Raw genomic sequence first — 115343 nt, 5'->3', positions numbered from 1 at the left:
AATATCTGCAAGTGAGTCGGAAGCGTGACGAATATTATGGGATTCTGCTATGGCTCTGGCTTTATTTATATCACGGTGATAAACAGCAACTATCTCAGTCCGAGAATGTGCTTGGAATCCTGGTATATGGACTTTTTGACCAAATCCAGTGCCGGCGATCGCAACTCCAATCATCTAATTTTTATCCTCATATTTATGCAACTTATTATTTACTTATAATTCATCTCTAATATGTAGTTATATCAAAGTTTATCGGCAATATTTTCCTCATACTTGGCGGTTGCTATTGAGTTGATAACATCTAGCGATCGCTCTTTTGAATCTAGTATACTATCAGATAGGCTCATCGTAGAACTCTAATTGTAAAGGGGTAACGATAATGCTCGCCATTGTAAGCTTTAACAGCAGCAAAAGTCACTACAAAGGATTGTAGTAATAGTTTGAATAAAATTAATGACATAAGTATAATTAATAAATTATCTAAAGTATTTTTTATTTGATTAATTGAACCATTAGTAGTCACTGCTAGACTCAAGCTAGTTACTACTAAAATTAAAGATATTGCGATTGTAATAAAAGTATAAAAAGTTAAAGAAATTTGAAAGTTTAATGATTCTTTACCTTGTAAATCAATCCAAGGATATTGAGATTTTTTAAAGTGCCAAATTATGAATGGAGGCAAAATATTTAAAGGTAAATATAAAGGAATGCCAATAAATACCAAAAAACCCAATAATATCCACCCTAGCAAAGCCGAGAGATGACACAACATCGCCCATATACGGATTTGTTGTTTAGGTTTTTCTTTCATGGCTTTTTATTTGTAAGCGGATTTAGCTGATAATTCCCCACTATAATTATCTATAAAAAAGCCACCAAAGTTAAAATCTGAGTATTTATCGGTCATAATTGACTAAAAGAGGTTTTATTTGCCAGGTTATGTTTTCTCCTGGTAATAGTGCAACTTCTATCATAGTTAGGTTAAGCAACTCGAAGTAGCAAACACAACTGTTTGGTTCATATTGTGGTATAATTTACAACTTTTAAAGTATACCTGCGTAGGCGTAGCTAGTTGATACCGTGTCCGCTTAAAAACTGATCGTTCAGATCGCAGAGATGCAAATGAGAGAGGTTTTGGACTTTTTGCTTCTCCCTTTTGGCATAAAGTTTCGCAGATAGCGGTGCTAAAGATGGCCTTGGCGTAGCTTTTTAAGATAAAACCTTTAAGAATTTCATCGACTTGGACGATCGCAATCTGAAAGTTTACATTCAGTACTGGCAAAATAGCAACTGTCTTTTGGGATACCTAATAGCAGGGTTTTCTAAATAGGGGAGGAATCCAATAAATCTGTTTGCGATCGCCTTCAGGAGCATGTATGACTTAACGTATAAGTTATATCAAATAAATTTGCTTTAATTTGTATATCTATCCTACCTTTCCTACTTTTCCTACCTTTCCCACTTTTAATTAAATTGTTTTAATTCGTATTTAAAATCACAAATCATCAAAACATTTTTTTCAAAATCAAGGTAAAATATAAGCCATAAGAGGGAAGAAGCCTCGAAAGAAATTAGTTAGTTTTAAAACTCAGTAATTAAACCGATCGTATTAATAAATATCAGTGAAATTACATTGATTACCTTAGTTACAAATTTCTTGTTTAGATATATCAAAAAAAATTGATAAAACTAAACATGAAAGTGACATAATTTATGAATCAATAGTTAATTAAATATTTCTTTAAGTAAATAACTGGAGATTAAAAAACTGCTTTATGGCACGACGTTCGTTGAAAGCATCTAGTGTAGGTATTGAGAAAGCAAAAAAGGCTTTTAAAATTAGAGAATGGACGCAAGAGTATTTAGCTAGCGAGATAGGACTTGAGACTCGGCAACCAATCTGGAAATTTTTTACAGGCAAGCCGATTGAGCGTCAGAACTTTATGGAAATATGCTTTCGACTCGGTTTAGATTGGCAAGATATTGCTGAACTACCCAATCAGAGGCTACTGACAGAAAACAACCAGGAATGGGAAGGGGAAAACTGCCAAGATACCGAAAGCTTAGTGCAAATGTTGCGATCGCGTCTAAGTGATAAGATTAAATCCCAATGCGGCACTACGAGATTGTTAGATATCGATCGACCAATTCAACTAGAAGAAATTTATGTCAGCACCAATATTCTGAATCATATTACAAGTCGAAGATGGGTAGATATCCTCGACCTACAAAGCTTCATTCCCGAAGAGTTCGACTGTTTTGCTTTTAATCAACTTTATCAAGAACGAGTTTCTGCAATCCAAGCAGTTATCACCTATCCCAAACTCATGGTACTAGGTAAACCAGGGTCTGGTAAAACCACGTTTTTACAGTATATTGCTATGCAATGCAATCAAGGCAAATTACTATCAGACCGGATACCAATTTTTATTCGCTTGAAAAACTTTGCGGAGAATGCTAGAGAAACCGGGAATTATAGTTTATTGAACTATATTAGTCAAGAGCTTGCCAAATGCGGTGCTTCAGACCAAGAAATTCAAACATTATTAGTTAATGGCAAAATATTAATTCTACTGGATGGCTTAGATGAAATTCCAGAAGATGATAACGCCAAAATCATCACTAAAATTCGCAGTTTTGCTGCAAATTATTACCAAAATAAGTTGATTCTAACGTGTCGTATCGGTTATCAACAGTATCAGTTTGAAGAATTTAGTGATGTTGAAATTGCTGATTTTGATTGTTCTCAAATTGAAGCTTTTGTGCAAAATTGGTTTGTCAATGTTAGCAAGAATTCCATCGATAAAGGAAAAGCTTTAGCTTGTCGATTCGTGCAAAAATTACAGTTATTAGAGAATCAAAAAGTTCGAGAACTAGCTGTCAGACCACTTTTGCTTAATTTGGCTTGTTGTGTGTTTCAAGCTTGCTCGGACTTTCCAATCAGAAAGGTCGAATTTTACAAGCAAGGATTGGACACTTTGCTCAATCGCTGGGATAAAGTGAGGAACATTAAACGAGATGAAATTTCTCTTAATTTGTCTTTAGCTCAGAAGCTTGAACTGCTGAGTCAAATTGCTGCTATTACCTTTAAACAAGGTCATTACTTTTTCACACAAAGTATTATCGAGCAATACATTACGGACTACCTCTGTAACTTACCCATAACCCAAACTGAGCCTGAGATACTGCAACTCAACAGTGAAGCAGTGCTGAAACTGCTTGAGACACATGGATTACTAATACAGCAGGCGCAGGGAGTTTACTCGTTTTCGCATATAGCTTTTCAGGAGTATTTAACAGCTAAAAATCTTGTTACTAGCCCAAACCATCAAATATTAGAAAAAAAATTAATCGATCTGGTTAGCCATTTAACTGAACCACGTTGGCGCAAAATCTTTTTACTAACTGCTGGTATGTTGGATAATCCGACTTGTCTGTTGCAATTAATGAAGCAACATATCGATCGGCTTGTCGTCTTCGATTGGCAATTACAAAATTTCTTCAACTGGCTTAACCATAAGTCTCTTTCAGTTCAGTCTACTCATAAAAGAGTAGCTGTTCGTGCCTTTTATCTAACTTTAGAACTTCTCGACGATCTGAGCTTGACTAATGACTTGGCTTTTTCCCTTGGCATCGATCTCAGACTTACTAGTAATCTTCCCCCTGATTTAGCTCTAGATATAACTCTTCAGTGTGCCCTTCACTTAAGCGTTGCTCTCTCTAACGAGCCGACTTTAGATCGAGTTTTGGCTTTAAGCCTTGCTCTTTCTGATGACCGAATTCTTGTCTTTCTCCCTGAGTTACAGCATTCTTTGCAAAAACTCAAAGAACAATTACCAACCCCAGTTCAAGGTAGAGAAAAGTTAAAAGAATGGTGGAATGCTAACGGTCAAACTTGGGCTAATAATTTGAGGTTGGCGATAGTTCAGTGTCGCAACATTGGTCATCAATGGCAGTTCAGCGAGGAGCAAAAAGAAATACTCAAGCAGTACTACACAGCCACTCAGTTATTGGTAGATTGCCTTAATAGTGCTTGTAAAGTCACTCCCACCGTACCAGAGAGTCTTTTAGCAACGTTATTGTTACCCACCCCTAAAATATTGATGAGATACGGCAGCTAGCAGGTTTATGAAGCATAGTAGTAACAAGTTTTAAAAGTACTCTTTTCAGAGTGAGTATATGTAGTATAAGATTTTTGGCAAAATTTCGTCCATTGGCCGAAATTGAACGCTGAATCTATATATTCAACTGTAGATTTTAAACTGACTCAGTAATTGGTGTTGCTGAGTTTGATCGACCAACTGTATAGAAAACTAGACTAAAAATATACGTTAATTCATACATTTTCGTAAACGCGATCGCAAACCCACTTCTGACACACTCTTAATTATTACAAGGTTGTTAATTAATGGCGATTGTGGTGGTATTAACGCCAAATATGCTGCCAATGCATTGAACTAAGTATATGTGTGTTTCTTTTTTTGAGCCAACTGACGTAGTGTTTCAGCAACAAGGAAATAAATTTGCAGCGAATTGTCGGGGGTAATTTGCGAAAATTGACTTCAACACCTTCTGGCTTCTGTGCTGAACCACTTGCAAAAGGCGAGGCAGTCACAGTAAAAGGTAAGTTTTTCTTTATTCAGGATAAAAAGTTTTTTCTTAAAGGAGTTAGTTACGGCCCTTTCTCCATTGGTAGCCACGGTGAATCCTTTCCAGAAAAATCAGTTGTGGAAAAAGATTTCGCCATGATGGCAGAAATGGGAGCTAACTGTGTGCGTACCTATACTGTTCCACCTGATTGGCTGTTGGATCTAGCTGCAATCTCTGGTCTGAGGCTGTTAATTGGTATACCTTGGTCTCAGCATATTGCCTTCCTTAACTCTTCTGCTGTAAAAGCAGAAATCCGTAACTGCATTGTTCAAGGAGTTAAAGTTTGCCGAAATCATCCCGCTACCTTTGCCTATTTGGTGGGTAATGAAATTCCTCCAGATATTGTCCGATGGCATGGAGCAAAACCAGTTCGGGCTTTTATTAAAGAGTTAATGGCGGTAGCAAAAGACAGCGATCCCGAAGGTTTGGTGAGCTATGCCAATTACCCTTCTACAGAGTATTTAAATATTGACTTTACTGATTTTTCATGCTTTAACGTTTACTTACATCGGGAAACAGATTTTCGTCGCTACCTCTCACGACTCCATAACCTAGTCGAAGATAAACCTCTAGTACTGAGTGAGTTTGGCGTTGACTCGATGCGTGAAGGAACCCAAGCCCAAGCCGAAATTCTCTCTCAAAAGCTGTCATCTAGTTTTGAGATGGGAGCAGCCGGGACAATCATATTTTCTTGGACGGATGAATGGTTTACCGGCGGATATGCCATACAGGATTGGGCTTTTGGTCTAGTTGACGCCGAACGGCTCAAAAAACCAGCTTTCCAGACAGTTCAGCAGTATTACACAGCGCCTCTGCCGCCAGCGCTACCTGAATATCCTAAAGTCTCAGTGATTGTCTGCGCTTACAATGCTGAACGCACGATGGATAGTTGTCTAGCTTCTCTCAAAGAACTTAACTATCCCAACTATGAAGTCATTGTAGTTAATGATGGATCGAGCGATCGCACTTTAGAAATTACTCAGCGTTACGACTATGTACGGCTAATTAGCCAAGAAAATAAAGGATTAAGCGTCGCTCGCAACGTTGGGATGACCGCCGCAACTGGCGAGATTGTCGCCTATACCGATTCTGATTGTATGGCAGATCCAGACTGGCTCACCTATCTGGTCGCCAAGTTTCTCTCCTCTGGTCTAGCTGCTGTAGGCGGGCCAAACTTATCTCCCCCAGAAGAATCTCTTGTTCCCGCCTGCGTTGCTGTCTCTCCGGGCGTACCTACCCACATACTTTTGAGTGATGAAGTAGCCGAACATATTGCTGGCTGTAACATGGCTTTTCGTCGGGAGGTTTTAGAAGAAATTAACGGCTTCAACCCGATATTTCGTACTGCTGGGGATGATGTTGATATCTGCTGGCGAGTGCAAGATCGAGGTTACACCATTGGTTTTAGCCCAACGGCAATCGTATGGCATTTTCGCCGTAATACAGTAGCAGCCTATCTCAAACAGCAGCAAGGTTATGGCAAGGCAGAAGCGCTCGTTTATTTTCAGCATCCCTACCGCTTTAACCTTCTGGGACAGCCTTCTTGGTTGGGGAGAATCTACGGAGATTTATCGGCATTTCTTCGTATCGGTCAACCAATTATCTACTCTGGCGTGTTTGGTCGCGGTCTGTTTCAAACCTTGTACGAGCCTTCCTCGTCTCTGATTTCTTACCTCCCGCTGACACTGGAGTGGAATGTCACAGCTTTGATCCTACTTGTGTTTGCGCTTTTATCCGGCGATCGCCCGTGGTTGGGTGCGGTAATGTTCCTCATCTCTTTTAGCTGGTGTGTAGCTGGTGCTATACAAGCGCGGATTGACTCTCGTTTTCTCAAAAGAAGGGCACGGTTACTGGTGGCGCTACTGATTTACTTGGGGCCGATTGTACGTAGTATAGAGCGCTATAAATGGCGAATCAAAGAACTTAAGAAAGCCGAGCCGATAAAGTTTGATCAACTGTAAATAAAAATAGAAGCATTAAAAAAATGACCGAAAACGACTCACGATCCAGAGCAACTTTATTTATAGGGATCAAAAATTTTTGAATTTTGAATTTTGAATTTTGAATTCGGAGCGAAGCGACGTGACTCAAACATTAACTCAAGCAGATTTAATTCAATTTGATTTGCCAGCGCACAAAGTAAATATTTCCTGGCGCGATCGCGCCTATGAGTTGTCCTATTGGACAGAAGCAGGAATCGAAAAGGAGAACCTGCTGCAAAAGGTAATGGATTTACTCGTGCCTTGCAAGTATTTCATTGCGATGGATCGAGGCTGGAGCGACTGGGATTTAGAGATTTATCAGGGGATTTGGTCAAAAGTTCAGCTGAAAGTATGTGCTGAAAATCATGGAGGTAACAAAAGAGTTTTGCGGGTGCGGTGTGCCTTGAGAATGTCACAGTTAGCCATGATGGCGATGGTTGGCTATTGTCTCTTGGCAATTGTGGCGATCGTTCTGGGAATGCCAGAAGTAGCAAAACTCACAGTCGCACTATGTACGCTGAACGCCACTGTCATCTTATATCAAAACTTCCAGTTGGGACGTATTCTTTACCAAGTACTGGAGATTGTTGCCAAAAGAGTTTACTTGCTGCCAATACAAACCACCAACAACCAGTCTGTCGCAGAAAGTGTAATATTACAGCCATGACAAACGTCTTGGTACTCCAGTAAGCAAATGGCCAGACGAGAGGTAAATCTGCAAGTGAGGCAAGAGATGGAAAAAGGGAAAAGGTTAAAGGGGAAAGGGAAAATACCAAACCTTTACCCCTTTCCCCTTCCCCTTTTCCCTACTTCTGCAAGAAGTCTAATGCATCGATACGGGCAGATGCTCCGATATCCGCTGCGCCAGTGGCGTACCTTAATCGCAATCCTCGGTCTCACGGCTGGCACTTGTGCCACCGCCACACTTCAACCTTGGCCAATGAAAATCTTGGTGGATTATGCTCTCGGTCAGGCAGTCATCCCCCCGCTGGTTCGCTCATTTCTGGGAAATTTTAACTTGGCGCTCACACCAGCGTTGCTGGTTGTTGTCGCCGCTGTTTGTAGCCTTGGACTTTATGCCCTAAACGCTACCCTAGAAACTAGTCTAAACTGGGCCTGGAGCGCTGCTGGGCAAGATATGGTCTACGAACTTGCCCAAAAACTGTTCTATCGTTTGCAACGCCTTTCACTGCTGTTCCATAGCCAACGGACTGTGGGTGATTCCCTCAGCCGTCTAGCCGGAGATACCTATTGCGTTTACACCTTGAGCGGTGCTTTGCTGATTTCACCTGTGCAATACCTGCTGACACTAGCAACTATTAGCATCGTCGCCTGGAATCTGAGTCCTTTACTAACGCTACTTTCGCTTTTCGTAGCCCCAATAATGGGCGGTTCAGCCCTTGTTTTTGGTTCCCGACTCAAGCGCCGGACAAAACTTAACCGTGAAGCCCAGTCTCGCCTCACCAGTTTTGTCCACCAAACGGTAACAGCAATCCCAATGATTCAAGCATTTGGTAGAGAGAGTTACAATACCCGGCAGTTTGAGCATTTAGCGGCAGACGCAGTTGTTCTCTCACAACGCGAAACTCTGCTCAAGAGTGTTTACGGTGTGGCCAATGGTACTGTGACAACCATTGGTACTGCGATCGTTCTGTATGTGGGCGGGCAGCAGGTGTTATTGGGGGCTATGAGTATCGGCAGCTTGCTTGTCTTTTTAGCATATCTACAATCTATACAAGGAGCATTTAAGGGTCTATTTGGCATCTACGGCAGCCTGAAGTCTGTAGATGCCAATATAGATAGAGTTTTAGAAGTTTTAGATGCTCAAGATGGGGTACAAGATGCTCCTGCTGCCAGACCATTGCCAGTTCGTCCGTTGGAAGAACGCGGACACGTATGTTTAGAGAAAGTCACCTTCGGTTACGAACCTAACTACCCCGTCCTCAAAGAAGTTACCCTAGAAGCGCGACCGGGAGAAACGATCGCCCTCGTCGGCGCGACAGGTGCTGGTAAAAGTACACTGGTTTCTCTGATTCCCCGCTTTTTTGACCCTTGGCAGGGACGAGTCCTTTTTGATGGGGTGGATGTCCGAGATGTACAACTGAAAAGCTTGCGCGAGCAAATTGCTCTGATGCTGCAAGAGCCGTTTTTACTGCCGCTTTCGGTGGCAGAGAACATTGCCTACGGGTGTCCAGAAGCAAGTTTAGCGAAGATTGTGGCAGCAGCCAAAGCGGCAAAGGCGGACGACTTCATCCAACAGTTGCCCCAAGGGTATGATACCCCGATCGGTGAAAGAGGGGCACTCCTCTCTGGAGGACAGAGACAGCGAATAGCGATCGCCCGCGCCCTGCTCAAGGATGCGCCAGTACTGATTCTCGATGAACCTACTTCTGCCCTGGATGCCCAGACTGAGAATTTACTCCTAGAAGCTTTAGATCGCCTGATCGAAGGCCGGACTACATTTATCATTGCCCATCGACTTTCCACGATTCAACGAGCAGATCGAATTGTGGTTCTAGAACAGGGAAAGGTTGTGGAGATGGGAACGCATCAAGAGTTGCTGGCTATCAATGGTTTATACCAGCGTTTGCACTCCTTGCAGTTTTCCAAACCGCCGCAGGAGGTTGTTCTATGAAACTGTGGTGGTTGCGACTGGCACGTTACGCCCTGGTTCGTTGGCGCGGACTTATTTTTGTCATGCTGCTAATGCTGATTAATGTCGGGCTGAATGTACTCAAGCCTTGGCCTTTGAAGTTGATTGTTGATTGCGTCCTGAACAACCAATCGCTACCAAATAACATTGTTTGGCTCAAAACCTTGCCTGGTAGTGAATCCAATATGCAGTTGCTCGCTTGGTTAGCAGCTGCCACAATCGTTTTATTTTTATCCAGTGAGGGAGTTCGGCTGATACAGGAATATGTTGGTGCTGGTGTTGGCAGCCAGATGGTTTATGACTTGGGAGCAGCACTGTTCGATCGCTTACAGCATCTTTCTTTGAGATTCCACAACCAACAGCGCGCTGGCGATCTGGTCAGGCGGGTAATGACTGACAGCATCTGTATTCAGAATCTGGCAATGGGGGTTTTTCTACCCGTGCTTACTTCTCTGGTGAATTTGGTCGCAATGTTCGGCGTGATGTGGCAGATTAATCAACTGCTTTCATTGCTCTCGCTGACGATCGCTCCTTTAATAATCTTACTAATTTGGGTCTTTAACCAGCCCATGACTGAACGAACCTATCAGTATCAACAATTTGAAGGTGAGATCGTCGCACTCAGCGAGCAGACCTTGACAGCAATACCGATTATTCAAGCATTCGGACGTGAAGCACACGAAGATCGGCGCTTTCGCTACCTGTCTCAAAAAGCCCTGCAAGCTTATGTACACTCTATCCTTGCCCAAATGCAATTCAAAGTTGGGGTGGGAGGTGTAACCGCAGTTGGAACAGCAGCAATCATGGCTTACGGTGGCTTCCAGGTTTTGGATGGGTCACTCTCAATTGGTTCTTTACTTGTCTTCCTCTCTTATCTCGCCTCCTTGTACGTGCCGATGGCGACTCTGGCTTATATGTCTTCGAGTTTTGCTGGCGCAGCTGCTAGTGCTAGGAGAGTGTTAGAGGTTTTGGATGCTCAAGATGGGGTGCAGGATGCTCCTAATGCCAGACCATTGCCAGTTCGTCCAGTAGGAGGACGCGGGCACGTATGTTTAGAGAAAGTCACCTTTGGTTATGAACCGAACTATCCCGTCCTTCAAGAAATTACCCTAGAAGCGCAACCGGGAGAAACGATCGCACTCGTAGGCGCAACGGGTGCTGGCAAAACTACCCTAGTCTCCCTGATTCTCCGGTTTTTTGATCCTTGGCAGGGACGAGTCCTCTTTGATGGGGTGGATGTCCAAAGTGTGCCAGTCAAAAACTTGCGCGAGCAGATTGCCTTAGTACTGCAAGAGCCGTTTTTACTACCGATAACTATTGCTGAAAACATTGCCTATGGCTGCTTTAATGCTAGCCGCGAAGCGATCGTCAAAGCCGCTCAAGTTGCGAATGCTGACAGCTTTATTCAACGATTACCTCAAGGTTATGACACGGTAATTGGTGAGCGTGGAGCCACACTTTCAGGGGGCGAGAAACAACGGTTAGCGATCGCCCGCGCCCTGCTCAAGGATGCTCCAGTGCTAATTCTGGATGAACCCACCTCCGCCCTAGATGCTCAAACCGAGTTTCTGCTGCTAGAAGCTTTAGAGCGACTGATGGCAGGACGGACTACGTTTATCATTGCCCATCGCCTTTCGACAATTCAACGAGCCGACCGAATCGTAGTTTTAGATCGGGGGAAAGTAGTAGAGATGGGAACTCATGAGGAGTTGCTAGCGGTAAGTGGCTATTACAAGAAGCTGTATAAATTACACTTCGGCTCAACTCAACCATGCGATCTGCGATCGTGAATTCGTCGCAAACAGGTGGTTAGAAAACTAGCAAAATTTCTGTTTAAAGAGTTTGATCCATGAAGTATTGCATTGTTAATGGAGATGATTTTGGTGCTAGTCAAGGAATTAACAGTGGCATTGTTGAAGCCCACTGTAACGGAGTCCTAACTAGCACGAGCTTAATGGTGAATATGCCAGCGAGTGAGGAAGCAGCTATCTTAAGCCGTAAACTACCCGAACTGAGCGTTGGTTTGCATGTAAATATCACAACCGAGGATGGAGAATTAGCACTCGATCTCACGACTTTGGAGCGATGCCGTGCCGAACTAAATCGCCAATTGGAACGCTTTCAAGAGCTAATAGGGCGTCTACCGACTCATCTTGACTCGCATCATAACATCCATCGCTCTCCTCAATTACTGCCTTACTTCCTTAATTTGGCGCAGCAATATCGATTGCCATTAAGAGAACACTCTCCGGTTCGTTATTTCCCCAGCTTTTATGGGCAATGGGATGGAGAGACACACCTAGAGCAGATTAGCGTAGAAAATTTAGTTCAAATGCTAGAAACCGAAGTTCAGGAAGGGTTTACTGAATTGAGCTGCCATCCAGGTTACGTCGATCCAGAGTTTTCATCAACCTATGCGATCGAGCGAGAAACGGAATTACAAACGCTTTGCAGCCCAATCATCAGAAGCAAGCTCACGGAACTCCAGATCCAACTTATAGGCTTTCGAGAACTCGCCAATTTGCTAGCAAACTTATCAGCTTAGTTGGGAGGGAAGTATTATGTCTGTCGTTGTCATCTCCCCATCAAACGTCGTGACCTTTCCAGAAGGAGGGGGTCATTTCTGGGTTTATATGCAATATGTGCAAGGGCTGCGCCAGTTGGGATGTGAGGTGTATTGGCTAGAGCGCTTCTACAGTAGCGGCGATCGAGAGCAGGATAAACTTATGCTTTCAACGTTTTATCAACGTATGGAACGCTATGGACTTAGTGGAAAGGTCATTCTTTATTCAGACCAGAACGCGATATCCGATCGTGGCAGCGAGTATGAATACATCGGAGTTTGGTCATCAAAGGCACAGGCAATCTTTCGGCAAGCAGACCTTTTACTAAATTTTTACTACGGTATTCATCCAGCTTTGCTTTCATGTTTTCGACGGACTGCTTTAATAGATATCGATCCAGGTTTATTACAATTTTGGATAACAGTTGGACAGCTCGCCGTACCCCCACACGATTATTACTTTAGTACTGGTGAAACTGTCGGCACACCTAGCGCTAAGTTTTCGGATTGTGGTTTGACTTGGATGCGAATTCGACCACCAGTATGTCTTGAATTGTGGCCATACGTTTACAATCCCAACAGCAAAGCATTTACGACTGTCTCCGGTTGGTGGGGCAATGGTGGCAAAGGGGAATGGATTACGGACGGGCAGGATATCTGCTACGAGAACAACAAGCGAGTTTCCTTCATGCAATTTGTGGAACTGCCGCGCTTAACCGACCAAGTGCTTGAGCTGGCGCTGTGCCTGGGTGAGGGAGACGTGGAAGACGATCAAAGCAAAAAAGAGCAAAGCTGGCAAGCCAACAATATCGTACCGCGTGATGTTACTGATTATAAAGGAGACGCAGAGGATCGAGAAGTGCTGGAGAGCTATGGTTGGCGGGTGCGTCATGCCTACAAAATGGCTAGCAGTCCAGATAGGTATCAATCTTACATCCAAATGTCGCGAGGAGAGTTTAGTTGCGCTAAACCTTCATGCATGAAGTTTCAAAATGCCTGGATTAGCGATCGCACGCTCTGCTATTTAGCAAGCGGGAAACCTGTTGTTGTTCAACATACTGGGTCGAGTTCCTTCCTACCCGATGGCGAGGGGATGTTCCGGTTCTCGACGCTTAGTGAAGCAGCCGATGCTTTAGCAACAATAAATACTAATTATCAAAAGCACTGTCGAGCAGCAAGGGAAATTGCTGAAACATATTTTGAAGCTAAACAAACTTTGAATGGCATCCTCAACTATGCTCTTAAATTTCAATGATGGATAGAGTGAACCCAATGATCCTTTCTTTTGACTATCCGCCTGCTAATCGGGGAATAGTCGTCGTCTGGGGAATGCTAGCATCCTTCCCATTTGGAGGCATGACTTGGCAAGTGCTCCACTATCTAGCAGGCTTGCGGCGATTAGGTTTCGATGTATGGTACGTCGAGGATACTGACAGCGAACTATTAAATCCCATTACCTTCTGCTGGCATACATCAGAATATTCAGCAAATGTGCGCTATCTTGCCCAATACATGGATAGTATCGGTTTGGGCGATCGTTGGATTTTCCGTCCTCCAGGAGTGCGAGATGCAACCCTGGGAGCACGTGACTTAATGGGATTGGCAAAATTATACAAGGAAGCGGATGCAGTCATCAATCTATGTGGATACCATCCCCTACGTAGTGAGCACGACAATATAGCCTGTCTTATATATTTACAAACCGATCCGATGGTCGATCAGATTAAAGTAGCCGAGAATGACGCTCAAAAGATTGAGCAACTTGATGCTTACAATTACTTATTCACCTATGGCGAGAATCTTGGAGCGCCCGACTGTCTTGTACCCGTCGATCGATACCAGTGGCATCCGACGCGACCGCCAGTTTGTCTCGATTGGTGGTTTACCGATAGTCCACCAATTTTGGACTCAGCTCTGACAACTATCTCAAACTGGGAGCATTGGGACAATGATATCCTTTGGCAGGGGGAAAAGTATTACTGGCGCAAAGACCGAGAATTCCGGCGTTTCATAGACCTTCCAGCAAAATCTTTGCTACCGCTTGAGCTTGCTCTTGAAGGTATTAATGCTCAAGAGGAAGCTGAAATGATTAATCACGGTTGGCGGATTGTTTGTGCTAGGGCATTATCCGATCCGATCGCCTATCGTAACTATATTTGTGCCTCTCTAGGCGAGTTCACTGTGACAAAGGATCAGTATGTTCGTCCTCGCACTGGCTGGTTCAGCGATCGCTCTGTCTGCTATCTGGCAGCAGGCCGTCCTGTAATAACACAAGAAACAGGGTTTAGCAAGTTCTTACCCACAGGAAAGGGATTATTTGCATTCAACACTATGGAAGATATTCTCGCGGCAGTGGACGCGATCGAAAGCGACTACGAAGGCAATTGTCGGGCAGCTCGTGAAATTGCCTCAGAGTACTTTGCCGCAGAGAAAGTGATTGGCAGTCTCATGGAACGAGCGGGGTTATAAGCATGGCACGCATTGTTGTTTGCGGATATATGATTCGACATCCAGTCGCTGGCAATCTCTTAGCCTACTTTCATTATGTTTTAGGGTTACATCATTTGGGACATGAAGTCTTATACCTGGAGGAAAGCGGCTGGGCTGGGTCTTGCTATAACCCCATCGCCCACAATTACACTGATGACCCAGGCTTTGGACTTCACGCAGTCCAAATGCTAATACACAGTTATGGCGTGAATGCAACAGTCTGCTATGTAAATCGGGATACAGGAGATGTCTACGGTGCAGATTGGCAAGAAATAAAGCAAATGCTCAGGATGGCGGATCTGCTATTAAATATCGGTGGAGTTTGCTGGTTATCTGAATTTCTTTTATGCAAACACCGAGTATTAATCGACATGGACCCATTTTTTACCCAGATTGGGACGTTCGCCGCTGAGGGTCGTAACGATTATCACGCCTACTTTAGTTATGGCGTTAATATTGGACAACCAAATTGCGGCATACCGAGTGATGGAATTGAATGGCTCCCTACCGTACCGCCCGTTGTGCCAGAGATATGGAAAAGCCCAATACTGATTCCCGAAGATAGTGGCGAAGAACGTGCAGATTTCCCATTCACAACAATTGCTAATTGGAATGCTTATGGAGGTGTGACTTACAAAGGTGAGGATTATGGGCAGAAAGATCGAGAATTCATGCGCCTGCTGGAACTCCCTAGCCACTGTTGGCAGAAACTCGAACTTGCTCTTGCTGGCAAGGACGCAGAAATAGCAGAGGTTACGAAATCTTTAAAGGCAGCAGGTTGGTTAGTTCGAGATGGCAAAAAAATTAGCGCTAGTCTGTCAACCTACATAACTTACCTGACTGGCTCCCGTGGAGAATTTAGCGTTGCCAAACAAGCTTATGTCAAAACCCGTAGCGGTTGGTTTAGCGATCGCAGTGTTTGTTATCTCGCCGCTGGTCGTCCCGCTATCTTACAAGATACCGGATTTAGCGATTGGCTGCCGACGGGGCAAGGTGTGTTGGCGTTTTCATCTTTGCAGGAAGCGGTAGATTGCATTGAGCGCGTCAATACAAATTATTTGGCTCACTGTCAGACAGCAAGGGAATTAGCCGAACAATTTTTTAGTTACAAAGTGGTGCTACCTCGACTACTGGAAACAGTTTTAAGCACGCATCTATCTCAATTTCGAGTCTGACTGCCTATGAAGGAATAAATCATCAGCTAATACATCTAATGAAAACATATAACAAATTTCAAATAAGATGATTATTATTTTTGCTAGTGCTATTGGTCGGTTTCCCATAGGAGGCAACGCTTGGTCTGACCTGCAATACCTCCTGGGTCTGCGTGCCCTTGGACATGATATCTTCTACTTGGAAGAATGCGGGTCAGAGTCGTGGGTTTATAACTGGCAGACTGAAGAATTCACAACCGAGTTAGACTATCCCAGCAATTATGTGACAAACTGCCTGGAACCGCTTGGCTTTGCAAACCAATGGATTTACCGAACTCACAAGCATTCAGTTGGGATGGAGATTGACGAGTTTAAAGACATCTGCTCTCAGGCTGATTTAATGATTGTCCGTGGCTCTCCACTTTCTGTTTGGAGAGATGAGTATGGATGGCCGCAGCGCCGCATCTATATTGATGCAGATCCTGGTTTTACGCAGATTAATCTTGCTAGCGGTAATTCGGAATTAGTAGAGACAATTGAACGTTGCGATCGCCTCTTCACGATTGGGCAACGCATTGGTGCTGAGGACTGTCTGATCCCCACAAACGGTAGGCATTGGCAAAAGACATTACCTCCAGTCGCACTGCCTTACTGGCCAGTGACTCAAGACGATAACACCCACTTCAGTTCGATTATGCAGTGGCATAGTTATCGAGAGGTGGTCTACGAAGGAGTTACCTACGGCAATAAGGATAAAGAGTTTTTAAAGTTTATTGATATACCGCAACTTACCAAACAGCAATTTCGGATTGCCTTAAGCGGCGGCTTTCCCGATCAACTATCACAGTATGGCTGGGAGGTGATTCCCGGATGGCTGGCGTCCTTTACACCAGAATCTTACCAGAAATTTGTCCAAACATCCCGTGCTGAGTTTGGAGTCGCAAAACACGGTTATGTTGCTACCAAAGGTGGCTGGTTTAGCGATCGCAGCGTTTGTTATCTAGCTTCCGGTAAGCCAATTCTAGTTCAAGACACAGGCTTAAGCGATTGGTTGCCGATCGAAGAAGGGATTTTAACTTTTTGCGACCAACAGGAGGTAGTCAAAGGTGTAGAAGCCATCAATGCTGACTATGAGCGACACAAGTATGCAGCGCGGAGGTTAGCAGAGGAATATTTTGACTCAGATAAAGTTCTTTCGTCTCTGCTAGAGGCGGCAATGAATTAACTGTCATTGAGTATAGGAGATATATTATGTCAACAGTAACTATCGGATTCTTTCCTCGCGAACAATTCACCTTAGCAGCTGAATCTTTACAGCGAATTTTCAACTACACCCACATCCCATTTAACCTGATTGTAGTAGACTGCAATACTCCGAAAGTGTATTGGCAGCAGATGGAACAGGTATTAGAAGGTCGCAGTAATGTCAAAGTCATTCACAAAGATTGTTATTTGCAGCCCAATCAGTTAAGAAACTTGGTAATTCAGGAAGCTAACGATGATTTTTTGTGCTTCGTTGAGAATGATGTTCTTGTTGAGGAAGGTTGGTTATCCCATCTGATCGCCGCCTGCGAAGAACAACCAGCTGATGTAGCTGTGCCCCGGATTATTGAGGGGCCTTTAGGAGCGACAAACGTTCATTGGGACCCAAACCAGGGTCAGGTTCGGTCAGTACAAACAGCTAACGACGTTAAATGGGAAGTCCTTCCAGCCACGAACGAGCAGCAACTCGACCGCGGAACTCATCGCCGGACGCTACAGTTAGCTGGAGAGGCTCACTGTCGGCTCTATCGTCGAAGTGTTTTTGATCGAGTCTCTCCTTTCGATGAAGATGTTATTTTTCTAGATCATTTCGATTCTAGTTTGGCTTTATATAATGCCAAAATTCCAGTTGTCTTTGAGCCGAAATCTGTTGTTCATTTCTGGCACCCTTATCCTCCTCATCCAGAAGACCTCGATTATTTTTTCATGAGATGGGATCTTGAACAATCCGCCAAAAGCCTCGAGCGGATTCAAAAAAAATGGAACTTGGTTTCACTGTACGGAGACTTAAGTTTTGCCATAGAGCGGAATCACATTGGTCATCTGTACGAGGTCAGAGAAAAACTCAAAACTCTAATATCGCCACAGGAATCTTTTATCTTGGTCGATGAAGACCGCCTGAACGGTAACGAAATCATCAAAGATTTTCAAACAATCCCCTTTACTGAACGCGATGGTTGGTATTGGGGACGTCCAGTAGATGACGACACAGCTATTCGAGAATTCGATCGCCTATACCAAACTGGTGCTAGTGCGATCGTTTTCTTGTGGCACACTTTTTGGTGGCTGGAATACTACACCGAATTTCATGAATATTTAAGGCAAAAGTTTCCCTGTGTATTACAAAATGACCATCTGATTGTATTTGACCTACGCTCATGAACAAGCCTCTAGCCAGTATTATCATCACCAACTACAACTATGAACGTTTTCTGAAAGAGGCAATTGATAGCGCTCTGAATCAAAACTATCAGCCTTTAGAAGTGATTGTGGTTGATGATGGTTCAACAGACGACTCACAGCAAATCATTGCCAATTATGGGGAAGAGATTATCCCTCTGCTGAAACAAAATGGCGGACAGGGTTCTGCATTCAACGTTGGTTTTGCCGCAAGCCGTGGTGAGGTTGTCTGTTTTTTAGATGCAGATGATGTTTTGCTACCTGATGCGATCGCCAGAGCCGTTGAACTGCTGGGCGATCCGCATATAGTACAGGTACACTGGCCTTTATCTGCTATAGATGCTGATGGTAAGCCATTGGGAAAATTAATTCCCGATCGACCTCTACCAGAAGGAGATTTACGCGAGGCGCATCTTCAAGGTAGCATTGAAAGCTATGTCTTCTCACCCACGAGCGGCAATGCCTGGTCGCGTAGCTATTTAGAGAAAATTTTTCCCCTACCCGATACTTACTACTCTCTTAACGCTGATGCGTACTTAACTTTTTTGTCTCCTTTTTTCGGTAACATCAAGCGCATTGCTGAGTACCAAGCCTTGTATCGGATTCATGGTGATAATGGCACTAGCAAGCTTACTTATAGTTGGCAACTTAGCCAATATCACAATCATATAAAAGCTTTGTGCGAGTCTTTGCACAAGCACGACATTCAAATCGAAGATGCTTTTGAGCGCTGGAAGGGTTCTGAGTATGAGTTTATCCAACGTCTGGGCGCGTTGGAGTCGGAACTAACTCCTTTAATTCCAATGGGGCAAGAGTACATTTTAGTTGACATGAACGAATGGGGATCTGGTCAGCTTTTGGACAAATGCCAATCAATTCCCTTTCTAGAAAAAGATGGGATGTATTGGGGAGCGCCAAAAGATGATGCCATTGCCATTAAGGAGTTTGAACGACTGTACCGTGCAGGAGCGAGCTTTATCGTGTTTGGATGGCCAGCTTTCTGGTGGTTTGATTATTATGCTGAGTTCGCTTGCTATTTACGTACTAAGTTTCGCTGTGTTTTAGATAATGAGCGCTTGGTTGTCTTTGATTTACGTATGTCTGTTTAATTTTATTTAAAAATTTTTATTTAAAAAGGCGGTAATTTTAAACACATGGCACTTCAAACCAAAGTTAGCATTGTAATTCCAACTTACAATCGCTCAAAGTTATTAAAAACTAGCTTGCAGAGCGCATTGGCACAAGACTATCCAGATTTTCAAGTTCTTGTCTTAGATAATGCTTCTAGCGATGATACAGAGGCAGTTGTATGTTCATTTGCGGATTCGCGCATCACTTATATACGCAACGAAACAAATATTGGCATATTTGGCAATTGGCAGCGAGTTACTGAAGTAAATTCTAGTCCCTATGTAGTTATCTTGTCGGACGATGACATTCTGCTGCCCAACTTCATCCATGAATCTGTTTTAGCTTTAGACAACCATCCAGATGTTGGTTTTTCAGTTGCGCAAGCTGAAATTATCGACGCTAATGGTGTTCCAGTGCATATGACAGGCAGAGAGCTTTCAGATAACTTTCCAGAAGGGTCAATTGATGGTCTAGAGTTCATCCACCAAATTGCTGATGGGCGGAAATGGATTTTGCTATGTTCAGCGATCGTGTTTCGCGCTAATGCTTTGGCAATGGTTGGGGGCATCGACGCACCGCACTCGAAGTATATGTTGGATTTGAACTTATACTTACGTATGGCGGCGCAATTCGATATTTTCTTTATTGCTAAACAACTAGCCCAAGTCCGATATCATCTTGAACAAGATTCTCAAATTAATTTTAGTCTTGGAGGAACAGGCCCACTTGGTGTGATGGCAGAACGTACTGATGCGATCGCTTATTTGTTAAAGTCGCCGCGTGCAGAGGATGCATCTTATCGTCAGTGGCTAGCAGAGCGCCTGTTGCATATAAGTATGCGCCGCAGTCAGTTCACGTCTGAGCTGATACCTGAACTTAATTTGAGTTGGTCAGAACGCCTGCGAATTGCGATGCAGGAAATTACATCTGTGATTCCCGCCGGGAAGCGTTTGATTTTGGTCGATGAAAATCAATGGAGTTGCGAGATTCTGCCGCAATACGATGCTCTGCCCTTTTTAGAAAAAGACGGTCAATACTGGGGAGCGCCACTGAATGACGAGATTGCTATCCGGGAACTGGAACGAATGCGTCAAACGGGAGCAAGTTTCATGGTCATCGCCTGGCCCGCCTTCTGGTGGCTTGATTATTACTCTGGTTTGCGAAATTATCTCAGTTCAAATTTCCGCCGCGTTTTGGACAACAGTCGCCTCGTCGTGTTCGATCTTTGGTCGTAGACATTGCTTGTAATTAACTGCAAACTCACTGGATCGAGTTTTCATGAACTGGAAATATGAAAAAGCTAAATTTAATATCCCAAGTCGATGGCTAGCCTGGTCAGGAGTTTTGGCTTTAGCCAGCGTTGGCGGTTGGCTAACCTACTTCTTAGCTCTGAATCAACCTCCCGAACCATTAGCAGTACGCTTGTTAACCGTGGAGCGAGGTAATGTTGAAACCACAATTAATGAGAGCGGTACTGTTGAGTTACGCGAACAGCGAATCTTGAAGTCCCCAAAAGAGGGTGCGGTAGAACAAGTCATGGTAAAACCTGGTGAGAGGGTAAAACTTGGTCAAGTGCTGCTGACCCTGCGCTACCCTGAGCGAAAAGTTGCTCTTACCAATCAGCAATTACAAATTCAACAAGAGCAACTCAACCTAGCACGTAGTCGCGAGAAAATTATTGAAGCCCAAGAACGACTAACAGCCGAAGAAAAACAACTCCAGAGGCTTGCTCCTTTGGTGCGAGAGGGAGCTATTGCCCAAGAACAAGCCAAAACGCAGGAAGATACTGTACGCGTTGCTCGTGCTAGCCTGCGAGATAATCAAGCAGAGGCACGTACAACCGCCCTGAAAATTCAGACTTTGCAATTGGAGCGCCAACTTATTCAGCAGCAACTCCAGGATAATATTGTAACTGCACCATTGAATGGCGTAGTCTTGGGTGTAAATGTAGAAAACGGTGATGGGGTCGAGTTGCGTACCAATCTGCTCACTTTGGGCGATCCCAGAAAAGTCTTAGTAAAACTCCAGCTTTCTACCCTCAACGCTGCTCAAGTTCGCGTCAACCAACTTGCCCGCATTAATGCGATCGGGCCGAATGCAAGGAGATTCTCTGGACGCGTAAAAAGCTTGTATCCTCAAGCACTCAGCCCTGAAGCTCAAAAACAAGATGGTAGCAGTTCAAAACAATCAGAGCAACCAACAGTACCCGCAACGGTTGAGCTTGATAACCCGACTCGCACACTGCTCCCTGGTAGCAGGGTAAATGTCGAGGTTGTGTTGCAGCAACGCCAGAACGTAGTAGTTTTGAAGACAGAGGCAATTGTGCGATCGCAACCACGCCCCTTTGTATGGGTTCTAGATAGCCAAAATCATGCTCAAAAACGCACCATTAATCTAGGATTGGAAGGGTTAATGAATGTAGAAGTAACCTCTGGTTTGCATCCCGGCGAACAAGTTATACTGCCGCCCGTTGAGTCAGAACTTAAGCCAGGGCTGCCAGTTAAAGCAGAGGAGCAGGGGAGCAAGGGAGCAGGGGAGAAGTTGCAGTAAATTTTTCCTCTTTGTCCCCCTTGTCCCCCTTGTCCCCCTTGTCCCCTACTCCCCTGCTCCCGAAGCTTCCCCTGCTCAAGAACAGCCTGCCTTAACAGATAAATTTGCTTAACCCAAGCGTATTGACTATTATGGCTCTTTCAGCTTTTGACTTATTAAATATTACCTTTCACTCTTTAGGTAGAAATCCCTTGCGTTCTGCTCTGACTACTCTAGGGGTATTTATGGGTGTGGCTGCTGTCAGCGCTACACTTCAGGTTGGTAATATTAGCCGAGATGCGATCGCTCAACAATTAGCAAAACGAGGCGCGCCTCAAGTTTCAGTTTATCCAAATTGGGATTCTGGTGGTGAAGCTACCCAACTCAAGTTGGAAGATATGGAATTCTTACGACAGCGAATGGTAGGCTTGCAAGCGATCAGTTCTTTTAATTGGGCTGGTTCTACACCAACTATATTTCGGGACAAGGAATTTACTCCAACCTTGTCACCTGTTTCTCAAGATTTTTTGTTGACTTCAGGGATATCTTTAGTATCAGGACGGTTTTTCACGTCTGAAGATTTTGTCAACTACCGCCCGGTAATCGTAATCGATCAATTGCTGGCAGAACAACTTTTTCAAAAGCAAGAACCTGTAGGGCAGTTGATTTATGCTGGGGACAGACCCTATATCGTGATCGGGGTGGTAGCAACTATTCTAAATGAAAATGCACCTCCGGCGGGTCAACTGTATGTGCCGATGTCTATTTACAACGCTTCGACTGGTAGCCGCGACATTGGGAGCATCCAAATGCGCCCTTATGCACTTGCAGATGTGGAAGAGTTAAGCCACCAAGCAGAGGAGTTACTGTTACAAAGATTTCCAGGTTACAAATTTAAATTTTGGAATAATGTATCAGATATTATACAGCAGCAGAAAACTCTAGAGATGGCTTCTCAAGGTCTAACAGCAGTAGGAGCGATCGCGCTCTTGGTTGGCGGTGTTGGAATTGCGAATATTATGATTGCCTCTGTAAATGAACGAACTGCTGAAATAGGTTTGAGACGGGCCATAGGTGCAACCCAACGCGAAATCATGCTGCAATTTATTTTAGAGGCGATGCTTTTAAGTCTAATAGGAGGAACAGCAGCTCTAGGAGTAGTACATGGATTGACTGTTGTAATTACCGATACCTTTAGCTTGCCCTATAAGTTTGATAGCAGAATTGCAGTGCTAGCAGTGGGTTCAGCGCTACTGGTGGGGGTGGGAGCTAGTTTGCTTCCCGCCGTGCGTGCTAGCCAGATCGATCCAGTAAAAGCCTTGCGCTCATAAGTTTTTTTCTACATTTTGAGGCAGGAAGTATATTGAGTAGAGTGTAGCCAGATACAATTCTTCTTAGGGACTTCCAAAAAATAAAACATCCCATTTAAAATAATGATAATCATTATTATAGGGGAGAAAGCGGCAGCCATCGGCTGCCACTTTCTCCCCTCCTTTTTGTAGTAAATTCAGTAATAATGATTGAATTTTCTGCCAAAAGATTAGTTTTTTGGAACAATTTATTCTTTGGAAGTCCCTTATTCATCAACTCGCGTAGACGGCGAATATTATCCGCTTTTACAGTTAGTAGAGTCGGGTTGAAGTAAGTCAGCGTAAATAAATATTGTTGGCATAAAACAAAAGCAGAGAGCTTTTAGCAGGGGGAGAAAGAGTTTGAGCGTTATTTACTTTTATTTACACAGTTTGGTTTTATTGTACCGACTTACTTATTTGCACTGTTTTCTAATAGTTATTTCAAATAATCCTCGGCCTTATTTTTGGCGATAATCACTGTTTTAAATACGTTTTTTTCAACACTAAAAACAAAACCTGGTGCTACATTCCGTAGCACATCATGTCTATTAAAATTTGTTTAAATATGGAGTTGTAGCATGATTCATGCAAGTATAAATCTTATGAGTTTATACCTTAAAAAAGACTCAAACCATCTATTTAATATTTGGAAAAACTTATGCTGTTGAGTAAAGCTTTATTACTAGGCTGTATAGCGTGTTCAATAGGTTTTACTACTCCGGTCTTCGCTGTGAGTATTAACAAATCTTTAGATGTACAACAAGGTTACAATTTCCAGTCAAATACCTATAAACCTTTTGGGTTTATTAAGACATTAAGCATTGGTGATTTAACTTTAGTCGCAGATCAATACGTAATCGATCCCACCAGTCGCCCAAGTCCTGACGGAACCGGGAAATATAATTCCTCTGTTGTAGCAGTGCTTAGTAATGTTCAATGGGATGGTTCGCCAGTGGGAGATATATTTCTTACAGGGCGTATTTCGACCCCAAATAAGGCGCAGTTAGCTTTGTTGATGGGAGTAATCGGTAAAAAGGTGGTAGCAATTTCCTTTGCTACTTATGAATACAGTACTACCACTAAAACTTACTATCCTAGTTTTGCTTCTTATCAAGGCAGTCGTCCAAGCTATATTAATCCTCCTACTACAACTAATGTAATATATGGCTTGGCAAAAACGTTTACTGTAAATACCCTCCCTAGCACTGATGTTCTCGGCGCCCCAAACTATGTATTTAATATAACTTTATCTCCGATAGTAAGTTCAAGCCCGCAAGTATTCAAAATCCAAACTTCTCCCACTTTGACACAGTTTCAACCGTGGGGACTACCCCAAGCTTCTATCCAACCAACTGAGCTTTATGCGGGAGAATTAGACCTAAGTAAAATTTTGAGTATGACATTCTAAATGACGTTTTTAACGATCGCTATGGGGATTTTTTCACAAAGAGATATGTAACTTTTGTGGGCTGATGCGAGAAAATTGGGTTGTCTTTACACTCAGAATTATTCATTAATTTGCGATCGCTAATCTCGGTTAAATAATTCTGATTAATCTGTGTTAAATCGTTGTAAGCTGTGGATCGCAGGGTCTACAGTCTAGCGATGAAAATAAACCGTCATGGTCGCGCCAAGGTTCTAACACAGCAAGAGATACAGCTAATTTTTAGCGATGGCTTAGACAACGGGCGCGATGCCTACGGCGGGCTACGCCTACGCGCTTTGTTCGGTGTTTGCCTGTTTAGTGCCTGTAGAATCCGTGAATGCTGTAGCTACAAACTCAAGATATCTACACACCCAAGGGTAACGTTAGACCGCAGTTTGTCATCAGAAAGTCAAACACTAACCCTCGGAATGATTATCATTCTTATAGCCTGTATATTTTATTTTCTGGAAGTCCCTTACTTTAATCTCATGCTTTTAAAGGTGGGTTACTCCTGCCTTCTGACTCCTGCCCCAGCAAGAACTGCCTTCTACCCTCTGTTATAAAGACTCTAACTGATGGTAATCTAAGATTGTAGAACCAAATCCAATAAAAACTTTTGTTTTTGACAGTTTTCTTTTTTGGACAAAAGTAATATAAGTCGTGGATAAAGTCTTTAACAATTAAGACTTGGTGATGATTTAAGTAAGTTCTAGAGAACTTAGTTAGTTTTTTAACAGGAGAAGTAGGGTGCTTAACAACCTTCATCAGTTATTATCTCCCCGAAAGTGGGGAATTCCCCTCGCGGGCTTAGGCTTACTTCTCGGTTTGGGCTTTCTAGCCAAGCAAACTCAAGTAACATCATTTACAGATTCTCGATTATCATCGGCTCGGATTCACAAAACCTCCGAAAATTCTCTTTTGTCGCAATTGAGAAAAGTTCGAGATCAAAGAAGTCAACTGAATGCGGCTTCTGGAGGCGGAAACACAGTACCTACAATCACAGCGCTGGTTCCAGGCGATGGGGGAACTACAAAAAGCGCCAGAGTTTTACCAAAAGGAAGTTTTCCTGTAAAAGATGGGATTTACCTTTATGGTCAATCTCCAAAGCCAAACCAGCTTGGTCAAGGTTATATCATATTTCAAAAGCAGCAAGACAAGGTAAAGGGTGCATTGTATATGCCCCAATCAGAGTTAAATTGCTTTCAGGGTACAATCAACCCATCAGGAGAGTTGGCGATGACGGTTAATACTTCGTCAAATGAAGCCAGTTCTGAACAATCGAATCAGGTAGCTACAAGCAATAGACTGCCCCGGGTTGGTGAGGATGAGTCAAATTCTTATGCTTACTCCCTGGCTCTGCAAGACTTTTATCGGTTAAATTCGATCGCAGCTAGCGATCGCCGCACGTTACAAATGTGCAATTAATCTTCAATATGTTGATTATGTCCTTTAGGACTAGACACACTCAAGTAGCCGTGAGTGTGTTATTAAGCAATCTCCAGTAGTTTTCTAGAACTTTTTTGCCATTCGTTAAAATCGCTGACCTGTTGTAAGTTCAAATCTAAGTTCTCCTCGATCGCTAATTCCGAAGTCACCTCGAATCAGTCCAAAGGATGACTTGACGCGCAATCCTAAGCCGTAACCAAAGCCACTTCCGGGTTTATCTCGTAGTACTCCTGGTTCTCCTAGCACGGTTTCACTAGACCCGAAATCTGAGGCGAAGTCAGTAAAAACAACTCCTCCGACTGAGTAAGAAATTGGGAAACGATATTCCACAGAAGCTAAACCATAACTCCGACCACTGGCAACTTTTCCATAACCATAACCCCTGACAGAATTTAGTCCACCAATATTAAAAGCATCCGCTGGCGGAAAGTCTCCCAGAATCGTACCAATTTGGAAATTAATCGCCAACATTTCTGGATTGTCAGTTGGTCTACCATTACCAATCCAACTGACTGGTAAATACTGAATATAATCTCCCCGTAGGCGGTTGCTAGAAATATTACCCAGTCCAATCGGAATTGCTTGTTCTGTGCTGAGAGTGAGAATCGATCCTTGAGTCGGATTTTCTCGGCGATCGCGTCGATCTCTGGATACAGAAAATAATACTGTATATAAGTCATCAATACCAGTGCCGCTAAGAGATAAAGGACTCCCTAATCTATCGACCTGTGTAACGTTATAGTCGCGATCGCGTAAGCTAATTCTGGTATAATTCAAGCTTATACCTGCATCCCACTCATCAAAAGATTTTAAAACTCCTACAGAACCGCCAAACCTTCCCTCGCGTACTTTGTCACCGTTAGACAATCTGATATCGTCGTTGAAAGTTCCCGATGTATTACGAGTACGAAAAGCTCTGATGCTGTAGCCTAAGCGGTTTGGTTCTTGAGGACGATAACGACTAATGAACTGACCATTAAATTGGACATCTTTACCGCTGATTTGTACAATTGTATCTAATTTATCGTTAACACCGCTGATATTTTCATCTCTATAACCCACCCGACCGTATAATCCAACATCGTCGTTATTACCGCCTCCGAAAATTAGAGAAGGGAAGTTACGCTCTTTGATTTCATAAATGAGATTAACGCTATTGGCATCTTCTTGGCGATAAACATTGACTTCATTAAATGACTCTAATCTCCGCAATCGTTGCAAGTCTGCTTCTAGTAAATCTTCACGAAATACCTCACCAGGTTTGAGTTTCAGCAGACCAATGATAAAATCTTTTCGGGTACGTCCTTCGATCGGCTGACCTTTTTCATCGAATAATCGATCTTTGTTGTTAACAAAACGAATCTGGATATCTTTGACAATTCTTTGAGAAATTTGGGAAAACTCCACAGACTGGTTATCTACTGGAGTTAATCCGATATAGTCACCATATTTTGCATATCCTCCCTCTATTTCTAAAGTTGGTTTTGTTGCCACAATACTACTAGGACTATCTTCAGTAGAAGATTGCGAGTCTGCAACGGCCTCTAGATTTTCTCCAGCTATTAAGATGAATGCGATCGCAACTACAGCTATTTGAATATACATAAATAAAGCTTTGTCATTACCCACATTTTGGCAACAGTTAAATATTTGATAAGTAATCAAGCGGACATGATATCAAAGCTTCCTTTCTTCAGTGACTAATGTCAAGCTCACCCATTCGCCTTTATCGTTGTAGCTGCGAATCATCCGTTGGCGCAGGTTTGACTGAATTAACCACCCCACTTCCAAAAAAAATGGTTGACGTAACCGCACCTTGACAGGTGAAGTTGCAGAAGCGCCATCTGGTAAAAATAATACTTGCACCTGCTTCTGTGGGTCTTGGTCAAAGAGAACAATCGGGCCTTTGATGGTAGCAGTTGAGGTAATTGTGCGATCGCTAAAAGAGGTACTTTGAATTAATCGCCCAGCATCATCAAGTTGTAATTTGAAGATTGTAGAGTAAGTATCAGGCGATCGCAAATCTGGATATATTGTCACTGCTTGGCCTTGCCATTCTCCCAACAAATCATTTATCTGTAAAGTTGGACGTTCATTTGCTGGGGTTCCAGCTAGATGTTCTCGAATTAAGATTAATTCCTTTAGCTGACCAGTATTATCAAACAGTTGCACCAGACGCAAGCGGCGATTTTCATGAACAAAAGCGAGTTCTCCACCAAATTCTGAAAATGGCCCTAGCTGAATTAAACCTTCAGAGAAGGAACCATTTTCAAAAAATAGTAGACCCCCTCCCACAGAATTAAATTCTCTGATTATATCTTGTCCCGAACGGCTCAGAGTTAGGCGCACTTTTTGGCTATTGTTCAAATGTTCTAGGGAAAGACAACTAGGAGTATCATTCAAAAATTTTCCTTGGGGAGAAAAATTGGTAAATGAACCTTCCCAAACACCGAGATTCTGCAAAAAACATTCCCATTGCGATTTCATAGTGATTTTGTCATTTGTCATTATCCTTTAGCAAAACGTTGGACAGCAAATAAGCTCCCCATTAATCCTACACTGGCACCGAAACTCAAAAGAATCAGAGGCAATAATAAAATTTCTGCTGGAGTAAGTTGCACTCTGTTGGTGATGACTTGGATAAACTCAGGTTGATTGACTAGCAACTTACCGAGAAACTGTTGAATCACAGAAATGAAACTCCAAGCGATCGCACCACCAACCAAACCAAAGGCGATTCCTTGTAAAATAAACGGGAGGTAAATCCAAATAGAAGTTGCTCCCACTAGTTGCATAATTTCAAGTTCCTGGCGACGCGCCATGACAATCAGCCTAATTGTGGTGGTAGTCACTGCGATCGCTGTTAAAGTCAGAATCATCGTAATTGTTAAAGTAATCCAGTTCAGACCCCGGTGCAACTGGGCAATGCGTTTAACTGCTTCATCCACATACTGCACCGTCTCAACTCCTCGTAATTTAGCCAACTGTGTTGCTAAGGTTGGTACAACTTGAGAATTACGCGCTTTCACCTTCATCTCATCAACCAGAGGATTCTCACCTAGCTGCTGGGTAGCACCCTCAATATCAGAAATTCTCATTTCCTTAACTAACTTAGTCCAAGCTTGTTCTTTGGTAATGGTTTTTATCGTCGCTACCTCTGGCATTTTAGCGATTAGTGGCTCAATACTTTCGATTTGCGTATCCGGTTCGAGATAAACTGAGACTTCTAGCTGGCTACCAAACTGATAAAGAAGTTTTTCGACTTGCCAAGAGGTTTGCAGACTCAAGCCGAATAAAAACAGTAACACCGTCACAGTACTGACAGCAGCCCAATTCATCCAACCTCCCCGCAATAAACCGAGGAAAGTTTCTTTCAGCAGATAATCAAGTTTTGTGAAAGATTTAAACACACATCACCTCAAAATTTGAACTTAACGCCAAAGCACTAAGTTCAGCTTTTGCGTTTTTGCGTTAATAACACCACTATTTATAGTCAATGGTGCAAAGTTTGCCAATATATCAGCTTTTATCTCTTGCTACTTCCTTCTTCTGTCGTCCTGCTATCTTGACCATTCACCCGATATTCACACTATTTGCCACAGATATATTCACGATTGTCTCTAACAGTTATTGATAATAATTGGCTAGCTGTTCTGGTTTCTCAGCAATTTTACTGTTATTTAAACTTGACCTCTAGGGAGAGGGAAAATAGTTTGGTATTTATACTATGTTTTTCTCGGAATATCGGAGTAATTTATAGGAGAAACAGATTAGTTGAAGGAAAGTTAAACGATGAAATTCTTAAACAAAGCCAATTTGGACAATAGCTTATTAAACCAGATCCGCTCTCAGCTTGAGTCCGTAGAAATACATAATTCTAATCTGGCCAAACTATTGTGCAAAATAATTCCTTCCAATTGCCCTTTTGAAAGAACTGTTAAAGTTTTCGGTCGGACTCTACTTCGCATTCCACCTATGTGTAAATTAAACCCCCTTTATGAACAGATAGTTGGTCTTCGTTTTAAGTGTTTATTATATTTAGTTAATGAATGTGGTGAAGATGCCAGAAAATATTGCTAAATATAGGTTTCCATCAATAAAAAATTGATTGAATAAATCTTTTTACTAAGAAAAATTGTCTAGAAATCCTAGTTGCAATCAGATCGTCAGAAAGAGGCTGGTAAACGACCGATCTCGTTTTTTTGTAACGCTGCGCCAAATCATAGCTTTTTTTCAACGCAAAGGTACACAGAGGTTATCTGAAGATAATTCGCTATGTCCCAAAATAATTAGGCGCATCTTCATAGAGAATTGCTATGACAATCGATTTTACATTTAAAAGTACTGTTTAATGATGTCAGCCTCGATAATAAGAATCGCTCCAAGTATGGTGCAACGTGACTTCACAATAATTCTTTTGGAAATTGGTACTACGTCTTAGGGGATATTTAAAAAGTATTATTGCTAACAATACAACCTCGGAGACCTAACCCCCTAGCAAACCTTACTGACGATAAAATAAGGGTTTCACAGCCTCTCACTCGTGGTATCAGCCTGTTGTTAGGCAAGCAAAAACAGGAATGACAGCCGGGTTTTTGGTATACTCCAAGACTTTTTAAACATCCTCTAACTGAGATTGATAGAATGAAAATAGTAGGAATTTTCACCATCTAGCCATCGAGACTCATGCCCTCTGAAATTGCTGTCGAGAAAAAAAAGTTAAAAAATCCACCTTTGGAGCTTCATTATTTAGGCGATCGCGTACTGCGTCAAGCTGCAAAGCGGATTTCTAAAGTTGATGACGAACTTCGCCAAATAGTGCGCGAAATGCTGCAAACTATGTACAGCAAAGATGGCATTGGTTTGGCTGCGCCCCAAGTGGGAATTCACAAACAACTAGTTGTCATCGACCTAGAACCAGAGAACGCAGCTAATCAGCCTTTGGTGTTGATTAACCCCACTATCAAACAAGTCAGCCGCGACATCTCTGTTGCCCAAGAAGGCTGCTTGAGCATTCCCAACGTATATTTAGACGTAAAGCGCCCCGAAGTCGTAGAAATCGCCTATAAAGACGAATACGGTCGTCCCCGGACATTAAAGGCTAATGACCTCTTGGGACGCTGCATTCAGCACGAGATGGATCACCTTAACGGCGTGGTATTTGTAGATCGTGTAGAAAACTCCTTGACTTTAGCCCAGGAGCTATCTAAGAATGGCTTCTCGTATCAAGCGGTGAAACCAATAGCATAGGGGGGCAATAGTGTATTTAACTCCAAAAAGCAGTTTATTTCTGGGTGGTTCTTGTGTAAGTGCGATCGCCGCCGTCGGTTCGATTTTTGAACTCGGTTACGGACAGCCAGATTTTGGTTTTACAGCCACGGCAATTATCCTGGTATTAAGCATTCCACTTACAGGATTATTTTTCTTTGCCGCAGTGAAGGACGCACGGGCTAACATGAAATAAGCATCAGGTACATAAAAAAGGTAAAAGGATGAAGGAAAAAGGCAAAATTCATTCTTTTACCTTTTATTTTTGCTCTGCATTTTCCACTGCCCCTAAAGCTTTTAGCGTTACTAACTGCGCTGCGGTTAATCCTGTAACCCCGGTGATATTCATTTTTTCATAAGGTCGTGGCGATCGCAGTGTTCTTAGGCACTCACCCGTCGATACATCCCAAAGCTTAATTGTCTCATCTTGGCTACCACTAATCAGGGTTTGACCATCGCGACTAAAAGCAACTGACTTTACCCAATTAGCCCCCTGCAAAGTTTTAAAGCACTTGCCGTTATAGACATCCCATAATTTTATCGTTTGGTCTTCACTGGCACTAGCTAAAGTCTGACCATCGGGGCTGAAGGCAACTGACCAGATTCGATTAGTATGTTCTTGCAAAGTTGTCAAGCACTTGCCCATGAAAACATCCCATAACTTCACTGTTTGGTCATCACTGCCACTAGCTAAAGTCTGACCATCTGGGCTAAAAGTAACCGATCTGATCCGATTGCTATGTCCTTCCAAAATATGGAGACATTCGCCTGTATAAATATTCCATAACCTGACTCTTTGGTTTTCACTGCCACTAGCTAAAGTTTGACCATCGGGACTAAAGGCAACCGATCTTACCCAACTGGTATGCCCTTTCAAGGTTTGGAGACATTTGCCGGTGTAAATATCCCATAATTTCACTGTTTGGTCGTCACTGCCGCTAGCTAAAATTTGACCATTTGGACTAAAAGCAACCGATCTAATTCTATTGGTATGTTCCTGCAATTTTTTCAGGCATTGCCCCGTCTGAACATCCCATAATTTAATTGTTTGCTTTTCACTGCCGCTAGCTAAAATTTCACCATCAGGACTGAAGGCAATTGACCGTACCCAACTGTTATGCCCTTCCAAAATTTTGAGAAACTGATCGTTACGGACATCCCATAATTTCACTGTTTGCTTTTCACTGCCACTAGCTAAAATTTGACCATCGGGACTGAAGGCAACTGACCTGACTCGATTGCTATGTCCCTGCAAGGTTGTCAAGGATTTACCATCCTGGACATTCCATAATTTAACTGTTTGGTTTTCGCTACCACTAGCTAAAGTTTGACCATCGGGACTGAAAGCAACTGACCTGACCCGATTGGTATGCCCCTGGAAGGTTTTCAGGCATTTACCATCACGAATATCCCATAATTTCACCGTTGGGTCGTCGCCACCGCTAGCTAAAGTTTGACCATCGGGACTAAAGGCAACCGACCAGACGCGATTGGTATGTCCCTGCAAGGTTTTCAGAGATTTACCATCACGAATATCCCATAATTTCACCGTTTGGTCGTCACTGCCAGTAGCTAAAGTTTGACCATCGGGACTAAAAGCAACCGATCTTACCCAACTGCTATGTCCCTGCAAAATTTTCAGGCATTTACCATCACGAACATCCCATAACTTCACTGTTTGCTTTTCACTGCAACTAGCCAAAGTTTGACCATCGGGACTGAAGGCAACTGACATAATTCGATTGGTATTCCCCTGCAAAGTTATCAGACATTTGCCGATGTGGACATTCCATAATTTCACTGTTTGGTCTTCACTGCCACTAGCCAAAGTTTGACCATCGGAACTAAAGGCAACCGATCTTACCCAATTGCTATGTCCGTGCAACGTTTTCAGGCATTTACCATCACGAACATCCCATAATTTCACTGTTTGGTCATCACTGCCACTAGCCAAAGTTTGACCATCGGGACTGAAAGCAACTGATTTTACCCAACTGCTATGTCCAATACAGGTAAACAGTAGCTTTCCATCGTCAACTTGCCACAAGTAAGTCTTGCCATCAGCATCACCCGTAGCTAAAAGTTTTCCATTCGGGCTAAATGCGACTGACGAAATACTAACTAATGTTTCGGCAAAAACACATTTAGCTAAATCGCTATTGGCAAAATTTACCCGATGCAAATTCACACTTTGTAAATATGCTTGCCAAATGGTCAGGTTTGAAAAATCATAGCCGCTAAAATCAGTTTGGAATTGACAAAGAATATTTAACAGATTTCCACCTGCATATCCTACTGTTTGGGGAATCTGTCGTAAAGACAATGAAATTTGATATAGATGATGTTCAAGATTTTTAGTATATCTAAAAATAGTTGATAACCTATCTATAATTGGTTTAACAATCAGGGTAATCTGAGTGTTTCTAATATAATCTTTGGCCGTCGCTTCCATTAAAGCATGGCTGATAAATAGTTTAATATTACTAGTGGTAATTTCCTTACAAACCTGTTCAATCAGTTGGTCGGTGATATATTCCATAACCACAGATTGAAGGGTGAAAAGTGCTGTTCTTTGTTCAATTAGCGATCGCCGCCGTAGAGATTCTAGCGCTTCCATCACTTCCCTTTTGGGCAAAGGACGCGCAATATCATTTAGCAATTCGTCTAGAGAAACTAACTTGCGCTTGATTGCTAGCCAATAAATTATTTCTTTTTCAATCTCTGACAACCGCTCAAATTGCTGGTCTAGTAAATTTCGAGTATCGCCAAAAATGATTTCTCCTTCAGCTAGAAAAGCAGCGATATCACCACCAAATAACTCCCGAATTGGCTCAGAAACTAGCTTTAACGCTAAAGGATTACCTGAATACTTCTCAACTAGCTTGGCCCATTCCTGTTGTGAGCCAAATAACCCTTTATCTTGGAGAATTTCTTGCCCTTCTGTTTCTCCTAAGCCAACTAATGATAATGTTCTGACTGGTGATGCTTCTCCCTCTAAAGAAGCAAATTCTTTTGGTTTTTCACGAGATGTCAGTACCAAGCAGCTTTGATGTGGTTCTTCTCCTACCCGCCTAAGTAGTTGACCATAATCTTCGTATTCTTGTCTATATTGTCCGGCGCGATCGCCTGATTGTAAAATTGTCTCTGTGTTATCAAATACCACAAGACAACGATGCTCTCGTAAATAATTAATTAGCAGCGTTACTTTCCCATCTACGCTTTCTGGCAAATTTGTTTCCTTCTCATCAGATAAAAACCCGATCAAGTTCGCCAATATCTCTGCAACAGGTGGTGCATTGCGAAGACTCCGCCAAATCAAATACTCAAAATTTTCCTGAACTTCCTTTGCCAGTTTCACAGATAAAGCAGTTTTGCCGATTCCCCCCATTCCCAATATTGCCACTAGCTGGCATTTATCCTGAATAAGCCACTGCGTTAGCCCAGACAATTCTGCAATGCGTCCTCGAAAAAAGCAGACACCAGGCGCTTCACCCCAATCTTGACGGTTTTGGGTAATGGATTTCTCAGTCTGTGAAGATGCTTGATACTCAGATTCTATAACTTGCTGTAACTTAGTGAGCTTACCTGGACCGCTACCAGTAACATTAAATTTCTTATAAACTTCACTTAATCTTTTGCGTACTGCTTCGGCACTGATTGCCAATTTTTTCGCGATCGCATTTGGCGATTGTCCCTCAACAGCATATAAAAACACTTCGATCTCGCTGTTAGACAAGCACCGTTTTTCGGCTAAAGCCAAAAGAACGTTTTCGGGAATGACACTCATACTCACACAAAGACAAATTACAAACCAATGTTATCTCACATAGTGAGATAACATTACTGCGAATACAGCATCTTCTCAACATTTCGGGGTAAACATTTGCTGCTCTGGGAATGCTTTCTTGGGCTTTGTTGTTTTTCTCTGACAAAGTGCGCGATCGCGCTAATGAGTTTAGTGTATGGCAAGGGACTGGGGACTGGGGACTGGGGATTGGGGACTGGGGACTGGGGACTGGGTGAAAAGCCTTTTTGTGTCTAAGTTTTATCGTCTGTTGATGTCCTAACCACCTTTACTGTTGCTATACCTCACCTAAACAGTGCTGAGTGCTGAGTAACGAGTGCTGAGTTTAGGAGTTAGGAGTTAAAAATTTATTATTCTCCCCCTGCTCCCCTGCTCCCCTGCTCCCCTGCTCCCTGCCCCCTGCCCCCTGCTCCCTGCCTTATCCTTACGCCAACCTACTTTGTTTGTACAACTGGCTGCACGCGCAAACCCTCTGTCTCATCAACCGTAGGAGTGGCAATGAGCGATTCATTTCCTGTCAGACCTGATGTAATTTCTATTTCAGTACCATAATCTCGCCCAACGGCAACTTTTTGATAATGTACTGTGTGGTCTTTAGTTACAGTTGCTACCTGCGTACCTCCGGCATTAACAACTAAGGCACTATCTGGCACAACAAAGGGAGGATTGGCGCGGTTAATGGAAAATCTGACATTGGCATACATCCCAGGTCGCAGCGTCGCGTCTGAATTGTGTACTTCTAATTGTGTCAGCAAAGTACGAGTAGTTGGATCTATAGCGTTGCTAGTACGCACTACTCTACCCGTAAACACTCGTTGGGGTAACTCTTTGACTGTAATTTGTGCTGTTTGTCCAGTTTGAAGTGACTGTGATAAACTTTGTGGAACACTCACATTTACCTTTAGATTGTCATAAGCAGCAATAGTATAAAGGCTGCTATTGCTAGTGTTAGTGTTGCTGGTACTGGTGTTGCCATTACCTGCTGAAATTAAAACACCTGTATTGACATTACGTGCAGTAATCACTCCGGCAAAAGGAGCAGTGACTTTCTTATAAGATTGCAAAACAGTATTACGCTGGAAGTTTGCTTGACTTGCGTAGGCATTAGCTTGTGCTGCTTTGATGTTGGCAGAGTCAGAATTAACAGTGTTTTGTGCTGCCTCAACGCTGGCGAGATTAGCTTGATATGTAGCATATTTTGTATCTGCATCTTGTTGAGGTACTGCACCTTCTTTGACAAGAAGTTGCCAGCGCTGCCAGCTTTGACGTGCTATCAATAAATTAGCGCGGGCTTGCTTCAAATCAGAAACGCTTTTAGCTAAATTAGCACGAGTTTGAGATACATTGGCTTGTGCTTGCGCTACCTCTGCCTTCGCTTGCAGAACTTGCTGATCGGTGTCTGGCGAATCAATTTCTGCCAACAACTGACCGGCTCGGACGCGATCGCCAATATCTGCATACCACTGCCGTAAATACCCAGTACTGCGAGCGTAGATGGTCGTTTGATTCAAGGCTACAACACTGCCAGGTAATTCTAATTTGGTAGCACCAGTAGCGCGACGGGGAGTGATTACGTTGACTGAGGGTACAGTGCTTGCTTCTTTGACTGCTGCTTGTAATTCTGACTTTTGGCTTAATCGGGGTAGAATACCTATCGCCAGTAAGCTACCAAAAAAAACAGCACCAATTACAGCCCAACCAATACCACCGATACCGCGCCTGTGTTTTCTAGAAGTTGTTTGTTGTTCAGAATCAGGAGATGGACGATGCTGAGAATCCATAGGTAAACTGTCCTGTATTATTTTAATTTGCAGAAATTTAGCAGCTAGAGTCATTACCATTATTAGACTTCTTGCAGAAGTACCATTCGGGTAAGGGGTAAAAAGGAAAGCAGCTTAGAAAAAACCTTTTTCCTTAAACCTTTTCCCTTTCCCCTACGGTGTATACACAAGTTTTTGACCTGCACCTTTATTGCATCGACCTGCACCTTTGTTGCATCGACTCGCACCTTTGTTGCATCGACTCGCACCTTTATTGCATCGACTCGCACCTTTGTTGCATTGACTTGCACCTTTGTTGCATTGACCTGCACCTTTATTGCATCGACCTGCAAAAATTAATCTTCCCTACGTTACGTAGTAACTTTAAAAGATTTGTGTGTACACCGTAGCTCCTAAAATATGTCTATGACTTGCCTTGAGATGATGACAACGAATATGCTGTCCGTGAATCGGAGAAATTTAAATCGTCATCATCCTCATCGATAGGACGAGGTGGTTGACGCCGCATAATGCTGTATACAACAGGTACAAAGATTAGAGTCGCGACTGTTGCAGCTGACAAACCGCCAATTACAGCGCGACCCAAGGGTGCATTCTGTTCGCCACCTTCACCAAGACCAAGAGACATTGGCACCATCCCGATCAGCATGGCTAAAGCAGTCATCAACACCGGACGCAACCTTGTATAACCTGCTGCTAGGGCTGCTTTATAAGCATTTTCTCCTTCTACACGTTGCTCATTCGCAAAAGTAATCATCAGAATACTGTTTGATGTCGCTACACCTATACTCATAATTGCACCCATTAACGAAGGGACGCTAAGAGTGGTACGGGTGACAAACAGCATCCAAACGATCCCTGCTAAAGCACTTGGCAGCGCCATCATAATAATCAGGGGATCGAGCCAAGATTGAAAGTTCACTACCATTAAGCAGTAAACCAACACAATTGCAAACACAAGTCCTAAACCAAGTCCCAAAAACGAAGAGTTCATCGTTTGCACTTGTCCGCGGACATTAATCTGACTTCCCTTAGGCAATTTTTTCTGATAATCAGCGATGATTCGATTTACATCGCCGGCAACTCCCCCCAGGTCGCGACCAGAGGCGTTAGCGTAGATATCGAAAACTGGCTGAATGTTGTAGTGATTCACAACTTGCATCACTGTGTCGCGTTTGACACTAGCTAAATTACCTAAAAGTTGGGGTGTAGTTTGACTGTTGCCAACTGGCGTATTTTTTAGGCTGTCAATAGAGTCAAGTTTATATTGAGGAACTTGTACAGCCAGGGTGTAACTCACGCCTTTTTTGGGATCGAGCCATTGGTTGATTGCAGCTTGACCGCTTGAACTTAAGGAAGTGAGAACGCTATTGGCAACATCACGCTGGGTCATACCCAATTGTTGAGCTTCGGTGCGATCGACATCAAGACGTAATTTGGGAGCATCAACAACTTGCTGGAGATGTACATCTACAGCCCCAGGAATGCGCGTCATTCGCGCGGCGATTTGTTGGGCAATTTCAAAGTTGGCTTTTGAGTTTTTCAGAGGCCCAGATATTTGCACATCAACAGCAGCAGGCAAACCGAAATTGAGAATTTGAGTCACAATATCAGCCGGCTCAAAAAAGAAGGTGTAGCTGGGAAATGTCGCTTTCAATTTCTGGCGGAGTTCTTTGACGTAAGAAAAAGTTTCACCAGATTCTTTTAGGGAGACAAGAATATCTGCATCAGCCTGTCCAATTGTCGCGCCGTTGTAGCCATAAGTAAGGTTAATGCCACTGGTGGGTAAGCCGATGTTATCCAGAATCAGAGCGAGATTATCCTTCGGTACAGTTTGGCGGATAACGCCTTCAACTTGGCTAACAATTTTTTCTGTCTCTTCCAAACGAGTACCAGGTAAGGCTCGAACATGGAGGCTAAATTGACCGCCATCGACTTCCGGGAAAAAGTCTTGACCGACGAACGGCAACAAAACTCCGGCACTGACGATAAAAGCACCAAATAGCACAAAGACTATGCGACGGTGATTTAATGCTGAGGTCAGCACACTATAATACCAACTGCGAAATTTATCAAATTGTCGGTTAAATTTTTCGTGTAGCCGCCATATCCAATCTTTCTTCACAGATTTGGCAGTTGTAGTTGCTGCCTCTTCTGTTTGGTGGTGGTTATCGCTATGACCATTATTGTTTTGGACTGGCGAATCTATATGATGGTTGTCGCGATTATCATGGATTTCGACTAGTGAATGGCTGTGGTGGTTATCGCGACCATTATTGTTTTGAACTGGCGAATCTAGATGATGGTTGTCGCTATGACCATTATGCTCCTCGTTTTCTCTATGCCAGTCCGCTTCGGATGGTAAAAGATAGCTTGCCATTGTCGGGACTACAGTCCGAGATAGCACATAAGAAGCAAGCATCCCAAATACTACCGCCATTGCTAGGGGGACAAATAGGTACTTTGCCACTCCACTGAGAAACACGACCGGCACAAAGACAATACAAATACATAATGTTGCTACAAGTGCTGGAGTAGCGATTTGCTGCGCCCCATCTAAGATTGCTCGCTTGATGGGTTTGCCTTGTCCGAGATTTCGGTGGATATTTTCAATTTCTACGGTGGCATCATCTACCAAAATACCAACAGCTAAGGACAAACCACCTAAAGTCATGATGTTGAAAGTTTGTCCCAAACGACTCATCACAATAATCGAAACCAGCATCGAGAGGGGAATCGATACGGCTACAATTAAAGTGCTGCGCCAACTTCCCAGGAAAATTAAAATCATCAACGCAGTGAGACACCCAGCAATCAATCCTTCTTTGAGAACGCCTTCGATAGAAGCTTTCACAAATATAGATTGATCGAACAAAAATGATAAATTCAGTTCTGGGGGCAAGGTGGATTGGATGCGAGGCAAAGTTTTTTTAACTCGCTCGATCACATCAATAGTTGAGGCATTGCCACTCTTCAGGATACTAAGTAAGCTCGATCGCCTGCCATTCTGACGGACAATGTTTGATTGCACACCAAAGCCATCTCTTACCTGCGCGACATCACGAATGGAAATGACAGTACCATTAACTTGCTTAATCGGCAAGTCATTGAGGGCTGCCACCACATCTGGGCTATTGTTGATTTGTACAGCGAAGTCGCGATCGCCTATTTTCATATCCCCTGCCGGCAAAACCAGGTTTTGGGCACTGACAGCATTAGTCACATCTTGGGCAGAAATGCCATTAGCCAACATCGCTTGGGGATCGATATCAACCATAATTTGCCGAGGTTTACCACCATAAGGTAGAGGTACACTCGCGCCTTGCACTGTAGCTAATTGAGTGCGGACGAAGTTGGTAGCATAGTCGAAAAGTGCTTCTTCCGGCAAGGTTTTGCTACTGACACTCATCTGAATAATCGGCACTGAAGAAGCGTTGTATTGAATGATGAATGGCGGTGTAATCCCAGGTGGCAAAGGACGGAGAATTGTTTGGCTGACAGAGGTAATTTGAGCAACTGCTGAGGCGATATTAGCGTTGGGTTGGAAAAAAACCTTGACGACGCTAACACCACTTAAAGATTGAGATTCAATGTGTTCGATGTCACCAACGGTTGTTGTCATAGCGCGTTCGCTAATGGTGACAATTCGCTGTGCCATTTCCTCAGATGTGGTTCCCGTATAAGTCCAAACTACGCTGACAACCGGAATGTTAATTGCGGGAAAAATGTCAACTGGTGTACTAAATATCGTGACTGCACCCAGGATCGCAATCATCAAAGCGGCGATCGCGAATGTATACGGAAGACGTAAAGCAATTTTGACGATCCACATAATTAGTTAGGATACTTCAAAAGTTTTTAGTGTTATGGCTGTTTTACTTATCACTCATCACTCAGCACTCTTGATTGAGGTTGGCGTTTGAGCTAATTGCAGTTGTTCTATTTGGAGTTGTTCAACTAGCCACTCAATCTCCGATTTGATGACTTCAACTGCCCGTTTTTGCACTTTCCCTTGATATAAATCATCAGTAACTTCCAGTGCTTTTTTCTCTGCAAGGCGTAACTGACATAACATCAATCGATGTTCGATTAACTGGATTCTTTCTTCAGGTAATAAATGGCTAAAGAAAAAAAATTTGATAAAGAATCGCGATCGCGCATTTACCCAGCTTTCATGAGGATATGCCAACATCTCTTGATACCAAGTGTTTTTGCCGAGGGGTGTAATCTCATATACCTTTCCACACTGCCCTCCTTCTTCTCCTTGTTCTGCACATAAAATCACTTCACCTTGTTCTTCCATGCGCTTCAGCAGAGGATAAATCGCACCATAGTTGACACAAATACTGCAACTCATAAACATGTCGAGTTGCTGTTTGAGCCGATAACCATTTAATGGCTCTCGCTGTAATAAACCTAATACTGCCAACTTCAGCATTTTGATATATCAATCTGATATGTCGATCAACAATATCAAATTGAGCTTTTTTAGCCAAGTACCCAAGGTTCAATTGTCAGGATTCTCTGTGATCCCGTAAAGCCCAAGCCGCATAAGTTACCTGTGGGCTAGTTACCAACAAGTGAGACGCCCACCTCACAATAGGTAGTTGAGTATTTTTTTATTTGAAAGTCCCTTGGTGCTAAAAGTGAGGATTCATTTGGAGACTTCAGCCGGATTTGTAGTATCTTATGCTATTTAAATAATTTTCTCTACAGTTTATCTTGACCCAGGTAACTAAGTTACTTAATTTTAATAACTTAGTCACTTTGTTACTTGACCTAACAACTAAACTAAGTTACTTTATAGTTAGCAGTAGAAACCACGGTAACTTAATAAGGTTAAGGGTGAATTAAAAGAAACTTAGTGAGTCGAAGAGAAAGGCAAAGGCTGGAACTGCAAATTCTGAAAAAGGCAATTTGTATACAAATTACCTGGAGGAATTTCAAGGGTTCAATGTGCGTAGTACACCTTCTATGCAACTACGCACATTGAACGCCTAATTTTTGATATCCAGATTGCCCTGAAAATTCATCAAAGAGCTTAATTTTTCATAATCTGCAAATATCAAGACCACCTTTATTGGTATTCCCACTCCACTCAGGAGTAGGACTTTTGTGTACCTCGACTTGGTGGGAGCAAAGCTGTGGAGAATTCGCTGTTTCTTTAGTGTGGTCGGGGGAGCGCAAACTGCTACCTAGATTCAACTTTCAAAACAGGAAAAAAACTATGAAACCCAGTCTCAAAGATAACGACAATCTGTTGTTCAGGTGGTTTTGTATAGGACTCAAATATTTTCTGCTGGGGCTGCTGGGGCTAGGAATAGCCTTTGTTGTGTCTCACACTTTTGGGGCAAATGCGATAGTTGGGATGCTTTTATCTGCAAGTTTACGATCGTGGGTTGCCAAGATAGCGATTTTCTTGGTCTGTCTATTTGCGATCGCTATGATATTCGAGTCTTGGGGTTAAAGCTCATACTGACCATAAATAGCCTTTCGCTGAGTGAAGGTCAGCCAAAGGCTTCGTAACGTAACTTTTCACTTGGAGATCGTATCATGTCTAACAACAACAACGGCTCTGGAGTAGAAACATTTTCGCCACTTTTAGTTATCTTAGTGGCAGGGTCAATTTCTTTGGCGATCGTTAACAAAGCTAATCACCCAGCATATTTTGATATCGTTAAAATAGCTATAGCCTACAGTTTTGGCTCAATCAAGTCCCAAGGAAAAAGTAAACATTCCGACGAGCGCCACGATGAGGTAGATCGAGACGAGTTGAAATAGCAGATGTAAAAGCAGTAAAAAATACCTGTTTTTTACAGATAGTCTGCCAAAGGTGAGTTGCAGATTATAATTTACTTCTAAAATAGAAGAATGCTGTCAACTCCTACTCAACTATTGCGACTGTCTCAAGGACAACTTAACTTACTAGAAGCTTGTCCGCGTAAATTTCAACATACTTATCTCGAAAAACTCAATTCTCCCTCAAATCCAGAACAAGAAGAACGGCTAACTTTGGGTAGTCGTTTTCACTTGCTAATGCAGCAGCGAGAAATGGGTTTGCCAATTGACAGTTTCCTGAAAGCAGATGCTCAACTGCAAAGCTGGATGCTAGGTTTTGCTGATGCAGCCCCAGAAATTTTAACGGCTGCATCTGATAATCAAACTTTCCGTGAAAGTGAACATTACCGGACTCTGCAAGTTCAGGATTATTTGCTCACAGTTATCTATGATTTATTGATTGCAGATAACCAACAAGCGCAAATTCTCGACTGGAAAACTTATCCTAAACCACCCAATAAACGCAAGTTAGAATCAAACTGGCAAACACGGCTTTATATGTATGTCTTGGCAGAAACTAGCGACTATTTGCCAGAAAAGATTTCTATGACTTATTGGTTTGTCCAATCTGAGGGCAAACCGCAAAATATTAAATTTAATTACAGTACTGCTCAACACGCACAAACAAAAAAGAAACTTAATCAACTATTAAGTCAGTTAACTCATTGGCTGGAAAATTATCAAAATAACCAGCAGTTTCCCCAAGTGATGGAGGGTAGCAAAAACTGTGATTATTGTCAGTTTGCTAAACGGTGCGATCGCATCCAATCTACTGAAGAAGCAGTGAAAGACTCTTTGCCAAATTTTGACAGTATTCAAGAAGTCTTACTTTGATTTGATCCGCAGGATTGTTTAGCTAAAACAAATTCCTTATATCTTTAGACTCTTGCGTAAACTCAAAAAGTAATGTAAAGTCCTTTATCTAAATCTAAAGATTTGCAAGCATTTTTATTAAAAGAGCTAGATTCGGTAAACACTCTTTTTTTTCATTCAATAACAAATTAAGCAATAATTTCTAATTTCTGCGCCCACGACAAAGCCTGTGGTGTAATAATTACGAATTACGAACTTGTACTGAGCGTAGCCGAAGTATTATCAATTACGAATTATTTTGACATTTTTTAAAATTCCTTGTCACCAAAATTTAACATAGTGCTGTTAGCTGACAAAATAAATCTTCTTAACATAGTTGAGAACCCTAAAATTCCGCAATCATCTATAAAAATAAATCACAACTTCTAAATTTATGTCAACTTTTGATGAAACTGAAGCAATTTATGTACGCGAATTAGGAATTGATGACATTGCTCCCGTTTACCACTTGGGAGAAGGGTTATTTACCAGCGATTTATATCCTTATTTATACCGCACCTGGGACGAATGGGAGGTGATTGGACTTTACAACACCGATCCAGAATACTGTCTTGTAGCTGAAACAGACGGGGAACTAGCAGGATTCGTTTTGGGAACTATCATCACCAAAGCATCTTGGACTTATGGATATATTTTATGGCTGGGAGTTAGTCCGAAGTATCAGCGTCGGGGAGTTGCAGACAAGTTGGTTGATAAAGTCGTCGCCCGGATGATTGAAGATGGGGCAAGGTTTATGCTGGTAGACACTGACCCTACGAATACTTCAGCATTAAAGTTTTTTAATCGCAAAGGTTTTGGTAATATCCGCCAGCATATTTTCTTATCGATGAATTTAAGCAAGCATGAATATTATGGCAGATTAATTGATTACGAACATCAAAAAGCTGAAAGAGCAGGTTATAGGCGATGTCTACGACGGGCTACGCCTACGCGTCCAGCAATTCGTGCCCGTAAAGCTGATAGTGTAGCAAATGAAGTCGTCCTCAATCCTCTAGTAAATGAATCTTCAATAACTGAGGATCAATCCCCAATCTAACAAAAGTTAGGAGTAGCCCTTTCAATTTGGGTAAAATTTTTAGACAAGAATTCCTCTTTTTTCCGTGTTCTCTGCGCCTCTGTAGTTCAATAAATGACTTTTAAACCGTAGACGCATAGAAAACGCAGAGAGAAAAGCATGATGGCGATTGTAAATTTTGAATTTAGAGCAAAGTGGTGTGACTTATGTGTATAGAATTTGGGCGAGAAATCTGCGGCAATCTTGACATTGCAGAATCGCGGGAGTGGTTAGTTACTAATGGTATTGGTGGTTACGCCTCTGGGACTGTGGCTGGTTTATTGACTCGCCGTTATCACGGACTATTGGTAGCAGCATTGAAACCACCTTTGGGTCGCACTTTAATGCTGACAAAACTAGATGAAACTGTCCTGTATGATACCCGCTCTTATTCTCTAGATACTAATCGTTGGGCAGATGGTATTGTCAGTCCCCACGGTTATCAACATATTGAACGTTTTTCTCTGGAAGGTACAATTCCTGTATGGCGTTTTGCTATTGCCGATGCCTTATTAGAAAAACGGGTGTGGATGCAACAAGGCGCGAACACAACTTATGTCCAATATACTTTGCGTCGTGCTACTCAATTGCTAAAATTGACCCTCAAAGCAATAGTCAACTACCGGGATTATCACAGCGATACTCAAAGTAATGGTTGGCAGATGTCTGTTGAGGAGGTGGAACAGGGTATTTGTGTAACTGCTTATCCGGGTGCTGTACCACTATATCTACTGAGTGATTCACCTAAAGGCGATGCCTACGGCGGCAAGCTACGCAGCGTTTCACGTGTTAGTGTCTCTGTTGTCCACGATTGGTATCATGGCTTTGACTTAGCAGTTGAACGCTATCGAGGATTGAGAGATAAAGAAGACCACCTCCACGCCGCCACCTTTGAAGTTACACTGAATCCTGGGGAAGCGATCGCCTTTGTAGCCAGCACAGAAAAACAACCAAATCTCAATGGTGAAGCGGCACTAAAGTTACGTCGCGCTCAAGAGCAGAAGTTAACAGGATTTTGGAAAACTAATCGACCCCTCAAAATTAAAGAATCACCTAGTTGGATCGACCACTTAGTACTAGCTGCTGACCAGTTTCTTGTCGATCGCTCATTGCCAGAAGACCCCTACGGCAAAACCATCATCGCTGGTTATCACTGGTTTAGCGACTGGGGACGCGACACCATGATTAGTCTACCTGGTTTGACAATTTCCACTGGTCGTCCAGAGGTAGCACGCTCAATTCTTCGCACCTTTGCCAGATACGTAGACCAGGGAATGTTACCTAATCGCTTTCCCGATGTAGGCGAACAACCAGAATATAATACAGTCGATGCCACTCTCTGGTACTTTGAAGCAGTCCGCGCCTATTACAGCGCTACGGACGATGATACTTTGCTTGCTGAACTTTTTCCCATACTTGCAGACATCATTAATTGGCACTGTCGCGGTACACGTTACAACATCCATCTCGATGCCGCCGATGGCTTACTTTATGCAGGCGTTGCAGGCGTACAACTGACCTGGATGGATGCCAAAGTTGACGATTGGGTAGTTACGCCCCGAATTGGCAAACCGATTGAAGTTAATGCCCTCTGGTACAATGCTCTACGGACAATGGCAAAGTTTGCCCGTCAGCTTGGTAAACCACACCAAGAATATGAAGCAATGGCAGAGCGGGCAAAGTATAGATTTTCTCGCTTCTGGAATGAAGAGACTGGTTATTGCTATGACGTTCTAGACAGTCCTGATGGCGATGATGGGTTGTTACGTCCTAACCAAATATTTGCTGTGTCATTACCAGAAAGTCCGCTCACACCTACCCAGCAGAAGGGTGTGGTGGAAGCTTGCGGGCGATCGCTGCTGACTTCTCATGGGTTGCGATCGCTTTCCCCCGATCGTTCACAATTTCAGGGTAAATACGGTGGCAATCAGTATCAACGTGATGGAGCTTACCATCAGGGAACCGTTTGGGGTTGGTTGTTGGGGCCGTTCGTCTTAGCACACCTGCGCGTCTACAAAAATCCCGAACAAGCTCGTCAATTTTTGGAACCAATGGCTAATCATCTCACTGCACGCGGTGTTGGCAGTCTCAGCGAAATTTTTGATGGTGATGCTCCGATGACTCCACGGGGATGTATTGCTCAAGCGTGGACAGTGGCAGAGGTTTTGCGTGCTTGGTTGGCGACAGCAAGTTGATACGGGAAACCGTGTCTATCTGCAAAGTCGATTTTGTCAAGAATTTTTAAGAAATTAATATCCTTCAGAAAAGGAAAGACGTAATGCTGAAGTAATCCTCAAAAGTTTATAGACACGCTTTAGTGTTAAGAGGAAAATATGCCGTCAGGAATGATGATCGAAGGCAAATGGACAACCGATAGGAATAAATCAGATCCCAATGGTAAGTTTAATGAAACGCCGACAACGTTTCGCGATCGCGTCACCGCCGATGGTTCTAGTGGGTTTAAGGCAGAAGCAGGGCGCTATCACCTCTACATTTCCTTAGCCTGTCCGTGGGCGCATCGCACTTTAATCATGCGAGAAATCAAAGGTTTGAATGATGTAATCTCAGTCTCTATCGTCGATCCGATTATGAGCGATAAGGGATGGATGTTTTCTGAAGCACCGGGAGCTATTCCTGACTGGGTAAATCACACTCAATATTTGCAAGAGGTTTATCTGAAAGCCGATCCCAAATACACAGGACGAGTTACTGTTCCGGTGTTGTGGGATAAGCAAACTCAAACGATCGTCAATAACGAATCTCGCGAAATCATGCGGATGTTTGATGTAGAGTTTGGGGAATTGGCAACACAAAAAATAGACTTATACCCACGCGACTTACAGCATCAGATTGATGAAACGATCGATGCAATTTATCTGCCAATCAATGTTGGTGTATATCGCGCTGGTTTTGCAACTTCGCAAGCAGCCTATGAAGATGCGGTAACTGAACTCTTCGAGAGTTTAGATCGATGGGAAGCCATTCTGAGCCAGCAACAGTATTTATGTGGCAATCAATTTACCGAAGCCGATATTTGTATGTTTGTTACTCTGTATCGCTTCGACTCAGTGTATTACGGTCACTTTAAATGCAATTTGCGGCGAATTATTGACTATCCAAATCTCTGGAATTATTTACTAGACCTATATCAGCGTCAGCCATTCAAAGCGACTTGCAATCTAGACTATACCAAGCGCAGCTATTACATGAGTATGACTGATATTAATCCAAATCGAATTGTGCCGAAGGGGCCGATCGTTGATTTTGACCAACAGCACGATCGCGAGCGCTTCACTAAAACGTCTCCTAGAGAAGTTATCGCTCCCTATTCATAGAAAATAAATTTAATCCAACTGGAGTAACACCATGAGCCTTGTATCAGGTATCCACCATGTTGCAATGGTGACAGCAGATATCGACCGCTTTATCGACTTCTATACTGATGTATTCGAGATGCCAGTAATCTTCCAAGAAACGACCCCAGCCTTTCGTCACGCACTTCTGCTAGCTGGATCGCAGAGCGTACTTCACGCAGCAGAGATGCCTAATAATATTCATAGTTCTGGATTGCCGGATATTTTTGCACGGGGACACATCGACCACTTAGCTTTGAATGCTCCAACAGAATCAGCATTCCAGATTATCCGCCGCAAACTCATAGATCGAGGTGTGAGTGATGGCACGATCGCCGACCTTGGCCCAGTACTTAACTTGTCATTTTCCGATCCTGATGGTATGCATATCGAAGTTTGCCTGATCGTCGATGCTTCACTTCAGGGTTTTCACCAACCGCGACCATATTTAGAGACTATCAACCAATAGGTTGAAGTTAGCATTAGTCCTTTTTGCTGTTTGTGGTTAATAAATAGTGCCGCTCTCGTCTGCTTATTTTCAACTTGCGATCGCCCGATCGCAAATTTTATTAGTATACCAGTTTTACTATCAATTATTAATTATAACTTCAGCCCTATCTTAGCTAGAAAAAGTATACTCCAGATCGCAAATTAACTGGACTAAAATACAGATATGCATAGGGTGATATTATGACAATTTTAACCCAAGAAGAAATTAGATTAGCAGAAGCCCTAACTCACAAAGCTCATTGGCGCAGATGGGGGCCATATTTAAGCGATCGCCAATGGGGAACGGTGCGCGAAGATTACAGTCACAACGGTACAGCCTGGGACTATTTTACCCACGATCAGGCTCGTTCTCGCGCCTACCGTTGGGGTGAAGATGGCATTGCTGGCATTTCTGATAATCATCAACGACTTTGTTTTGCGATCGCACTTTGGAATGGCGAAGATTCTATTCTCAAAGAAAGATTTTTTGGTCTAACTGGTAGCGAAGGAAATCATGGGGAAGATGTTAAAGAATATTATTTTTATCTAGACAATACTCCTACCCATTCTTATATGAAAGCGCTTTATAAATATCCCCATAAAGCCTTTCCTTACTCCCAATTGGTTGCAGAAAATCAACGCAGAAATCGCCAAGAGCCAGAATTTGAATTACTAGATACAGGTATATTTGATGGAAATCGTTACTTTGATGTCTTTATCGAATATGCCAAAAATGATGCTGAAGATATTCTCATCCAAATAAAAGTAATCAACCGAGGATCGGAAGCAAAAACCCTACACCTATTACCTACTCTCTGGTTTCGTAACACTTGGTGTTGGAATGGAGATACCAACAAACCGACTTTAAAACAAAGTGAATCTGGTAATGACTTTCATCTGCTTGAGGCGTTTCATCCAACTTTAGGTAAAAGGTGGCTGTATTGTCAAGAAGCAAACGAAATTATCTTTACAGAAAACGAAACAAATTATCAGCGATTGTTTGGCTATTCTAATTCGTCTGCCTATGTCAAAGATGGCATTAATGATTACATTATTCATGGTAAAAAAGAGGCAATAAATCAAAATAAAGTTGGTACTAAAGCATCTGCCGATTATTTGTTAACAGTTGGTGCAGGTGAAACTAAAATCGTTAAATTGCGATTGAGTGATGTACAGAATTTAGTTGAGCCATTTGGCAAAGAATTCGATATAATCTTTTGGAAACGACAACAGGAAGCAAATAAATTTTACCAGCGCGTTACACCATTTCCTCTCAGTGAAGATATGCGAAATGTGCAACGACAAGCATTTGCTGGAATGTTGTGGAGTAAACAATATTATCACTATGTTGTAGAGGATTGGTTGAAAGGCGATCGCAATACACCAGCACCACCTCCAGAACGCCAACAAGGGAGAAATCGGGAATGGTTTCATCTCTACAATAAAGATATTCTTTCTATGCCCGATAAGTGGGAATATCCTTGGTTTGCAGCTTGGGATTTGGCATTTCATACTATTCCTTTGGCAATGATTGACCCTGATTTTGCTAAGTATCAGTTGGATGTTTTAACACGGGAATGGTATATGCATCCCAATGGGCAAATTCCTGCTTATGAATGGGCTTTTGGTGACGTTAATCCACCTGTTCACGCTTGGACAACTTGGCGAATTTACAAGATTGAACAGAAGATTTACGGACGAACAGATAGACAGTTTTTAGAAAGGGTATTTCAAAAGCTAATGCTCAATTTTACCTGGTGGGTAAATCGCAAAGATACTCAGGGTAACAACGTCTTTCAAGGGGGATTTCTCGGTTTAGATAATATTGGCGTATTTGACCGCAGCGCAGCTTTACCTACTGGCGGACATATTGACCAATCTGATGGTACTAGTTGGATGGGAATGTATTGTTTAAATATGTTAGCGATCGCTTTAGAATTAGCCAAGACTAATCCTGTTTACGAAGACATTGCCACCAAGTTCTTTGAGCATTTTCTTTACATTGCCGATGCTATGAATAACATTGGCGAAATAGAAGCCAGTTTGTGGAATGATTCCGATGGTTTTTATTATGATGTGCTGCATTTACCCGAACGACAAATTACCTTAAAAGTTAGATCAATGGTAGGTTTAATTCCTCTATTTGCCATTGAAACTATTGAACCAGAAACTTTAAAATTGCTTCCTGGTTTTAAAAAGCGATTAGAATGGTTCATCCAAAACCGTCCTGATTTGCGGCAAAATGTGGCTTGTATGGAAACAAAAGGAGTGGGTGCGAGGAGATTACTGGCGATCGTTTCCAGAGATAAGCTCAGAAGTATTCTGCAAAAAATGCTGGATGAAAGCGAGTTTTTTGGCCCTTATGGCATTCGGGCACTTTCGAGATTTCATGCTGAAAATCCTTATATTTTTGATGTTAATGGTTCGCAATTTCGAGTTGATTATGAACCGGCTGAATCTAGTAGTGGTTTATTTGGTGGTAACTCTAACTGGCGCGGTCCCGTTTGGTTTCCGGTAAATTTCATCCTAATTGAATCTCTGCAAAAGTTTCATTATTATCTAGGAGACGATTTCAAAGTGGAATGTCCAACAGGTTCTGGTCAAATGATGACACTTTGGGAAATTGCATCAGAATTATCTCAACGGTTAACCAGAATTTTCTTGCAAAATTCCTCTAGTAAACGTCCTGTTTATGGTGGAATGCAAAAGTTTCAAAACGATCCACACTGGCAAAATCTAATTTTATTCTATGAGTATTTTCATGGTGATAACGGAGCCGGAATTGGCGCTAGTCATCAAACTGGCTGGACAGGTTTAGTTGCCAAATTAATCCAGCAATTTGGTGAATATGAAGCACAGCATCAAGAACCAGAAATAGAGAAGGATAAAATAAGGTAAGGACATCTAAACCCACTCCTACCTCATCCTCATTCAAAAGACTTGTTATTTGCCTTTATTCTTTCTGGTTAAATAGCAAAATTTACTTTTAATATCTGCGTTCAGTCAAGCTAGAAATATAAAAAATAGTATTACAAATTTTAAGGTAATTCTCAGCATAAATTAATTTAATTACTAGTAAATGCATTTATACTATTAAATAATAATTCGCGGATTTGAGAGAGCGATGAAATAAAAATATTTAGCAATCTTTTGGTAATAGCTGTACTTTTCCCTGTAGGTATGCTACAGAAGTAAGTTAAAATTAGCTATAACTAAAGATGTAACAGTTAACAGCAAGTTCACATTTAGCAGTTTGATTTTATTTTTTAAGATTTATTAAACACCTAAAATGCAACCGGAACAGTGAAGCAAATCATAAAAGTTAGGATAAATATAGATCCATTTTCCTTGCAGTCACGCCTCACGGTTGGTATTGCATCATTTTCAGCTTTAGTATTAGGTAGCCTCGCTACATGGACTAGTTGGAAAATGCAGCAAATTTTAGTTGATAGTCATAAATATAATATAGAACAGATTGCCAAGCGTTTACCGCAAGATGTGCAAATTTATAGTGAAATGATGCAACCTGAAACTGGGTTGCAAAAGGCTATTAATAATTTGGCAAATACCAATATATTATTATGGTTAAAAAGTCCCGATAATAAAATTTTAGCAAAATCTACCACTTTAGATTTATTATCTGATAATACGGTAGCTGAATTAATGACTCTGACTAAGATGCCGATTAAACCACAAGTTTACAAAGTGAACCAAAGCTATTTTGTTTTATGTGGTAGTACTGTAAAAGTGCAGGGTAAATTACTGGGTGAGTTATTTGTAGTCAAGGATATTACCCGCGAACAGAAAATGTTTGTCGTAATGGTGCAGAGTTTAAGTATTACTAGTGCTTTGGCAATTATTGTTTTAACTGCTGCGATCGCATTTTATATTAAGCGTTCTCTGCAACCTCTACGCCAGCTAAATCAAATGACTTCTGTGATTTCTGCTGAAGATTTAGGACAAGCACAGCTATATCTTGGTAATGCACCCAGTGAAGTTAAAGAATTAGCTCAAACTTTAACCATGCTGTTATCGCGCCTTTCCCAATCATGGGAACAAGAGCGAGAATTTGTGAGTAATGTTTCTCATGAATTACGCACACCTTTAACGATTGTACATGGTTATTTACAAAGCGTCTTGCGAAGGCAGAATAACTTAACCCAAACTCAACAAGAAGCTTTAGAAACTGCGGCATCGGAAGCTGAACGCACTATCCGCCTGCTACAAGATTTACTTGATTTAGCACGTGCGGATAGCGGTTACTTATATTTTCAAATGAAATATTATGTGCTGAATGACTTAGTTGAAGAAGTTGTGATGATGGCAAAAAAATATAGCGATCGCCCAATTACAATCGAATCAAAAATTTATCCAATTGAGATCAAAGCAGATTATAGTCGCTTTAAACAAGTGTTACTAAATTTAATTGATAATGCCATTAAGTATTCTGATGCTGACACACCGATAATTTTTAAGTTAGATCGGCTTTCAGAGCGAGCTATTATTCAAGTTTGTGACAAAGGTTATGGCATTCCTTTGCAACAGCAAGCACGAATATTTGAGAGATTTTATCGTGTAGATGAATCTCGCTCTCATAATACTGGGGGTTGTGGTTTGGGCTTATCGATTGTTAAGACACTTGTAGAAGGTATGGGAGGTAGTGTCAGTGTGGAATCAAAGTTAAGAGAAGGGAGTATGTTTACAATCAGTTTACCTATATATATATGACAGCACATATACTTTTGGTGGAAGATGAAGTCAAACTGGCGCGATTTGTCGAATTAGAACTTAATAGCGAAGGATACCGAGTAAGTGTTGCCCATGATGGCATTGCAGGCTTGACTCTGGCGCGAGACTCCTCACCAGATTTAGCGATTCTAGATTGGATGCTTCCAGGGTTGACGGGTTTGGAAATTTGTCGGCGTTTGCGAACAACAGGTAGTACAGTACCAGTGATTTTGTTGACAGCAAAAGATGAAGTTAGCGATCGCGTCGCCGGATTAGATGCAGGAGCCGATGATTATGTAGTTAAGCCCTTTAGCATTGAGGAACTATTAGCTAGAATTCGCGCTCATCTCCGGCGCACGCAAGAAACAGACGAGGATTTGTTGCAATTTGAAGATTTAAGCTTAAATCGGCGCACTCGTGAAGTATTTCGGGAAAAACGAAGCATTCAGTTAACAGCAAAAGAATTTGACTTATTAGAATATCTCCTTTCACATCCTCGTCAAGTATTTACTAGAGATCAAATTTTAGAAAAAGTTTGGGGTTACGATTTCATGGGTGATTCTAATATTATTGAAGTATATATTCGTTATTTGCGACTCAAGTTAGAAGAAAATAATGAAAGACGTTTGATTCATACAGTCCGTGGTGTAGGCTATGCACTACGGGAGTAATCGTAATGACTTGGTGATTTCAAGAAAAGCAACATATTCAAGATAAAAGAAAATTATGAAGAAAAAATGGGCTGTTAAACGACTGACAGTAAATCTCACAACCGAGGAAATGAAGAAACTTGAACAATACTGTACTCTCACAGGAAGACCAGCAACAGATGTAATTCGAGAATTGCTCCGAAGTCTTGAGGTTGACAATGCTGAAAACTCTGAGATGGGAACAGCAGACTCAAAAATCACTGTTGGCAGTTCGTTAAAATCACACTAACTATCGACTCGAATATAGCAGACTTCTCACAGAAGTGGGGTAAAGGGGAAAGGATGAAATTTTCCCTTTCCCTTTAACCTTTAACCTTTCTCCAACCGAAAAGCAAAATTTACTTTTGCAAGATATCTAGCGTTTCCTAATCAGAATCAGCTACAGCTTAACCTCACCCCCAACCTCTTGAGAAAAAGAGGGGCTGGGGGTGAGGTTTTGATATGTACTTTATGCACCTGGGAACTTCTATATCCCGCCAAATTAAGGCTTTTACGCCTTTTGCCTTTCCTATGTTTTAACAAGCATCGATTATGGGCATCATAATCCCAGTCCGAATACATCAGCTAGCAGCCAGAAAACTATTTGGCAGCAAGTTTTGCATTTACAAATATAGTATCAACCGATGGTATCTATTTTTAGACCTTATCTCTTTGTTTACCGATATAGTTTGTACGCTGTATTTCTTTTGGGATGCCTACAGATTCAATTGGGAGTAATCTGTAGCGTCGGTATTTGGATATTATCAGAAGCTAAATTACAAGCAGCGCAAGTACATCAGACTTGGAAATCACCTTTAGGATTGACTGAGCAAGTCACCACAGTAAATCCTGAGTCAGCACAATACTCAAAACCACTCCCCTATCGATTAAAATCAGCACCTATTTTGTTGGCGGCACCGGAAAACTTCAATCCTGATTTGCGATTACCACCACCGCTACCCGAACCACCGCAGCAGAATTCTAGTCCGCCATCGCTACCCGAACCACCGCAGCAGAATTCTAGTCCGCCATCGCTACCCGAACCACCGCAGCAGAATTCTAGCCCACCAACAACTGCCACCGAAGCAAAAACGCCGGATGCAGTTCTGGAAAGTATTGATACAGACTATCACTATGAGACAGACAACTTTGGCCAAACAAATTTTTTCCTCGAACCAACAGCTCAGTTTCGATTGAGAAATGGCAATAAAATATTTTTCAAGACAGGTTTTAACTTCTTTGAGCAACGCGGTGTTGAATCAATTACCAATTTTCCTTTGCAAGTTGGATGGCAAGGAAAAATTGGACAAATGACTCTACGAACAGCAGCAGGAGTCGATGTGTTCAATCGTTTACCCACAGCGATCAATCTCAATGTTAAAGTGGATGCTCCCATTTCGCCGCCGCGAGTTTCGTCATCAGGTCGATTGCTATCGGTAGTAATAATATCAGGTAATTTAGAACAAGGGCCTTATAAATCTAATGCTCGAACTTTAGACAATCAAATTACTGCTTGGCGATTTGGGCCTGATTTATACTGGCAGATTGACCGTGACACCAGCTTATTTTCGTCATTGCGTTTGGGTAGTTACAACGATGGTAATTCCGACGTGCAATCTTTTAGTAGGTTAGAGCGCAAGTTCGGACAATTTTCTTTGGCAGCTAACTTATTCACTTGGAGTTACGATCGCGATTTAGAACGCACAAGCGGTTATTTTTCTCCACCAGATTTCCTAGTTTACAACGGTGAGGTAGCTTGGGAGGGAGATATTGCAAAATTCTTACGCTGTCGCCTCGCTGCCAATTTAGGACGGCAGCGACTTAAAGGAGAATTTGACAACGCCAATACCTATCAAACGCGCTGTACGGTAAAACTATCGCCCAGTATAGAAGCAGACTTGGGCTATAGCTTTAGTAATGTCCGCAATCAAGAAACCGGTGGAAGCGGCTACGGTGGTAATTCCTTCACAGGACAGTTGCGGGTCAAGTTTTAACGAAAAAGAATTCAGGAGTCAGGAGTCAGGAGTCAGAATTCAGAATGAATATAGAATCAAGCGCGCTATATATTTTTGATTTTTTGATTTTTGGAAAATTATCAACGGGAGCATCCATTTTCGGCGGATTTACTTTTTTAGATGAACCATATAGTAGGGTTTTCGGAGTATCAAAATTATGTTTCTTCCAAAAGTGGATGCTCCCTTATCAACTTTGACTATCAAATAATTCTTAATTTTAACTTCTAACTTCTAACTCCTGGATTCTGAATTCATCATTCTGAATTCTGTTTTTAAAATCCAAAATGGTATAAGGCTGGAGAATGAAAGCACCATTACCTGATAACGAAACACAGCGACTTGAATCTCTTTTGCAGTATAAAATACTCGACACTCCTTCGGAAGCAGCCTTTGACGACCTCACCCGTTTAGCTTCATATATTTGTGGAACTCCCATTGCCTTAATCAGCTTAATTGATACTAATCGTCAGTGGTTCAAGTCAAAAGTTGGTTTGGATGCCTTACAAACACCCCGTGATTTGGCATTCTGCGCCCATGCTATTCTACAACCTGAAGTTTTTGTTGTACCTAATGCAACAGTTGACGAAAGGTTTGCGACAAACCCTTTTGTCACCTCTGACCCGAATATTCGGTTTTATGCTGGAGTACCGCTAACTAACCCTGAAGGATATGCACTAGGAACACTTTGTGTAATCGATCGTGTACCAAGAAACCTCTCTCCAGAACAAGTTGAAGCATTACGAATTATTGGTCGCCAGGTAATTAAGCAACTAGAAATGCGCCGCAATTTAGCAAGTTTGGTATTGGCAAGTGATACACGCAAACAGTCCCAGAAGACACGCAAACAATTTTTTCAAAGGATAGCTGGAGGGTTTGGATTAGCATCGGCAGTTTTAGTTTTGATTGGCATAATTTCTTATCAAAACACATGTATATTGATTAATACGAATAAGCAAGTACAAATAACCCAAGAGAAAATCAATCAACTAGAAGAATTACTGTCTGAGATGAAAGATGCTGAGACTGGACAACGTGGTTACATCCTCACTGGACAAGAAAGTTATCTAGAACCTTATCAAGCAGTAGTTGGAAACATCGATCGCAAAATTGTAAAACTGAAAAATTTCATCGCAGATCAACCTAACCAACAAAAGCAGTTCGCAACCCTTGAATCTCTGATAGCTGCAAAACTTGCCATACTCAAGCAGACTATATACCTACGTCAAAATCAGGGATTCGAGGCGGCGTTGCAGGTAATCCAGACAAATCAAGGAAAACATCTCATGGATGATATCCGCAAGATCGTTCATGAGATAGAAAATCAGGATAGAAGGTTGCTTCAACAGCAGTCACAAGCTGCAAAAGCCAGTGCTAACAACACAGTTTTGACACTGGCGATCGCGATTTGTTTAAGTTTTTTGATTCTGGCTATAGTCTACTACTTTATTTACCGTGAAGGAAAAGAGCGGAAATTAACAGAAGAAACACTGAATCAAGAACGCAACTTTATCTCAACAGTCCTGAATACAACCAGCGCTTTGGTAATAGTTCTTGACACAAAAGGGCAAATCGTTCGCTTCAATCAAGCTTGCGAACAAATTACTGGTTACTCATTTGATGAAGTGAAAGGAAGGCATTTCTGGAACCTGTTTCTACTTCCTGAACAGGTAGAGCCGATTAAAGCAGTTTTTGAGCAGTTGCGATCTGGTGAAGCGCCCATAGAATACGAAAACTATTGGGTAACAAAGGATGGTAGTCGGCGGCTCATTTCTTGGACTAACACTACCTTGAAAGACTATGAGGGGCACGTTGAATACATTGTTGCTACAGGTATTGACATCAGCGATGTCTTTGAGGAACTTCGCTTACGCCAACGAACTGAACAGCATCTGAAAGCAGAGTATGTTACAACCCGGATCTTAGCAGAGTCAACCACAATCAACGAAGCCATGCCCCAAATTTTACAAGGAATTTGCGAAAGTTTGGGATGGGATTTTAGTGAATTTTGGATGCTAGATGGGCGAGCAAATCTACTGTCTTTGCTAAATTCATGGTATAAAATCTCCTTTGAGATGCAAGAGTTTGACATCCTCAGTCGGCAGATTACATTTGCACCAGGAATTGGGCTGCCTGGTCGTGTCTGGGCTAGTCTTGAACCTGTTTGGATTGCTGATGTCGTTAAAGATCGGAGTTTTATCCGCTCTCAAATCGCTGCCGAAGCACAACTGCACGGAGCTTTCGGTTTTCCGATCTGTAGTGGTAAAAAAATCATCGGTGTCATTACCTGCTTTAGCCATAAAATCCAGCAAGCTGACCCAGATTTGGCAAAAGTCATGAATTTGATTGGCGAGCAAGTAGGGCAGTTTATTGAGCGCAAGCAGGCAGAAGAACAACTGCAACGCCAAAACTTGCGATCGCAACTATTTACTGAAATCACGCTCAAGATTCGTCAGTCTTTGCAAATCAAAGAAATTCTCCAAATCACTGTCACCGAGGTTCAAAAAATTCTCCATAGCGATCGAGTTTTGATTTATCAGCCTTTGGCTGATGGCTCTGGAGCTACCGTGGTTGAGGCAGTAATTTCTGGCTGGCTAGCAATTAAAGAGAAAGAGCTAGTCAATGCTTACTTTCAAGCTGAATACATCCAGCAGTACTATCTACAACAGTACCGTCAAAAACCGAATCTGGGGCTTGCTGAATTGGATATAGCAGAAGTCCAAAAAAACCATCTCGAATTACTGCAACAATTTGGAGTCCAGTGTAATTTAGTCATACCCATTCTTGTCAAAGAAGAACTCTGCGGTTTGCTGATTGTCCATCAGTGCGGCAGTTCCCGCCAATGGTCTAGTTTTGAAACTCATCTTTTACGGCAAATAGCTGACCAAGTAGGTATTGCTTTAGCCCAAGCCCAAATGTTAGATGCAGAAACTCAACAACGACGAGAACTCGAAATTGCTCGTCACCAAGCTGAATTAGCCTCCCAAACCAAAAGTGCCTTTTTGGCCAACATGAGCCATGAAATTCGGACTCCGATGAATGCTGTGCTGGGGATGACAAGCTTAATGTTAGAAACTCCCCTAAATTCCGAGCAGCGGGATTTTATGGAAACAATTCGCATTAGTGGTGATGCTCTCTTAAGCCTGATCAACGAAATTTTGGATCTTTCCAAACTAGAGGCTGGGGAAATGGCACTAGAAACTCTAGATTTTGACTTATCTACCTGTGTAGAAGAAGTATTGGAATTATTGGCTCCCTCTGCCCATCATAAGGGATTAGAAATTGCAGGATTAATTTACAGCAACGTCCCCACCCACCTCCAAGGCGATGCCGGCCGCTTGCGACAAATTCTCATGAACCTGATTAGCAATGCAATCAAGTTCACCAGCAAGGGTGAGGTAGTATTACGAGCAGAATTGCGATCGCTTTCCTTGACTACAGCTACTATCTATTTTGCGATCGTAGATACCGGTCTTGGCATTACCCCTGAAGATCAATCCAAACTCTTTAAGCCATTTACCCAAGTAGATGCTTCCACCACCCGGAAATATGGCGGCACAGGTTTGGGATTAGCCATCTGCAAGCAACTGGTAAGCTTGATGGGAGGAGAAATGGGTGTAGAAAGTCGCTTGGGAAGAGGATCTAAGTTTTGGTTTGAAGTAACTCTTGCCATGCAACTTGACTCTATTTCTTTAGAAGGCGAACGCGAACTTTTGCTCAATCGCCGCTTGTTAGTGGTGGATGATAATGCTACTAATCGCAAAATCATCTACCATCAAGCTACTCGTTGGGGAATGCTGGTGGATCAAGCTGCTTCGGCTACTACTGCCCTCAAAGCTATTCAAGAAGCCGCCAAGCAAAAAAATTTATATGACATAGCTGTGATTGATATGCAGATGCCAAAAATAGATGGCATGACTTTAGGAGAACAAATTAAAGCAAATTCTGCGATCGCTGGGCTACCTTTAATTATGCTTACCTCTACTAATCAACGCGATGAAATCCATCGAGCGCTAAAAATAGGATTTGCGGCTTATTTAGTCAAACCTATTAAGCCGTCCCGGCTCCTCGATGCGATCGTGACTATTTTAGGAACGCAGCCAGAAGAAGAGTCAGAAGTCAGAATTCAGGACTTAAAACTGAAAAATTCTGAAAAAAACCGCAACTATTATTGTGACTCCTCTAAACTTAGAATTCTCTTGGCTGAAGATAATTTGGTGAATCAGAAAGTTGCTTTGAAGCAACTCCAAAGTCTAGGTTATAGCGCTGATGTTGCTGGTAATGGGAAAGAAGTTTTGCAGCTATTAGAAAAAATTCCCTACGATTTAATTCTGATGGATTGCCAAATGCCAGTTCTTGATGGTTTAGAAACTACAAAAGAAATTCATCGTTGGCAAGAAAGCTACTTTGCTAGTGGTTATCGTCCGGTAATAATTGCAATGACAGCTAATGCCATGAAAGAAGACCAGCAAATGTGTCTAAATGCCGGAATGGATGACTATTTGAGCAAGCCAGTAATCAAAGAAAAATTGGCGGCAGCACTAGAGCGTTGGGGAAATGTGATATTCGAGGCAAAAGAAACAACTGCTACAGAGCAAACAGTTTCTACAACAGATGTCGGTGCAGTTAACCTCCCAATTGATTGGGAACGCTTACACCAACTATCGGAAAACAACCCAGAATTTGAATTGGAACTACTGCAAATATTTGTTGAGGATATTCAACCTCGTCTAGAGTTAATTAAAATAGCGATTGCAGCTCATGACTTTGAGCAAATAATACTTCAAGGTCATCAAATTAAAGGTTCTAGTGCCAATATGGGAGTTACAACCATGCATCTGGCAGCCGAAAAACTAGAACAATTAGCTTATAACCAAGAGCGTCGAGGTTCTAGTAACTTAATCGTAGAGCTAGAAGACTTTATTAAACGCATCCAAGATTTTTTGAATTGTCAAGATGGTAACGCCACAACCTGAAATAATAATATTTATTAATAAATTCACTGGCTCAACACTTATTTTACATTTCTCATTACTAATTTCCTCTTTTACAGATAGAAATTGTCAGCGATTGGGAATAATAACAAAGTATATTCGGTGAGTTAGCTGCATCATAAGCTAAGAATTTTTAGCCTAAATGTCAGTTAAATACATCATCTATTATTCCCAATTGATTCTCAACAAGTGAGGTTTTTCTAATGAGTCAGATGAGTAGAGACGATGTACGAGAAAGACTTGGTAATATCGATCAGATCCGCGATATTATTCTTGGAACCCAGCTAAGAGAGTACGAAAATCGATTTAGCAAGCTGGAGTCAGATGTATCTCTCCTGCAACAACAGACACGATTGCATGTCGAGCAACTCAAGTCCAACTTTTCGGCCGAACTAAAAGCGGGATTTGAGTCGCTGGATAAAAAGCTGAAATCACTGAACCTCGCAACTCAAGAAGAAACTCTTGACTTACGGCAACAGGTTGATAGACTTAATAAAAAGTTCTCTAGCAGCGTTCAGTCGCTTGATGAAACCTTAGATAGCCAAACTACCTCGATTCGAGATGAAATTTTTCAAACTAAAGTCCAATTACAAGATGATGTTACGGCATTACGGGATCTGATTTTAGAAGAAATAGATCGACGTTTCTCACAGCTGACAGACACGAAAGTTTCTAAAGACGATATGGCTGAAACTTTGTTTGCCTTGGGAATGCGTCTGAAAGAAACTGAATTTATTCCTAAATTGCGAGAAGCAGCCAATGAACGCAGCGATGAATATACTGCTGTACCGCTTCTAGAAACTACAAAGTTATCAAAAGTAAGTGTTAACTCACTCTAACAGTACAGCAGAGTTACATTCATAATCAAGTCAGAAAGTAAAGAGATATGAAGGAGATAATGACTCCAAACTCATAACCTCTAACTCACAACCTCTAACTCAGCACTCTAAAAAGGATAACTCAGGTGGAAAATTCGGTTTCTCAATCTGTTGAGTTGAAGTCAGAAACAGCTGTGCAGCTTGACAATTTGCTGCATTTGCTTATCGAACTCAAAATTATCGAATCCCCTGAGCAATCTCCTTTATTACCATCAGAAACTGATAATAGTAATGAGTATATTCCAGAAAAAATTGAATTACTGCAACTTCCTCCAGTGACATTAGAAGTATGTGAAGCTTATTTAGAATCGGATTTTAATTTTCCTCAAGATATATCTAATTACTCACAAACTACTCAAGAAGAATTAGAAGAATCTATTGGAATATTTACAGAATTTGAGGAAAAATTAGACAACTCAGAAGATATATTGCAAAAATTACGGGAGATATTAGTCGGATATGAGCTAACAGAAATAAACAATATTACAGATAATTTGGAACAAAAATTAACAAAAATAGAGCATCAAATTTACGATCCTAAAGAGTTAATAAATCTACTACTACCGTGGATTTCTGAACTTTTAAGGCTGAAGATTACAGAGTCAAGAGAGGAAATTGTCCAAATAATTGCTCCGATCGTTGATGAGATTATCCGCAGTCGCACTGAACAAAATAAAATTAGTATGAGTACAGCGATCGCACCTGTAATTCCTCTAGCTATTTCCCAGCAAATTATTATAGCTCCAGAAGAAGTTTCAGATGCGATCGCTCCGGCAATGGGACGAGCCATAAAAAAGCAAATTGAAATTGAGCAGAATATCGTGGTGGATGCACTCTACCCAGTTATTGGTAGTACCATAGCCAAATATATGGCAGAGACAATCCGTGCCATTAACCGACAAGTTGAAGAAACCCTCAGCGTTGAAGGTATTAAACGTAAAATTCGTGCCAAGCTACAGGGAGTTTCAGAAGCAGAATTAATTCTTAAAGAAGCTCTGCCATTTACAATTCAAGCCATTTTCTTGATTCATAAAACATCTGGTTTAGTTATCTCAGATATTCAGCACTCTCATGTAGAGCAGCTAGAGGCTGAAATGGTAGCAGGAATGCTGACAGCAATTCGTAGCTTTGCCAATGATTGTATCAATCAATCTGGAAGCATAACAGAATTAGATGCAATTGAATATGGAACATCTAAAATAATTTTAGAAGTTGCCGGATACTGTTATTTAGCGATTGTTGTGCGAGGAGAACCAAGCAAAAATTTTATTTGGAAAATGCGGCAAACATTCAGCAAAATTATAAAAATACATGGTAATATAATTGAAAAGTTTGACGGCGATCCAGATTTAATTCCTATTGAAATTCATACACTTCTAGAAGAGCTAAAGAATTCAGATATTCCGGATAAAAAGAAAGCGAAAATCTCGCCACTACAGATATTAGTCTTAACATTTATCGGTACCATTTTAATTCCTTGGGGTATTTGGCAATACCGTAGTGGAGTTATACATACCATTGAAAATCAAGCTTCGTTGGCTCTAACTTCTGTTCCAGAACTAGCCGTATATCGGCTCACTGTACAAGTAGAACACGACAAAATAAAACTAACAGGACGATTACCTAATCAACTTCTTCGCCAGAAAGCCGAGCAAACTGTCAAAATCACTTCTCCTAATTGGTTGATTGACAATCAAATTTTATTAGTAGAAGTACCAGCAGATCCCGTATTAGCTGCTGCTGAAGTCAAACGAGTTACAGCAGTTTTAAATCAGACTAACGATATAGCAATTTCCGCTCAATATATCGCTGGTAAAGTAGCTGTTGAAGGAACTGTCAGCCAAATTGTAGATGCTCAGATTATTGCAAATGCATTTGCACAAATTCCCGGCGTCAAATCTGTGTCTAGTGCGGTGCGAGTAGAACCCCCACAGATTGAAGTTCGATTTTACTTTCAACCCAACTCAGCTAATTTAATGAGAACAGATTTAGCGTACAAGGTTCAACAGGTCAAGTTTTTCCTCGAACAGCACCCAAATAAGCATTTAAAAATCATTGGTTATAGTGACCGTACTGGCGCGAACAAATCTCAAAAATTGGCACTGGCGCGAGCAAAGGCTGTACAACAAGCACTGATTAAATTAGACATCAAGCCATCTCGTCTACAGGTCATTGGTAGGACAAATTTACCACCAGGAATTGATGAAACTCAACCTTTGTGGTTAAGTCGTTGTGTCGCTCTAGAAGCGATAAACAAGCAATTTTAAGTTTATAGTAGTTATGATTTTGATAAAACATTCTCTACTTTCCTTAAACTATGTCTACAATCTCTAAAAAAATATGCTTATTTGGTGATTTTGGTGTTGGGAAAACTAGTCTGATTCGCCAATTTGTAGAGTGTCAGTTTAGTGATGAATATCTTTCAACTGTAGGAGTAAAAATTTCTCGAAAATTGGTTACTATTTCAAAACAAGAGCTACTTGTTGAACCAAACTTACAGTTAATAATTTGGGATATTGAAGGTAGTAATAAGTTTAAAGCAGTTGCTAAAAATTATTTTCAAGGTTCTAAAGGTGCTGTGATAGTCGGTGATGTGACACAAGCAGAAACCCTCAATCATATCCAAGAGCATATTCAAACTTTTTTAGCTGTTAATCCTAACAGCTATATTGTTGTTGCACTGAACAAATCAGATATGATTGCAGCCGAATATTTAGAAAAAATTCGGGAAATGCATCAATTTACTAATCAAGCTAATATATTAGACACTTATGTAACCTCAGCTAAAACTGGTAATAATGTTGATAAAATATTTCAAGCTTTAGCCACTCGTTTAATTTAATTAAGATGAATTCATTTTTTACAAACCTATTAGCTGTATGTGGCATTGAATATTTGATAATTGATGAAAACTTAAAAATTATAGAGATGTCTTTGGGATTAAATCATTTTGCCGAGCTTCCTAATGAAGTAAAGCTAGGTCAGGATGTTCGGATTGTGTTTCCAGAATTAGAGGGACTGGAAGATGTTTTTGATGCAATTCTCCAGGGAGAACAAGATAATTTTGAATTAAAAGGAATTATGCGATCGCCAGATACATCTTCTCCTTTATATATTGATATTCGGATTACGAATAATCTCCAAGAAGACCATTATAAAAATCGACTAACCATTGTTGTCGAAGATGCGACAGAACGGATGGTGCTTGAGCAATCTTTATTTCAAGGTGCAAATGAAGCAAATCTTTTATTACGTAACTTAAAGGCTTCTAAACAATACATCGATCAAATTGTGACATCAATGGCGGATGCCTTGTTAGTGACAACGCTATCAGGCGAGATCAAAAAAATGAATTATGCCGCACAAATCTTATTGCAATACAACGAAATAGAACTCATCGGTCAACCGATTGCAAAAGTTATTGAAGAAGCCAATAAATATCCATTGATAATTGATGATATTGATATATCCCACAGTCAAGACATAAATTTTTTAGTAAAAGAAGTAGAAACCGTTTGTTATACCAAAAGTGGTAAAACAATTTCAATAGCTTTTTCATCCTCAATTGTCAAGACACAAATTGAACATTTTCAAGGTTATGTTTACATTTTGCGAGATATGACTGAACGAAAGCAGGCAGAACTTGCTAAACAGGAATTCTTAGCAATGATTAGCCATGAAGTTCGGACTCCCATCGCATCGGTAATTGGTATGGCCGGTTTGTTGCAATATACTGAATTGACTGCTGAACAGCAAGATTTTGTTGAAACCATTTACACCAGTGGAAATTCCTTACTCAAAATTATTAACGATTTCCTTGACTTCTCCAAAATCCAATCGGGTAACTTAGAACTCGAAGAGGAACCTTTTGCTTTGCGAAATTGCATTCATGAGGCTCTTTATCTGCTTGCACCTACAGCTAGAGAAAAAGGTTTAAAACTCACATTTTTAGATAGTCCTCAACTTCCTACTATGATTGTGGGAGATATCACCAGACTGCGCCAAGTCTTGATTAATTTAATCAGTAATGCGATTAAATTTACCGAAACTGGAAGTATAGAAGTTTCAGTTATAATCCGCAAGAATAGCGATATTAATCATTCTTCTACTGCAAATCCTGACGAAATTCAGTTTAGTATTAAAGATACAGGCATTGGAATTCCACGCGATCGCCTAGAGCGTTTATTTAAAGCTTTCAGTCAAGTTAACTCCTCCATTACTCGACAGTATGGCGGTACTGGCTTAGGTCTTGCTATCTGTAAGCAACTGTGCGAGTTAATGGGTGGCAGAATTTGGGTTGAAAGTGAGCTGAATGCAGGTAGTACATTTTACTTTACGATTGCCGCTTCTGTGATTTCAGAGGAGTCAGCAGCAGCCAGTGTGGTCTTTTCCCAACAGGAGATACCAAAAGCGATCGAGTCTTTACAAGTGGAGCAACTGGCGTTTAGAAGTCATGAGTTATTCAGCGTCCCCGCGTCTTCTTCCCCGTCTCCTGACCTATATAAATTAAGAATCCTTTTAACTGAAGATAACCTGGTGAATCAGAAAATAGCCTTGAAGCAACTCAAAAGTCTAGGCTACAGTGCTGATGTTGCTAATAATGGAAAAGAAGCGTTGCAACTATTAGAAAAGATTCCTTATGATTTAATTCTGATGGATTATCAAATGCCGATTCTCGACGGTTTAGAAACCACAAAACAAATTCATCGTTGGCAAGAAAGCAGCTTTGCTAGTGGTCGTCGTCCTGTAGTAATTGCAATGACAGCTAATGCAATGAAACAAGACAAACAAATGTGTTTAGATGCTGGAATGGACGACTATTTGAGCAAACCGGTGATGAAAGAAAATTTGGCTGCGACACTAGAGTATTGGGGAAATGTAATATTCAAGGCAAAAGAAACAGCTGCCACAGAGCAGACAGTTTCGACAACAGATGTTGGTTCAGCTGAACTCCCAATTGATTGGGAACGCTTGCATCAACTTTCAGAAAATAACCCAGAATTTGAATTTGAACTACTACAAATATTTGTTGAAGATATTCAACCTCGTCTAGAAGTCATAAAAATAGCGATCGCAGATTGTGATTTTGAGCAAATAGCGCTCCAAGTCCATCAAATTAAAGGTTCTAGTGCTAATATGGGAGTTACAACTATGTATCTGGCAGCAGAAAAACTAGAACAATTAGCGATCGAGCAAGAGCGTCGAGGTACTATTAACTTAATTGTAGAGTTAGAAGATTTTATTAAACGCATCCAAGAGTTTTTAATCATCAGTCAGTAGTCACAATTTCCCTACCATAATCATAGGCATTTTTTGTAATATTTACTAATAAATAAACAGTAACGATTATCTACTGTCGGCTCATAACTCAATTTGTCGGCAATGGCGGACATAATTTTTAAACCCCGCCCGCGCTCTCGATTGTTATCTTCAAATTCAGATATTTGGCGCAATTGCTGTTCTAAGTCAAATGGTTCGCCTTGAGACCAGATGCGAATTTCTATGTATTCATCTAATCGCACAGCTTCCATCTCAATTGGAGTTTCAATAGGTAAGTTTTTGTGGGCATGTTCGACAATGTTAGTAAAGCCTTCCATCATCAGCGTTTGACATTGCCACCAAATTTCTTTATCGAGAATAGGTGGTTGATTCATCTGCTCGAACCAAGACAAAACTTGAGGTGAAACTGTCAAATCTGTGTTGACTTGGAGATAAATTTTATTATTCACTTCTTAACTAATAAAATATCGTGGAATCATCATATTCGTTAATTAGTTTATTTAATTTGAGTATTTTTACTATACATTAAAAACTAAATTGCATATAACTTAAATTAAAGCAACTATTTATCAATCATTTTACTTAGTAAACTGTAATTTATGTTTAAAATTCTAGTTATTGATGATGACCCGACAGTGCGAGCAGTACTGAAAAGCACACTCCAAAGGCAGGGTTATGAGACTACTGTAGCTAGCAATGGTGAAGAAGGAATTATCCAAGCACAACTGCTACATCCTGCCCTGATTATCTGTGATTGGATGATGTCACAGGTAGATGGGTTAGAAGTGTGTCGTCGAATTAGAACAGATCCAGAATTGGCAACTACTTTTTTTATTCTATTGACAGCTAGGGGAGCAGCTCGAGGAGAGGAGGAAGATAGAGTTAGAGGGCTTGATGCGGGAGCGGATGAGTTTATCTCCAAACCAATAGAGATGAATGAATTGAAAGCACGGGTAAGAGCAGGACTAAGGTTACACCAGCTAAATCAGGATTTGCAAAGTCAAAAGCAAGCTTTGGAGACACTCAATCAGGATTTGCAAACTCAAAAGCAAATTTTGGAAGCCGAATTGGCTGAGGCCGCTGATTATGTGCGATCGCTTTTACCCTCACCCCTTGTAGGAGCAGTAACTACAGAAAATCTGTTTATTCCCTCAGCGCAGCTAGGGGGTGATTGCTTCGACCATTATTGGATTGACGAGGATCATTTGGCAATTTATTTGTTAGATGTATCTGGTCATGGGGTGGGTTCAGCCCTCCTATCGGTATCCGTACAGAATGTTTTGCGATCGCAATCTCTACCAAACACTAACTTTTGTCAACCAAGTGAAGTCCTAAAAGCTCTCAATCATGCCTTCCAAATGAGTAAGCACGGTGATAAATACTTTACAATCTGGTATGGAGTTTATCACCGCCTTAAACGTCAACTCATTTATGCCAACGCCGGACATCCACCAGCTTTACTGTTATCTAATACCTCCACAAACAATATCGAAGTTAAACAGCTAACTTCTTTAGATTTACCAATTGGCTTTTTGCCTGAAGTCAAATTTGAGGATGCTGTTTTTCAGGTTGAAGAAAACAGCACTTTATACATTTTTAGTGATGGTGCTTATGAAATTAATCAGTCAGATGGTAAAATTTGGGGGATCGATGCATTCATTGACTTACTAACCAAATATAGTCAGAATACCTGTAATCTCAATCAACTCTTAGCAAAAATTCTCACCTTAAAAACTCAAGATAATCTTGATGATGACTTATCTTTAGTCAAAGTTAACTTTGGTTAGAATAGTCAGTTATGCATACTTACATTTGAATTTTTTAACAGCTTATTGTGTTGCTAATACTTGACGATAAAAGTCATCTTTGTCAGCAAAGGTTTGAAAAATTCTATCCATTTTAGTTAGTTCAAACAACATTCTAACTTGATCGCTGATTGAACAAACAAACAGTTTAGCTTTAGCATTTCTTACCATTTGCATTGCTGATACTAAAGCACCTAAACCAGAGCTATCAATAAACTTTACTTCTTTCATATCAATTAACAAAATATCAGCGCCATTTGCCAGCATACTGCTAACTTCACGACGTAATTCATTACCTCTAATTCCATCTAAAATTCCAGATATTTCTAGTACTTTTACGCTCAAATTCATGGTTTTATTCCCCCATTATGGTAGTTATATTTTGGCATTGAATTAAGGCAAACCGCAATAGAGAAACTATGTAATTAGCTTGGTTTTACTACTGGCTGATGACTATTATTTGCGATTGCCATAAAAAAGCTAGCATCGACCCATTGCCGAGAAATTTCAAAAGCTTCAAAATAGCCATCTTTTTGACCTAACTCACGTGCCCAGAAGCGAGAGAGAACAAGTATGGCATCAAGTTGCATAAATGCTTTATTTAACTCTGATTCATAACAACCGATCGCTGCAACTTTTTCCTCAATTACAGAGGTGATATCCACAAAAAAGTTGGGTTCAAAACCACGCAAAAAAACAGGTGGTGCTGAATACCACAAAGGTATATTTTTGCGGGTAGCAACATTAGAAACTGCGATCGCACACACTTCATGATCTCTATGCCCATATTTTTCAGGTTGTGGTGCGTGAGTAATAATCAGATCCGGTTGCCAACGCCCAAGAGCTTCTTCAGTAACTTTAATCACTGCTTGTGTGGAGAAATTGCACTCCTCAAGTGCATGAAACTCATAAGCTGCACCAATGATTTTACCAGCCGCATCCGCTTCTTGATGACGTGTACCCTTAACAGGCGAACTAGAAAGACCGCCATCAGTCAAAATTAAGCAACGAACATTCCATCCTGCCTTAGACATCAGACTGAGAGTACCAGCAGCAGGTAGAACTTCATCATCAGCATGAGCATAAATTGTTAAGACAGTTCGCTGACCAAAGTTTTTTAAGTCTAAATGAGTGTTCATAGCTGTTTTTTTCTAGGCTGGATTTATAAGTCATACCAATTTAAAAAAAAAATGCAACAGATACATACTCCCAAACCTTTGTTATGTCTGGTTTTCTTAATTTTGAATTTTGAATTGATATCAGTAGTCATCTTCCTTCTGCTCGCTCCTCTTATACCAATTTGAAAAATGATTGCGACAGATGGAAAACTGAAACACTTATCCAATTGAGATTTCACAATCCAAAATCTAAAATCTAAAATCCAAAATGGTATTACTTACCTTTTAACCTCTTTTGGAGGCTGCCAAACAGATGCACGGATGATCGCCCACAAAAGAAATAAATTATAAATAGCCCATGCACCATTGAGCAGGTGAACATCAGGATTATTTAAATGGCCAATAGCGAATCGGTAAAGGCTCCATAACATCCCCAAGATGGTAAGGATAAAAACAACCAACTGCGGCCAAACAAGCCGGAGATAAATCCCGGATTGCCGCTGCTTAGGTGTGACTTGGAAATTGAGTTTTTGTCCTGTGAACACACTCCATACAGCTTGGATTAATAAGGGAAATAAAGCGATCGCATATTGTTCCGAACGCCATACTTCTCTAGCTGGAATACCCCAAGTAGCTGTAAGGAAAGTCAGACGGTTAATAATAAAAGCTGGGAAAAAGTGTATGGCAAAGTCAGACCCGTAGCTTCTAACTGGAACAATGTCTGTAAAAAAATAGATAATTGGACAAGAAATAAAAACCAGAGTTGCAAAACCAGAAAAATAACTATACATCGTCTTGAAATATTGCAACCTTTGCCAAAACGTCAGCCCTGATTTTGTCAGTGGATTTTCCCTCACTAGCACTTGGATAGTTCCTTGTGCCCAGCGTAACCGCTGTTTTAGAGTAGAACTGAGATCGTCTGGTGCTAAACCTTCTGCCAAAAGTTCATTGTGGTAAATAGATTTCCAGCCAGCACTATGCAGACGCATGGCTGTATTCATATCTTCAGTAATGCTATTACTGGATACCCCACCAACTAAATCAAATTCATCTAAACGTTTTTCATCTTTGGCAAATTCATCAGCAAAGTTTTGCAGTCCTACACTAACTAATGCTTCACGTCTGAGAATCGCATTTGTGCCTGTATAAAACGCAGCATTCATGCCATCTTTGCCTTGTTGAAGTGGCCCATAAAATAAATTTGCTCGATGTCCAAAAGGATCGCCTGGAGGAATATTGTAAAAATCCTGGCGGGTCTGTACAAAAGCAATTTGATTCTGTTCGTATTTTCCGATTAAAAGATTATAGGTGTAAAAATAAGGCAGAACTCGCTTGAGAAAATTTCGCTTGGGAATATGGTCAGCATCTAGAGTAACAATAAAATTTCCTGACGTTTCTCCAGAAAAAATTGCATAATTGATGTTGCCTGCTTTGGCATGATGTGCAACACCAGGCGTCTTCGGACGAGCAATGTAACGAAAACGAGCCAGATCAACTAGTTCTAGTTCTTTTTTGTAAATAGCTTCTTCTAAAGCTTTCCGTTCTATAATTAGGCGATCGCGTAGCGTCTTTGTCGGATAATCGCTAATACTGGGATGAGTCGGAGGTAGCCAAAGAATCAGCGATCGCAAACTTTGCAAAAATCCAACCGCAGGCTGATTCACCACTGATTCTGATGATGTTTGCAGCCATTGTTCGGCCGCTTGAGTATTAGGTGTCAGATTTTCCAGTTGCTTCAAACGCTCCAACAATCCAGCATGTTCTGCATCAATCCGTTCCGCTTCTAGCTGTAATTGTGGGGACTGCAAATCTTGAATACACAATCTTTCTGTCATCGCTCGCATCTCAGCCGAATTCCCATCATCCAGCACATAAACGCGTAACTTGATGGGCGGATAATCCATTGCTAAGGCAGCTTTGGCAGTTTCTTCGACAATTTCCGACGGCTCATTGTAACAGGTTACAAATACATCCACTGTTGGCCAGTCGGCTCTGGGTATAGGTGGGGTCATCTGGTCGAGAGACTTAATTTGTCTGACTAAAGGTCGCCACAACCCAATTACAAACATGACGCCACCGAAATAACTGTAAATCTCGGCTATCAGTAAAGGAATAGAAATCCAGAGGGCATCAAAATTGATCGAATGGGTGACGCGCCATTGCAAATACCAGATACCAAAAATTAAATTGATTTCTGCTAAATAACGAAATAACAGCGTTCTTTTTTTGAGTAATGAGCGGCTGTTACCAGGAAAGTTTGTTAGAGAAACTGAAGTCATCTTAGTACCAATAGTTAATGTATCTGCATCCTCATCAAAATAAGTATTCCCTAGTTAAATTTGCGACTAACAAATTTTCTCGATCGATCCAAAATTGGCGTTGCTGCATTGAGCTACAAATCTAGATGTAGAGACGTAGCATTGCTACATCTCTATAAGGATTTTGGATTACTAGGACTTATACAAAACTACAGACTGTAGGGGCAATTTTATGAATTGCCTTTACCAGAAAATCAGGGTTTTGGTTGTGTTATTTTGTGCCAGTTACAAAATGAGTCTTTTCACTATCTGAAACCCAGTAACTTCCAGAACTATCAGAAGTTAACTTGGTTTGTTGTGTGGCGCTGTTTGGTAGACCTCGCCCAGAATTTCCCTTAGCAACTGTCTGCCACCAAAGGGAGTTCATAGTAGTAATCGGACGAATTAAGGGTTGTCGATTTGTCACATTGTATAGTAGGGATTGCAAAATCATACTGTTGGTGCTGCTGGTGAAACCAACTGCTGTTTTGCCGGTGGTTTCGTAGAAGCCCTCATAAAATCCAATTAATGGATTGTACAAGTCAGTCGTTCCTTCTTGTAACTGTTGACTATACTTATTGTCTGGAAGCAGGGCATTATAGGCAAAAGCCACTGCTGTACTTACCAATCGCCCCTTTGGTACTGGTTGACCATCATCTCCTAAAGCTACCCAAGACTCCCCTTGTCCAGTAATTGTACTGTGGACAGTGTAAGGTTTACGATCGATCAAGGTTGTGGCTGAGGCTGTGAGCGTGCCGGTGCGACGGTAACGTTCAGCTTGTGCTTGAAAAATTGGTTCAAAGAGCGATCGCATTTTTGGATCTAATCCAAACTCCAATCCATAGAGTACAAAAGGATTGCTAACTGTATATTGGTTAACTTTGGAGTTAGTATCTGTGCGATGGCGTTGAATTGGGACTTTTAATCCCTCCACTGAGGCAGTTTGATATTCACCCCCAACAGCAGAACGATCGAGATTGAACCCCCATAATTGAAAAGCACGAGCGGCATATTCCTCATAACCCAAGCGGATTTCTGGGTTAACGCGGGTGAGATATCGTCCATCTTCCTCTTTGGTAACGGTGGCACTGGAGAGAATACCTTCACGCACCACACGCAAGTATGACCAATCCAGCACAATTTTATCTACAGCAGCCGTGTATTCTGGATGACAGCTTTTTAAGTTGTAAAGCGCTGCCAGCATTCTACCCAAATCTAAAGCTGACCAACCGTTGCCTTCAGGAACTGGATTGCCACCATAATCGATTGGTTGGAGCGATCGCGTATCATAACTCCGACTTGGCAATTCCCCAGCAAATAACGGTAACTTTGTCAAAGCTCCTAAAAGATGGCGGGTGCGCTGGTCAAATTCTTTAGGGGTAATTGTATCGAGCGATCGCGCTGCATGGAGTGCTGCCAGATAATCTCCCAATCCCCAGAGGGTTGCACCTTTGAAATCACTGCGATCGTCTATTAGCCCACTCTTAGCATGATAATTTGCTTGGAAGTATCGCCAAGCCGCCTCTGCATAGCGCCGTTCAACAAGCGTTAGCGATCGCTCTAGTTTCAGCTTAGATGATGACTGGGGACTATCCACTGGTGGAATAGGTGCAACAGCAACTTCTGTAGGTTTAGAAGTTGCGATCGGAGTCGTAACAGTAGAATTTGGTTGATTTGCAGGAGTTGCACCAGAGGCATTTTCACTGGGTTTGCTAGTAGAATTCGGTTGATTTGAGGATGTTGCAGAAGAAGCATTTTCACTAGGCTTGCTAGTAGACACATTCGCAGAAGCCGAAGCAATTAAAGGGTGATTTCCCTTAGCCTTGTAGTATAAAATCTCCAAAATTAACCCATTCGTATTACCTGTTAAAGCTTTATTGGGTTGTTTTGATTCTTCATAGATGCCAGCATAGTAACCGCTATCATCAGGACTGCGAAGATCCTTGACTGCATCAAAAACTTTTTGGGCATAAGCATTATCTGGAAATAGATAGCGCCAGCCAAAAGCAGCTTTTGTACTGAGGCTGCGAAACTGTGGGTAAGGTTGATTGGTATCGGTAATAGTTGCCCAGTTTGTACCGTTGGCGTAAACGGTGTTGTAGAGAAAATAAGGTGCTTGGTCGATATTATCTTCTGTTACCGCAGTTAACTGACCTGTGGTATCAAACCGCCGTTTTTGCACATCTAAAACCCTGGCAGCAAAATCAGCTAATTCACCTTGCAAGCCAAATTCAATCCCATCAAGGATATAAGACTCACTCACAACGTAATTATTAGCGTTGGTGCTTTGAAAGTCACGGCTATCAACAGGGATTTGCACACCATTAATTTCGACTAACTTAAATGGTTCTAAAGCAATAGCTTTGGGTGCTGAGAAACCCCAAAGTTGATAACCCCTAGCGCCGTATTCTTCGTAGCCGAGTCGTCCCTCTTGCACTAGTAAGGTTTTGTTGTCAGGGAGAACAGTCGCGCCATAAAGTTGTCCGTCTTTGAGCGATCGCGCCACCTGCCATTTCGCTATAATTCCTTTGAGCCAGTCATTATATTGAGGATGGCAGGTACGGATGACATCAAACGCAGCCAATATTCGCCCAACATCCAAAGCAGACCAGCCAAGACCACGCTCTAGTGGATTGTTACCATAATCAACCATCTGTGCGGTGGCTGCGTTATAGACTTTATTGGGCAAAGCATCTTCAAATAACTTCAGACTGCTAAGAGTTGTCAAAAACTTATTGAGGCGGGAATCAAAGTCTGCTTGATCGGTAAGATTCAACCATCGTGCAGCATTCAATGCCATCAGGTAGTTACCCATATCCCAGAGTGTACCTGAAGGATAACCGCCAGTAGAATTGGTAAATCCTGTTGCTGGCTGATAATTTTTGACAAAATACTGCCAAGCTCCACGAGCATAAGTTTGTTCTTCAGATGTGAGCGGGGTTGTAATATTGCTACAGCTATTGGAATTTTGAGATAAGACTGGTGTTGGGATGTAAAACAAAAATTGCAGAAATGTTCCAATTAGGAACAATGCAATCCATCTCAACAGCTTTTGTTGAGGGAGTTTGTATAGCATAATGCAAAGAAAGAGTTAGGACTTAGCAACGTCATAGCACATCTGTACAGCTATATTCATAAATAGAGATGTATTGAATGAGTCAAGTAGCGCTAGTAAATGATATTCGGAACAAATCTGGAAATCAGGGTGAATTATACGGAAATTTTCTATACTGTTTCCTTAAATTGGGACTATATACGGAAGAAGTTTGTATTTTGCCCAAAAAGAGATTTTATAGAGAAAATTTATTTCTATATATAGATTACAAAAAATTACAGTTGATAATTATTTTTAATTAACTATTTCAAATATTTCTACCGCAGAGATGCCACCTCTGCTACCCAAGGTGAATATTGTAGATATCGCAGTAGCTATCCATTCTTCGGTAAGCACCATCGATGAATTGTTAGTCCTAGTCCTGTAGAAAATCAAAATAGGGGAAAATGGAAGTTGGAGCGATCGCAGCAGCCGGGAGGAACGCGATTTTGTGAGGTTGGGTGAAAAAGGTGCGATGCCCACAACATATCTTTAATCGGAATAATCACATGAAGCCGTTTGTATGGGGATTGCGGTTTAGCGGCAGTGGTTGACTTATACTCCTTTGCTGGGCTGCGTTTTAGCTCTGCTATTAAAATCTGTTAATCTGTAAATATAAAATTGTTGATTTAAATCACATCTAAGCATCTATTAAGAGTAATATTATGGCATGGGAATTGCTATAGCAACACTGTGGGCTTTAGCGCTACGCAGCAAAACAGGTAAAAAGATGGAGGAAAAAATACAGCATTACATAAAAGCACCAATTACTGAGGCTGTTATTGACTTACGCGTTGAAATGTCTTTTGAGGGAGGGTTGTCCTCTCTTAATGATTTTGGGCATCGTATACAAGCGGAATACTTAAAACGCAGCGAGCTAGTTAACGTTGAAAGTCAAATCCAGATTAAAGAGGGCGAAACATCCATAGCTGGTAATCAGACTGTTTTCGGTTATCGCTATTCATCTCCTGACAATAAACAAATTGTTCAAGCACGTTTAGATGGCTTCTCATTCAGCAGACTAGCACCTTATGAAAAATGGGAAATATTTCGAGATGAGGCACGACGATTATGGGATTTATACCAAGTTACCACTAATTCAACAACGGTTACCAGAGTAGCAGTACGTTACATCAATAGGCTAGATTTACCTTTACCTTTAAATAATCTCAAAGAATATTTACTCACAGCGCCAGAAATATCGCATAAACTTTCTCAAGGGCTTAGTGATTATTTTATGCAATTAGAAATTCCTCAAGAAGATATTGAAGCAACACTAGTATTGATTGAAGCACTTATACCGTCTTCTAAAGATAATTTCCTTTCTGTATTATTAGATATAGATTTATTTTCTCATGTTGATTTTGCTAGCAACGATGATAAACATTGGAGTTTACTAGAAACTTTTCGTAGTCGTAAAAACGAAATATTTGAAGCTTGCATTACTGACAAAACTAGGGAGTTGTTAAAATAATGGCTACATTCACTTTGGCGTCACAGAATAGCTCGTTTGTTCGTAATACTGGCAACACATCACTTCCACTTGAAGGGCAAGAAGGAAGACTATTAAACAGTAAAATTCATCAAGTATCAGACAAAATTAAAACGGATGAACCAATCCAGAGACTATTAAAATCTTTTGAAGAAGATAATCAGCAAAGAAATCAAAGACTTCTAGATTATATCCAATCTCTGCGCTCTAAAATGGTTACTAGCAATGAAACTGAGTTTACGCTATCAGTTCTTGAAAAAGCCGAGCAGGTATGGAAAAACCTAAGAAGCGTTTTTTTGTCGAAAGACCAGTGCTTAGAAGTACCAGATGCTTGTCCTGGATACCAAGATAATTTCATGTATGCTTGGTCAAAAGGAGAACACTATCTTGAATGTGAAATTTTTGACACTGGAGAAGTAGAGTTCTTTTATCGCAATAATGATGATATTTGGGGAGAAGATATAAAAGTTGGACAGGAGTTCTCTACCGCAATTATTGACAAGCTTGCGCTGTTTGCTTGGTGACCTGTCTATGAAGCTGGATCTGGTACAAGATTTAAAATCAGTGCCAGATCATTGCCACGTTATACGCCTTGCTCGATTACCAAAAGATTTTTTAGAAAAGAAAAAGGTTTTACCCATTCAACTAGATAAAGAATTGGAACCTTCAACTCAAGACAAGGATTCAAAGCCTCCTCATCTCAGTTTTTGGGTTGAATTTCTTACAACACCAAACCAAGCATATAATTTCTTGCGGCAGAACAATCCTAATTCAGACAAAAAATTGGTTCTTCGCCTGAAAGTTGAGGAAATTCGTAAAGTTGTGGGGATTGTTGATAAAGAAAATACTTACCCTGAATTATTAGATGTTATATGGGTGTTTCTTGAAAAATCTGTAAGAGATAGCCATCCAGGGGCAAAAGGACACTCTGGAATCATTGGTTTATTCGAGCAATCTTTACCTAGCGGGTTAACCAAAGGACAGTCAAAGCTTTTACGCAAGTATTTGCGCTCAAAGCTAGCAGAATTAGCATCTAAAGATTGTTTTATGCTTGAAGAGGAAGAGTAAAATTATTTATAGCTCTAAACAGTTTACTTGCTGTATATCTACATGACTTAGATGACTTTAAGGCATCTGCTAGAGGGAAAATTCAGCACTAGTTTTACAGCAAACCTCAATGGCTCGTTTAAGGTATCACCTTACAAAGCCAGAAGTTAACAGGTAAATAACTTTGTTTATACCCCTTTTCTGTCACTTTCCGGGAGGGCGATCGCTAGAAGCCTCATGAGGCAGTCAATACAACCTATACTATTAGAAAAAAATAGGTCTTGTATTTGTTATTAGAATTTGTTATTAGAAAATAATCGCGCGATTGCTTGCTATACAAAAGCTCTAGAATTCACAAATGGCAAATGTTTTCGGAGAGTGACAGAAGAGGGATACAGTAGATTCGATGTTTATGAGGTACAGAAACCGATTCAAATTCAAAGTTTAAAAACTATCCCTGAAATTGGTGTACCTCATGTACCTCAAAAGCGCTGTATGTCTATAAAGTAAAACTGTTATATAGCAATGCTTTTATAGGAATCATATTTGATTTCGGAAAAAACCTACGAGATAATATTGAGAATTTATCTGTCTAAAAAGTAACAATGATAAACCAGCATTTACAAGCTGCGATCGCAGAACTACAAGAATTTACAGAATTCTCTGGCTCACCGATCAATATTAGCCATGTCTACGAAGAGCTTCGCTTACGCAAACACGCAGAAGCATTACTGAAGCAAACGAATGAGGAACTAGAAGTTAGGGTAGAAGAACGAAATATTGAGCTAATTCAAGCTAATCACGACCAAAAGTTACCCTTGAGAAACTCAAATATACTCAGGCTTAACTGGTGCAAACTGAAAAAATGTCGAGTCTAAGGCAATTAGTTGCAGGGATTGCTCACGAAATTAATAATCCAGTTAACTTTATTTACGCTAATCTCACCCATGCATCTGAGTATACACAAATCTTATTACAAATTTTGCAACTCTACCAGCAAATCTATCCAGTTGCCTCTATAAATAATGATAATCGCAGCTAAGATACTCAAAATTAATTTTTAGACTAAACCGTTTAGTTTAAAATAGTGATTAGTAAATTTTTGACTTACTTGTAACTAATAATTTCTTGAGAAGTTACGATGAAATCACAATCGAATTTTAGTTAAAATATTTCCTTCCCAGGCAAATAAAACCATTAAACAGCAATACCTCTTCCGTCGAATTTTACCAATTTATAGTAAATCTCACTTATCAAATCCCATGCCACATCGTCATTATCCTCCCGCTTACTTACGCTATCTCAAAGCCAGATTATGGAATTTAGGGCGGCCTGGTTTTTGGGGAACTGCGATTTTTTTATCTGTAGTTGGGTTAGCAACCTGGGAATACTGGTCAAATCCAGATATTTTCGCTTATAAGCAAAAAAAACCAGTCGTTTTACAAAAGTCTGCTGATTCTTCCCTGTCAGAAGAAAACAAAGCTATTGCAGCAGATATTGATAACCTGCCAGCTTTATTTAATGACTTTGAGCAAGGAACCTCATCAACGGCAAATGCGCCTGAACAACAGACTGAGGCAAAAAAGAGCAAAGGCTTATTAGATGATGTAATTAACAAACAAAAGTCTGCTAATAATACCAAATTAAATCCTGGTTTAGGTGTTAACGGCGACACCTTCCCAGCCGCGAAAAATCCCTTTGTCCAACAAACAGACAATTTATTGCGTACTGGAACAGTTGATAGTAGTAACCCGTTTCTAGGTCTTAAAACCTTTAATACGGCGTCCGAACCAACAGGGGCAGACCAAACATCTTCTAGCCTGGGTGTTGGATTGACTAATCAAACCAATAAGAATCAAAATTCTCTCTCTATCGACCCTCTGCAAGCAGCGCTTAATCAATCGACAAACCAGAAATTGTCTAGCTTCAGTAGTAACACTGCAACTCAGACAAATGCTGTAGGGCAAGTCTCCGCTCCAGGAACAACCTTAATACCACCCAGCAATAGCTTAACCAGTCAGAATTCTCTACCAAACACTGGGTTAACTACTGGGACAGGTAACACATCAACGGGTACGAACTTACCACAAAATCCCTACAATACCTACACTAATTTAAATAACGGTCAAGTAGTCCCTAATAATGGGTTAAGTACGGGTACGAACTTACCGCAAAATCCCTACAATACCTACACTAACTTAAATAACGGTCAAGTAGTCCCTAATGTAGCACCAAGTAATACTGTACCTTACTCTAGCCAAAGTCCGAGTCAAAGTGTTGTCCCACCCACAAACCCTGTAGGTTATGGGAATTATGGCTTGCAGCAACCGACCCAAATACCACAAACTAATTATGGGAATAATGTGTTGCAACAACCAACTCAAGTACCACAGTCTAATTATGGGAATTATGGCTTGCAACAACCGACCCAAATACCACAAACTAATTATGGGAATAATGTGTTGCAGCAACCAACACAGTCTAATTCCGTATATCTTCTTCGCCAACTTCGAGACAAGTATAAAAATCCGGGTCAAAACTGATTTGAAGTACGTCGGTTAGAAAAAGTCTAGCTAAGGTGATTGTGGGCTATTTGGAATTATCGGAACTTCCGGTGTTTCGGGTTGTTGCTGTTGTCGTTGCAAATATTTACTCAATACATAAGCCATATCCCCACGGGTTACGGGTTTTAATGGGGAAATATTGCCTTGAGCATCTGTATTCAGAAATCCCTCAGTCGCTACTGTCGCGATCGCTTTTCTAGCCCAAGTTGGGATAGACTTTTCATCTGGATGTGAAGCCAGAATCTCATTTACAGCAGCATCAGGAAATTGAAATACACCGTAAGCCTGGGCGAAAATAGCCAGAGCTTCTGCCCTTGTCACTTTTTGGTTAGGGAAGAATTCATTGCCTCGATAGCCTTTCATGATGTCAGTTTTTAGGACTGTCTGTATATCATTAAATGCCCAATAAGAACGAGGAACATCTGGAATAGTTAGATTTTCTTTGGTGACAGCTTCTCTTTTATCTAGGCGAAATGCTTTGACCATAATCGAGGCTAATTCTGCCCGACTCACTAACCTTTCGGGATAAAATTTGCCATCGGGAAAGTTTGTCATCCATTTGACAGCAGTTACCTGTTGAATGGAATCAGCTGGTATTTCAGAAGTAGATTCTGGTACTTGAGCAATTGCTGGCAAGCTTTGTAGAAGTGCCATTAAAGAGAGAGTAATTGAAAGCTGACGGATCATGATAACCACTTGTAGCTGCAAACGTGAATTAAAAAAACTACGTTACTGAGGTTAACGTAAAACTTAATCTCAGTTAATTAATGACGAATTTCGGCTAGGCGATGTTGCATAGCTACGGAATACGCCAGCTGGTTTAGATCGTCAGGAGAGTGGAAATCAGCAAAAACTTGTTTTTTACCTTTGATGTTTTGGCGTTATCCGCCCACTACTATGGACTATAGTCAGTTTTTCAGGAGTTTTGGGAATGACAACAACAGATCCCGTCAAGTTAATGAAGCAAGAAGTTGGCAAAGCCGCCGCCGCCCTAGTCAAATCGGGTTCCATTGTCGGATTGGGTACGGGGTCAACTACAGCATATACGATTCAGTTTTTAGGCGATCGCCTCAAGTCGGGCGAACTCAAAGATATCATTGGTATACCTACCTCGTTTCAGTCAGAAGTGCTGGCGAAGCAGTACGGTGTCCCTCTCGCCACCTTGGATGCTATTGATCGCATCGATATTGCCATTGATGGTGCAGATGAAGTCGATCCGCAAAAGAATTTGATTAAAGGCGGTGGTGCAGCACATACTCGCGAAAAAGTCGTAGATTACCTAGCAGAACAGTTCATCGTCGTGGTAGACAGTGGCAAGTTAGTAGACCGCTTAGGTTCTAGTTTTGCTGTGCCCGTGGAAGTGATTCCAATGGCAATTACTCCTGTAACCAATGCCATCAAAAAACTCGGTGGTAAACCAGAACTCCGCATGGGTGTAAAAAAAGCTGGGCCAGTAATCACTGACCAAGGGAACTTTGTCTTAGATGTCAGATTTGATTCCATCAAAGATCCAGCCGGACTAGAAAAGACCTTGAATAACATTCCCGGCGTCCTGGAAAATGGTATCTTCGTTAACTGTGTCGATTTAGTGTTAATTGGCGAAGTGAAAGATGGTCAGCCATTAGTGCGGCAACTGTAAGAATTTTGGATTTTAGATTTTGGATTTTAGAGACATCTAAAATCCAAAATTAAGCAATAGACATCTGGTGAAATTAATTATGCGTTATCCAGAACTTTTGTAGAGACATAGCAGTGCTACGTCTCTTTTTTACTACAGGCTAGAACTGAGTGCTAGACAATGACATTAGTACCGACTACCAGATTTGTAGCTGTGAAATTACTTAAATTTGCTAAGGTGTAAAGCGAATTATTACTAGAGACTTGAACTAGCGTAGAAGTATCCGATTGCACAAATTTTAGGTAGCCATCTAAGATGGGATTACTGCCACTGTAGCCTAGACTCTTAAGTAGGTCAGTGAGGACTAATTTATCCTCGCTCTGATTAAAGTCAGTGATAGCTTCACCATAATAAGTCAAGGTTTTGTACACGAACTGGTCATGACCGCTACCACCAGTCAAGATATCGTTATCTTCAAAAGGATTTTTTCTTTCAACAAAGAAGATGTCATCACCAGCACCACCGATGACGCTATCCTTACCAGCACCACCAATCAGGGTATCATTACCAGCTTCACCAAGTAGGGTATCGTTACCTGTACCACCGCGGAGTAGGTCGTTCCCACTCTTGCCATCTATGCGGTCATCACCCCCTAGACCATTAATGACATCTGCTGAGTTATCATAACCATTGACATTGTTATTTAGGTCATTGAGAAAGGTGACTGTGTTTTTGTTGAAGATGGTGCTTTGCGCGGAATTGGCATCGAAGACATCAAAGCTGTCACGAATGCTGCTTTGCCCATCAAACAGGATATTGCCCAGCGTTGATAAGTTGTCTAGCTTTTCTAGCGGAAAGTTTTGCAGGATAACTTTATCATCAGCCACCCCTTCAAAAGTGATTTCTAGATTGCTACCATTCTGGGTGAGTAGAAGATTTCGGACAGTCAATCCAGCACCTTGGAATTTGAGGATATCCAATTCAGTAGCGATCGCTGCCGAGGGATTAGAGCCTTTACCTACGCCAGTGAAATCAGTGATGATATCAACACCATCACCTAAATTGTAAACAAATTTATCTTTGCCACCGCCACCAGTTAGGATGTCGTTGCCTTGATTACCTGTGATGGTATCGTTCCCGGCTTTAGCGTTAATGATGTTATTGTAGTTGTCGCCCACTAGATTATCAACGCCATTGGCTCCATTTAGCCCGTTGAACTCTAAGGCACCAATATCAACTGTACCCTCAGATATTCTGTCAAATCCAGCGCCGCGTTGGTCGGTGGTGATACCTGTTGGAATTAGAGCATTACTACCTGCATTAATGGCAGGACTATCTCCAATCAAGGCATGAGTCAAGGTTGCACCACCGTTATTTTGCAGCGGACTGAGTTTGGGATCGATGGGGTTGGCGCTAGTACCAAGGAGTGTGCTGGTAGTAAAGCCAGTACTACCAGTGCGATCGCCAATCAGGTTATTGCCAAGGTCTTTGAAAGTACCGAAAACGTCGCCCTGCAAGCCGAAGTTGCCTGCAATGATAGTGTTGCCAACAATAACAGTGCCATCAGAGTCATTGAAAACGCTTCTACCCTCGCCACCATAAACCAAGCCATCACCAGGAAAAGGCTCATATGATTGGATGTTATTATTGGTAATAGTACTGTTGGTGAGGGTAAGAGTGCCTTTGTTAAAGATGCCGTTACCATCTTTGTAGGAGCTATTGCTAGAGACAGTACTGTTGTTAAAGTTAAATATCCCTTGGTTAAATATGCCGGCACCGTAGGTTGCGCTACTGTTAGAGACTGTGCTGTTAGTTATGGTGGTGTTGCCTGTGTTAAATATGCCACCACCGTAGCTATCTATTAAATAACTGCCAGGTGCAGTACGAGTATAATTACCTACAGTGTGTAAGTAATTGTTAGAGACTGTGCTTCCCGTTAAGCTAAGGTTGCCTGTGTTAAATATACCGCCACCGTAATTATTTGCTCCATTGCCAGAGACAGTGCTTCCCGTTAGGCTAAGGTTGCCTGTGTTAAAGATACCACCACCGAACGACAATCCCCTATTATCAGCGACAGTGGTGTTAATCAGGTTAAGGCTGCCTCTGTTAAAGATACCGCCTACCAACCCAGCATTATTAGAGATAGTGCTATTGGTCAAACTGAGGGTGGCATTACGATTGACCAAAATACTACCAACGGCATTACTAGCGTTAGTAATTTTCAAGCCAGCAATGCTAGCATCTGTTCCTGTTCCTGATATCTCAAATACGCCTGATGAATTATTGCCGCTCACAGTCAGGCTAGATGCCCCAGTCCCTAAGATGGTAACATCATCAGCGATCGTCAATTTCCCAGAGGTGAGAGTAATGATATCTGGAATGGTATCAGCGAACACACCCGCAAAGGTAATCGTATCTGCCCCAACAGTAGTATTGGCATTGAGAATAGCCTGTCGCAACGAACCTGCTCCAGAATCGTTGGTATTAGTCACTACTGTGTCAGTATTAACAGGTGGCGTGATACTGGACTGAACTTCATAAGCACCAATATCAACTACACCCCCAGATATCCGACCAAATCCAGCGCCTCTTTGGTCAGTAATAAGACTACCAGAAACTAAGGTATTATTACCTGCGTTAATGGCGTGACTACCTGCAAGTAAAGCATGAGTAAAGGTCACACCGCCGTTATTTTGCAGGGAACCAAGTTTTGGGTCAATGGGGGTGGCGCTAGTACCAACTAAGGTGCTGGTGGTAAAACTAGTGCTACCAGTATTATTGCCAATCAGGTTATTGCCAGAGTCCGTGAAAATGCCAGCTACATCGGGGTTAATGTTGCCGGAGGTGGATTTGTCGAAGTTGCCTGCAATGATGGTGTTCGCAACAGTGATAGTCCCAGCACTGTTGAAAACGCCGCCACCGTCGCCATTAGAGTCAGCTGTGTTATTGGTAACTGTGGTGTTGAGTAAGGTGAGGGTATTATCGTTATAAATACCGCCACCGTCGGAAATCGCTGTATTACCAGATACAGTACTGTTATTCAAGATAGCTGAACTTGAGGCCCCACCATATGGATCATCGATGCCTAAGTTAGAGATACCGCTTCCTGTATTTCCAGAGACACTACTATTGGTAAGCCTAAGAAAGCTGCCTAAGTTAGATATACCCCCTTCCGTATTACCAGAAACACTGCTATTGGTCAGGTTGAGGATACCAGAGTCATAGGTTCCATAGCCGATTAAAGCGGCATTATTATAGATACCGAATCTAGTATTACTAGAAACACTGCTATTCGTTAGACTGACTCTACTGCCTTCATTAGAGATGCCGTCTCCCGTATTTCCAGAGATACTGCTGTTAGTTAAGTTAAGAATGCCATAACTGGCATCGATAATGTCAGTTGAGCCGAGAAAACCACTTATGGCATTGCTAACATTAATGCCGCTTCCAGTATTGCTAGAAACACTGCTATTTGTTACGGTGACGATGCCAGAGCTATTGATGCCGCCTCCAACATTTCCAGAGACAATACTGTTTGTGAGGTTGAAGATGCCAAAGCTATTAACTAAAATACCGCCACCAAGCGTATCATTACCATTAGCAACAGTCAAACCATCAATGCTAACATCTGTTCCTAGTCCCAATATCTCGAACACTCCAGAAGCATTATTTCCACTCACAGTAAGCTTAGATGCTCCAGTTCCCAAGATGGTGATATTATCGGTAATGGTCAGTTGCCCAGAGGTGAGGCTGATTACATCTGGGGTGTCATCAGTAAACACGCCTTCAAAAGCGATCGCATCATCCTCAGTAGAAGCATTCGCTAACTTAATTGCCTCCCGCAGGGTGGTAATGCCGTTATTGGCATCGCCATCATCTACGTCTTGGGTACTATTCACCGTAAACGTTGCTAGTACTCCTGCGTAAGCTTCTCGCGTCGTTTCTGCAAACGCCAGATTTACTTCCATATCAGCAGTGCGAACTTCTAACTCCCAGTTACCGCCTAATGCTGCATTGCCAATTCGCTGACGCGAAGCAGCAATATTTGCCCCTGTGAGTTGGTGCAGTTTTTCTACAAATTCTTCCCCCGCATCACCCAAAGCTACATTGCAACCATAGATGAGTAAGTTAATAGGGTTATCGGCTTTGCCAGAGGTGGAAAATATCTTCTGCCATTGTTGGAGCTGCTGGCTGTATTCGTCGAGGGTATCAATTCCTAAATGGGTATTTCCCAATTGTAAGCAACCTGGGACACCGTGGCACACAATATGAATGTTAGCTAAATTCGACCCATGTTTAACGATAAGTCGCTGCGCGTCTGCCCAACTCGTGAGAATTTTCGTAATTTGTTCAACACCGTTCTGTGTCGAGTCAAGCACGAACACTTGGCTATTGGGAAGCACGCCACTGACTAAATGACTATAGTCTTCAACCGCCGTATCGATGAAGACCAAACTATGGGTAATGGAAAGTGGGGAATTTTCTGAGAAGTGTGAGGTATGTAGCGTTGCCATTTTGTTACTTCCAGCTAAGGTAATGAGAAAAACTCAAACCGACTTCAGCCTTGTAATTACAGGGTTTTCACACAACTACTGAGAGTAAAAAACTAGATTTTTACTAATTATTTTCCCTTTCTTTGCCATCATCTGGCAAGTTGCCGCTTTTGTAAAGTAATAAAAGTATGTAATTTTACTGGGTTCCCCGACTCGCATCTAGTAGATATATCAAAAATCAGTTTTTATGCTGGTTTATCCTAAAAACCTAGATTTTTTGCCCTCTAAACGCGGTTTCTCAAGTTTTGTTGAGATCGTACCAGATATTTATCTGAAAAGAACTTTTATCAAATCCCAAAAATCGCTTTAGCCCGTCTTCCGCTTTAAGCTTGCCGCACTCCCGCGCTATCATCTGAGAAAGATAAAACTGTTGCGATCGTGGGGAGGTCTTTCTCACTTCAGGAATTCCAACAACTACATCCCGTAAAATAGACAGGCAAGAACCCTGCCCGATAAAATATGGGAAAATTTTTGGGAAATCCCTCAAAACTCAGGACTCGGTACTTATCTGCTCACTCAGGACTCAGGACTCTTTATGTTAGCAGGCACAATTTTGCAGGATGGAAAATATACCCTAATTCAAGAAATAGGGCGGGGTGGCTTTGGCATTACCTTTAAAGCTACGCATCAATACTTGGGTCAGGAGGTGGTGATGAAAACCATCAATGAACGGCTGCGACAACATCCTGATTTTGCCAAATTCGAGCGCCAATTCCAAGATGAAGCCAGACGATTAGCTACGTGTATTCACCCAAATATAGTCCGAGTAAGTGACTTTTTTGTGGAGGCGGGACTGCCTTACATGGTGATGGAATACATTCCTGGCGAAACCTTGGGAGACGCATTTGTATTACCAGGGATAACTTTGCCAGAAGCCACAGCAATTCATTACATCCGGCAAATTGGGGCAGCGTTGCAGGTAGTACACAACAACGGTTTGTTACACCGCGATGTTAAACCAGATAATATTATTCTTCGTCAAGGAACACAGGAAGTAATACTAATTGATTTTGGCATTGCCAGGGAATTTAATGGTGGTGTCAGACAGACTCACACAGGTCTGGTTTCTGAAGGTTATTCTCCGATTGAGCAGTATATGACGCAAGCGGCGCGCACACCCGCTACAGATGTTTATGGTTTAGCAGCAACCTTGTATGCACTGTTGACAGCCCAAGTTCCCATGCCAGCATTATTGCGCGATCGCGAACAAATGCCTTCCCCCCGCGAATTACAACCACATTTGAGTGCTGCTGTCAACCAAGCGGTAATGCGCGGTATGGCGGTAGAGTCTCGTTTTCGGCCAGCGACAGTTGCTGAGTGGCTGCAATTGCTACCTGGAAATGGGGTGAATGGAACACCGCAAGTTTTACCCACTTACGCAGTGCCAACTGTCAATTTATCTGCGCAGCAGGCAGCAACTTTAATTGGGAAAACAGCCCAAAATTCTATTCATAGACCATCTGTGCTGGCGCAACCCAACCCAGGTATAGCTAAGGGAACTCTACTGGCTAAAAAGCTGGGATCGTCTAAGGTATTTATTGGTATGGGTGTAGCCCTAGTTGCTGCTACAGCAGGTTTTGGGATCGCGAGTTTATTACCCAAATCTCAGCAGCAGCCGACTGCCAAGCCACTTGTTGAAAAGCCAACTCAAGAATCAGGTGCGAAAGCACCTAATGTTGATAGTACATCTTCACCCAGAAGTGAAGAGACTAACACCACTTCAAGAAGCGAAAAAGCACCCGTCTCTAATTCCAAACAGCGTCGCCGCAATCGTCGTTCTTCCCAAGAAGAATCTACCGGCAGCCCTGCAAGAGAATCGCAACGCGGTGATTCCGAACAATCCACACCTTCACCTAGCGTTTCCCCCACACCCTCTTTAGTGGAAAAACTACGGGCAATCCGCTCATCTCGAAAAGCTTCCCCCTCCCCCGCACCATTGCCATTTCCACAAAATAACTTACCCGCTTCTAGTCAAAAACCTGCCTCCCCTCAACCCGTAAGTCCATCAAAACCTCTACTGATATCACCACCAGCACCAACAGAATCCAAACAATCAGATCCTTCTGCTGTGGTAGTACCAACACTAGAAAAGCAAAATTCACCGACTAATAGCCAACCCCAGAATATTCAGAAGTTCGAGGAAAAGCCACAAGATGACAATAACTAGTCAATTTTGGATTTTGGTGAAGCAGTGCGGTGAGTCCAGCACAGCGCTGACTCCTATTAACTAATTACGAATTACGAATTACGAATTAGTAATTATTTTAGGAAGGATCAAGCCTATTCTGTACAACAACTTCCCCCTTCTGATTAATCTTCACCGGATTCTTGGGAAAAGCTTGATTATTCAAATAACGCATAAGTTTTACAGTTTGAAAACTCCGATCGATATGAGGAATTCCTTGCCGATCCATCCGAACGGGAATAATTTTACTTGATACCAAATTTCCTACTGAATTGAGTTTGACTTCTAAAATCATGGAGTCACCTGTTTGGGCATTTGTAGATAAAGTCCGATATCCCAAAAAGTTTCCTAAAGAATAGGCAATGATTTTTCCCTGATAAATTTCCATCGCTCTGGGAACGTGAGGGCCATGTCCTAGAACTAAGTCTGCTCCTGCATCAATCATGTTTCGAGCAAAGGCGATCGCATTACCTCGGTTTTCTCCATAAAAAAACTCTGTTTGATTCTTAACGTGTAGTGCCCCCGTTCCTTCTGCTCCAGCGTGCATCGATACTACTACAATATTGGCTTTATTTTTGGCTTCTGCCACGAGTGCTTTAGCTGCCCTTAAATTATGGATGGAATTATATATTTCATAAGGAGAAAATCCGATCATTGCCACAGGGATATTGTTAGCTTTTAAATAAAGAATTTGATTTTTATGACCTAATGTTGCAATGCCCACAGCTTGAAGATTTTTCTTTGTATCTTTGAACCCTACCGGGCCAAAGTCCATAGCATGGTTATTTGCCATATTGAACACATTAAAACCAGCTTCAGCAAAAAGTTGGGCGTATGCAGGTGGAGAACGAAAAGCAAAGACTTGTCCTCGACTAATATCTTTGGCAGTATAGGGATAATTAGTTAGACTACTTTCAAAATTTCCAAACAAGATATCAGATCCTTGCAAGTGAGTTCTCACTGACTTTGGTAATAATTTATCTCGAAAACGAGGTAATCTATAGTTAGGGAAATTAGTGCCAGGAATAATATCTCCAACGGCTTTGATAGTAATAGTATTTGGAAAGGTTTGTTGTTGTATTTTTGATGGGGTAAGTTCAGGAATAGCTAATGGAAACTGCATTGTCTTAGTCGGCATAGTAGCAGCGTTTAATCGCTGTGATTGACCAAGCCGGATAATGACTCCTATACTAATACCCAGATATAAAGAAATGCCGATCAGACTAAATGAGAATACTCGCCCCAAGCTGCGATCTACCACCGTTTACTCCTCACACGATGGCATTAGTTTATCCCAAAAATATGTGTTATTAGCGGTGTATATTGTAGTGTTTTTGGCAAATATTTGACTGCGTAAATATTGAACGATAATGCTATCTAACTTGCAAATAAACAGACAAGTTGTTCAAGACCCTTGTTAAAGACAGGCAAATTTCAGCCACATTGTAGTAAATTTTCAGTAATCTTTTGAACGGAGAGGGGGGGATTCGAACCCCCGTTGGGTTTCCCCAAAACGCATTTCGAGTGCGTCACCATGAACCGCTCGGACACCTCTCCAACTATTTATTCAGACATTTGAGTATCTATTTTACATTCAAATGCTGTAAATTTAGGGAAATCTTGCTGGATTCCCTATACTACTATAGCATTATCGCTTTTTTTGCGTAACGCAATCCTCCAAGAACGCCAAGGGCAAACTAACTTTAACTCTTTTGTTAAGAAAGATGTTGACTAATGCATAGATCCTGAAACTAAAAATCCCACTAATCAAAAGGTGGGAAAAGGTGGGATGAGTTAAGTATTGAATTGGTTACAGGACGGGCAGAGCAAAAATCTTAAGTCTCTACTGTACTTAACTACTTAGTAGTTTATATTTTACGTATCCGTACAGACAACAAAAATCTTACTAAATCCTACTAATTAGAATGATTCAATTGCTTCTGCTTCACTGTCATAAGTCTCAAAAACCGTTATGAGTTGGGTTATCATCAGAATATCATTCACTTTTGGGGGAAGATTAGTTAATTTAAGTTTCCCACCCTGGTTATTTGTTGTAGTATAACCTGATACCAACTCACCGATTCCAGAAGAATCTATTGTAGTCACTCCGCTTAAATTGAGCAAAATCTTTTTAGCACCATCTGCAAGTGCGCTTCTGATAGATTCGCGAAGAGTTACAGCACCTTCGCCAATTGTCACTTTGCCTTTTACATCTAAAATAGTCACGTCTTTCATAGTTCTTGTTTCTATTGACATAGTTATACTTCGTTAATAGTGTTGGTTTTACAAGAACTTATCACGGCTGAAAAATCGTTACAAGGACAGTTAAGACAGATAAGACACTTAAGGAAAAAAGATAGATAAGTTTAGAAAAGTTAGATGATCGCAATCTATTTTCGTTTGGCGTTGTCGATGCTGTCACCTGTTGGGCGAATGCCGAATTTACTTTACTTGGTAGGCATAGAAACTTCCCAAATTCCTTGATTTCCGCCATATTCTAGAACATAAATCTTATTGCTAATAATCTCAGCATCAATGGGATTACTAAAACCTTTGACCAGGCGTGTAGCGTTAAGTTTATAGTTGGTATTTCCTACTTTAGTTAACTTTAAATGCAGTAGGTCTTGGCTGGCATCTTTAAAAGGGCCTATTAGTGTTTCGCCAGTGGGATCGCCTGCTGTCCAACTCAACATAAATCCATCTCTATTGAATTCTGGACTCATTACTCCTTGCGTATCAAAAACTAAGCCTAAAGGAGAACGGTGTGTTGTAAAAGTACTCAAAGTTTGCCCAAGAACACTGGCATCTTTGATTTTTCCATCTACAGGATCGCGGTAATTATCAGCGTCCGGCCCAAAATTAGGAATTGGTTCAATCAAATTTCCAGTAGGCCGAATAGGAAAGGTGGGATCGTTACGATAGTAGCCCTTTTGGATGGCATTAAATTGAGGGCTTAACAATCGGTCAGTGGCAGGATTGTAATTGGGAAATTGTTGTGGATTATCTGTCCCACCAATACGCCAAGGAAAGCCGTAATTACCACCTAAACGCAGCCAATTTAATTCTTCAGACATGTCGCGATCTGGGCCATTTTCTGTGCCAAAGAAATCCCCATTGGGCGCAAAAGCCATATCGAAAGTATTACGTATTCCTTCTGCAAAAATATAGCCAGCTGTCTTTAAAGTTGCTCGATTGTTTGCCAGAAAGAGATTATTACCATTACTAGGAAGACGGAGTATACAGGCAGTTAATCCGACTTCGCGAGTATTAGGATATAGGCCATCAACAGACTGAATCTCACCATGATCGGTACGAGAACCGCTATTTACATAGATAAAATTACCATCCAGGCTAACAACTACGCCGTTGAACCGATGGTCATAAGCTGTTTTGCTTTTGGGATAGGCTTCACTCTTAGCTAAGATAGACCAGATACGCTGTTTTGTACTCGAATTAATTACACCTTTAACAATAATTGCTTGAGTTTGGTTATTCACAAGGTCTGCATTGCCAACTAAATAAATTGTGCCGTTAGGGCCAATGGCCAAACCTTGAGTTTCACTTAAATTATGATTACTAGAGTTGTAAACAAGAGTTTTAGTAGAGGAGGCTAAATTGACTTGATAAATTTCACCATTTCGTTTGAGGTAATAAAGAGTATTATTTCGTGGATCTTTTACAATCCGCACAGAAGGAGAGACTGATAATGTATTAATAATATTGCGAACCTTGATATCAGGACGCAGGCTTTGAGGGACAGTATTTATTCCAAGAGTACTATGATTTAATAAAACTATTGTAAATAATAGTGTTATTGAAAATAACAGCGTTTTAACAGCAATTTGATTGAATAATCTGCGTTTAAGTTGCTTAAATGATTTCATGTTATTCATGATTTTTTTGATAAAACGGTTAGTTAATTTTGTTGCAACATCCCTCTTTATGAGTAGAAAGCTTTTGGAATTTTAGCTTGGGTTTTAGGAGACCATAGTGCTGAAACATTTAAACCTTTATGGGACATTTTTTGCAGTGTGATGTATGGAAAGTTTACCCCCGTTTTATTAACCTAGAAGATCGTATCGTCAGTAAAACATATATGACTAGAGTAAGTAGGTAGGCACGAATTAATCTAACTATGTAATAAAATGTCAAAAACAGGGTGTAGCGGGTAGGAAAGACGGCATTGATAGGGGCTTGTACCCCCACCAATGCAATCGTGAGTGAAAAATGGAGCTTGAACGAAGAAGGTTGTTGGGGCTGTCATGCAACCTACACCCCACACCCCAATACCTACAACCCCGCCCCAACAGGGCTTGGTAAAACCGTCAAAGTCCTTGTGATTGCTTTGTTACACTCCGTTTCACTTGCAATGACATACTTGTAGATTTTTCTACCTACTTAGAAGGTAAAAATACACGTTTACGTGATGATCTTGCACGCCGACATCAAAAAACATTATGCTATTCTAAATCAGTAGATGTGCTTAAACATTCAAACCGATTGTTACTTTATGATTTTCAGTATATAAAGATACCTGTATTTAGCTAATTCATCCCGCATTTATGCAACGCCAAACTTTTCAACAAAATATTTCGGATTTTATGATAACTTACTGTATTCTGGGATATCCTACCTTGTGGAAAGCCAAATAATGACTATGAATATGCAACGACTCATCAAAAAAAGTTCTAACCCAATTCGCAAGATAACAGAAGTAACTCCACCATCGACTGAACCGATTGAGATGTTTGAGAGTCAAGATATTCCTGAATCGGTGGTTGAACCAAATCCACCTGTGTACATTGAAGCATCCGAATCGGACTACATGTGGGAACACTATCGCCCTTTACGCTCCGTTGGTAACTCTGGTTGGCAACCGTCTGATGTGTGGCGCGAGTTGAGGGTTGATGATTTCTGTGGGTGAGTAATATGAACGCAGAGAGCCATTCGATTTATGGCTGAATAAAATTATACATTTGTGTAAGTCCTGCTGAAATGTAATTTCTCAGCTACAGCAATAAAGTAGTGCAGATTTTGTAGTCTCATGTTTTTGATACTTTATACGTCTCAATTTTAAATAAATATATATTGGACATCTCAAAAAAGCCTACATATCATACTCATACAGAGATTTGATTGAGGCCTGAGCAATGAGTGAAAAAACAACGTCAGAGAATTTTAGAAGTAAAGCTGTTACACAAGGGGTACAGCGATCGCCAAATCGCGCTATGCTGCGTGCAGTAGGTTTTCAAGACGAAGACTTTAAGAAAGCAATTGTCGGTGTGGCTAATGCTTACAGCACCATCACTCCCTGTAATATGGGAATTAATCAACTAGCACTCATAGCTGAAGCTGGAATTAAACTAGCCGGGGCAATGCCGCAAATGTTCGGCACAATTACTATTAGTGATGGGATTTCAATGGGAACTGAGGGAATGAAATATTCCCTTGTGTCACGAGAAGTGATTGCTGACTCCATTGAAACCGTTTGTAATGGTCAGAGTATGGATGGTGTGATTGCCATCGGTGGCTGTGATAAAAATATGCCAGGGGCAATGATTGCGATCGCACGGATGAATATCCCGGCTATCTTTGTTTACGGTGGGACAATTAAACCCGGACACTACAACAGCCGTGACTTAACTATTGTGAGTTCCTTTGAAGCTGTGGGTGAATACAGTGCTGGGAAAATTGACAACACCGAACTGATGGAAGTAGAACGCCGCGCTTGTCCTGGTGCTGGTTCTTGCGGTGGGATGTTCACAGCCAATACTATGTCCTCGGCTTTTGAAGCGATGGGTATGAGTTTACCCTATTCTTCCACAATGGCGGCAGAAGATGACGAAAAAGCCGATAGCACCGAAGAATCAGCCAAGGTATTAGTAGAAGCAATTCGCAATCAATTGTTACCCCGACAAATTATCACGCGCAAATCTATAGAAAATGCTATTTCTGTAATTATGGCTGTGGGTGGTTCAACTAACGCCGTGTTACATTTTCTGGCGATCGCTCGTGCGGCTGGTGTAGAACTTAATCTAGATGATTTTGAAATTATCCGCGATCGTGTCCCGGTTTTATGCGATTTAAAACCCAGTGGTAGATATGTTGCCACAGACTTACATCAAGCTGGTGGTATTCCTCAAGTGATGAAAATGCTCTTGGTACATGGATTACTTCACGGCGACTGTATCACCATCACAGGTAAAACCATTGCCGAAATTTTAGCAGATGTCCCCGATGAACCACCAAGCAATCAAGATGTGATTCGTCCTTGGAATAACCCGATGTATGCCCAAGGTCACTTAGCCATCCTGAAAGGAAATCTCGCTACAGAGGGAGCAGTAGCAAAAATTACCGGGATAAAAAATCCCAGCATTACCGGTTCTGCACGGGTTTTTGATTCCGAGGAAGAATGCTTAGATGCCATCCTTGCAGGTAAGATTAAAGTCGGTGATGTAATTATCGTCCGCTACGAAGGGCCGAAAGGTGGCCCTGGGATGCGGGAAATGTTAGCACCCACCTCAGCAATTATTGGTGCGGGTTTAGGCGATGCAGTGGCGTTAATTACTGATGGACGCTTTTCAGGTGGTACTTATGGGATGGTAGTCGGACACGTTGCTCCCGAAGCCGCCGTTGGTGGTGCGATCGCTCTAGTCGAAGAAGGTGATAGCATCACTATTGATGCTAATTCTCGCTTGTTACAAATTAATATTTCTGATGCAGAATTAGCCCGTCGCCGCGCCAAATGGCAACCCCGTCCACCCCGTTATACAAAAGGCATCTTAGCAAAATATGCTAAGTTAGTTTCCTCTAGCAGTGTTGGTGCGGTCACAGACTTGGATTTATTTCATGAGTAGGGAGTAAGGGTAGAGACGCGATATACCGCGTCTCTCTACAAGAGTATGAGGCGTTGCAGAACAGAGGGATGAATTTAGGCAGGCAGGGGAGGCAGGGGGTGCTTCGGGAGCAGGGGGGGAGATTTTATAACTTGCGAAATCATCCCGCAATTATGCAACGCCGAGTATGAAAAGACAATTTTCTGGCATTGGCTGTGAAACTTACTTATGTTTTAAAGTAGAAAATAGTTGAGTGAAAGTGTTTGTTACTACCAATGAAAGTTTTAGGGTCAGTCTTGCCAATTCTGTTGCTGCTATGCAGTCCTGCTATGGCAGTTGAGCTTAAAGGACAAAATATTGATGGTCAAAAGCTGCCTGCTACAGCTTATTATTATGCAACTGGTGGGGTTTACAAAGTTCAAGTGCGCTTTCACAACAAACGAGCCACAATTTACTTTGATGACGGCAACCAAACAACTATACAGCTGAACCAGCAAGCGATCGCTGACTCAAAGAATATTGAAGGTTTTGGAAAACTAGGACAGTATCCTTTAAATAGAATATTCAGTGTGGGGTTGGTGTATGACAATAATTGGCTCGGTAGCAATGATAGTCAATTCCAACTGTCTAATCCGCTAGACGGGTTGTGGAAAATTAGTTTGGAGTGAATACTCATTCGACTTTAAAACATTTCTTACTTCTGACAGGGCAACTCAACAATAGACCTCTTGCAAAAGTGCTTTTTGCAAGAGAGGGGAAAAGGGTAAAGGTTAAAGGGGAAAGGGAAAATAACAAACCTTTCCCCCTTTTCCCGACAAATGCCAAGAAGTCTAATATGTCCTCTGCTAGACTCGAAGTAACTACTTAACTCATCAAGTAACATATATCTAGAATTATATTGTAGTTTTAAATAACTAAGCTGTTTAAAAGCTTGCTAAACAAAGATTTCCTTTTCAGGATGCGATCGCGATTCAAGTAGGATTACTATATGTATATAAACATAATAATTACATAAATGAAAGCTGGCATTCAAAATACAGTAGAAATTCTAGAGCAAGTTCACCAATTAGAGTCCACACTAGGTCTTAAAAATGAAGCCTGCCGTTCTAAATTTTTGATTCATCCTGACTTCACCTCAAAAGTTTTTTTGTTTTTGCATGGTTTTACAGCAGGCCCTTACCAATTCGAGCCGCTTGGTAAAGCCTTCTTTAACCAGGGATATAACGTTCTGATTCCTCTACAACCCGGTCATGGACGCTCAGGTGACTGGAAATCTCAAAATCCTCCACCCCTGCCAACAGATATTGATATTTATCAACAATTTGTCATCAAATGGTTGCAGATTGCCAAAACGCTAGGACAACAAGTTGTAATTGGTGGATTATCAACAGGTGGAACTTTAGCTGCTTGGTTAGCTTTAGAGCATCCTCAAGAGATTGACCGCACCTTATTGTTCACGCCTTTTTTAGGTAGCCACTATTTACTATTCGATCAACTGATCAAAATTCTGCCAATTTACTTTGAATGGTTCAACAAAGATGCACCTGGGAATTTTGGTTATAAAGGTTTTCGTCTCAAGGCCTTACGGATATTTCTGGAATTGGGACATCAGATTTTAGACAAAGCTCAAGGCTGTGTTTCTGCCCCAATCTTAATGGTATGTAGTGAGGCAGATAGTGCTGTTAGTCGCTCGAAACAGCAGGATTTCTTCCGAAGAATACTTAAGCAGCAACCGAAATCCTGGTATTACTGTTTCGATGATTCGCTTCACATTGAACACCGAATGATGACAAAATTGGAAGACAATGATTATGAAGAACTGGTAATTATCCTTGCTAAAGCATTTGTTGAGAGTAATTTAACTTGGATAGAGTTTCAGGAAATGGCAAAGCGGATAGCGCAGGGACAAGCTTGTGACCAAATCATGCGTGAACTCAACTTTGACGAACAAGTTTTTCCACAGCTATCTGCAATGATGACTCAAGGTTTTGGGTGTGAGCATCTTAAATGTATCAATCCAGATTCCTAATGAGCATCCCTATTTTGCAAAAAATGAAAAGGTTAAAAATTATTTGCAATTAACAGCTATTAGTGTAGATAATTGGTTTTTAAAGACGCGATGAATCGCGTCTCTACAAATGGTCTATTTGTCGCATTCTTTTTTTAGATGGGTATTAATTTTGAGTCTGAGCCAGAATCGGTAAGGTAATTACAAATTCTGTTCCAACGCCCAGGGTAGAATTCACAACCAATGAACCGCCATGTTTTTCTACAACAATAGACTGAGCGATCGCTAATCCTAATCCTGTTCCTTTACCAACACCTTTTGTAGTAAATAAGTGGTCAAATACTTTTTGTTTGACTGCTTCACTCATGCCTTGACCATTATCAGCAATACTTACTTCAACTTGTTTATTTTTTAAAGAGGTGGTAATTTTAATCCGATTGGGATTGGCTTGAATTTCTTCAAAAATCTTACCTGTATTTGATTCATCCAAGGCATCAATAGCATTTGCTAAGATGTTCATAAATACTTGGTTTAATTGCCCAGGAAAGCATTCAATTTGGGGTAAATTTCCGTACTTATTAATTACTTCAATAGCTGGACGTTCTTCGTTGGCTTTCAGACGATGTTTGAGAATTAAAATCGTACTATCAATACCTTCATGAATGTTAAACGGTACTTTGTAATCTCTATCAGCACGGGAGAAAGTACGCAGACTGGTGCTAATGTTCTTGAGCCTGTCACACGCCATCGTCATGGAATCAATCATCTTAAGCAAATCTTCTAAGGTATATTCCAAATCGATTTCTTCAGCATGAATTAAAATTTCATCTCCGGGAGTAGGAAACTTTTGTTCATATAGTTTCAAGTGTTCGATAACATCAATAAATGTTGGTTTAGCTTGTGTGAGGCTGGCAGCAATAAAACCAAGAGGATTATTCATTTCATGAGCGACGCCAGCAACTAAGTTCCCCAATGCAGACATCTTTTCACTTTGGACGATTTGTAATTGAGCTTGTTGCAAATCTTGTAAAGCTTGCCCCGCTTGCTGATAAAGCCGAGCGTTTTCTAAAGCAATTGCTGCTTGGGAGGAAAGTAGGTTAATCACCTGTAAGCGGTTACTAGTAAATACTCCTTGATTCAATTGATTTTCTAGGTAGAGAATCCCCACCAAATGACCTTGGTTAATAATGGGCGTGCATAATACACTTTGAGGTTGATGTAGGAGCATATATTCTCCAATTACACCAGGAATACTCGTTTCACAATTGTCTATGATGACAGTTTCTTGAGTATTCTTAACGTAATTGATCAGTTTTCTCGGAATATATTGACAAGCATCTATTAGTTGTGAATCAAGAATAGTTTTGACATCAGTCTGGGAATTTAACTGTTGATCGATAAAAGTAATTGCCCGCACTTGCCAAGTATCCTCTTGAGGAAGAATTAATACAGATGTTTTCGCACCAGAATTTTCTAAAATAATGCGAGTGAGACTGCTGATAAGTGCGTCTAATTCGATACAACTGGAGATAGTTTGAGCTGCTTTGAGAATGCAGGTTAAATCTAGAGCATCAGAAATATTAGTGCTGCTGGTAGTGTAAGAAGTAGATGTACGAGCAATGCTGGCTATGGTTTCTAAGGGATTTAAGTTAAATTCTTGCTGTTGCAAAATAGGTTTGAGTAATTTGGGATAGCTTTTTTCCAAGTCATCAGTTTTGGCTTTTGCTCCCCAACGGGCATAACTGTAATATGCTTGTTGCAGATATCCTTCTGCGGCTTTTTCTTTACCCCATTCTAGGTAAAATTTGGCAGCAAGTTCGTTAGCGATCGCGGCTTCCTGAACATAGTCATTAGCGATCGCTTCTTGGATCGCTATTTCATAATAATCTGCGGCTTGTATGCGATCGCCAGTTACACGAGCTTGTTCAGCTAAAATTAAATTGTACTTGTGCTGATAATTTACGGGTGCATGAGCCGCCCATTCTTGCATTTTTGACTGGTTTTCGGCTACTTTCTGGAGATAAAGCTGTTGCTGTGCTTCATTTACCTGAGAACAAAGAGCTAACAAACTCAAAGATTGGTAGAAATTCCGCAAAGGAACAATTAATAAGCCTGCTGCTCCCTGCTCATACTGCTCAAATTTTTGGGAATATTCCCAAGCAGATTCATACTCTCCAAAAAGATAAGCTAAGAGCGTTTTTGCTAAATAGACATAACAAATACCATTAATATTGTTTGTTTCAATTAAAGTCGGTAACATTTCGACTTCATGAAAATGTTTACCAATTAAACAACAGGGATTAGCCGCTTCTCCTTGTAAATTTAGCACCGTCTGCCGCCAGATATTTCCCCAAACTAGAGATACCTCTTGTTTAATTTGCTGCATGAGATCGCAATATTTATCTGCCTCCAGCACAGCATTTTCTAGGTTTTCTCCGCTCCAAAAGAGAAATTGACAATAGCAATTGGCGCAATAGCCTACATATTCTAAATTTCCGGTTTCTAATCCACTTTGCAATCCATCCAAAAATAGATTCAATGTGGATTTAATTGAATCTTTCCAATGTTTAATAAATAGGCTAAAGGTTAAATAAACTCTACTTTTAAGTTCTTTTGTTTGAAATTTTTCTAAAAGTTGTACTGCTAGTTTACCAAACTGATATCCATCTTCAATTGCACCAATACTACACAAAAATAATCCATAGAGACTATAAGCAACAGCTGCCTGTGGTGAGTTGCCATACTTGATACAAATCTCGATCATTGTAAAAATTTTGAGTGGCAATAACATCGGTTTGGCTATATAAACTGGAGCAAACAAACCCGATAATATGCGGAGCGCAAATAATTTTTGGGGATCAATGATTTCTGGCATATCTGCCAATGCTGCAATCGATTGATGAACCAACATTTGTTGTAACTGGTTATATTCATCAAAAATCATTTGAGTGTTACTGTCTTCAGGTAACGTCAAATCTAGTAATTGCAATGCTTCTCTACCTGTGGCTATTGCTTCAATGAATTTATTTTGCGCCGTATAAGATTGGATTTGAATCTCATAAATACGAACTTTTTCCAATGGAGATTTAGCGTTTTTGAGGATAATCTCTACTAATGATTTTGATGACTCAAAGTTTGTATTCAGATATTCTGCCTCAGCCGCAGATTCGTAAACAGCAAGGGCTAAATCATAGCTGCTTTGCCAAGCATTTATCGGTAATAGAAGCATTGCCACTTTTAAATACTCAACTGCTGTTGCATAAGCTGTCGAGTTTTTGGCTTTACAACCCGCTATCAAATTTAACCGGGATAAATGCTCTCGTTCGTCAGCTTCTTTTAATAATTCCAGTCCGTAATTAAATTGATTAACGATCGCAAAAATTCCTGACTCTTGCTGCTCTTTAGGTATGTTCTGCAACAACAATTGCCCAATTTGCAAGTGTGTTGACTGTTTTTGTGCTTCTGGAATGAGTGAATAGGCTGCTTGCTGGACGCGATCGTGTAAAAATTTATATACAACCATCTCAGAATGTTCTTGAGTAGCTGCTTGATTTTCGGAATCAACAAAAAACTTATAAACCTCACTTTGCGGCAAAATTAACCCTTCTTGCAAAGCCTTCCATAAGCAATCTGCGGTTTCTACCTCCGATTGTTTAGAAACAATCGCTAATGTTTTTAAATCGAATTGATTCCCAATACAAGCGGCTAGTTTCAATTGTTGTTGAGTTGATTCTGGTAATCTTCGTAATTGGAAAACCATAAAATCAACAACATTATCTGCTAGAATTTGCTGATTTATTTGAGAAATGTCGCATTGCCAACATCCCTCTACAGAATTAAATTGAATGAGTCGATCTTGATGTAATGATTTCAGGATTTGAGTTGCAAAAAATGGATTTCCTTGAACTTTACGATAAATCAATTGTGAAAGAGATAATGCCACATTTTCTGCACAATTTAACGTATCGGCTACAAGTTGGTTTAATTGTAATTGGTTGAGCGGTTTCAGGTTAAGACTATTTACCTTGACACCTATTTTGCGAATTTCATCCAACATCACTATCAATGGATGTGCTGGAAATACTTCATTATCTCTATAAGCACCAATCAACAATAAATATCCCTGATTAGCTTCATTCATTAATAATTGCATCAGTTTTAATGAAGCTGAATCTACCCACTGCAAATCATCTAAGAATATGACTAAAGGATGTTCTTTAGTTGTAAATACTTGGAGAAATTTATGAAATAATAAATTAAATCGGTTTTGTGCTGCGTTACCTGATAATTCTGGTGCAGGTGGTTGTTTGCCAATAATTTTTTCTAATTCGGGAATGACTTCAATAATTACCTGTCCGTCTTCACCTAATGCTTGAATAATTTGATTTCGCCATTTTTGTATTTGTACATCACTTTCTGCCAGTAATTGCTCCATGAAGTTACGGAAAGCTTGGACAAATGCAGAAAAAGGAATATTGCGATTAAATTGGTCAAATTTGCCTTTGATAAAATAACCGTGTTGACGAACAATAGGTTTATGCACTTCGTTAACAACGGCAGTTTTACCAATCCCCGAAAACCCAGCTACTAACGTTATTTCTGTTGCTCCCAGGCTGACATTTTCAAATGCTTCTAGCAGAGTTTCTACTTCTGTTTCTCGTCCATAGAGTTTATCAGGGATAATAAATCTGTCGCACACATCCCTTTGGGCAATTGGGAAACTTTCAATTTTGCCAGTTGTTTTCAGTTGAGCTAAACAATTTTCTAAATCATGCTTCAATCCTAATACACTTTGATAGCGGTCTTCAGCATTTTTTGCCATTAATTTGCTAACAATATCCGAAATTACCGCCGGAATTTGTAAGTTAATTACATCTATTGATGAGGCTACCTTAGCAATATGGGAATGCACCAACTCCATCGGATCGTTTGATTGAAAAGGTAACTCACCTGTGAGTAATTCGTAAAAAGTTACACCAAGTGAATAAAAATCAGTCCGGTAGTCAATTCCCCGATTCATTCTCCCTGTTTGTTCTGGAGAAATATAAGCTAGTGTTCCTTCTAATACATTGGGGCTGATTAGCATTTGCGTTTCTCTTGGTAATAGAGAAGCAATACTAAAGTCGATTAATTTAACTTGTTTATAATGAGGATTAATTAAAATATTGCTCGGTTTGATATCTTTATGAATGATCCGCTGACTATAGAGTATCTCTAAGGTATTACACAGTGCGATCACTATTTGTAAAAATTCTTGTAAAAACCTGATATCTCGCGTTTGATCGCGAGCAAAATAATCTTTTAGAGAAATGCCACCAAAATCTTCCATCACCAACGCATAGGCATTTTGATACGCCTCTAGGCTGTAGGTTTGAACGATTAAAGATGAGTTTATATTTTTAGCAATGGTGTACTGATTGCGAAACTGCACTAGTTCGTTGAAGGATGGATATGGATTTTTCAGCAGTTTGATCGCTACAGGTAATGAGTCACTTTCTCGATACCCTCGGTAAACTACAGTTCTGGAACCATTGTAGATTTCTTCAATGATTTGGTATCCAGAAATATTAACATTAGTGCTAAACATACTGTTAAATCCGAGTAATTTATAAGTTAATTATTCCCAAATTAATAACGGCAGTTTAGTGTTAATTAGTAAAGATTACTATGGCTTTACTTTTGAGACTATTTATGAAGATAAACTTTAAATTTGATGATACGTTACACGCTGATTTAGCCTTAAATCATCCAATGCAGAGATAGAATACCTCACATAAAGCTTCAAGGTTATCAATAGGAAATTAGGAACCTGCAAAGCCTAAAGTAAAAATTTTTTAACTCCAAAATATACTTGTAAGGGCTGGGTAAAGATTAAAAGGGAAGAGGTTATACCATTTTAGATTTTGAATTTTAGACTTCGGCTGCGCTCAGTCGAACGATTTTGGATTGGGAATTGCCTTGGTGCGTCTGGCTTGGTGTAAATCCATCTGTCGCAATCATTTTTCAAAATTGTATTAAAAACCTTTCACCTTTTCCCTCTAAACTTTAAAGAACTAAGTTAACAACCGCGAACTACTTACTAGTACCTGCTGGGATTTTTAGTTAGGTTTCGTAGTCTGACTAAAGGCAATTATTTACTCGAATAGGAGAGACTATTATTGATTGACAGTAGCGGAAGTTTATTACTCCGCCGACTGTTATAGCAATCCTAAATCATTCGTGAGAGATAAAATCGCTGAAAGGCTTGAAAATAGGTATTTTTAACCTCAGTATTTTCTCACGTTTCAATTTGGATTGCTATATTAGATAGGGTTATGTTATAACCAGTCCTCAACTACGGTTATCTGGAATTACCGCATAAGCATCAATTTCAAACAACATACCGTCAAGTGCAAGTCTAGGAACCGGAATAAGAGTGTTTGCTGGTGGTTTATTTCCCCATAAATTTATAATTTCACGTCCTAACGGGATCAATTTATTTTGGTTGTGATCTACTATAAGAACAGTAGTTTTTGCGACATCTTGTGGTTGTGCCCCAACGGCTGCTAAGGCATAACGGAGGTTTTTAAAAGCCTGTATTAACTGCTTTTCAAATTCATTTGAGACAAGATTCCCTTGTAAATCGGAACCAAATTGACCAGAAATATAGACGGTTCTCGCCCTTGATGGTGTCACAGCTATATGGCTATAGCCATTTTGGGTTGGATTATATAATGTTGGTGGGTTCACCAACTTCAACTCTTTGTTGTCTTTAGCGCTTACTTCCGTTTGTGTTCCCACCATCAAAGCAGTAGTTATTCCACTACCTCCAAGCCACAAAAGTGCATTTCGTCGCGAGAAGTTTGCTACTAGCGAATTTACAGCACTGGTAATACGTTTAGTCATTAAAGCTCCTTAAATGTGAGTTCTCTATTTTTGCTCATACTTAGTTCTATTATCTATCCAATTATGCTAAAAAGCACTATCCAGGAAACATAATACCGTGTAATCACGTAATTAATAGCTCCTAATGGCTTTCAGGTCGTTTAGCTTTCGATATGGATACAGTTAATACTTATACCAAATCAGGTTATTAACCCCCAAAAAGTGTATTAGGCCGCAGCGCATATTATTTTTCGTAAACAGGTTGTGTCGGTTAATAGACTTCTTGGCATTTGTCGGGACAAGGGGAAGGTGGGGCCCTCTCTATGGATAAGGGCTACGGTGTACATACAAGTCGAATTACCCCCCTTAATCCCCCCTTGTGAAGGGGGGAAACAAGAGAATCTCGTTCTCTCCCCTTTGCAAGGGGAGGGTTAGGGTCTGACAAGTGTAGGTTTTTTATGTGGGCATGAGTGGATACTCTCAAATAGAGTTCTAAAGGTGGTTCAAATAACGAAATTTCGTTCTTAGGTGGAAAATTAGAGACTAAGCAAGTTTCTTTTGCAGCCCTCAATATTATGTCTGCTTGATAACTTATTAAACTATTGAAATTTTATATAAGGATATCTAAGTTTCCCGGCTTAGATATCCACTAGCAACATAACCTAAATTTCATAGATTGTTAGCTCTATTCTAACTACTATTTTTTGTTTTTAAATGGTTCTTGGGACAGTTATAAATTCATCCTTAAGTTAGATGTCAAAATTAGATATATATTTTATCTACATACACTTGGCAAATTCAATTAAGATTTTTGTTGTATAATATAATGCTAGTTATTAATAATGCCTTCTTAAGAAGTTATTAAATAAATTTTCTGATTTTTACCTGAAGCTTTTATATTGGGACTAACTTCTCAAGCTGATTAGCGATCGCAACCATAAATATAAGCTATGTGCAGGTGCGTTACACTGTGCTAACGCACCCTACTTTCTAAGACAAGTTATTAATATTAGACTTTTCTAAACTTGCTACTAATCTCACTCCAAATTCTTCTTCAAACACTCCTTTTTTATAATCTAAGCTCCAAAGTTCTAAAGCACAATCATCATCTGATTGAGATGGAAAAATTAGCAGATTGACCTGCTTAAGTTGTGGATAATACTCACATTGCACTTGAGCAACTGCACCAATTTGTCGTCTATCTAATGCTACTGCCAATCTTAAAATCGCACTTAATTGACTAACAATTTGTCGTTGTTGTTTGGTCAGCAAACTCTGGTAGTTTTCATGTTTTTTCTTGGGCGGCGATTTGCGATGATAACGCGCTAAATTGGCAATAATTTCAATCTCGGTTTCTGTATAACCGAGTAATTCTCCATTGCGAATTAAATAGTAAGAGTGCTTGTGGTGAGACGAATGGCTGATATAATGACCGCAATTGTGTAATATGGCGGCTGCCCACAGCATTTGTCGCTCGTCAGTTCCCCAATGATGTAGAGTACCTTGAGTTTGATCAAATAAACTCTCGGCAAATTTTGCCACGCGATCGCTGTATTCTAAGTTGATCTGGTATTTATCTGCGAGTTTGAGGATATTCCGTTCCCGAATTGAACTTTGATAGCGCAGCTTATCTTCAATTAAACCGTGGCTTAACATCCAGTCTACGATTACGCCTTCTCTGAGAGAACGCTCACAAACTGTTACCGATTCACTACCCAAAAGGGTCATTGCTTCCTGTAATATGACTGCACCAGCGAGGATAACTTCAGGGCGCTTCTCTGGCATACCAGGAATCTCAGCCCTTTCGGAATTACTCAGTTTCCGCAAGCGATTTACCAACTCTTGCAAGTCTTTAAAACTAAATTGGTAGCCATTGAGAGTGGAAGGAATAACACCCGACTCTTCCCGTGCATGAATCATTGCCAGGGTTTCAATTGTGCCCGCCGTACCCACCAAACGCGGAGATTCCTCAGACTCTAAATTTGCTAAGATTTCTTCTACAGAACGTTCCAACATCCCGCGTGCATAAGCTTGCAGATATTGGAACTCAGTAGTGCTGATGGGGTCAGTAGTGATTAACTCGCTAGTGAGTCGCACTGCACCAACTTTGGTACTGGTGAGAATGCGGGCTTGCTGACTATCGCCTAAAATTAATTCTGTGGAACCACCGCCAATATCAATAATGGTGTGGGGCTGGTTGTTAAATTCCATCCCCGACAGCACGCCAAGATAAATTCGCCGCGCTTCTTCTTGACCAGAAATCAAGTTAACGCTTAAACCCAACTCCGTTTCTATTGTGTGCAAAAAATCTTTACCATTGGGCGCTTCTCGCACAGCACTAGTTGCTACAGCGATGATTGTTTCAGCGTTGATAGTTTTGGCAACTTCTTGAAAGCGTCCTAAAGCAGCGATCGCCTTTTCAATTATCTCTGGCTTGAGTTCTCCAGTGGTAAGATTGCGATCGCCAAGCCTTACGGTTTCCTTTTCTTTAGCAATAATGCTGAAAGCTGGTAGTGTGGGGTCAATCTTGACTACTACCATGTGTAGAGAATTTGTTCCCAGGTCAATGGCAGCAATAATCCGATGTTGCTTAGATGGTTGAGTTGGACTACTCTCCCAGCTAGAAACTAAATTCAGCATCTAGTTTTCTCTCTTTATTAAGAAATGATGGCAAACGGTGATACGTCGGGTTAGCTAGCACTGATATTTATGACAACACACTTGCTCAGACTGAGTGCTGTTAGCGGTAGCAGGGCGTTGAGCCAGTGCTGAATATTGAGTAAATTAAAAAATACTCAGCATTCGCAACTCAGCTCGATCGAGGGTAACTGAGCTATGTATATTCACCTTACTATTTATAACCTGAGTGACTATTTAAAGATATTTAAAGTTGCCACTTTGGGTTATGTTTTTACAAATAACAAATAACGTTATTCTATAGATGTAAAGAAGTGTGAATTCATCTTTCTAAAGTTATTTGTTGATTTCTATGTTAACCACGCCAGAACGCCCCCAGTCACCAATTTGGCTTGTAATTATCCGGCTTTTACGCTGGCATAAACCAGAAGGGCGGTTAATTTTAATGATTCCTGCCCTTTGGGCTGTATTTTTGGCAGCTTCAGGAAAACCGCCTTTACCTCTGGTTGGTGTGATTATATTGGGTACTCTGGCCACGAGTGCAACTGGGTGTGTTGTCAACGATTTGTGGGATCGGAATATCGATCCAGAAGTGGAGAGAACACGCGATCGCCCCCTTGCTTCTCGCGCCTTATCTGTGAAAGTTGGGATTGTAGTTGCGATCGTCTCTTTAGCGTGTGCAGCAGTCTTGGCTTTTTATCTTAACCCCCTGAGTTTCTGGTTATGCGTGGCAGCAGTGCCTGTCATTTTGCTTTATCCAGGTGCAAAGCGGGTGTTTCCCGTACCGCAACTAGTGCTTTCCATCGCTTGGGGTTTTGGGGTCTTGATTAGCTGGAGTGCAGTCACGCAAAATCTTTCTCAACCAACTTGGTTACTTTGGGGCGCAACTGTACTGTGGACGTTAGGATTTGATACAGTTTACGCCATGAGCGATAAAGAAGACGATCGCCGCATTGGTGTTAATTCTAGCGCCCTATTTTTTGGTAATTATGCCCCTCTAGCCATTGGAATTTTCTTTGCTGGCACAATTTTGTTATTGTCTTGGTTAGGCGTAGTAATACATCTACACTTAGCCTTCTGGATTAGCCTTGCAGTTGCTACTATCGGATGGGTTTGGCAGTCTCTGCGATTAAGAGAGCAATACTTACCTAATTCTGCTTATGGTAAGATGTTTCAGCAAAACGTGTGGATTGGTTTTATTTTACTTGCTGGGATGATTGCTGGATCTTTATAAGCAGTCAATTGGATTTACCCCACTCAATCCCCCCGATGCATTGAGGCAAATAAATATCCGGTTCTCCCCCTTACCAAGGGGGAGTTAGAGAGGGTCAGAAGGACTTGTGTGTACACCGTAGGCTTGCGGGGAAGGGTTTAGGAGTGGGACTCTTACTGATTATGCGTTGAAAATTTCCCATGCTATTTAATGCGTTTAAAAATCGTAAATCTCCTAAAATCGAATTCAGCAAAACTAACCCAACCTGGCGCGTAGCGTGGGGAACAGTTGATGCAAATCATGAAGATATAGCTTGGCGAGATGAAAAAATTTCTGTAATTTTACCACGCACAACTTCGGAATTGCCGACGGAAAAATTAGCAATCAGTTCTAGAGGACGATTTGTTGTTGTTGGTGATGTTTGGTTAACTAACCGAGTGCAATTGCTGCAAAAGTTGGGAATTGAACCAGATAGCTTTCAAGGAAGTTCTCTGCAACTGGTGGCCAATCTTTGGGAACGATGGGGTAATGAAAGTCTTAGCCAACTTGTGGGGATGTTTGCGTTGGTGGTTTGGGATAGAGAGAAACAGGTGTTGAGATTGATTCGCGATCGCATCGGTGTTCGTACTCTCTATTACACTACCACTGGTTCAGTTCGTTGGATTGCCCCTCAACTGAGAACTTTAGCACCTCATCGTTCATCCGATTTAGATTTGGTGGCGTTGCGAGATTATCTTTGTTGTGCTTTTGTTCCTGGCGAACGAACCCTTTGGGAACAGGTGCAAGAACTTCGACCTGGAACTGTTTTAGAATTTCCTGACTGCAAAGTTACAGCTTATTGGCAGCTTCAAGAACAGATTATAGCAAGCGATCGACCCTTAGCATGGCATGGCGATCGCTTGCGAGAACTTTTAGAGCAAGTTGTTCGAGAATATTTACCACCAGCAAATGAACCCGTTGGCGTTTTTCTTTCCGGTGGTTTGGACTCCAGCAGTATCACTGCTTTAGTCGCAAAATTCCACAAAGCACCAGTCCACACCTTCTCGATTCATTTTGGTTCGGAATGTCCCAATGAGTTAGAATTTTCCAGTCTGGTTGCATCCCATTGTCAAACACAGCACCACATTTTAGAAATTACTTTTAAGGATATGTGGTCACGCCTGCCGGAAACAATGGCTTATTTAGATGACCCCATTGGCGATCCACTGACTGTTCCCAACTTGTTGCTGGGACGACTGGCAAGAGAAAGCGTAGAAGTAGTTTTAAATGGTGAAGGTGGCGACCCTTGCTTTGGCGGCCCAAAAAACCAGCCGATGCTAATTAATAGTTTATATGGCTCTGTCACCAATCAGGATGCATTGTATGCTTATTTAATTTCCTTTCAAAAGTGTGCTGTTGACTTACCGCAACTTTTAAAACCAGAAGTTTGGACAGCAGTAGAAACAGCGCCTTGGGTTTTTGCAGAAGATTTATATTCCCAAGCAAACTATCTGAATCGTTTGATGGCAATGAATATCAAATTTAAAGGCGCTGACCAAATTTTGACCAAAGTCAGTAACTTGACTCAAGCTGCTCTTTTGCAAGGTCGTTCTCCTCTGTTTGACCAACGAGTAGTAGAGTTAAGCATGGAGATACCTCCAGAGTATAAGCTTTCTGGAGTGGAAGAAAAAGCAGTTTTAAAGCAAGCGATTACCTACAGTACATCCTTGGCGATCGCAGATATCTTACCAGACACAATTATTCATCGTCCCAAAAGTGGGATGATGGTACCGGTACAGTTAGGATTTCGGAAATATTGGCAGCAAGAAGCCAGAGATTTATTGCTCAATCGAAATGCATATATTACTCCTTACTTAAACCAATTGCCAATTCGTAATTGGTTAAACTATCAAGGAGATACTTGGAGCCGGTATGGAGTAAAGCTGTGGTTGCTTGCTAGTTTAGAAATTTGGTTACAAGTAAATCAAAAAGCACAGTAGTGAAAGCAACAAAAAGATAGGTCATGACTAAGTTGGGTTATGCTTTCGCTATCAGTGCTGAGTAATAAGTGAGAAGTACTCACTACTGATGAAAATTTTGCATCTTACAGCTATTTTCAGGTAAATAGAACGTGAGTTCGACAGACCTCTCCCGGACAGCCTCCCTCTCCTAAAAGGCGAGAGAGGAGTAACGAGAAAAGAAAAGTTTTTGCTCCCCTCTCCTAGTAGGAGAGGGGCTGGGGGAGAGGTCAAAATAGCACTCGTCGAACTCATCTTAAATAGACTACGCAGTAGGGGCGCAAGGTCTTGTGCCCCTACAACAGGTGTGGTTCAAATACATGATTTCTGCTGTAACTCATCCCCTGGCTTTTCATAAAAAGCCGCAGGGAAATCGAAGTCATTGTCATTAGTACCAATGACAAATGACCAAAGACAAATGACTCTTGTTATATGAATATTTCCTGACTTATGTCAGCATTTTTTGTTTTAAAAACCACTGAAAAAACGCATTTTCAAGTGATTGTCGATTTTCTGTTAATTTATTTTTGATTATTTACTGAGCTAACCTCCATTTGCGGTGTACTCTCAATATACGGTAACTACTAATACTTCTCGGTTTTTGGGAAAAAAGAAAGGGGAAAGGGAAAAGAAAAAACCTTTAACCCAAACCCAGTAAACTTTTGCCAAAACCCGATTCCGAATTAAAAATGCACAAAACCAGAAGTATTACGGTAACTAACACACTCAACCTTTGAGATCAATTACACCCAGAGGTGAATACCATGAACAATTATGCTCAACAACAGGAATTTATTTTAAGTCAAATCACAAATAAATATTTTCAGCGCCGAGATTTCAGTGGATGTGACTTGAGGGGAATCGACCTGAAAGGAATTAATTTAAGTGGTATTAACTTTATCGGAGCGGATTTGCGTGATGCAAATTTGTCTGGCTGTATTCTAACTCGTGCTAATTTAAGTGGCGCAAATTTGATGCAAGCTAGCTTACGTGAAGCTAATTTGTATGAAGCGTCTTTATGTGAAGCTAATTTGACTAATGCTGATTTAACAAGAGCAAATTTGTGCGGAACATTCTTATGGCGGGTGAAATTCATAGGTAGTAATCTTTGGGGTGCTTCTTTATGTGATGTAGATTTGAGAGAAGCAGACTTAAGTGAAGCCAAATTAATTGAAGCATCGTTGATTGAAGCTAACTTAAGTTTTGCAAATCTCACACGAGCCAAGTTATGTGGAGCAATATTACTAGAAGCTAACTTGACTGAGGCTAACTTAACCGGTGCAGACTTGACATGGGCAAATTTAACCAAAGCAAACTTGAGTAAAGCAAACCTTTGGAAGACAAATTTGATTTATGCGAAGTTGCGAGATACTATTATGCCTGATGGTACAATTGAGCAACCTCAGATAGTTATTTATTAGCTAGAAATAGCTCTGCCAAAGTGAGATAATCTTGTGATTTGGTTTTCATGCTCTGCATGAAAAGGAGATACAGCAGAATTCAAAAGTTAGAAGTCAAAATAAGTAAACTTGAAACTCAATACTTATCGGGTTTTGGGGAAGAGGAAAGGGAAAGAAAAAACCTTATAACCCTTAGTCTTTTCCCAAAACCCAATTTTGAATTAAAAATGCACAAAGCGAGAAGTCTTGAAGCCTTAGTTAATACGGCTTCAGCATCAATTATAAATATTTATTATATTATAAGTAATTTTTAAGCCTTAGTTAACACAGCTTCTTCTATGATTATGAATGCTCAAACTGTAGTTAACACAGCTTCTTCTGTAATTATGAATGCTCTAGCTGTAGTTAACACAGCTTCTTCTGTGATTATGAATGCTCAAACTGTAATTAAAATATAGCCATTCCCATTCCGATGCGGTACAGCATTATACCGAGGGTGTAGGGCACGGCACTGTCCATTAGTGTCAACTTAAGAAGATGTAAAACCTCAAAGTTCACTCGCTGACTGATAAGAAATAAACACAGGAGAAAATCATGGCTAATTCATCATTCAACCTGCTGAACCTCTCTGCTTTGAATGGCACTAATGGCTTTATAATTAACGGCATTGCAGAATATGACCAGCTAGGCTTTTCAGTCAGCAATGCGGGAGACATCAACAACGATGGCATTGACGACCTAATTATTGGCGCGGGATATACCGACCCTAACGGCAACTCTTATACTGGGCAAAGCTATGTGGTGTTTGGAAGGACGAATCTGGGCAGTGGCGGCAGCCTCAACCTCTCTTCTCTGGATGGCAATAATGGCTTTATAATTAACGGCATTGCAGCAAAAAATAGCTACTCCTCAAGCTATTCAGTCAGCAATGCGGGGGACATCAACAACGATGGCATTGACGACCTGATTATTGGGACAAGTAATACCTACCCTTACGACAAAGATAATGCTGGGCAAAGCTATGTAGTGTTTGGGGGAACGAATCTGGGCAGTGGCGGCAGCCTCAACCTCTCTTCTCTGGATGGCAATAATGGCTTTATAATTAACGGCATTGCAGCAAAAAATAGCTACTCCTCAAGCTATTCAGTCAGCAATGCGGGGGACATCAACAACGATGGCATTGACGACCTAATTATTGGCGCGGGATATACCGACCCTAACGGCAACTCTTATACTGGGCAAAGCTATGTGGTGTTTGGAAGGACGAATCTGGGCAGTGGCGGCAGCCTCAATCTCTCTTCTCTGGATGGCACTAATGGCTTTTTGATTAACGGCATTGCAGAAAGTTCTTCAGTCAGCAATGCGGGGGACATCAACAACGATGGCATTGACGACCTGATTATTGGCGCACCGGGTGCTAGCCCCAACGGCAACTATCGTGCTGGGCAAAGCTATGTGGTGTTTGGGGGAACGAATCTAGGCAGTGGCGGCAGCCTCAACCTCTCTTCTCTGGATGGCACCAATGGCTTTTTGATTAATGGCATTACAGAAAATAACTTGTTAGGCGCCTTTGTCAACAATGCGGGGGACATCAACAATGATGGCATTGACGACCTGATCGTTGGCGCACTTAATCTCTACCCCTATAGCAGAAATTATCCTTGGCAAAGCTATGTGGTGTTTGGGAAAAGAAATCTGGGCAGTGGCGGCACCCTTAACCTCTCTTCTCTGGATGGCACTAATGGCTTTTTGATTAACGGCATTACGGTAGGTGACGACTCGGAGGGCATCTCAATCAGGAATGCAGGGGACATCAACAACGATGGCATTGACGACCTGATTATTGGCGCACCGGCTGCCAAACCCAACGGCATCCGTAATGCTGGGCAAAGCTATGTGGTGTTTGGGGGAAGGAATCTGGGCAGTGGCGGCATCTTCAACCTCGCCTTCTTGAATGGCAATAATGGCTTTATAATTAACGGCATTGCAGCAAATGACTTCTCAGGCAAATCAGTCAGCAATGCGGGGGACATTAACAACGATGGCATTGACGACTTGATTATTGGCGCACCTTATGCCAATCCCAACGGTAAAGAAGTTGCTGGGCAAAGCTATGTGGTATTTGGGGGAACAAATATTGCGACTAGCAACACTTCTCCCAACCTGACTGGAACTGCTGATGCAGATAACTTATTTGGCACACCTAGCAACAACATCATCAATGGGTTGACTGGTGACGACACCATAAAAGGTAATGGCGGTGAAGATAAATTTTTGTTTCGCCTTGGCGATGGCGATGATACTATCGCCGATTTTGGTGGCATTGGTAAAGGCACAACCCCAATATCAGCGGCGATCGCTAATGTTGACACCTTACAATTTAAAGGTTCGGGTTTAACTGCCCAAAATCTGCAATTAACTCAAAATGATAACAATTTAGAAGTGACTTTTGAAAAAGTGGCTTTTACCAAAGTCACTTTGCAAAACTTTAAACTAGAAAACCTGGATAACCTCCCAGAAAGCAGTTCACGAACTGCACTTGGCAATATCCTATTTGATGGGCAAACCAACATCGCCGACAGCTTTGATGTCTTCGATGCTAACTCCACTCAAACTACGCTATTCAACAAGAACATGGTGACTTTCCTCAATGACCTCAACAATAACATCACGGGTTTTGACAACTCTAATGATGTGGTTAATGGGCAGGGGGGTGACGACACCCTTAACTCAACCGTAACTCCTGGTAATGATACCCTGGGGGGCAACAGCCGTAAAGATACATTTGTATTTCGTCCTGACGATGGCAATGATATCATCACCGATTTTAGTGGCATTGGTAAAGGCACAACCCCAACGTCGGCGATAATTGCTTCTTTGGACACCTTACAATTTATCGGTTCGGGTTTAACTCCCGAAAATCTGCAATTAACTCAAAATGCTAACAACTTAGAAGTTAGCTTTGAAAATGTCGCCTCTACCAATGTCACTCTGCAAAACTTCAAATTAGAAACCCTCGATAATCTGCCTGCTTCTGGAGCAACACCTGCGATTGGCAATATTCTATTTGATGGGCAAACCAACATCGCCGACAGCTTTGATGTCTTCAATGCCAACTCTACTCAAACTAGCCTATTCAACAAAAACACAGTTACATTCCTCAATGACCTGAATAACAGCATCACAGGTTTTGAAAACTCCAACGATGTGATTAATGCTCAGGGGGGTAATGACATTATCTATGGCTTGAGTGGCAACGATCTATTGCGAGGCGGCGATGGCAATGATACTCTCGTCGGTGGTGCTGGCAATGATACTCTCGTAGGCGGTGCTGGCGCGGACTGTTTCGTTTACAACACCGATGCAGTTTTTAGCATGACTGCTGTTGGTGTAGATGCCATTAGTGATTTCAACAGTTCCCAAGGTGATAAAATTGTTCTAGATAAAACTACCTTTAGTGCTATTACTTCAACTGCTGGAACAGGTTTTAGTAACAAAAGTGATTTTCAAATCATTTCTAATGGGGAAACTAGCACAGCGAAAATTATCTACGACGCTTTTCGTGGACAGTTATTTTACAACCAAAATGGCAGTGCGGCTGGTTTTGGTAGTGGTGGTCTATTTGCAACTGTGACTGGTGCGCCAACTCTGAGTGCATTAGATTTTATTGTACAAACTTAAATGCTATTTAGAGGAGCAGTGTGATTTGAACGATAATTTAGCCAAACGGTCACGAAATACTTCACTTTGTACTA

Annotated in this window: 79 protein-coding genes, 1 tRNA gene and 2 pseudogenes (1 of these 82 running past the window's edge); 56 read left to right on the top strand and 26 right to left on the bottom strand. The window is 41.2% G+C overall.

The window, feature by feature from the left end:
- Both RM368_RS10555 and RM368_RS10550 read right to left on the bottom strand, forming a co-directional pair.
- Positions 1-174, bottom strand: the beginning of a protein-coding gene (locus RM368_RS10555) for a Gfo/Idh/MocA family oxidoreductase (RefSeq protein ID WP_322694027.1). 924 nt of this gene lie to the left of the window's left edge; 174 of the gene's 1098 nt are visible here — the first part of the coding sequence; the start codon lies at positions 172-174; its stop codon lies beyond the left edge, outside the window.
- Between the two features lie 169 nt (positions 175-343).
- A complete protein-coding gene (locus RM368_RS10550; protein WP_322694026.1) occupies positions 344-811 on the bottom strand; it encodes a DUF4870 domain-containing protein in 468 nt (155 codons plus the stop codon).
- A 964-nt stretch (positions 812-1775) separates the two neighbouring features.
- Here RM368_RS10550 and RM368_RS10545 point away from each other — a divergent pair.
- From RM368_RS10545 to RM368_RS10460, 18 genes are all read left to right on the top strand, one after another.
- Positions 1776-4121: an NACHT domain-containing NTPase gene (locus RM368_RS10545; protein WP_322694025.1), complete on the top strand. Its 2346-nt coding sequence runs from the start codon at positions 1776-1778 to the stop codon at positions 4119-4121.
- 435 nt (positions 4122-4556) lie between these two features.
- A complete protein-coding gene (locus RM368_RS10540; protein ID WP_322694024.1) occupies positions 4557-6611 on the top strand; it encodes a glycosyltransferase in 2055 nt (684 codons plus the stop codon).
- Between the two features lie 121 nt (positions 6612-6732).
- Positions 6733-7299 carry a hypothetical protein gene (locus RM368_RS10535; protein WP_322694023.1) on the top strand — a complete coding sequence of 189 codons (567 nt, stop codon included), beginning with the start codon at positions 6733-6735 and terminating at the stop codon, positions 7297-7299.
- Positions 7300-7476: 177 nt separating this feature from the next.
- Entirely contained in the window at positions 7477-9267 is a 1791-nt protein-coding gene (locus RM368_RS10530; RefSeq protein ID WP_322694022.1) for an ABC transporter ATP-binding protein, read from the top strand.
- The gene (locus tag RM368_RS10525) at positions 9264-11075 is read left to right on the top strand and encodes an ABC transporter ATP-binding protein (RefSeq protein WP_322694021.1); all 1812 of its coding nucleotides are present in this window, start codon (positions 9264-9266) and stop codon (positions 11073-11075) included. The genes RM368_RS10530 and RM368_RS10525 overlap by 4 nt, the downstream gene beginning before the upstream one ends.
- Before the next feature lie 59 nt (positions 11076-11134).
- A complete protein-coding gene (locus tag RM368_RS10520; protein WP_322694020.1) occupies positions 11135-11830 on the top strand; it encodes a carbohydrate deacetylase in 696 nt (231 codons plus the stop codon).
- Between the two features lie 16 nt (positions 11831-11846).
- Entirely contained in the window at positions 11847-13103 is a 1257-nt protein-coding gene (locus tag RM368_RS10515) for a hypothetical protein (protein ID WP_322694019.1), read from the top strand.
- 17 nt (positions 13104-13120) lie between these two features.
- Positions 13121-14317 carry a hypothetical protein gene (locus RM368_RS10510; protein WP_322694018.1) on the top strand — a complete coding sequence of 399 codons (1197 nt, stop codon included), beginning with the start codon at positions 13121-13123 and terminating at the stop codon, positions 14315-14317.
- A 2-nt stretch (positions 14318-14319) separates the two neighbouring features.
- A complete protein-coding gene (locus RM368_RS10505; RefSeq protein ID WP_322694017.1) occupies positions 14320-15513 on the top strand; it encodes a hypothetical protein in 1194 nt (397 codons plus the stop codon).
- 67 nt (positions 15514-15580) lie between these two features.
- Complete coding sequence (locus RM368_RS10500; protein WP_322694016.1) at positions 15581-16717, top strand: glycosyltransferase family 1 protein; 1137 nt, start codon at positions 15581-15583, stop codon at positions 16715-16717.
- Positions 16718-16743: 26 nt separating this feature from the next.
- A complete protein-coding gene (locus RM368_RS10495) occupies positions 16744-17916 on the top strand; it encodes a glycosyltransferase family 2 protein (protein ID WP_322694015.1) in 1173 nt (390 codons plus the stop codon).
- Entirely contained in the window at positions 17913-19043 is a 1131-nt protein-coding gene (locus RM368_RS10490) for a glycosyltransferase family 2 protein (RefSeq protein ID WP_322694014.1), read from the top strand. The genes RM368_RS10495 and RM368_RS10490 overlap by 4 nt, the downstream gene beginning before the upstream one ends.
- A gap of 45 nt (positions 19044-19088) precedes the next feature.
- Positions 19089-20300 carry a glycosyltransferase family A protein gene (locus tag RM368_RS10485; RefSeq protein WP_322694013.1) on the top strand — a complete coding sequence of 404 codons (1212 nt, stop codon included), beginning with the start codon at positions 19089-19091 and terminating at the stop codon, positions 20298-20300.
- Between the two features lie 43 nt (positions 20301-20343).
- The gene (locus RM368_RS10480; RefSeq protein WP_322694012.1) at positions 20344-21615 is read left to right on the top strand and encodes an efflux RND transporter periplasmic adaptor subunit; all 1272 of its coding nucleotides are present in this window, start codon (positions 20344-20346) and stop codon (positions 21613-21615) included.
- 131 nt (positions 21616-21746) lie between these two features.
- On the top strand, positions 21747-22925 hold the full coding sequence (locus RM368_RS10475) for an ABC transporter permease (RefSeq protein WP_322694011.1): 1179 nt from the start codon (positions 21747-21749) through the stop codon (positions 22923-22925).
- A 679-nt stretch (positions 22926-23604) separates the two neighbouring features.
- The gene (locus tag RM368_RS10470; protein ID WP_322694010.1) at positions 23605-24354 is read left to right on the top strand and encodes a hypothetical protein; all 750 of its coding nucleotides are present in this window, start codon (positions 23605-23607) and stop codon (positions 24352-24354) included.
- Between the two features lie 197 nt (positions 24355-24551).
- Positions 24552-24935, top strand: coding sequence for a hypothetical protein (locus RM368_RS10465; RefSeq protein WP_322694009.1), 384 nt, complete (start codon positions 24552-24554; stop codon positions 24933-24935).
- Between the two features lie 184 nt (positions 24936-25119).
- A complete protein-coding gene (locus RM368_RS10460) occupies positions 25120-25797 on the top strand; it encodes a hypothetical protein (RefSeq protein WP_322694008.1) in 678 nt (225 codons plus the stop codon).
- Between the two features lie 105 nt (positions 25798-25902).
- On the opposite strand, the gene RM368_RS10455 is transcribed toward RM368_RS10460, so the two are convergent.
- The 3 genes from RM368_RS10455 to RM368_RS10445 all read right to left on the bottom strand — a co-directional run bounded on the left by RM368_RS10455 (position 25903) and on the right by RM368_RS10445 (position 29228).
- Positions 25903-27423: a BamA/TamA family outer membrane protein gene (locus tag RM368_RS10455; RefSeq protein WP_322694007.1), complete on the bottom strand. Its 1521-nt coding sequence runs from the start codon at positions 27421-27423 to the stop codon at positions 25903-25905.
- Between the two features lie 72 nt (positions 27424-27495).
- Positions 27496-28305: a DUF3598 family protein gene (locus RM368_RS10450; protein WP_322694006.1), complete on the bottom strand. Its 810-nt coding sequence runs from the start codon at positions 28303-28305 to the stop codon at positions 27496-27498.
- Between the two features lie 20 nt (positions 28306-28325).
- Complete coding sequence (locus RM368_RS10445) at positions 28326-29228, bottom strand: ABC transporter permease (RefSeq protein WP_322694005.1); 903 nt, start codon at positions 29226-29228, stop codon at positions 28326-28328.
- Between the two features lie 382 nt (positions 29229-29610).
- On the opposite strand from RM368_RS10445, the gene RM368_RS10440 reads away from it, so the two are divergent.
- From RM368_RS10440 to RM368_RS10430, 3 genes are all read left to right on the top strand, one after another.
- Positions 29611-29898 (top strand): Mo-dependent nitrogenase C-terminal domain-containing protein, encoded by a 288-nt coding sequence (locus tag RM368_RS10440; RefSeq protein ID WP_322694004.1) that lies wholly within the window; start codon positions 29611-29613, stop codon positions 29896-29898.
- A 606-nt stretch (positions 29899-30504) separates the two neighbouring features.
- A complete protein-coding gene (gene def / locus RM368_RS10435) occupies positions 30505-31068 on the top strand; it encodes a peptide deformylase (RefSeq protein WP_322672448.1) in 564 nt (187 codons plus the stop codon).
- Between the two features lie 10 nt (positions 31069-31078).
- On the top strand, positions 31079-31282 hold the full coding sequence (locus RM368_RS10430) for a hypothetical protein (protein ID WP_094351396.1): 204 nt from the start codon (positions 31079-31081) through the stop codon (positions 31280-31282).
- 63 nt (positions 31283-31345) lie between these two features.
- On the opposite strand, the gene RM368_RS10425 is transcribed toward RM368_RS10430, so the two are convergent.
- The 5 genes from RM368_RS10425 to RM368_RS10405 all read right to left on the bottom strand — a co-directional run bounded on the left by RM368_RS10425 (position 31346) and on the right by RM368_RS10405 (position 41110).
- Positions 31346-34873: an NB-ARC domain-containing protein gene (locus tag RM368_RS10425; RefSeq protein ID WP_322694003.1), complete on the bottom strand. Its 3528-nt coding sequence runs from the start codon at positions 34871-34873 to the stop codon at positions 31346-31348.
- 452 nt (positions 34874-35325) lie between these two features.
- Positions 35326-36672 carry an efflux RND transporter periplasmic adaptor subunit gene (locus RM368_RS10420; protein ID WP_322694002.1) on the bottom strand — a complete coding sequence of 449 codons (1347 nt, stop codon included), beginning with the start codon at positions 36670-36672 and terminating at the stop codon, positions 35326-35328.
- A gap of 62 nt (positions 36673-36734) precedes the next feature.
- Entirely contained in the window at positions 36735-37004 is a 270-nt protein-coding gene (locus tag RM368_RS10415; RefSeq protein ID WP_322694001.1) for a hypothetical protein, read from the bottom strand.
- Between the two features lie 71 nt (positions 37005-37075).
- Positions 37076-40504: an efflux RND transporter permease subunit gene (locus RM368_RS10410; protein ID WP_322694000.1), complete on the bottom strand. Its 3429-nt coding sequence runs from the start codon at positions 40502-40504 to the stop codon at positions 37076-37078.
- A gap of 57 nt (positions 40505-40561) precedes the next feature.
- Positions 40562-41110 carry a PadR family transcriptional regulator gene (locus RM368_RS10405; RefSeq protein WP_322693999.1) on the bottom strand — a complete coding sequence of 183 codons (549 nt, stop codon included), beginning with the start codon at positions 41108-41110 and terminating at the stop codon, positions 40562-40564.
- A 789-nt stretch (positions 41111-41899) separates the two neighbouring features.
- Between RM368_RS10405 and RM368_RS10400 the strand changes: the two genes are divergently transcribed.
- The 17 genes from RM368_RS10400 (at position 41900) to RM368_RS10320 (ending at position 66860) form a co-directional block, all read left to right on the top strand.
- Positions 41900-42139, top strand: coding sequence for a hypothetical protein (locus RM368_RS10400; RefSeq protein ID WP_322693998.1), 240 nt, complete (start codon positions 41900-41902; stop codon positions 42137-42139).
- 86 nt (positions 42140-42225) lie between these two features.
- Positions 42226-42453, top strand: a complete 228-nt coding sequence (locus tag RM368_RS10395) for a hypothetical protein (protein WP_322693997.1) — start codon at positions 42226-42228, stop codon at positions 42451-42453.
- A 90-nt stretch (positions 42454-42543) separates the two neighbouring features.
- Positions 42544-43344 carry a PD-(D/E)XK nuclease family protein gene (locus RM368_RS10390; RefSeq protein ID WP_322693996.1) on the top strand — a complete coding sequence of 267 codons (801 nt, stop codon included), beginning with the start codon at positions 42544-42546 and terminating at the stop codon, positions 43342-43344.
- 412 nt (positions 43345-43756) lie between these two features.
- Positions 43757-44419: a GNAT family N-acetyltransferase gene (locus RM368_RS10385; RefSeq protein WP_322693995.1), complete on the top strand. Its 663-nt coding sequence runs from the start codon at positions 43757-43759 to the stop codon at positions 44417-44419.
- Between the two features lie 185 nt (positions 44420-44604).
- Positions 44605-46632: an amylo-alpha-1,6-glucosidase gene (locus RM368_RS10380; RefSeq protein WP_322693994.1), complete on the top strand. Its 2028-nt coding sequence runs from the start codon at positions 44605-44607 to the stop codon at positions 46630-46632.
- A 138-nt stretch (positions 46633-46770) separates the two neighbouring features.
- Complete coding sequence (locus RM368_RS10375) at positions 46771-47772, top strand: glutathione S-transferase family protein (protein WP_322693993.1); 1002 nt, start codon at positions 46771-46773, stop codon at positions 47770-47772.
- Positions 47773-47803: 31 nt separating this feature from the next.
- Positions 47804-48259, top strand: coding sequence for a VOC family protein (locus RM368_RS10370; RefSeq protein WP_322693992.1), 456 nt, complete (start codon positions 47804-47806; stop codon positions 48257-48259).
- 221 nt (positions 48260-48480) lie between these two features.
- Positions 48481-51177, top strand: coding sequence for an MGH1-like glycoside hydrolase domain-containing protein (locus RM368_RS10365; RefSeq protein ID WP_322693991.1), 2697 nt, complete (start codon positions 48481-48483; stop codon positions 51175-51177).
- 405 nt (positions 51178-51582) lie between these two features.
- Positions 51583-53007, top strand: coding sequence for a sensor histidine kinase (locus RM368_RS10360; protein WP_322693990.1), 1425 nt, complete (start codon positions 51583-51585; stop codon positions 53005-53007).
- Positions 53004-53678, top strand: a complete 675-nt coding sequence (locus RM368_RS10355) for a response regulator transcription factor (protein ID WP_322686757.1) — start codon at positions 53004-53006, stop codon at positions 53676-53678. The genes RM368_RS10360 and RM368_RS10355 overlap by 4 nt, the downstream gene beginning before the upstream one ends.
- 55 nt (positions 53679-53733) lie before the next feature.
- A complete protein-coding gene (locus tag RM368_RS10350; RefSeq protein WP_322693989.1) occupies positions 53734-53946 on the top strand; it encodes a CopG family transcriptional regulator in 213 nt (70 codons plus the stop codon).
- Positions 53947-54340: 394 nt separating this feature from the next.
- Positions 54341-55690 carry a hypothetical protein gene (locus RM368_RS10345; RefSeq protein WP_322693988.1) on the top strand — a complete coding sequence of 450 codons (1350 nt, stop codon included), beginning with the start codon at positions 54341-54343 and terminating at the stop codon, positions 55688-55690.
- Between the two features lie 323 nt (positions 55691-56013).
- Positions 56014-60684, top strand: a complete 4671-nt coding sequence (locus RM368_RS10340; RefSeq protein WP_322693987.1) for a response regulator — start codon at positions 56014-56016, stop codon at positions 60682-60684.
- Between the two features lie 221 nt (positions 60685-60905).
- Positions 60906-61541, top strand: a complete 636-nt coding sequence (locus tag RM368_RS10335) for a hypothetical protein (RefSeq protein ID WP_322672429.1) — start codon at positions 60906-60908, stop codon at positions 61539-61541.
- Between the two features lie 125 nt (positions 61542-61666).
- Entirely contained in the window at positions 61667-63847 is a 2181-nt protein-coding gene (locus tag RM368_RS10330; RefSeq protein ID WP_322693986.1) for an OmpA family protein, read from the top strand.
- A 50-nt stretch (positions 63848-63897) separates the two neighbouring features.
- Positions 63898-64422, top strand: a complete 525-nt coding sequence (locus tag RM368_RS10325; protein WP_322686754.1) for a Rab family GTPase — start codon at positions 63898-63900, stop codon at positions 64420-64422.
- 5 nt (positions 64423-64427) lie between these two features.
- Positions 64428-66860 carry a hybrid sensor histidine kinase/response regulator gene (locus RM368_RS10320; RefSeq protein WP_322693985.1) on the top strand — a complete coding sequence of 811 codons (2433 nt, stop codon included), beginning with the start codon at positions 64428-64430 and terminating at the stop codon, positions 66858-66860.
- 20 nt (positions 66861-66880) lie between these two features.
- Here the strand turns inward: RM368_RS10320 and RM368_RS10315 are convergent, their stop codons facing one another.
- The gene (locus RM368_RS10315) at positions 66881-67309 is read right to left on the bottom strand and encodes an anti-sigma regulatory factor (protein WP_322693984.1); all 429 of its coding nucleotides are present in this window, start codon (positions 67307-67309) and stop codon (positions 66881-66883) included.
- 150 nt (positions 67310-67459) lie between these two features.
- Between RM368_RS10315 and RM368_RS10310 the strand changes: the two genes are divergently transcribed.
- Positions 67460-68647 (top strand): SpoIIE family protein phosphatase, encoded by a 1188-nt coding sequence (locus RM368_RS10310; protein WP_322693983.1) that lies wholly within the window; start codon positions 67460-67462, stop codon positions 68645-68647.
- 42 nt (positions 68648-68689) lie between these two features.
- Here RM368_RS10310 and RM368_RS10305 read toward each other — a convergent pair whose 3' ends face one another.
- The 5 genes from RM368_RS10305 to RM368_RS10285 all read right to left on the bottom strand — a co-directional run bounded on the left by RM368_RS10305 (position 68690) and on the right by RM368_RS10285 (position 75657).
- Entirely contained in the window at positions 68690-69016 is a 327-nt protein-coding gene (locus RM368_RS10305; RefSeq protein ID WP_322693982.1) for an STAS domain-containing protein, read from the bottom strand.
- Positions 69017-69090: 74 nt separating this feature from the next.
- Complete coding sequence (locus RM368_RS10300; protein WP_322693981.1) at positions 69091-69804, bottom strand: PIG-L deacetylase family protein; 714 nt, start codon at positions 69802-69804, stop codon at positions 69091-69093.
- A 257-nt stretch (positions 69805-70061) separates the two neighbouring features.
- Complete coding sequence (locus RM368_RS10295) at positions 70062-72062, bottom strand: glycosyltransferase (protein ID WP_322693980.1); 2001 nt, start codon at positions 72060-72062, stop codon at positions 70062-70064.
- 250 nt (positions 72063-72312) lie between these two features.
- Complete coding sequence (locus RM368_RS10290) at positions 72313-75156, bottom strand: DUF3131 domain-containing protein (protein ID WP_322693979.1); 2844 nt, start codon at positions 75154-75156, stop codon at positions 72313-72315.
- A gap of 273 nt (positions 75157-75429) precedes the next feature.
- On the bottom strand, positions 75430-75657 hold the full coding sequence (locus RM368_RS10285; protein ID WP_322693978.1) for a hypothetical protein: 228 nt from the start codon (positions 75655-75657) through the stop codon (positions 75430-75432).
- A 187-nt stretch (positions 75658-75844) separates the two neighbouring features.
- Here RM368_RS10285 and RM368_RS10280 point away from each other — a divergent pair, with 187 nt between their 5' ends.
- The 6 genes and pseudogenes from RM368_RS10280 to RM368_RS10255 all read left to right on the top strand — a co-directional run bounded on the left by RM368_RS10280 (position 75845) and on the right by RM368_RS10255 (position 80256).
- Entirely contained in the window at positions 75845-76648 is an 804-nt protein-coding gene (locus tag RM368_RS10280; protein WP_322693977.1) for a TIGR04255 family protein, read from the top strand.
- Complete coding sequence (locus RM368_RS10275; protein WP_322693976.1) at positions 76648-77190, top strand: hypothetical protein; 543 nt, start codon at positions 76648-76650, stop codon at positions 77188-77190. The genes RM368_RS10280 and RM368_RS10275 overlap by 1 nt, the downstream gene beginning before the upstream one ends.
- Before the next feature lie 7 nt (positions 77191-77197).
- On the top strand, positions 77198-77734 hold the full coding sequence (locus RM368_RS10270) for a hypothetical protein (RefSeq protein ID WP_322693975.1): 537 nt from the start codon (positions 77198-77200) through the stop codon (positions 77732-77734).
- Positions 77735-78318: 584 nt separating this feature from the next.
- Positions 78319-78591: a hypothetical protein gene (locus RM368_RS10265; RefSeq protein ID WP_322693974.1), complete on the top strand. Its 273-nt coding sequence runs from the start codon at positions 78319-78321 to the stop codon at positions 78589-78591.
- Positions 78531-78722: pseudogene (locus RM368_RS10260) on the top strand (PAS domain-containing sensor histidine kinase); the annotation flags it as partial. The gene RM368_RS10265 and the pseudogene RM368_RS10260, both read left to right, overlap by 61 nt.
- Before the next feature lie 253 nt (positions 78723-78975).
- Positions 78976-80256 carry a hypothetical protein gene (locus RM368_RS10255; RefSeq protein WP_322693972.1) on the top strand — a complete coding sequence of 427 codons (1281 nt, stop codon included), beginning with the start codon at positions 78976-78978 and terminating at the stop codon, positions 80254-80256.
- Between the two features lie 30 nt (positions 80257-80286).
- Here the strand turns inward: RM368_RS10255 and RM368_RS10250 are convergent, their stop codons facing one another.
- Entirely contained in the window at positions 80287-80964 is a 678-nt protein-coding gene (locus RM368_RS10250) for an S-layer homology domain-containing protein (RefSeq protein WP_322693971.1), read from the bottom strand.
- Positions 80965-81208: 244 nt separating this feature from the next.
- Here RM368_RS10250 and rpiA point away from each other — a divergent pair, with 244 nt between their 5' ends.
- The gene (rpiA, locus tag RM368_RS10245; RefSeq protein WP_322693970.1) at positions 81209-81916 is read left to right on the top strand and encodes a ribose-5-phosphate isomerase RpiA; all 708 of its coding nucleotides are present in this window, start codon (positions 81209-81211) and stop codon (positions 81914-81916) included.
- Positions 81917-82068: 152 nt separating this feature from the next.
- On the opposite strand, the gene RM368_RS10240 is transcribed toward rpiA, so the two are convergent.
- Positions 82069-86409 carry a DUF4347 domain-containing protein gene (locus RM368_RS10240; RefSeq protein ID WP_322693969.1) on the bottom strand — a complete coding sequence of 1447 codons (4341 nt, stop codon included), beginning with the start codon at positions 86407-86409 and terminating at the stop codon, positions 82069-82071.
- 277 nt (positions 86410-86686) lie between these two features.
- Positions 86687-86845 carry a hypothetical protein gene (locus tag RM368_RS10235; protein ID WP_322693968.1) on the bottom strand — a complete coding sequence of 53 codons (159 nt, stop codon included), beginning with the start codon at positions 86843-86845 and terminating at the stop codon, positions 86687-86689.
- A 138-nt stretch (positions 86846-86983) separates the two neighbouring features.
- Here RM368_RS10235 and RM368_RS10230 point away from each other — a divergent pair, with 138 nt between their 5' ends.
- Positions 86984-88615 carry a serine/threonine protein kinase gene (locus RM368_RS10230; RefSeq protein ID WP_322693967.1) on the top strand — a complete coding sequence of 544 codons (1632 nt, stop codon included), beginning with the start codon at positions 86984-86986 and terminating at the stop codon, positions 88613-88615.
- A 97-nt stretch (positions 88616-88712) separates the two neighbouring features.
- On the opposite strand, the gene RM368_RS10225 is transcribed toward RM368_RS10230, so the two are convergent.
- From RM368_RS10225 to RM368_RS10210, 4 genes are all read right to left on the bottom strand, one after another.
- Complete coding sequence (locus RM368_RS10225) at positions 88713-89894, bottom strand: CapA family protein (protein WP_322693966.1); 1182 nt, start codon at positions 89892-89894, stop codon at positions 88713-88715.
- Between the two features lie 211 nt (positions 89895-90105).
- A tRNA-Ser gene (locus tag RM368_RS10220) sits at positions 90106-90190 on the bottom strand.
- A gap of 363 nt (positions 90191-90553) precedes the next feature.
- Positions 90554-90889, bottom strand: a complete 336-nt coding sequence (locus tag RM368_RS10215; protein ID WP_322693965.1) for an STAS domain-containing protein — start codon at positions 90887-90889, stop codon at positions 90554-90556.
- 191 nt (positions 90890-91080) lie between these two features.
- The gene (locus tag RM368_RS10210; RefSeq protein ID WP_322693964.1) at positions 91081-92526 is read right to left on the bottom strand and encodes a PQQ-dependent sugar dehydrogenase; all 1446 of its coding nucleotides are present in this window, start codon (positions 92524-92526) and stop codon (positions 91081-91083) included.
- A gap of 69 nt (positions 92527-92595) precedes the next feature.
- Here RM368_RS10210 and RM368_RS10205 point away from each other — a divergent pair.
- The 5 genes and pseudogenes from RM368_RS10205 to RM368_RS10185 form a co-directional block, all read left to right on the top strand.
- Positions 92596-92741, top strand: a pseudogene (locus tag RM368_RS10205) (IS1 family transposase); the annotation flags it as partial.
- A 543-nt stretch (positions 92742-93284) separates the two neighbouring features.
- A complete protein-coding gene (locus tag RM368_RS10200) occupies positions 93285-93557 on the top strand; it encodes a hypothetical protein (RefSeq protein WP_322693963.1) in 273 nt (90 codons plus the stop codon).
- 226 nt (positions 93558-93783) lie between these two features.
- Positions 93784-95490 (top strand): dihydroxy-acid dehydratase, encoded by a 1707-nt coding sequence (ilvD, locus tag RM368_RS10195; RefSeq protein ID WP_322693962.1) that lies wholly within the window; start codon positions 93784-93786, stop codon positions 95488-95490.
- Between the two features lie 308 nt (positions 95491-95798).
- Positions 95799-96137: a hypothetical protein gene (locus RM368_RS10190; RefSeq protein WP_322660052.1), complete on the top strand. Its 339-nt coding sequence runs from the start codon at positions 95799-95801 to the stop codon at positions 96135-96137.
- 347 nt (positions 96138-96484) lie between these two features.
- The gene (locus RM368_RS10185; RefSeq protein WP_322693961.1) at positions 96485-97498 is read left to right on the top strand and encodes an alpha/beta hydrolase; all 1014 of its coding nucleotides are present in this window, start codon (positions 96485-96487) and stop codon (positions 97496-97498) included.
- Positions 97499-97643: 145 nt separating this feature from the next.
- On the opposite strand, the gene RM368_RS10180 is transcribed toward RM368_RS10185, so the two are convergent.
- The 3 genes from RM368_RS10180 to RM368_RS10170 all read right to left on the bottom strand — a co-directional run bounded on the left by RM368_RS10180 (position 97644) and on the right by RM368_RS10170 (position 106981).
- Positions 97644-103064: an AAA family ATPase gene (locus tag RM368_RS10180; RefSeq protein WP_322693960.1), complete on the bottom strand. Its 5421-nt coding sequence runs from the start codon at positions 103062-103064 to the stop codon at positions 97644-97646.
- A gap of 743 nt (positions 103065-103807) precedes the next feature.
- Positions 103808-104362: a RidA family protein gene (locus RM368_RS10175; RefSeq protein ID WP_322693959.1), complete on the bottom strand. Its 555-nt coding sequence runs from the start codon at positions 104360-104362 to the stop codon at positions 103808-103810.
- 969 nt (positions 104363-105331) lie between these two features.
- The gene (locus RM368_RS10170) at positions 105332-106981 is read right to left on the bottom strand and encodes a Ppx/GppA phosphatase family protein (RefSeq protein ID WP_322693958.1); all 1650 of its coding nucleotides are present in this window, start codon (positions 106979-106981) and stop codon (positions 105332-105334) included.
- A gap of 349 nt (positions 106982-107330) precedes the next feature.
- Here RM368_RS10170 and RM368_RS10165 point away from each other — a divergent pair, with 349 nt between their 5' ends.
- The 4 genes from RM368_RS10165 (at position 107331) to RM368_RS10150 (ending at position 115269) form a co-directional block, all read left to right on the top strand.
- Complete coding sequence (locus RM368_RS10165) at positions 107331-108212, top strand: 4-hydroxybenzoate solanesyltransferase (protein ID WP_322693957.1); 882 nt, start codon at positions 107331-107333, stop codon at positions 108210-108212.
- Positions 108213-108391: 179 nt separating this feature from the next.
- Positions 108392-110170, top strand: a complete 1779-nt coding sequence (locus RM368_RS10160) for an asparagine synthetase B family protein (protein ID WP_322693956.1) — start codon at positions 108392-108394, stop codon at positions 110168-110170.
- Between the two features lie 782 nt (positions 110171-110952).
- Positions 110953-111609: a pentapeptide repeat-containing protein gene (locus RM368_RS10155; protein ID WP_322693955.1), complete on the top strand. Its 657-nt coding sequence runs from the start codon at positions 110953-110955 to the stop codon at positions 111607-111609.
- A 573-nt stretch (positions 111610-112182) separates the two neighbouring features.
- On the top strand, positions 112183-115269 hold the full coding sequence (locus tag RM368_RS10150; RefSeq protein ID WP_322693954.1) for a hypothetical protein: 3087 nt from the start codon (positions 112183-112185) through the stop codon (positions 115267-115269).
- Positions 115270-115343 lie beyond the last annotated feature (74 nt).

The sequence above is a fragment of the Nostoc sp. DedSLP03 genome (assembly GCF_034530815.1).
GTDB lineage: Bacteria > Cyanobacteriota > Cyanobacteriia > Cyanobacteriales > Nostocaceae > Nostoc.
This window is presented reverse-complemented; position numbering and strand designations above follow the sequence as displayed.

Bases quoted from the DNA above. Each gene is read 5' to 3' on its own strand.
- RM368_RS10190 (WP_322660052.1), top strand. From the start codon at position 95,799: ATGGCAGTTGAGCTTAAAGGACAAAATATTGATGGTCAAAAGCTGCCT.
- RM368_RS10340 (WP_322693987.1), top strand. From the start codon at position 56,014: ATGAAAGCACCATTACCTGATAACGAAACACAGCGACTTGAATCTCTT.
- RM368_RS10390 (WP_322693996.1), top strand. From the start codon at position 42,544: ATGCTGTCAACTCCTACTCAACTATTGCGACTGTCTCAAGGACAACTT.
- RM368_RS10170 (WP_322693958.1), bottom strand. From the start codon at position 106,981: ATGCTGAATTTAGTTTCTAGCTGGGAGAGTAGTCCAACTCAACCATCT.
- RM368_RS10355 (WP_322686757.1), top strand. From the start codon at position 53,004: ATGACAGCACATATACTTTTGGTGGAAGATGAAGTCAAACTGGCGCGA.
- RM368_RS10185 (WP_322693961.1), top strand. From the start codon at position 96,485: ATGAAAGCTGGCATTCAAAATACAGTAGAAATTCTAGAGCAAGTTCAC.
- RM368_RS10250 (WP_322693971.1), bottom strand. From the start codon at position 80,964: ATGATCCGTCAGCTTTCAATTACTCTCTCTTTAATGGCACTTCTACAA.
- RM368_RS10255 (WP_322693972.1), top strand. From the start codon at position 78,976: ATGCCACATCGTCATTATCCTCCCGCTTACTTACGCTATCTCAAAGCC.
- RM368_RS10480 (WP_322694012.1), top strand. From the start codon at position 20,344: ATGAACTGGAAATATGAAAAAGCTAAATTTAATATCCCAAGTCGATGG.
- RM368_RS10295 (WP_322693980.1), bottom strand. From the start codon at position 72,062: ATGACTTCAGTTTCTCTAACAAACTTTCCTGGTAACAGCCGCTCATTA.
- RM368_RS10320 (WP_322693985.1), top strand. From the start codon at position 64,428: ATGAATTCATTTTTTACAAACCTATTAGCTGTATGTGGCATTGAATAT.
- RM368_RS10475 (WP_322694011.1), top strand. From the start codon at position 21,747: ATGGCTCTTTCAGCTTTTGACTTATTAAATATTACCTTTCACTCTTTA.
- RM368_RS10180 (WP_322693960.1), bottom strand. From the start codon at position 103,064: ATGTTTAGCACTAATGTTAATATTTCTGGATACCAAATCATTGAAGAA.
- RM368_RS10290 (WP_322693979.1), bottom strand. From the start codon at position 75,156: ATGCTATACAAACTCCCTCAACAAAAGCTGTTGAGATGGATTGCATTG.
- RM368_RS10335 (WP_322672429.1), top strand. From the start codon at position 60,906: ATGAGTCAGATGAGTAGAGACGATGTACGAGAAAGACTTGGTAATATC.
- RM368_RS10510 (WP_322694018.1), top strand. From the start codon at position 13,121: ATGATCCTTTCTTTTGACTATCCGCCTGCTAATCGGGGAATAGTCGTC.
- RM368_RS10420 (WP_322694002.1), bottom strand. From the start codon at position 36,672: ATGGATTCTCAGCATCGTCCATCTCCTGATTCTGAACAACAAACAACT.
- RM368_RS10325 (WP_322686754.1), top strand. From the start codon at position 63,898: ATGTCTACAATCTCTAAAAAAATATGCTTATTTGGTGATTTTGGTGTT.
- RM368_RS10175 (WP_322693959.1), bottom strand. From the start codon at position 104,362: ATGACTAAACGTATTACCAGTGCTGTAAATTCGCTAGTAGCAAACTTC.
- rpiA (WP_322693970.1), top strand. From the start codon at position 81,209: ATGACAACAACAGATCCCGTCAAGTTAATGAAGCAAGAAGTTGGCAAA.
- RM368_RS10210 (WP_322693964.1), bottom strand. From the start codon at position 92,526: ATGAATAACATGAAATCATTTAAGCAACTTAAACGCAGATTATTCAAT.
- RM368_RS10380 (WP_322693994.1), top strand. From the start codon at position 44,605: ATGTGTATAGAATTTGGGCGAGAAATCTGCGGCAATCTTGACATTGCA.
- RM368_RS10270 (WP_322693975.1), top strand. From the start codon at position 77,198: ATGAAGCTGGATCTGGTACAAGATTTAAAATCAGTGCCAGATCATTGC.
- RM368_RS10150 (WP_322693954.1), top strand. From the start codon at position 112,183: ATGGCTAATTCATCATTCAACCTGCTGAACCTCTCTGCTTTGAATGGC.
- RM368_RS10375 (WP_322693993.1), top strand. From the start codon at position 46,771: ATGCCGTCAGGAATGATGATCGAAGGCAAATGGACAACCGATAGGAAT.
- RM368_RS10440 (WP_322694004.1), top strand. From the start codon at position 29,611: ATGAAATTCTTAAACAAAGCCAATTTGGACAATAGCTTATTAAACCAG.
- RM368_RS10515 (WP_322694019.1), top strand. From the start codon at position 11,847: ATGTCTGTCGTTGTCATCTCCCCATCAAACGTCGTGACCTTTCCAGAA.
- RM368_RS10545 (WP_322694025.1), top strand. From the start codon at position 1,776: ATGGCACGACGTTCGTTGAAAGCATCTAGTGTAGGTATTGAGAAAGCA.
- RM368_RS10155 (WP_322693955.1), top strand. From the start codon at position 110,953: ATGAACAATTATGCTCAACAACAGGAATTTATTTTAAGTCAAATCACA.
- ilvD (WP_322693962.1), top strand. From the start codon at position 93,784: ATGAGTGAAAAAACAACGTCAGAGAATTTTAGAAGTAAAGCTGTTACA.
- RM368_RS10160 (WP_322693956.1), top strand. From the start codon at position 108,392: ATGCTATTTAATGCGTTTAAAAATCGTAAATCTCCTAAAATCGAATTC.
- RM368_RS10395 (WP_322693997.1), top strand. From the start codon at position 42,226: ATGTCTAACAACAACAACGGCTCTGGAGTAGAAACATTTTCGCCACTT.
- RM368_RS10240 (WP_322693969.1), bottom strand. From the start codon at position 86,409: ATGGCAACGCTACATACCTCACACTTCTCAGAAAATTCCCCACTTTCC.
- RM368_RS10265 (WP_322693974.1), top strand. From the start codon at position 78,319: ATGATAAACCAGCATTTACAAGCTGCGATCGCAGAACTACAAGAATTT.
- RM368_RS10530 (WP_322694022.1), top strand. From the start codon at position 7,477: ATGCTCCGATATCCGCTGCGCCAGTGGCGTACCTTAATCGCAATCCTC.
- RM368_RS10525 (WP_322694021.1), top strand. From the start codon at position 9,264: ATGAAACTGTGGTGGTTGCGACTGGCACGTTACGCCCTGGTTCGTTGG.
- RM368_RS10300 (WP_322693981.1), bottom strand. From the start codon at position 69,804: ATGAACACTCATTTAGACTTAAAAAACTTTGGTCAGCGAACTGTCTTA.
- RM368_RS10485 (WP_322694013.1), top strand. From the start codon at position 19,089: ATGGCACTTCAAACCAAAGTTAGCATTGTAATTCCAACTTACAATCGC.
- RM368_RS10400 (WP_322693998.1), top strand. From the start codon at position 41,900: ATGAAACCCAGTCTCAAAGATAACGACAATCTGTTGTTCAGGTGGTTT.
- RM368_RS10455 (WP_322694007.1), bottom strand. From the start codon at position 27,423: ATGTATATTCAAATAGCTGTAGTTGCGATCGCATTCATCTTAATAGCT.
- RM368_RS10310 (WP_322693983.1), top strand. From the start codon at position 67,460: ATGTTTAAAATTCTAGTTATTGATGATGACCCGACAGTGCGAGCAGTA.
- RM368_RS10350 (WP_322693989.1), top strand. From the start codon at position 53,734: ATGAAGAAAAAATGGGCTGTTAAACGACTGACAGTAAATCTCACAACC.
- RM368_RS10200 (WP_322693963.1), top strand. From the start codon at position 93,285: ATGACTATGAATATGCAACGACTCATCAAAAAAAGTTCTAACCCAATT.
- RM368_RS10520 (WP_322694020.1), top strand. From the start codon at position 11,135: ATGAAGTATTGCATTGTTAATGGAGATGATTTTGGTGCTAGTCAAGGA.
- RM368_RS10550 (WP_322694026.1), bottom strand. From the start codon at position 811: ATGAAAGAAAAACCTAAACAACAAATCCGTATATGGGCGATGTTGTGT.
- RM368_RS10410 (WP_322694000.1), bottom strand. From the start codon at position 40,504: ATGTGGATCGTCAAAATTGCTTTACGTCTTCCGTATACATTCGCGATC.
- RM368_RS10215 (WP_322693965.1), bottom strand. From the start codon at position 90,889: ATGTCAATAGAAACAAGAACTATGAAAGACGTGACTATTTTAGATGTA.
- RM368_RS10345 (WP_322693988.1), top strand. From the start codon at position 54,341: ATGGTATCTATTTTTAGACCTTATCTCTTTGTTTACCGATATAGTTTG.
- RM368_RS10405 (WP_322693999.1), bottom strand. From the start codon at position 41,110: ATGCTGAAGTTGGCAGTATTAGGTTTATTACAGCGAGAGCCATTAAAT.
- RM368_RS10465 (WP_322694009.1), top strand. From the start codon at position 24,552: ATGAAAATAAACCGTCATGGTCGCGCCAAGGTTCTAACACAGCAAGAG.
- RM368_RS10365 (WP_322693991.1), top strand. From the start codon at position 48,481: ATGACAATTTTAACCCAAGAAGAAATTAGATTAGCAGAAGCCCTAACT.
- RM368_RS10305 (WP_322693982.1), bottom strand. From the start codon at position 69,016: ATGAATTTGAGCGTAAAAGTACTAGAAATATCTGGAATTTTAGATGGA.
- RM368_RS10275 (WP_322693976.1), top strand. From the start codon at position 76,648: ATGGCTACATTCACTTTGGCGTCACAGAATAGCTCGTTTGTTCGTAAT.
- RM368_RS10425 (WP_322694003.1), bottom strand. From the start codon at position 34,873: ATGAGTGTCATTCCCGAAAACGTTCTTTTGGCTTTAGCCGAAAAACGG.
- RM368_RS10490 (WP_322694014.1), top strand. From the start codon at position 17,913: ATGAACAAGCCTCTAGCCAGTATTATCATCACCAACTACAACTATGAA.
- RM368_RS10385 (WP_322693995.1), top strand. From the start codon at position 43,757: ATGTCAACTTTTGATGAAACTGAAGCAATTTATGTACGCGAATTAGGA.
- RM368_RS10470 (WP_322694010.1), top strand. From the start codon at position 23,605: ATGCTGTTGAGTAAAGCTTTATTACTAGGCTGTATAGCGTGTTCAATA.
- RM368_RS10370 (WP_322693992.1), top strand. From the start codon at position 47,804: ATGAGCCTTGTATCAGGTATCCACCATGTTGCAATGGTGACAGCAGAT.
- RM368_RS10495 (WP_322694015.1), top strand. From the start codon at position 16,744: ATGTCAACAGTAACTATCGGATTCTTTCCTCGCGAACAATTCACCTTA.
- RM368_RS10505 (WP_322694017.1), top strand. From the start codon at position 14,320: ATGGCACGCATTGTTGTTTGCGGATATATGATTCGACATCCAGTCGCT.
- RM368_RS10280 (WP_322693977.1), top strand. From the start codon at position 75,845: ATGGGAATTGCTATAGCAACACTGTGGGCTTTAGCGCTACGCAGCAAA.
- RM368_RS10165 (WP_322693957.1), top strand. From the start codon at position 107,331: ATGTTAACCACGCCAGAACGCCCCCAGTCACCAATTTGGCTTGTAATT.
- RM368_RS10500 (WP_322694016.1), top strand. From the start codon at position 15,581: ATGATTATTATTTTTGCTAGTGCTATTGGTCGGTTTCCCATAGGAGGC.
- RM368_RS10450 (WP_322694006.1), bottom strand. From the start codon at position 28,305: ATGAAATCGCAATGGGAATGTTTTTTGCAGAATCTCGGTGTTTGGGAA.
- def (WP_322672448.1), top strand. From the start codon at position 30,505: ATGCCCTCTGAAATTGCTGTCGAGAAAAAAAAGTTAAAAAATCCACCT.
- RM368_RS10230 (WP_322693967.1), top strand. From the start codon at position 86,984: ATGTTAGCAGGCACAATTTTGCAGGATGGAAAATATACCCTAATTCAA.